Source organism: Polaromonas sp. P1_F4 (assembly GCF_056405675.1).
The window spans coordinates 167,121-255,534 of sequence record NZ_JBFUBP010000008.1 but is presented as its reverse complement, the minus strand read 5'-3'; the positions used below and the strand labels follow the sequence as shown (position 1 = coordinate 255,534).

At 62.8% G+C, this 88,414-nt stretch carries 90 protein-coding genes (1 of these 90 running past the window's edge); 30 read left to right on the top strand and 60 right to left on the bottom strand.

Going from position 1 to position 88,414, the window contains the following annotated elements; genetic code table 11:
- The 10 genes from AC1DYQ_RS17240 to AC1DYQ_RS17195 form a co-directional block, all read right to left on the bottom strand.
- The coding region (locus AC1DYQ_RS17240) for a GTP-binding protein (RefSeq protein WP_477687792.1) at window positions 1-418 on the bottom strand (418 nt) is incomplete at its 3' end.
- 146 nt (window positions 419-564) lie between these two features.
- On the bottom strand, window positions 565-2,667 hold the full coding sequence (gene fusA, locus AC1DYQ_RS17235; RefSeq protein ID WP_457281667.1) for an elongation factor G: 2,103 nt from the start codon (window positions 2,665-2,667) through the stop codon (window positions 565-567).
- A gap of 222 nt (window positions 2,668-2,889) precedes the next feature.
- Window positions 2,890-3,363 (bottom strand): 30S ribosomal protein S7, encoded by a 474-nt coding sequence (rpsG, locus tag AC1DYQ_RS17230; RefSeq protein ID WP_011481226.1) that lies wholly within the window; start codon window positions 3,361-3,363, stop codon window positions 2,890-2,892.
- A 226-nt stretch (window positions 3,364-3,589) separates the two neighbouring features.
- The gene (rpsL, locus tag AC1DYQ_RS17225) at window positions 3,590-3,967 is read right to left on the bottom strand and encodes a 30S ribosomal protein S12 (protein ID WP_092130055.1); all 378 of its coding nucleotides are present in this window, start codon (window positions 3,965-3,967) and stop codon (window positions 3,590-3,592) included.
- Between the two features lie 379 nt (window positions 3,968-4,346).
- A complete protein-coding gene (locus tag AC1DYQ_RS17220; RefSeq protein WP_477687791.1) occupies window positions 4,347-5,564 on the bottom strand; it encodes a D-alanyl-D-alanine carboxypeptidase family protein in 1,218 nt (405 codons plus the stop codon).
- Window positions 5,565-5,632: 68 nt separating this feature from the next.
- Window positions 5,633-6,274, bottom strand: coding sequence for an alpha/beta hydrolase (locus AC1DYQ_RS17215; RefSeq protein WP_477687801.1), 642 nt, complete (start codon window positions 6,272-6,274; stop codon window positions 5,633-5,635).
- 115 nt (window positions 6,275-6,389) lie between these two features.
- On the bottom strand, window positions 6,390-6,728 hold the full coding sequence (locus tag AC1DYQ_RS17210) for a (2Fe-2S) ferredoxin domain-containing protein (RefSeq protein WP_457281670.1): 339 nt from the start codon (window positions 6,726-6,728) through the stop codon (window positions 6,390-6,392).
- Between the two features lie 51 nt (window positions 6,729-6,779).
- A complete protein-coding gene (locus tag AC1DYQ_RS17205; RefSeq protein WP_477687790.1) occupies window positions 6,780-7,052 on the bottom strand; it encodes a DUF2798 domain-containing protein in 273 nt (90 codons plus the stop codon).
- A 161-nt stretch (window positions 7,053-7,213) separates the two neighbouring features.
- Window positions 7,214-8,374 (bottom strand): VanZ family protein, encoded by a 1,161-nt coding sequence (locus AC1DYQ_RS17200; protein WP_477687800.1) that lies wholly within the window; start codon window positions 8,372-8,374, stop codon window positions 7,214-7,216.
- A 92-nt stretch (window positions 8,375-8,466) separates the two neighbouring features.
- Window positions 8,467-8,895, bottom strand: coding sequence for a CopD family protein (locus AC1DYQ_RS17195; RefSeq protein ID WP_477687789.1), 429 nt, complete (start codon window positions 8,893-8,895; stop codon window positions 8,467-8,469).
- A 460-nt stretch (window positions 8,896-9,355) separates the two neighbouring features.
- On the opposite strand from AC1DYQ_RS17195, the gene hemB reads away from it, so the two are divergent.
- The 4 genes from hemB to AC1DYQ_RS17175 all read left to right on the top strand — a co-directional run bounded on the left by hemB (window position 9,356) and on the right by AC1DYQ_RS17175 (window position 13,010).
- Window positions 9,356-10,372, top strand: a complete 1,017-nt coding sequence (hemB, locus tag AC1DYQ_RS17190; protein WP_477687788.1) for a porphobilinogen synthase — start codon at window positions 9,356-9,358, stop codon at window positions 10,370-10,372.
- A 113-nt stretch (window positions 10,373-10,485) separates the two neighbouring features.
- Entirely contained in the window at window positions 10,486-11,601 is a 1,116-nt protein-coding gene (locus AC1DYQ_RS17185; RefSeq protein ID WP_477687787.1) for a magnesium transporter CorA family protein, read from the top strand.
- A gap of 49 nt (window positions 11,602-11,650) precedes the next feature.
- A complete protein-coding gene (locus tag AC1DYQ_RS17180; protein ID WP_477687786.1) occupies window positions 11,651-12,409 on the top strand; it encodes a DUF72 domain-containing protein in 759 nt (252 codons plus the stop codon).
- Window positions 12,410-12,449: 40 nt separating this feature from the next.
- Window positions 12,450-13,010, top strand: coding sequence for a DUF1003 domain-containing protein (locus AC1DYQ_RS17175; RefSeq protein WP_477687785.1), 561 nt, complete (start codon window positions 12,450-12,452; stop codon window positions 13,008-13,010).
- Window positions 13,011-13,014: 4 nt separating this feature from the next.
- Here the strand turns inward: AC1DYQ_RS17175 and AC1DYQ_RS17170 are convergent, their stop codons facing one another.
- The 4 genes from AC1DYQ_RS17170 to AC1DYQ_RS17155 form a co-directional block, all read right to left on the bottom strand.
- Window positions 13,015-13,677 (bottom strand): glutathione S-transferase family protein, encoded by a 663-nt coding sequence (locus AC1DYQ_RS17170; protein ID WP_477687784.1) that lies wholly within the window; start codon window positions 13,675-13,677, stop codon window positions 13,015-13,017.
- A gap of 133 nt (window positions 13,678-13,810) precedes the next feature.
- Window positions 13,811-14,659: an amidohydrolase family protein gene (locus AC1DYQ_RS17165; RefSeq protein WP_477687799.1), complete on the bottom strand. Its 849-nt coding sequence runs from the start codon at window positions 14,657-14,659 to the stop codon at window positions 13,811-13,813.
- A gap of 68 nt (window positions 14,660-14,727) precedes the next feature.
- Complete coding sequence (locus AC1DYQ_RS17160; protein WP_477687783.1) at window positions 14,728-15,417, bottom strand: dienelactone hydrolase family protein; 690 nt, start codon at window positions 15,415-15,417, stop codon at window positions 14,728-14,730.
- A gap of 73 nt (window positions 15,418-15,490) precedes the next feature.
- A complete protein-coding gene (locus AC1DYQ_RS17155; protein ID WP_477687782.1) occupies window positions 15,491-16,099 on the bottom strand; it encodes a DsbA family protein in 609 nt (202 codons plus the stop codon).
- Between the two features lie 94 nt (window positions 16,100-16,193).
- Between AC1DYQ_RS17155 and AC1DYQ_RS17150 the strand changes: the two genes are divergently transcribed.
- From AC1DYQ_RS17150 to creC, 4 genes are all read left to right on the top strand, one after another.
- Window positions 16,194-16,940, top strand: coding sequence for an SDR family oxidoreductase (locus AC1DYQ_RS17150; RefSeq protein ID WP_477687781.1), 747 nt, complete (start codon window positions 16,194-16,196; stop codon window positions 16,938-16,940).
- A 152-nt stretch (window positions 16,941-17,092) separates the two neighbouring features.
- Window positions 17,093-17,725 carry a MarC family protein gene (locus AC1DYQ_RS17145; RefSeq protein ID WP_457281681.1) on the top strand — a complete coding sequence of 211 codons (633 nt, stop codon included), beginning with the start codon at window positions 17,093-17,095 and terminating at the stop codon, window positions 17,723-17,725.
- 17 nt (window positions 17,726-17,742) lie between these two features.
- Window positions 17,743-18,444 carry a two-component system response regulator CreB gene (gene creB / locus AC1DYQ_RS17140; protein WP_477687780.1) on the top strand — a complete coding sequence of 234 codons (702 nt, stop codon included), beginning with the start codon at window positions 17,743-17,745 and terminating at the stop codon, window positions 18,442-18,444.
- A 1-nt stretch (window position 18,445) separates the two neighbouring features.
- Window positions 18,446-19,843 carry a two-component system sensor histidine kinase CreC gene (creC, locus tag AC1DYQ_RS17135; RefSeq protein WP_477687779.1) on the top strand — a complete coding sequence of 466 codons (1,398 nt, stop codon included), beginning with the start codon at window positions 18,446-18,448 and terminating at the stop codon, window positions 19,841-19,843.
- A gap of 14 nt (window positions 19,844-19,857) precedes the next feature.
- Here creC and creD read toward each other — a convergent pair whose 3' ends face one another.
- From creD to AC1DYQ_RS17105, 6 genes are all read right to left on the bottom strand, one after another.
- Window positions 19,858-21,234 (bottom strand): cell envelope integrity protein CreD, encoded by a 1,377-nt coding sequence (gene creD / locus AC1DYQ_RS17130; protein ID WP_477687778.1) that lies wholly within the window; start codon window positions 21,232-21,234, stop codon window positions 19,858-19,860.
- A gap of 317 nt (window positions 21,235-21,551) precedes the next feature.
- Window positions 21,552-22,112 (bottom strand): Crp/Fnr family transcriptional regulator, encoded by a 561-nt coding sequence (locus AC1DYQ_RS17125; protein WP_477687777.1) that lies wholly within the window; start codon window positions 22,110-22,112, stop codon window positions 21,552-21,554.
- 13 nt (window positions 22,113-22,125) lie between these two features.
- Window positions 22,126-22,839 carry an ABC-type transport auxiliary lipoprotein family protein gene (locus AC1DYQ_RS17120; protein ID WP_477687776.1) on the bottom strand — a complete coding sequence of 238 codons (714 nt, stop codon included), beginning with the start codon at window positions 22,837-22,839 and terminating at the stop codon, window positions 22,126-22,128.
- The gene (locus AC1DYQ_RS17115; RefSeq protein ID WP_477687775.1) at window positions 22,836-23,768 is read right to left on the bottom strand and encodes an MlaD family protein; all 933 of its coding nucleotides are present in this window, start codon (window positions 23,766-23,768) and stop codon (window positions 22,836-22,838) included. Before AC1DYQ_RS17115 ends, AC1DYQ_RS17120 begins: the two co-directional genes overlap by 4 nt.
- 12 nt (window positions 23,769-23,780) lie before the next feature.
- Complete coding sequence (locus AC1DYQ_RS17110) at window positions 23,781-24,569, bottom strand: ABC transporter ATP-binding protein (protein WP_477687774.1); 789 nt, start codon at window positions 24,567-24,569, stop codon at window positions 23,781-23,783.
- A gap of 117 nt (window positions 24,570-24,686) precedes the next feature.
- Window positions 24,687-25,823 carry an MlaE family ABC transporter permease gene (locus AC1DYQ_RS17105; RefSeq protein WP_477687773.1) on the bottom strand — a complete coding sequence of 379 codons (1,137 nt, stop codon included), beginning with the start codon at window positions 25,821-25,823 and terminating at the stop codon, window positions 24,687-24,689.
- Between the two features lie 356 nt (window positions 25,824-26,179).
- Here AC1DYQ_RS17105 and AC1DYQ_RS17100 point away from each other — a divergent pair, with 356 nt between their 5' ends.
- Complete coding sequence (locus tag AC1DYQ_RS17100) at window positions 26,180-27,913, top strand: GMC family oxidoreductase (RefSeq protein WP_477687772.1); 1,734 nt, start codon at window positions 26,180-26,182, stop codon at window positions 27,911-27,913.
- A 60-nt stretch (window positions 27,914-27,973) separates the two neighbouring features.
- Here AC1DYQ_RS17100 and AC1DYQ_RS17095 read toward each other — a convergent pair whose 3' ends face one another.
- The 12 genes from AC1DYQ_RS17095 to AC1DYQ_RS17040 all read right to left on the bottom strand — a co-directional run bounded on the left by AC1DYQ_RS17095 (window position 27,974) and on the right by AC1DYQ_RS17040 (window position 42,678).
- Window positions 27,974-28,432 (bottom strand): MarR family winged helix-turn-helix transcriptional regulator, encoded by a 459-nt coding sequence (locus AC1DYQ_RS17095; RefSeq protein WP_457281691.1) that lies wholly within the window; start codon window positions 28,430-28,432, stop codon window positions 27,974-27,976.
- Window positions 28,433-28,575: 143 nt separating this feature from the next.
- Window positions 28,576-29,568, bottom strand: a complete 993-nt coding sequence (locus AC1DYQ_RS17090) for a Bug family tripartite tricarboxylate transporter substrate binding protein (protein WP_477687771.1) — start codon at window positions 29,566-29,568, stop codon at window positions 28,576-28,578.
- 96 nt (window positions 29,569-29,664) lie between these two features.
- The gene (locus tag AC1DYQ_RS17085) at window positions 29,665-30,084 is read right to left on the bottom strand and encodes an acyl-CoA thioesterase (protein ID WP_457281693.1); all 420 of its coding nucleotides are present in this window, start codon (window positions 30,082-30,084) and stop codon (window positions 29,665-29,667) included.
- A 5-nt stretch (window positions 30,085-30,089) separates the two neighbouring features.
- Entirely contained in the window at window positions 30,090-30,875 is a 786-nt protein-coding gene (locus AC1DYQ_RS17080) for an SDR family NAD(P)-dependent oxidoreductase (protein WP_477687770.1), read from the bottom strand.
- A gap of 77 nt (window positions 30,876-30,952) precedes the next feature.
- Complete coding sequence (locus tag AC1DYQ_RS17075) at window positions 30,953-32,212, bottom strand: thiolase family protein (protein ID WP_477687769.1); 1,260 nt, start codon at window positions 32,210-32,212, stop codon at window positions 30,953-30,955.
- A gap of 19 nt (window positions 32,213-32,231) precedes the next feature.
- The gene (locus AC1DYQ_RS17070; protein ID WP_477687768.1) at window positions 32,232-34,088 is read right to left on the bottom strand and encodes a feruloyl-CoA synthase; all 1,857 of its coding nucleotides are present in this window, start codon (window positions 34,086-34,088) and stop codon (window positions 32,232-32,234) included.
- Between the two features lie 75 nt (window positions 34,089-34,163).
- The gene (locus tag AC1DYQ_RS17065) at window positions 34,164-34,937 is read right to left on the bottom strand and encodes a crotonase/enoyl-CoA hydratase family protein (protein WP_477687767.1); all 774 of its coding nucleotides are present in this window, start codon (window positions 34,935-34,937) and stop codon (window positions 34,164-34,166) included.
- A gap of 596 nt (window positions 34,938-35,533) precedes the next feature.
- On the bottom strand, window positions 35,534-35,641 hold the full coding sequence (locus AC1DYQ_RS17060) for an RHS repeat domain-containing protein (RefSeq protein WP_477687766.1): 108 nt from the start codon (window positions 35,639-35,641) through the stop codon (window positions 35,534-35,536).
- A gap of 138 nt (window positions 35,642-35,779) precedes the next feature.
- Complete coding sequence (locus AC1DYQ_RS17055) at window positions 35,780-36,256, bottom strand: hypothetical protein (RefSeq protein WP_477687765.1); 477 nt, start codon at window positions 36,254-36,256, stop codon at window positions 35,780-35,782.
- Window positions 36,257-36,266: 10 nt separating this feature from the next.
- Window positions 36,267-38,936, bottom strand: coding sequence for an RHS repeat domain-containing protein (locus tag AC1DYQ_RS17050; RefSeq protein WP_477687764.1), 2,670 nt, complete (start codon window positions 38,934-38,936; stop codon window positions 36,267-36,269).
- Window positions 38,937-38,976: 40 nt separating this feature from the next.
- The gene (locus tag AC1DYQ_RS17045) at window positions 38,977-41,265 is read right to left on the bottom strand and encodes an RHS repeat domain-containing protein (RefSeq protein ID WP_477687763.1); all 2,289 of its coding nucleotides are present in this window, start codon (window positions 41,263-41,265) and stop codon (window positions 38,977-38,979) included.
- 627 nt (window positions 41,266-41,892) lie between these two features.
- On the bottom strand, window positions 41,893-42,678 hold the full coding sequence (locus tag AC1DYQ_RS17040; RefSeq protein ID WP_477687762.1) for a phosphate/phosphite/phosphonate ABC transporter substrate-binding protein: 786 nt from the start codon (window positions 42,676-42,678) through the stop codon (window positions 41,893-41,895).
- Between the two features lie 232 nt (window positions 42,679-42,910).
- Between AC1DYQ_RS17040 and AC1DYQ_RS17035 the strand changes: the two genes are divergently transcribed.
- Window positions 42,911-43,303 (top strand): hypothetical protein, encoded by a 393-nt coding sequence (locus AC1DYQ_RS17035; protein ID WP_477687761.1) that lies wholly within the window; start codon window positions 42,911-42,913, stop codon window positions 43,301-43,303.
- 159 nt (window positions 43,304-43,462) lie between these two features.
- Here the strand turns inward: AC1DYQ_RS17035 and AC1DYQ_RS17030 are convergent, their stop codons facing one another.
- Both AC1DYQ_RS17030 and AC1DYQ_RS17025 read right to left on the bottom strand, forming a co-directional pair.
- Complete coding sequence (locus AC1DYQ_RS17030) at window positions 43,463-43,924, bottom strand: hypothetical protein (protein ID WP_477687760.1); 462 nt, start codon at window positions 43,922-43,924, stop codon at window positions 43,463-43,465.
- 39 nt (window positions 43,925-43,963) lie between these two features.
- Entirely contained in the window at window positions 43,964-45,448 is a 1,485-nt protein-coding gene (locus tag AC1DYQ_RS17025; RefSeq protein ID WP_477687759.1) for an ammonium transporter, read from the bottom strand.
- Between the two features lie 489 nt (window positions 45,449-45,937).
- Between AC1DYQ_RS17025 and AC1DYQ_RS17020 the strand changes: the two genes are divergently transcribed.
- Window positions 45,938-46,696: a sulfite exporter TauE/SafE family protein gene (locus tag AC1DYQ_RS17020; protein WP_477687758.1), complete on the top strand. Its 759-nt coding sequence runs from the start codon at window positions 45,938-45,940 to the stop codon at window positions 46,694-46,696.
- A 168-nt stretch (window positions 46,697-46,864) separates the two neighbouring features.
- Here the strand turns inward: AC1DYQ_RS17020 and mrdA are convergent, their stop codons facing one another.
- The 4 genes from mrdA to AC1DYQ_RS17000 all read right to left on the bottom strand — a co-directional run bounded on the left by mrdA (window position 46,865) and on the right by AC1DYQ_RS17000 (window position 51,699).
- Window positions 46,865-48,943: a penicillin-binding protein 2 gene (gene mrdA / locus AC1DYQ_RS17015; RefSeq protein ID WP_477687757.1), complete on the bottom strand. Its 2,079-nt coding sequence runs from the start codon at window positions 48,941-48,943 to the stop codon at window positions 46,865-46,867.
- Window positions 48,944-49,138: 195 nt separating this feature from the next.
- Complete coding sequence (gene mreD / locus AC1DYQ_RS17010) at window positions 49,139-49,657, bottom strand: rod shape-determining protein MreD (RefSeq protein WP_477687756.1); 519 nt, start codon at window positions 49,655-49,657, stop codon at window positions 49,139-49,141.
- A gap of 19 nt (window positions 49,658-49,676) precedes the next feature.
- Window positions 49,677-50,597: a rod shape-determining protein MreC gene (gene mreC / locus AC1DYQ_RS17005; protein WP_457281705.1), complete on the bottom strand. Its 921-nt coding sequence runs from the start codon at window positions 50,595-50,597 to the stop codon at window positions 49,677-49,679.
- Between the two features lie 58 nt (window positions 50,598-50,655).
- Window positions 50,656-51,699, bottom strand: a complete 1,044-nt coding sequence (locus AC1DYQ_RS17000; protein ID WP_457281706.1) for a rod shape-determining protein — start codon at window positions 51,697-51,699, stop codon at window positions 50,656-50,658.
- A 282-nt stretch (window positions 51,700-51,981) separates the two neighbouring features.
- Here AC1DYQ_RS17000 and gatC point away from each other — a divergent pair, with 282 nt between their 5' ends.
- The 3 genes from gatC to gatB are packed head-to-tail and all read left to right on the top strand — an operon-like array spanning window position 51,982 to window position 55,305.
- On the top strand, window positions 51,982-52,281 hold the full coding sequence (gatC, locus tag AC1DYQ_RS16995; RefSeq protein WP_477647946.1) for an Asp-tRNA(Asn)/Glu-tRNA(Gln) amidotransferase subunit GatC: 300 nt from the start codon (window positions 51,982-51,984) through the stop codon (window positions 52,279-52,281).
- Between the two features lie 8 nt (window positions 52,282-52,289).
- Window positions 52,290-53,804 carry an Asp-tRNA(Asn)/Glu-tRNA(Gln) amidotransferase subunit GatA gene (gatA, locus tag AC1DYQ_RS16990; RefSeq protein ID WP_477687755.1) on the top strand — a complete coding sequence of 505 codons (1,515 nt, stop codon included), beginning with the start codon at window positions 52,290-52,292 and terminating at the stop codon, window positions 53,802-53,804.
- A gap of 1 nt (window position 53,805) precedes the next feature.
- Window positions 53,806-55,305 (top strand): Asp-tRNA(Asn)/Glu-tRNA(Gln) amidotransferase subunit GatB, encoded by a 1,500-nt coding sequence (gene gatB, locus AC1DYQ_RS16985; RefSeq protein WP_477687754.1) that lies wholly within the window; start codon window positions 53,806-53,808, stop codon window positions 55,303-55,305.
- Between the two features lie 39 nt (window positions 55,306-55,344).
- Here gatB and AC1DYQ_RS16980 read toward each other — a convergent pair whose 3' ends face one another.
- The gene (locus AC1DYQ_RS16980) at window positions 55,345-55,971 is read right to left on the bottom strand and encodes a DUF4124 domain-containing protein (protein ID WP_477687798.1); all 627 of its coding nucleotides are present in this window, start codon (window positions 55,969-55,971) and stop codon (window positions 55,345-55,347) included.
- Window positions 55,972-56,022: 51 nt separating this feature from the next.
- A complete protein-coding gene (gene pyrE / locus AC1DYQ_RS16975; protein WP_477687753.1) occupies window positions 56,023-56,763 on the bottom strand; it encodes an orotate phosphoribosyltransferase in 741 nt (246 codons plus the stop codon).
- An 11-nt stretch (window positions 56,764-56,774) separates the two neighbouring features.
- On the opposite strand from pyrE, the gene AC1DYQ_RS16970 reads away from it, so the two are divergent.
- Window positions 56,775-57,641 carry an exodeoxyribonuclease III gene (locus AC1DYQ_RS16970; protein ID WP_477687752.1) on the top strand — a complete coding sequence of 289 codons (867 nt, stop codon included), beginning with the start codon at window positions 56,775-56,777 and terminating at the stop codon, window positions 57,639-57,641.
- Window positions 57,642-57,891: 250 nt separating this feature from the next.
- Here AC1DYQ_RS16970 and AC1DYQ_RS16965 read toward each other — a convergent pair whose 3' ends face one another.
- The 5 genes from AC1DYQ_RS16965 to AC1DYQ_RS16945 form a co-directional block, all read right to left on the bottom strand.
- Window positions 57,892-58,275: a response regulator gene (locus tag AC1DYQ_RS16965; RefSeq protein ID WP_477647940.1), complete on the bottom strand. Its 384-nt coding sequence runs from the start codon at window positions 58,273-58,275 to the stop codon at window positions 57,892-57,894.
- A 2-nt stretch (window positions 58,276-58,277) separates the two neighbouring features.
- Complete coding sequence (locus tag AC1DYQ_RS16960) at window positions 58,278-61,178, bottom strand: PAS domain S-box protein (protein WP_477687751.1); 2,901 nt, start codon at window positions 61,176-61,178, stop codon at window positions 58,278-58,280.
- A 30-nt stretch (window positions 61,179-61,208) separates the two neighbouring features.
- Window positions 61,209-61,577, bottom strand: a complete 369-nt coding sequence (locus AC1DYQ_RS16955) for an Hpt domain-containing protein (RefSeq protein ID WP_477687750.1) — start codon at window positions 61,575-61,577, stop codon at window positions 61,209-61,211.
- A 320-nt stretch (window positions 61,578-61,897) separates the two neighbouring features.
- The gene (locus tag AC1DYQ_RS16950) at window positions 61,898-63,055 is read right to left on the bottom strand and encodes an HPP family protein (RefSeq protein WP_477687797.1); all 1,158 of its coding nucleotides are present in this window, start codon (window positions 63,053-63,055) and stop codon (window positions 61,898-61,900) included.
- A gap of 24 nt (window positions 63,056-63,079) precedes the next feature.
- The gene (locus AC1DYQ_RS16945; protein WP_477687749.1) at window positions 63,080-63,922 is read right to left on the bottom strand and encodes a M48 family metallopeptidase; all 843 of its coding nucleotides are present in this window, start codon (window positions 63,920-63,922) and stop codon (window positions 63,080-63,082) included.
- 31 nt (window positions 63,923-63,953) lie between these two features.
- Between AC1DYQ_RS16945 and AC1DYQ_RS16940 the strand changes: the two genes are divergently transcribed.
- From AC1DYQ_RS16940 to AC1DYQ_RS16925, 4 genes are all read left to right on the top strand, one after another.
- On the top strand, window positions 63,954-65,360 hold the full coding sequence (locus tag AC1DYQ_RS16940; RefSeq protein ID WP_477687748.1) for an AmpG family muropeptide MFS transporter: 1,407 nt from the start codon (window positions 63,954-63,956) through the stop codon (window positions 65,358-65,360).
- A gap of 191 nt (window positions 65,361-65,551) precedes the next feature.
- Window positions 65,552-66,268 carry a response regulator gene (locus AC1DYQ_RS16935; protein WP_457281718.1) on the top strand — a complete coding sequence of 239 codons (717 nt, stop codon included), beginning with the start codon at window positions 65,552-65,554 and terminating at the stop codon, window positions 66,266-66,268.
- 6 nt (window positions 66,269-66,274) lie between these two features.
- The gene (locus tag AC1DYQ_RS16930) at window positions 66,275-67,504 is read left to right on the top strand and encodes an ATP-binding protein (protein ID WP_477687747.1); all 1,230 of its coding nucleotides are present in this window, start codon (window positions 66,275-66,277) and stop codon (window positions 67,502-67,504) included.
- A gap of 309 nt (window positions 67,505-67,813) precedes the next feature.
- Entirely contained in the window at window positions 67,814-68,437 is a 624-nt protein-coding gene (locus AC1DYQ_RS16925) for a carboxymuconolactone decarboxylase family protein (RefSeq protein ID WP_477687746.1), read from the top strand.
- Window positions 68,438-68,443: 6 nt separating this feature from the next.
- Here AC1DYQ_RS16925 and waaF read toward each other — a convergent pair whose 3' ends face one another.
- The 6 genes from waaF to radA form a co-directional block, all read right to left on the bottom strand.
- The gene (waaF, locus tag AC1DYQ_RS16920) at window positions 68,444-69,466 is read right to left on the bottom strand and encodes a lipopolysaccharide heptosyltransferase II (protein WP_477687796.1); all 1,023 of its coding nucleotides are present in this window, start codon (window positions 69,464-69,466) and stop codon (window positions 68,444-68,446) included.
- 91 nt (window positions 69,467-69,557) lie between these two features.
- The gene (locus tag AC1DYQ_RS16915; protein WP_477687745.1) at window positions 69,558-69,785 is read right to left on the bottom strand and encodes a zinc-finger domain-containing protein; all 228 of its coding nucleotides are present in this window, start codon (window positions 69,783-69,785) and stop codon (window positions 69,558-69,560) included.
- Window positions 69,786-69,807: 22 nt separating this feature from the next.
- A complete protein-coding gene (locus AC1DYQ_RS16910) occupies window positions 69,808-70,746 on the bottom strand; it encodes a branched-chain amino acid transaminase (protein ID WP_477687744.1) in 939 nt (312 codons plus the stop codon).
- A 111-nt stretch (window positions 70,747-70,857) separates the two neighbouring features.
- On the bottom strand, window positions 70,858-71,292 hold the full coding sequence (locus tag AC1DYQ_RS16905; RefSeq protein WP_457281725.1) for a glycerate kinase: 435 nt from the start codon (window positions 71,290-71,292) through the stop codon (window positions 70,858-70,860).
- 171 nt (window positions 71,293-71,463) lie between these two features.
- Window positions 71,464-72,252, bottom strand: coding sequence for a metallophosphoesterase family protein (locus AC1DYQ_RS16900; protein WP_477687743.1), 789 nt, complete (start codon window positions 72,250-72,252; stop codon window positions 71,464-71,466).
- A gap of 20 nt (window positions 72,253-72,272) precedes the next feature.
- The gene (gene radA, locus AC1DYQ_RS16895; RefSeq protein ID WP_477687742.1) at window positions 72,273-73,652 is read right to left on the bottom strand and encodes a DNA repair protein RadA; all 1,380 of its coding nucleotides are present in this window, start codon (window positions 73,650-73,652) and stop codon (window positions 72,273-72,275) included.
- An 80-nt stretch (window positions 73,653-73,732) separates the two neighbouring features.
- On the opposite strand from radA, the gene AC1DYQ_RS16890 reads away from it, so the two are divergent.
- The 4 genes from AC1DYQ_RS16890 to AC1DYQ_RS16875 all read left to right on the top strand — a co-directional run bounded on the left by AC1DYQ_RS16890 (window position 73,733) and on the right by AC1DYQ_RS16875 (window position 77,225).
- The gene (locus tag AC1DYQ_RS16890) at window positions 73,733-74,140 is read left to right on the top strand and encodes a 5-carboxymethyl-2-hydroxymuconate isomerase (RefSeq protein WP_477687741.1); all 408 of its coding nucleotides are present in this window, start codon (window positions 73,733-73,735) and stop codon (window positions 74,138-74,140) included.
- Window positions 74,141-74,228: 88 nt separating this feature from the next.
- Window positions 74,229-75,215: a Bug family tripartite tricarboxylate transporter substrate binding protein gene (locus AC1DYQ_RS16885; RefSeq protein ID WP_477687740.1), complete on the top strand. Its 987-nt coding sequence runs from the start codon at window positions 74,229-74,231 to the stop codon at window positions 75,213-75,215.
- A 96-nt stretch (window positions 75,216-75,311) separates the two neighbouring features.
- Window positions 75,312-76,286, top strand: coding sequence for a 2-dehydropantoate 2-reductase (locus tag AC1DYQ_RS16880; protein ID WP_477687739.1), 975 nt, complete (start codon window positions 75,312-75,314; stop codon window positions 76,284-76,286).
- Between the two features lie 45 nt (window positions 76,287-76,331).
- Window positions 76,332-77,225: an NAD(P)-dependent oxidoreductase gene (locus AC1DYQ_RS16875; protein WP_477687738.1), complete on the top strand. Its 894-nt coding sequence runs from the start codon at window positions 76,332-76,334 to the stop codon at window positions 77,223-77,225.
- A 21-nt stretch (window positions 77,226-77,246) separates the two neighbouring features.
- Here AC1DYQ_RS16875 and AC1DYQ_RS16870 read toward each other — a convergent pair whose 3' ends face one another.
- The 4 genes from AC1DYQ_RS16870 to alr form a co-directional block, all read right to left on the bottom strand.
- On the bottom strand, window positions 77,247-77,660 hold the full coding sequence (locus tag AC1DYQ_RS16870) for a hypothetical protein (protein WP_477687737.1): 414 nt from the start codon (window positions 77,658-77,660) through the stop codon (window positions 77,247-77,249).
- Window positions 77,661-77,878: 218 nt separating this feature from the next.
- Window positions 77,879-78,346, bottom strand: a complete 468-nt coding sequence (locus AC1DYQ_RS16865) for an N-acetyltransferase family protein (protein ID WP_477687736.1) — start codon at window positions 78,344-78,346, stop codon at window positions 77,879-77,881.
- Between the two features lie 48 nt (window positions 78,347-78,394).
- Window positions 78,395-78,856 (bottom strand): RDD family protein, encoded by a 462-nt coding sequence (locus AC1DYQ_RS16860; protein ID WP_457281733.1) that lies wholly within the window; start codon window positions 78,854-78,856, stop codon window positions 78,395-78,397.
- A gap of 39 nt (window positions 78,857-78,895) precedes the next feature.
- On the bottom strand, window positions 78,896-79,990 hold the full coding sequence (gene alr, locus AC1DYQ_RS16855) for an alanine racemase (RefSeq protein WP_477687735.1): 1,095 nt from the start codon (window positions 79,988-79,990) through the stop codon (window positions 78,896-78,898).
- A gap of 189 nt (window positions 79,991-80,179) precedes the next feature.
- Here alr and lplT point away from each other — a divergent pair, with 189 nt between their 5' ends.
- The 3 genes from lplT to AC1DYQ_RS16840 are packed head-to-tail and all read left to right on the top strand — an operon-like array spanning window position 80,180 to window position 82,922.
- On the top strand, window positions 80,180-81,460 hold the full coding sequence (lplT, locus tag AC1DYQ_RS16850; RefSeq protein WP_477687734.1) for a lysophospholipid transporter LplT: 1,281 nt from the start codon (window positions 80,180-80,182) through the stop codon (window positions 81,458-81,460).
- A complete protein-coding gene (locus AC1DYQ_RS16845; protein WP_477687733.1) occupies window positions 81,460-82,380 on the top strand; it encodes a DMT family transporter in 921 nt (306 codons plus the stop codon). Before lplT ends, AC1DYQ_RS16845 begins: the two co-directional genes overlap by 1 nt.
- Before the next feature lie 47 nt (window positions 82,381-82,427).
- The gene (locus AC1DYQ_RS16840; RefSeq protein WP_477687732.1) at window positions 82,428-82,922 is read left to right on the top strand and encodes a glutathione peroxidase; all 495 of its coding nucleotides are present in this window, start codon (window positions 82,428-82,430) and stop codon (window positions 82,920-82,922) included.
- 17 nt (window positions 82,923-82,939) lie between these two features.
- Here the strand turns inward: AC1DYQ_RS16840 and AC1DYQ_RS16835 are convergent, their stop codons facing one another.
- Window positions 82,940-83,632 (bottom strand): helix-turn-helix transcriptional regulator, encoded by a 693-nt coding sequence (locus AC1DYQ_RS16835; RefSeq protein ID WP_477687731.1) that lies wholly within the window; start codon window positions 83,630-83,632, stop codon window positions 82,940-82,942.
- A 55-nt stretch (window positions 83,633-83,687) separates the two neighbouring features.
- Here AC1DYQ_RS16835 and AC1DYQ_RS16830 point away from each other — a divergent pair, with 55 nt between their 5' ends.
- The 4 genes from AC1DYQ_RS16830 to AC1DYQ_RS16815 all read left to right on the top strand — a co-directional run bounded on the left by AC1DYQ_RS16830 (window position 83,688) and on the right by AC1DYQ_RS16815 (window position 86,071).
- Complete coding sequence (locus AC1DYQ_RS16830; RefSeq protein WP_477687730.1) at window positions 83,688-84,164, top strand: hypothetical protein; 477 nt, start codon at window positions 83,688-83,690, stop codon at window positions 84,162-84,164.
- A 10-nt stretch (window positions 84,165-84,174) separates the two neighbouring features.
- Window positions 84,175-84,867 (top strand): penicillin-insensitive murein endopeptidase, encoded by a 693-nt coding sequence (locus tag AC1DYQ_RS16825; protein WP_477687729.1) that lies wholly within the window; start codon window positions 84,175-84,177, stop codon window positions 84,865-84,867.
- Window positions 84,868-84,947: 80 nt separating this feature from the next.
- Complete coding sequence (locus AC1DYQ_RS16820) at window positions 84,948-85,532, top strand: helix-turn-helix domain-containing protein (RefSeq protein ID WP_477687728.1); 585 nt, start codon at window positions 84,948-84,950, stop codon at window positions 85,530-85,532.
- Window positions 85,533-85,537: 5 nt separating this feature from the next.
- The gene (locus AC1DYQ_RS16815) at window positions 85,538-86,071 is read left to right on the top strand and encodes an N-acetyltransferase family protein (protein ID WP_477687727.1); all 534 of its coding nucleotides are present in this window, start codon (window positions 85,538-85,540) and stop codon (window positions 86,069-86,071) included.
- An 8-nt stretch (window positions 86,072-86,079) separates the two neighbouring features.
- Here the strand turns inward: AC1DYQ_RS16815 and AC1DYQ_RS16810 are convergent, their stop codons facing one another.
- The 4 genes from AC1DYQ_RS16810 to AC1DYQ_RS16795 all read right to left on the bottom strand — a co-directional run.
- Entirely contained in the window at window positions 86,080-86,586 is a 507-nt protein-coding gene (locus AC1DYQ_RS16810) for an EVE domain-containing protein (protein ID WP_477687726.1), read from the bottom strand.
- Window positions 86,587-86,592: 6 nt separating this feature from the next.
- On the bottom strand, window positions 86,593-86,967 hold the full coding sequence (locus AC1DYQ_RS16805; protein ID WP_477687725.1) for a VOC family protein: 375 nt from the start codon (window positions 86,965-86,967) through the stop codon (window positions 86,593-86,595).
- 203 nt (window positions 86,968-87,170) lie between these two features.
- Window positions 87,171-88,397 (bottom strand): glycolate oxidase subunit GlcF, encoded by a 1,227-nt coding sequence (gene glcF / locus AC1DYQ_RS16800; protein ID WP_477687724.1) that lies wholly within the window; start codon window positions 88,395-88,397, stop codon window positions 87,171-87,173.
- Window positions 88,398-88,401: 4 nt separating this feature from the next.
- Window positions 88,402-88,414, bottom strand: partial view of a YoaK family protein gene (locus AC1DYQ_RS16795; RefSeq protein WP_457281746.1) — the 3' portion only. 764 nt of this gene lie beyond the right edge of the window; 13 of the gene's 777 nt are visible here — the last part of the coding sequence; its start codon lies beyond the right edge, outside the window — the gene reads right to left on this strand; its stop codon occupies window positions 88,402-88,404.

The window sequence follows — 88,414 nt, the reverse complement described above, 5'->3', positions numbered from 1 at the left end:
TGTCGCACTTGTTCAGGAACACGATGATGTAAGGCACACCGACCTGGCGGGCCAGCAGGATGTGCTCGCGGGTCTGGGGCATGGGGCCGTCAGCGGCGGAGCACACCAAAATGGCGCCGTCCATCTGGGCAGCGCCGGTGATCATGTTTTTCACATAGTCGGCGTGGCCTGGGCAGTCGACGTGGGCGTAGTGGCGATTGGCCGTTTCGTACTCGACGTGGGCGGTGTTGATCGTGATGCCGCGCGCTTTTTCTTCGGGCGCCGCGTCAATTTGGTCGTAACCTTTGGCTTCGCCGCCGAACTTGGATGCCAGAACGGTCGTGATCGCCGCCGTCAGCGTTGTCTTGCCATGGTCCACGTGGCCAATCGTGCCTACGTTGACGTGCGGCTTGGTCCGCTCAAATTTGCCTTTTGCCATTTTTCTCTCCAGATAAAGAACATGCCCGTGTACGGTTTAACGTCTGCACTGTGTTGCTGATTCACTTCGCACGGGTACAAAGTGGCACACAATCGCAGACAAGGAAAAAAAGCTGCCGCCCCACACGGGCCGGCAGCTGACGTTACTTACTTGGCGCGCGAAGCCATGATGGCTTCCGACACGTTGCGCGGAGCTTCAGAGTAGTGCTTGAACTCCATGGAGTATGTAGCACGGCCCTGCGACATCGAACGCAGCGTGGTCGAATAACCGAACATTTCAGACAGCGGCACTTCAGCCTTGATGGCCTTGCCGCCACCAACCATGTCTTCCATGCCCTGCACCATGCCGCGACGTGACGACAAGTCGCCCATGACGTTGCCGGCGTAGTCTTCAGGCGTCTCAACTTCCACGGCCATCATGGGCTCCAGAATCACGGGGCTGGCCTTGCGGCAGCCTTCCTTGAAACCGAAGATGGCAGCCATCTTGAAGGCCAGTTCGTTCGAGTCCACATCGTGGTACGAACCGAAGTGCAGCGTGACCTTGACGTCGACCACAGGGTAGCCAGCCAGCACGCCGGACGTGACGGCTTCGTTGATGCCCTTTTCCACCGCGGGGATGTATTCGCGAGGAACCACACCGCCCTTGATGGCGTCGACGAATTCGATACCCTTGCCGGCTTCGTTGGGCTCGATCTTGAGCACGACGTGGCCGTACTGGCCCTTACCGCCGGACTGGCGCACAAACTTGCCTTCTGCGTCTTCCACCGTCTTGCGAATGGTTTCACGGTAAGCCACCTGCGGCTTGCCGACGTTGGCTTCCACGCCGAATTCGCGCTTCATGCGGTCAACAATAATTTCCAGATGCAGCTCGCCCATGCCGGCGATCAGGGTCTGGCCGGACTCTTCGTCGGTCTTGACGCGGAAAGACGGATCTTCCTGGGCCAGGCGTTGCAGCGCGATGCCCATTTTTTCCTGGTCGGCTTTGGTCTTGGGTTCCACAGCCTGCGTAATCACGGGCTCAGGGAACACCATGCGCTCGAGCATGACGATGGCATCCGGATCACACAGGGTTTCGCCAGTGGTCACATCTTTGAGACCCACGCAGGCGGCGATGTCGCCGGCGCGGATTTCGCTGACTTCTTCGCGGTTGTTCGCGTGCATCTGCACGATACGGCCGATACGCTCTTTCTTGCCTTTGATCGGGTTGTAAACGCTGTCGCCCTTTTTCAGGACGCCGGAGTAAACGCGCACGAAGGTGAGCTGGCCCACAAACGGGTCAGTCATCAGCTTGAATGCCAGCGCAGAGAATTTCTCTTCGTCGTCAGCCTTGCGGGTGACAGGCGCCTCATCTTCGTCCATGCCCTTGACAGGCGGAATGTCGATCGGCGACGGCATGAATTCAATCACGGCGTCCAGCATGCGCTGCACGCCCTTGTTCTTGAAGGCGGAACCGCAATACATCGGCTGGATTTCGCTGGCGATGGTGCGCGTGCGGATGCCCAGCTTGATTTCAGCTTCGGTCAGATCACCTTCTTCAAGGTATTTGTTCATCAGCTCTTCAGACGACTCGGCAGCAGCCTCGACCATCTTCTCGCGCCATTCCTTGGCCAGCTCGACGAGCTCGGCGGGAATATCGCTGTAGGTGAACTTCATGCCTTGCGAGGCTTCGTCCCAGATGATGGCCTTCATTTTCAGCAGGTCGACCACGCCGGTGAAGCTTTCCTCAGCGCCGATGGGGATCACCATGGGCACAGGGCTGGCCTTCAGGCGCAGCTTCATCTGCTCGACGACCTTGAAGAAGTTCGCGCCGGTGCGGTCCATCTTGTTGACGAACGCAAGGCGGGGAACTTTGTACTTGTTGGCCTGGCGCCAGACGGTTTCCGACTGGGGCTGAACGCCACCCACGGCGCAGTACACCATGCAGGCGCCGTCAAGCACGCGCATGGAGCGCTCGACTTCAATCGTGAAGTCCACGTGACCCGGAGTGTCGATGATGTTGATGCGGTGCTCAGGCAGGGACGTGTCCATGCCCTTCCAGAAGCAGGTGGTGGCAGCCGAAGTAATCGTGATGCCGCGCTCCTGCTCTTGCTCCATCCAGTCCATGGTGGCAGCGCCGTCGTGAACTTCACCAATCTTGTGGTTCACGCCGGTGTAAAAAAGGATCCGCTCGGTGGTGGTGGTCTTGCCGGCATCAATGTGCGCGGAAATGCCGATGTTGCGGTATTGTGAAATGGGGGTAGCGCGGGACATAAATTACTTTCAGTTCGGGGTTACGAACAAAGACTCGTTGAAGGACTGCCCGCAGTCCGGGCATCCTTCATTTCTTCTACGCGTCTGCTGGCCGGGAAGGGTGTTGTGCACCACACCCGGCTGGCAGAAATTGGGGTTGAACGGCCGGCAATCAAGGCACCCAGCACCTTGAAACCAACCAGCAACCCGTCAATTCAGCGCAGCAATTACTGCAATCGAAAATTAGAAGCGGAAGTGGCTGAACGCCTTGTTGGCTTCTGCCATGCGGTGAACTTCGTCACGCTTTTTCATGGCGCCGCCGCGGCCTTCGGTCGCTTCCATCAGCTCATTGGCCAGACGCAAAGACATGGACTTCTCGCCACGCTTCTTGGCGGCTTCCTTGAGCCAGCGCATGGCCAGAGCCATACGGCGGACAGGACGCACTTCAACCGGCACCTGGTAGTTGGCGCCGCCGACGCGGCGCGATTTCACTTCAACCATGGGCTTGATGTTGCCGATGGCCATGTGGAAAGCCTCAAGCGGATCTTTGCCGGGGTTCTTTTTCTCGATAAAGTCGAGCGCGCCATAAATGATGCGCTCTGCGACGGCCTTCTTGCCGCCTTGCATGATCACGTTCATGAACTTGGCGAGATCAACATCGCCAAATTTTGGATCAGGAAGAATTTCACGTTTAGGGACTTCGCGACGACGTGGCATTTTTTCACCTCTTTGCTTCAGTTGGCATTGCTTTTGGCAACACCGCGAGAGTTATCAAAACCCTCACTTACTCGACCGGTGCAACTATTTGCACTTGGGTCACTTCGTTTCAGACACCTGCCAGGGCGAATGAAACACCTTGTTTTGAAGGAACTATCACAGACTTCTGTGACAACTTCTTCTGGCGCGAGCTCTCAGTGAAGAGAAAAACCCGAGCCGGCTTGGCTTATTTGGCCTTTGGCTTCTTCGCACCGTACTTGGAACGCGACTGCTTGCGGTCTTTCACGCCTTGCAAGTCGAGCGAGCCACGGACGATGTGGTAACGCACACCGGGCAAGTCCTTGACACGACCGCCGCGAACCAGCACCACGCTGTGTTCCTGCAGGTTGTGGCCTTCGCCGCCGATGTAGGAAATGATTTCAAAACCGTTGGTCAGGCGCACTTTGGCAACCTTACGCAGAGCGGAATTGGGCTTTTTAGGCGTCGTGGTGTACACACGGGTGCACACACCGCGGCGCTGCGGAGAATTTTCCATCGCAGGGCTCTTGGACTTGATCTTTTCGACCTCGCGCCCCTGACGGACTAACTGATTAATGGTTGGCATTGAAAACGTCCCTAAACGTCTGAAAACTAATTTACCGTGTTGATACGGCCACAAATATTTCCCGCCACGAAAGCGGAAAAGCCTTCTAGTATAAACCGGATAGGGGAATCCCTCAAGCAGAACGCGCGGCCAGGACGCATGAAGGAGCTGACAACAGGTAATCCGGCGCCCAAAGTGGGGATGTTAGTACCCACTCCCACCGAATTTGATGGCACCCAGGAGGCGTTTGATTCGCGAAGAGCCGCTTTGGGGGGCAGGCTTCTGCATTCCCGGCCAAAGCGCGGGGAGAAAAAAGGTCACGGCAAGGGCTGTGCAAGCGACGGCCGGCCGTAGCGGCGGGGAGCGCGGCCTTAGCCACGCCACCCACCGCGTGTTCGTCTTATTTAATCCACAGCCGGATGGCGTCCCAAGCACGCCCCAGGATGCCAGCCTCGCCCACCGCTTCCAGCGCCACCAACGGCACTTCGGCCACCGGGCTAGGGTTGTCGCCCAGGGTGACCTTCAGCGTGCCAACAGCCTGGCCCTTGGCAAACGGCGCCACCAACGGGTCGGGCCGCGCCACCTGGGTTTTGACTTTGGCAGCACCACCGGCAGCGATGGCCACCACGATGGCCTGCGGACGGCCCAGCTTCACGGTCGAGGAGGTGCCTTTCCAGACCGACGGGGTAACCACAGCCTGGCCGGCGTCGAACAGCTTCACGGCTTCATAGGCCGTGTAGCCCCAATTCAGCAGTTTTTGCGATTCATTGGCGCGTGCGCTGTCGCTCACGGTGCCCAGCACGATGGCCAGCAACCGGCGCCCGCCCGGCGCGCCGGCAGCGCCCAGGTTGGGAAAGTCGCGCTTTGCCGTGGCGATCATGCAATAGCCGGCGGCGTCGGTATGGCCGGTTTTCAGGCCGTCCACCGTCGGGTCGCGGAACAGCAGGGTATTGCGGTTGGTGTCGTTGGCCGCGGGCGTGCCGGGATAGCGGTACTTCTTGATCGCCGAATAGCCGATGTAATCAGGGAAATCCTGCATCAGCCGGGTGGACAGGATGCTCAGGTCACGCGCGGTGGTGGTGTGGCCGGGCTCGGTCAGGCCTTCCGGGTTTTTATAGGACGTGGACTTCATGCCCAGCGCCTTGGCCTGCTCGTTCATGAGGCGGACAAAGTTTTCGGCCGAGCCGCCCACGCCTTCGGCGAGCGCCATGGTGGCGTCATTGCCGGACTGCACCACCATGCCCTTGATCAGGTCTTCCACGGGCACCTGCATCTTCGGGTCGATGAACATGCGCGAGCCGGGCATCTTCCAGGCGCGCTCACTGACGGGGAAGGTCTGTTTCAGGTCAATCTTTTTGGATTTGAGCGCATCGAACACCAGGTATTCGGTCATCAGCTTGGTCAGCGATGCAGGCTCCACCGGCGAATCGATGTCCTTGGCCGCCAGGATCTGGTTGGCGGTGATATCCAGCAGCAAATAAGAGCGTGCGGCGATTTCGGGCGCTTGCGGCACCTGGGCATGCACCACGGGCAGCGCTGCGGAGAAAACCAGGAACACGGTGGCGGCAAAAGCGCGCAGGCTGGGGGCGGCGCGGAGGGCCTTGAGTGAAGCTTGCATCAGTAGGGGTTCAGTGAAATTCGGTGAAGGGGTAAGGGTCTGGGTCAGGGAGCGCCTGGCAAACAGCATCAGGCGGAGGGCGAAGACAGGTGGCGAACCACGAGATTTTTCAGCAGGGGCAATTGTCCATGAAAGAAATGGCTTCCCCCCGGCACAACGGTAACAGGCAGTGCTTGCGGCCGGGCCCAGTCCAGCACGGCGGACAGCAGCACCGTGTCGTCGTGCTCGCCGTGCACGACCAGGGTTTTCAGATGCGCGGCTTCGTCGATGGGTGCAGCAGGCGCGCGGGTCACGCTGGTGCCGACCAGCACCAGTTTTTCAATATCGCGGGCTGCGCTGAGGCGTTCAAAGGCGTGGGTGGTGACAAAAGCGCCGAACGAAAACCCGGCCAGTGCCAGCACCTGGCCGCTGCTGGCCGGTGCCGCATGTTCCACCACGGCCAGCAAGTCCTCGAGTTCGCCCCGGCCTTCGTCATGGCTGCCGGCGCTGCCACCCACACCGCGGAAATTGAACCGGACGGCGGTCCATCCGCATTGCACAAAGGCCCGGGCCAGCGTCTGCACCACCTTGTTGTCCATGGTGCCCGCAAACAGCGGGTGCGGATGCGCAATGACCGCCACGCCGCGCGGGCCGGCGGCGGGGAGGTCTACGGCAATTTCAAGCGCGCCGGCTGGGCCCTGGATGGTCGATTTGCGGGTCTGCGAATTCACGGTGATGGATTCCATTCAAACAGGTTGCTATCAAATAAGGAGCTGCTTGCGCCCGTTCCTATTGGGCCGGAAGGTCAAAAGATGCGAATTTCGAGAATAGTGGCCTTCCCCCGACCTACCGCCCGACGTGCGCGGGCACCAGCAGGCGCTCGACGACTTTGCCGTTTTTCAGGTGCGACTCGACAATTTCATCAATGTCGCTGGCGTCGACATAGGTGTACCAGACCGCTTCGGGGTAGACCACCGCCACCGGACCGGCTGCGCAGCGGTCCAGGCAGCCAGCCTTGTTGACCCTGACCTTGCCCGGCCCGGCCAGCCCCGCGGCTTTCACCTGCGATTTGCAGCGGTCAAAGCCTTCCTGTGCGCGGTGGTCGGCACAGCAGTCTTCGCCGTTGGCGCGCTGGTTCAGGCAAAAGAAGACATGGCGTTCGTAATAGGAATTTTGTTCAGGCATGGTGTGACTTTAGTGGATGTGTGCTGGATATGGTTCCCATTGCTCCGGCGGTCAAGGCACCTCAACGACCAACGCTGTCGCCTTTTTCACCAGCGGAAGCATCAGCAGCAGGGTCGGGAATGCAACGACCCAGGAAAGCGCCCAGGCGCTAAGCCAGATGCGCAGGACCCCGGGCGTGATGCCTACGCCTTTGAGCGTGCTGATGATGGACACGATGCAGGTCATCAACACGGAAAGCAGCAAGGGTGTGACCCAGCGCGCGCTGCGGGCGGGGAGTTTTGTGAAACCGAAAAGGGTGCGCGATGAAGATTTCGAAGAGTTCATACAGGGTTCCATAAGCCGTCCAGTCAAGGCGCCTTTCCGGCAGCCGATGGCATGCCGGAAACACAACCCCGGCATGGCCGGCGGTAGTAGGCGCGTTGATTGACGTAAACGCTTACGGCAACTCTTGAGGGAGATCGCAGGCCAATATTAGCAGAGGCAAATCACCGGCGCACATCAACGCGCGGCTCGCGCCCTGAAAGCCGTACCAGCACATACAGCAAAGCTGCATACGGCCATAGCCAGCCCAGCCACTGCACCAGGCCGTGAAAACGGATAAAGCGGCCCTGCTCCCAGGTTTGCAGGGTTTGTGCGAAATACGGATCAGCGGGCGCCTGGTTGAGCAGCCCCAGGTGAACCGTGAGGGCCAGCAGCGCCAGCGCGGCAGCCCCCCGGCGCGGCACAGGCAGCAGCAGCGCCGCCAGCACAACGGCAAATCCGACGCCCACCTGCACCGGCAGGTCCAGCCAGGCCCAGGCGTGGTCCGGACCGTAGCTCAGCGCGGCCGACAGCGCCGATGCGGCAATGCCGACCGCGATGATGGCCGCCGAAAACGCCGCGCGCTGCCAGAGTGTGCGGATCACGCAATAGCCGAGCAGGCAGGGAATCAGCGCGCCCAGCGCCACGCACAACAATTCGGCAATCGGCACCAGCGGCTGCAGCTCCATGTCGCGCACCGGCATCCATTCGAGGAAAGGCGTGTCGGTCAGCACCTCGGCCAGCGCAGCCTCCAGCCGCTCGAACACCTGCCCCAGCCCCAGGGGCACGGAAGCAGGAAACAGCAACGCGGGCGGCCAGAGCATCAGCAGCACCAGCGCGCCCCGCGCATCCTGCGCGAACCAGCGCGCCCGAAAGCGGCTCCAGCGGTCGACGATGCCGGCTTTTTCCAGCGCCCACGCACAGCACGCGCCCAGCCACGCGCCGGTGGTGTTGAGCGCCAGATCGACATTGGAGGGAATGCGCGAAGGCAGGTAGCTTTGTAGCGTTTCCATTGCCAGCGACAACAGCGCGCTGACCAGCACCGCCACTGTCACAGCCCAGGAAATGCGCCGGCTGCGCAGTGCCGACAGCGCCAGCAGGAAACCCAGCGGCGCATAGCCCAACAGGTTGGCGCCCACATCAAAGCCGGTCCAGTACTGCGGCAGGGGCGCTGTCAGGAACCTGAAGGGTGAAATGCCCTGGTCGCGCCAGTCGGCAAAGGGGTAAAGGCTTGCGTAGATGACCAGGCAAATGGTTGCCAGGGACAGCGGCCAGGCGGTGGTCTTGTGAACACCCCTATCGTTCTCACTACGCTTCGCTTCGTGTAGTGCCTTTTCCCCTTGCAGGGGACGACGCGAGTCGCCCGGCGAAGCCGGTTCGACCGCGTCTGCTGGTTGGGGAGGGGCCTTCTTTTTCACTGCTGCGCCCGGTTGTGACCTTAGAAGGGCTTGACCACGACGAGGATGACTGCTGCCAATAACAGCAGCACCGGCACTTCGTTAAACCAGCGAAACCATTTGTGACTGCGGCTGTTGTGATTGTTGACGAACCTGGCCAGCAGGCGGCCGCAGGCGTGGTGGTAGCCGATCACCAGCACCACGACGGCGAGCTTGGCATGCATCCAGCCGTTGCCGGGCCCGCGGCCTATGCCATAACCCAGGTACAGCCACAGGCCAAAGCCCAAAGCGGGCACGGCCAGGATGGTGGTGAAACGCATGAGCTTGCGTGCCATCAATATGAGCCGCTCGCGCTCGGCCACGCTTTCCGGCGGCACCATGGCCAGGTTCACAAAAATGCGCGGCAGGTAAAACAGCCCGGCAAACCAGCTGGCGATGAAAACGATGTGGAGTGATTTGACCCAGAGCATAAGGAAGTGTAGCCCCCACGCTCCCCCACTTCGTGTGGGTCGCTGCCCCCCGAGGGGGCCGCCCGCCTGCGGCCCGGCAAAGCCGGTTCCGCGGCTCATGCTGGTTTAAAACCCGCACCCATCCCTTGAGACGATAGCGGCGCCGTGGCCACGGGCCAAAAAAATGCCCGGATGGCACTGGGCCAACCGGGCTGGTAAGCCTTTTTGCTGTCACACGCAAAGGCCCCGCTCAGGGAGGAAAAGCGGGATGCAGTTGCCAAATTGGTAACCACACGTAGCAATTCTAACCACGCTGGCTGCGCATTGGCAATGATTTCATAAGTTAACTAAGTAATTCCATGTAAAGCCTGCCACCTCCGAAATGGCGCGGCACCAAGCATGTCTCCATATATACATAGATAGCAGATGACGCCCAGCCAAATACTTTCAGGCCTTGATCAACCTTTGGCACAATTTGCGCATGACACAGCACGCCCCCAACTTCGCGCCCTTCCCCGCCGGGCGCCCGCGGCGCTTGCGCCGTGATGCCTTCACCCGCAACCTGGTACGTGAACACGCACTTACCCCGCACGACCTCATTTATCCCGTCTTTGTGGTGGACGGCCAGCAGCAGCGCCAGGCGGTGGCGTCGATGCCTGGCGTCGAACGGCTGAGCCTTGACTTGCTGCTGCCGGTGGCGGAGGAATGCGTGAAGCTGGGCATTCCGGTGATGGCGCTGTTCCCGGTCGTGGATGCTTCGCTCAAGACCTATGACGGCGTTGAGGCCACCAATCCCGATGGCCTGATCCCGCGAGTGGTGCGGGCACTGAAGAAGCACTTTCCCGACCTGGGCGTGATGACCGACGTGGCGCTGGACCCCTTCACCACGCATGGCCAGGACGGCCTGCCCGATGAAAACGGTTACATCCTCAATGAAGAGACGGTGGCCATGCTGGTGCGGCAGGCGCTTTGCCAGGCCGAAGCCGGGGTGGACATGGTCGCGCCCAGCGACATGATGGACGGCCGCATTGGCGCCATCCGCCAGGCACTGGAGGCCAAAAAACTGATCCACACCCGCATCATGGCCTACAGCGCCAAGTACGCGAGCGCGTTCTACGGCCCGTTCCGCGACGCGGTCGGTTCGGCCAACAACCTGGGCAAGGCCGACAAAAAGGCCTACCAGATGGACCCGGGCAACAGCGACGAAGCGCTGCGCGAGGTGGCCATGGACATCGCCGAAGGCGCCGACATGGTGATGGTCAAACCCGGCATGCCCTACCTGGACGTGGTGCGCCGCGTGAAAGACGAATTCGGCGTGCCCACCTTCGCCTACCAGGTCAGCGGCGAATACGCGATGATCAAAGCGGCCGCGCAAAACGGCTGGCTGGACCACGACGCCGTGATGATGGAAAGCCTGCTGGCGTTCAAGCGCGCCGGCGCCGACGGTGTGCTGACGTATTTCGCCATCGACGCTGCCCGCAAGCTGCGGCAAGGCTGAACCGGGCGGCAGGTGTTGCGCGCCAACCGCTATTAAAATCATAGCTGCCAGCGCCCGACCCGCTTGGTCGAAATGCCGATTAATACCTCAAAACAAGGATAAAAAGGGCTTTCATGCGCGTTTTCACCATCGCTTCCGGCACCCAGGGCATCATCGAGACAGATACCCTGCCGGCCCAGTTGCCGGCGCAGGGTTTTGTCTGGATTGCCTGCGCCCGCCGCGAGTTCGAGGTGATGCAGGCGCAGGTCCAGGCGGCGCTGCAAACGCTGTGCGGCACCCAGCTGGTCGACCTGCATGTGGCCGACCTGCTGAACAACCAGCTCCCTTCGCACTACGACTACACCTCGCAGTACGACATCCTGGTGTTCCGCCGCCTGGCGGCCGGGCAAAGCGAAACCGACCTCAGCCAGCCCGGCGAACCGCTGCACGAGCGCATGAAACGCAGCGGCCCGCCGGTCCTCAAGCGCATCGACACCAGCCCGGTCGGTTTTGCCGTGTTTGACAAGGTTGTGCTGACGGTGCACCCCGCCGACTGCGCGGTGCGCGATGCTTACGCGACCCGCCTGCTCAATGCGACCACGGCGGAGTCGCGCTCCAGCGGCGTCAAGCTGCCCGCCAGCCCCGCCGACCTGATGCTGCGCATCGTCAACCAGATGGTGGACGGTTACCTCGAGCTGCGGCGCGAGCTCACGCGCCAGCTCGACCACTGGCAATCCGAGCTGCTGCGGCCCGGCACGCGCTTTACCAACTGGAGCTCGGTGCTCGATGCGCGGCTGGCCATGCACCACCTCGATGAGATTTGCGAAGACCAGCGGGCTGCGCTGCAGGACTGGATCGATTCGATTGAAACCTGGCCCGAAGGCGGCACACCCGCCGCAGTGCGCGAGCGCGAGCTGCTCAAGATCCGCTCACGCGACGTGCTCGAGCACATCGAGCGTGTGGTGCACCATGTGCGCCGCATGGAGCAAAGCGCCGAAACCGCGGTGCAGATGCATTTCTCGGCGCAAAGCAACCGCACCAACGACATCATGCGCACGCTGACGGCGCTCACCGCCATCTTCCTGCCGCTGAACCTGATCACCGGGTTCTTCGGCATGAACTTCGAGTTCATGCCCTTTCTTCACGCATCCACCGGTTTTTGGTGGACCTTCGGGGTCATGGTCCTGATCGTCGTGGTGGTCGCCACGGTGTTCTGGCGCAAGCAGTACCTGGCCAGGACGCGCCGCTGACACGGCGCCCGCAAACGGTTCCCGAAAGCCACTGCCGCGATCTGCCGCCATGCAGCCTGAAACCCGGCCTCACCATCCTTGCGGCGTGAAGGTTGGCTGCGCAGGCTGGAGCCTGCCGCGCGACACCTGGCCCGAATTCCCGCCGGACGGCAGCCACCTTGAGCGCTACGCCGCCCGTTTTAATGCGGTCGAGATCAATTCTTCCTTCTACCGCCCGCACCAGCCAGCCACCTATGCGCGGTGGGCGGCCACTGTACCGGCGCATTTCCGCTTTTCCGTCAAACTGCCCAAAGCCATCACGCACGAACAACGGCTGCGCCGCTGCGATGCCCTGCTGGACACTTTCCTGGCACAGGTCCGCTGCCTGGGCGACAAGCTCGGTTGCCTGCTGGTGCAGCTGCCGCCCAGCCTGGCTTTTGATCCAGCAACGGCCACGGGCTTCCTCACCGCACTGCGGCAACGCCATGCCGGCGGCGTTGCGCTGGAGCCGCGCCATGCCAGCTGGTTCACACCAGCGGCCGACGACCTGCTCAAGGCCATGAAGGTGGCCCGCGTCCTGGCCGACCCGGTTCTGTTTGACACAGCCGCCCAGCCGGGTGGACACCCCGGCCTGGTCTATGTGCGGCTGCATGGGTCGCCGAAGATGTATTACTCGGCCTATGCACCCGATGTGCTGGATACGCTTGCCGTCCGGCTTGAGCTTGCGGCGGCGTCCGACGCCGGCGTCTGGTGCATCTTTGACAATACGGCCAACGGCGCTGCAGTGCCCGACGCGCTTCTCCTCACCGGCAAGCTGGCACGAAGCTGACCTGCAGGAGTGGGTAGCAGCACCCCGAAAAGGATGTCCCATGAGCAATCAAGCCGGCAAGAAGGCGCTGAACGGCCATACAACCTGCGCCGATGACCTGACGCGCGAAAATGTCGAAGCCATGCGGCGCGTGGAAGAAACGGCACTGGCCAACCGCAGCCGGGCTGACCGCATCGCCGCCTTTGTCGCCGGCTTCTGCGGCTCCATGCCTTTTGTCTGGATGCACGTGGCTGCGTTTGCGTTCTGGATCAGCTTCAATTCATGGCCGGGGCTGGCGCATTTCGACCCCTACCCCTTTACCTTCCTGACACTCATGGTGTCGCTGGAAGCTATCTTCCTCTCGTCTTTTATCCTGATCAGCCAGAACTATGAATTGCGCATCAGCGACAGGCGCAACCAGCTGGACCTGCAGATCAACCTGCTGACCGAGCAGGAAAACACCAAGATGATCCAGATCCTGGAACGCATCGCCAAAAAGGTAGGCGCCAACATCGAGGGCGACCCGGACATTCCCATCCTCAAGGAAAACACCGACCCCGAAAAGCTGGTCGCCCAGATCGAGCAGGCGCAGCGCGACAACCCGCTGGCGGCAAAAGGCTAGAGACTCAGACCCAAGGCTGGGCCAGCCCTTCGGCATGGAAGGCCTTGATCACGGCAGGCCTCGCCAGCACACGCTGCAGGTAGGGGCCGAGGTGGGGCCGGTTGCGCGCCGGCGACGACGCAAAGTTGCGCGTCCAGCGGCACAGCGTCAGCGCATAGATATCTACCGCCGAATACGCCGCACCCAACAGCCACGGTTGGTCATGAATTTTCTCCAGCCTTGCCAGCTCTGCGTCCAGCTGGTCCAGCATCAGGCCGACTTTGGCTTCGGCATGCGACTTCAACTCGGCTACGCCGGCGTCGTTGCCGGGGTTCATCCAGCGGTCGGTGTAAAAATAAATGATCAGCGCCGACTGCATGGTGTTGGTCAGCCAGATCAACCATTTGTAGAAATGCGCGCGCTCGGTGGTGCCGACGGCTGGGGCCAGACCGGCTTCAGGATGCGTATCGCACAGATGCAGGCAGATCGCGGCGGTTTCATACAGCACCAGGTCACCGTCGACCAGCGTCGGGATCAGGCCGTTGGGGTTGAGCTTGCGGTAAGCCTCCGACCGGTGCGCGCCGGTGCTGGTGTCGACGAGGACTTTTTCAAACGGCACGCCCAGTTCCTGGAGCAGGATGTGAGGCGCCATGGCGGCAGAGCTGGGAGAGAAATGAAGCTGGTACATCTGGCGTATTTTGCCGCACGCTCCTCCCCGATCTGCAAGCAAGGTGCCGCGGGACTGGCTTTGCCAGACCGCAGGCGCCGCCCCCTCGAGGGGGGAACAGGCTACACGCAGTGAGCCTGGACGGGGGTGAGTTTTACAGACCGAAGATACCGGCGGCATTGCCCCAGGCGATCTTGCGGGCCACGTCGGCAGGCAGGTCGCCCAGCCAGGTGCGGTAGCCCTTCATGAGATCGTCGTAATAGAGCCAGCGCTGGTTGACCCAGGTGTCGGAGCCGATCATGAAGCGGCCGGGATATTTGAGCAGCAGTGCGCGCCACTCGGGGCACAGCTTGCCGCCTTCACATGTGAGGCCCGGCCGGTAAGACAGCTCACCCATCAGCTGCGGGTATTTGCTGAAAAGCGCCTCCACGCGCGGGATCGGCACACCGCCTATGCCGGTGTGCGCCCAGATGAGCCGTGCATCTGGTGCGTGGGCCATCAGCAGGTCGATCGCCGTGTCGTCTACGTGCGAGAGCACGGCCAGCTTGTTCTTCGCAGCGAACTGCATCAACTTTTTGGCCACGGGTCCGTTGGCATTGGCGCTGTCGTACAAATGAAATTCACCGATGCCCTTGTACGGCCCCGCCTGGTCGCCCGTGACGCCGCGGGCAAACTCGGCCTGCACCATCTCGTAAATGGACTCATCACGAAACCAGTTGTCGTAGTCGGCGCGGTTGCGGTACAGGCGTATGAAAGGCACCACCGTCACGCCTGCCTGGCGGGTTTCCGGCATGGCGGCCAGCGACTTGGTGCCGTCGTTGGGCCGCGAGTTGGCGACGATGGCCTTCACGCCGTTGCGCTTCATGCGCGCAAGAACATCAGCCGGCGCGTGTGGACCACTGTTTCCGTTCCAGGCTTCTTCGTTGTAATGCAGGTGCGTGTCAAACAACGGACCGGCGTAGTCGGCCGCGCGGGCCGCCGCCGAAAACGCTATCAAAACAATAGCTACTCGCGCACATCTGCAAAGGGCCACAACCCAAAAAGGCTTGAATCCGGAGACAGGGCGCACGGTCAGGCCAGCTCGGCGGCAAGGAACGCCAGCGAACGTTCGCGTGCCAGCTTCGCCGCCGCTTCGTTGTAGGAGCCGCGCTGGTCGCAATTGAAGCCGTGGTTGGCCCGGTACACATGCACCTCGACTTCCGGGTGCGCCTTGCGGAAGGCTTCAACGCCTTCCATCGGGATCCAGTGGTCCTGGTCACCGAAATGGGCCATGACCGGACATTTCGGCTGGCGCGCGATTTCTTCCTCGGCCGTGATACCGCCGCCGTAGTAGGGAACGGCTGCGGACAGGCCCTTGAGCAGGCAGGCCGCACGCCAGGTCAAGAGGCCGCCCCAGCAAAACCCGATGATGCCGACCTTGCCGCCACCGGCCTTGGCCGCGTGGTCAATCGCCGCCTGGATGTCTTGCAGCACACCGGCACCCGGTAGCGCGGTGACAGCGGTTTTCAGCTCGAAGCCGATCTTCATGTCCGCCTCGCTGTAACCCATGTCGACGCCGGGCTTGACACGCTCGAACGTGGCGGGCGCCACTGCCAGGTAGCCTTCCGCCGCAAAACGGTCCGTCACGCCGCGGATGTGCGAGTTGACGCCGAAAATTTCCTGCACAACAACGATGCCGCCGCGCGGCTTGCCTTCGGGTTGTGCCACATAAGCCGGCACGACGAAGCGGTCGGCGGCGGTGAGATTGGTGAATTGCCCCATGAGATGGATGCTCCTCTGAATTGGTTGATCGGTATGGATGAGGGGGGAAACTGGAGGGGAAACGGCCAGCGGTTTATGCCCCGGCCTGGAGCTTTCGCTCCACAAAATCGAGCCGGTCCTGGCCCCAGAACAGTTCACCGTCGATGACATAGCTGGGTGCGCCGAACACGCCGGCGTCGATCGCCTGCTGGGTATTGGCTTCATAGCGCTCCTGCACCGCCTGGCTGAAGGATTGCTCCAGCCGCCCGGCCGGCAAGCCGCATTCGGCCAGCAGCTCGGCCAACACTTTTTCGTCGGCAATATGGCGCTCGCGCACCCACACGGCGCTGAAGATCGCGCCACCGATTTTCATCGCGGCTTCAGTGCCGTCGTGCAGGTTCACCGCGATGATGAGGCGCGAGGCCTCATCGCCCGACACCGGGAAATATTTGGGCTTGAGGTTCAGCGGCGCATGCAGGTAGTCTGAGTAGCGCTGCAATTCCAGCAAGCGGTAGGCCTGGCGCTGCGGCGCGCGCTGGGCCAGCGGCAACCCGCCCGAGATGGGAAACACCTTGCCGCCCAGATCGATAGGCAGCACATTCACGGTAGCGCCCGCCGCACGGGCGATCTGCGCAAAGCGTTCGTGGCCCAGATAAGTCCATGGACTTTGCGGCGTAAAGTAATAATCCACAACGGTGCTCATGATCGTCTCCGGTTTTGGGGGCCCGTTCAAGTACATTGACCCGATGCAATCCCCGTTTTTACCCGGGATTGCCATTTTCTGCAGGAGGTCCGGTTTGTCAAAAGTTGTTTTGATTACAGGCGGCTCGCGCGGCATAGGCGCCGCATGCGCCCTGCTCGCGGCACGCCAGGGTTGGGCGGTGGCCGTCAACTACACCAGCAACTCGCTGGCAGCCGACGAAGTGGTGCGGCAAATCCGCCAGGGCGGCGACCAGGCCATCACGGTTCAGGCCGACGTGGCCGATGAGGCACAGGTGCTGGCCATGTTTGAAAAAGTGGACGCCAAACTCGGCCGGCTGGACGGCCTCGTCAACAATGCCGGCGTGGTGGACCGCACCAGCCGCGTTGACGCCATGACGCTGGACAGGGTGCGGCGCATGTTCGAGATCAATGTGTTCGGCTCGTTCCTCTGCGCGCGCGAAGCCGTCAAACGCATGAGCACGCGCTACGGCGGTGCGGGCGGCGCCATCGTCAACGTCTCGAGCGCCGCAGCGCGGCTGGGCGGGCCAGGCCAGTACGTGGACTACGCAGCCGCCAAGGGCGCCATCGATACCTTCACGGTCGGGCTGGCCAAGGAAGTGGCCACCGAAGGCATTCGTGTGAACGGCGTGCGTCCGGGCATCATCGACACCGACATCCACGCCTCGGGCGGCTTGCCCGACCGGGCCCGTGAACTGGCGCCGCTGGTGCCGATGCAGCGGCCGGGCACCGCCGGCGAAGTGGCGGAGTCGATTGTCTGGCTGCTCGGCGACAATGCGAGCTATACAACAGGTGCACTGCTCGACGTCGCCGGAGGGAGGTAGTGCCCCCACGTTCGCTCACTGCGTGTAGCTCTCTGCCCCCCGAGGGGGCGCTGCGCCTGCGGCCCGGCGAAGCCGGTTCCGCGGCCCCTGCTGGAATTTGTTGGGCAGACCGCTTTTGGGCTTGCCACTTGAATTGCCTCTAAGGAAAAACGATGGATTTCAAACCGCTTGTCACGCTGCTGGCCATCGTCAACCCGCTGGCCATCGTGCCGTTTTTTATCCACTACACGCAGGGCTTCTCCGACGAGCAGCGCCGCCGCACCATCCTGGTGGCAGCCTTTTCGGCATTTGTCGTTATCGCCATCAGCGCGCTGCTGGGCCTGCAGATCCTGGACTTCTTCAGTATCTCGCTGGCGAGCTTCCAGGTCGGCGGCGGCATGCTGCTGCTCATCAGCTCGATGAACATGCTGAACGCGCAGCCGGCCGAAGCCAAGCCCCTGACCAATGAAATGGAAGACGGCGCCGAGAAGGCCGCGCGCGGCGCCAGCATCGCCGTGGTGCCGCTCACCATTCCGCTGCTGACCGGCCCGGCCACCATGTCGACCGTGGTGATTTACGCCGAGAAGGCCCAGACGGCCTTGCAGGTTGCCGCGCTGGTCGGCTACGGTGTGGTGATTGCGCTGGTGACTGCCATCAGCTTTTCGCTGGCCGAGCCGATTGCCCGCGTGCTGGGCAAGACCGGTATCAACGTCATGACACGTTTGATGGGCCTGATCCTGGCCGCATTGGCGGTCGAGGTGATGGCCGGCGGCCTTGGCAAGCTCTTTCCCATCCTGCGTTCCTGAACACCCGCTGAACCTAGATGGCTGGTGCACGCATCCTGCTGGTGGAAGACGACCCGGCGATTGCCCGGTCCATCATTTACACGCTGGAGCGCGACGGCCTCAGCGTGACACACAGCCTGCTGCTGGGCGATGCGCGCCGCCAGCTTGCGCTGCAGCTGCCCGACGCCGTGATCCTGGATGTCGGCTTGCCCGACGGCAGCGGTTTCGATCTGTGCCGCGAACTGCGCGCCGCAGGCAGCCTGCCGGTGCTGATGCTGAGCGCGCAGGGCGAGGAGATCGACCGTGTGCTCGGGCTGGAACTGGGCGCCGACGACTATGTGAGCAAACCCTTCAGTCCGCGCGAGTTGCTGGCGCGCGTGCGCAGCCTGCTCAGGCGCGCGCGCATGCCTGCCCCTGCAGCGGCGCCGGCTGGCGCCAGTCCTTTCGTGATTGACACCGCGGGCCAACGCGCAAACCTGCACGGCCTCCCACTCAACCTGACGCGCCGCGAGTTCGGCCTGCTGGCAGAGCTGCTGCGCCACCGCGAACGCATCCGCTCACGCGATGAATTGCTCACTGCGGTTTGGGGCACGGACTCGGACAGCACGGACCGCACGGTAGACACCCATATCAAGACCCTGCGCGCCAAGCTGCAGGAAGCAGCGCCGGAGCATGACTACATCGTCACACACCGCGGCATGGGTTACTCCCTGGATATCAACCGCACCAAAGGCAGCTGACATGCGCCTGGGCATACGCCTGCTGTTCGGTTTTTTTCTGGTCACGGGCCTTGCGGCTTTTTTTGTACTGCGCGTCTTCATGGCCGAGGTCAAGCCCAGCGTGCGCGAGGTCATGGAAGACATGATGGTGGACACAGCCAACATCCTGGCCGAGCTCGCCAGCGACGACCTGTCGGCCGGCGCCATCGCCAACGGGCGCTTCGCCGGCCACGTGCGCAACTATGCGCAGCGGCCGATTGACGCGCAGATCTGGGGCCTGGCCAAGCAATCGCTGGACTTCCGGGTGTACGTGACCGACGCCGCCGGCAAGGTGGTGTTTGACTCGGAGAACGCGGCGACCGGCCAGGACTATTCGCGCTGGCGCGATGTGGCCCGCACGCTGCGCGGCGAGTACGGCGCGCGCGCCACCCGTGAAGTGCAGCAGGACGATCGCAGCTCCGTGATGTACGTCGCCGCGCCGGTGCAGCAGGACGGCAAAATCATCGGCGTGCTGACCGTCGCCAAACCGATGTCCACCATCCAGGCCTTCATCGACCGGGCCGAACGGAAGATTTTTCTAAGCGGCCTGCTGTTGCTGGTGTTGTCGCTGGCCATCGGTGTGGTCGTGACGCTGTGGGTGGTGTGGAGCATTCGCAAGCTGCGCCGCTATGCCAACGCCGTCGGCCAGGGCGAGAAACCCGCGGTTCCGCAGATACCGGGCGAGCTTGGCGATCTGGCCATGGCAGTCGATGCCATGCGCCTGAAGCTGGAGGGCCACGAGTACATAGAAGATTACGTGCGCGCCCTGACCCATGAGCTCAAGAGCCCGCTCGCCGCGATCCGCAGCGCAGGCGAGCTCTTGCAGGACGAGCTTCCCGAACACGCGCGCCGCGAGTTTTCCGGGCAGGTACTGGCCCAGTCCGGCCGCATGCAGGCGCTGGTGGACCGCATGCTCGAGCTGACGAAGCTGGAGCAGCGCCATGCACAGGTAGAGCGCGAGCGCCTTGCGTGGGCCGGCTTCCTCCAGTCTTTTGAGCTGGAGACCGGCGCCGGCCGGACCCAGCATGCGATCAAAGTCGTAATCCGTCCGGAACATGCCGGCGTGCATGCGGAGCCCGGCCTCCTGGGCCTGGCGCTGAGCAACCTGCTGGAAAACGCGCGCTCGTTCGCACCCGAGGGCTCTGCGATCACCCTGGAAGCGGGGCCAGACTTCATCGCCGTGCAAGATGCCGGGCCCGGCGTGGCGGACTACGCCCTGCCCCGCCTGGGTGAGCGCTTTTTCTCGACCGTGCGGCCCGACGGACACACCAAAGGCTCGGGCCTGGGGCTGGCCATCGTGCGGCAGATCATGCTGCTGCACGGCGGGCGCATGGTGGTTCGCAACACGCAGCCAGGGCTGCGGGTCGAGCTGCATTTCTAGCCGCGGCGCGCGCATCACGCGGCCACCTTTGCCGGCTCAGGCTTGACCGCTTCAACCTGTTTGAACCGTGCATACCAATCCACCTGCCGCGTCAGCATCATGATGGCCGCGAGCACGGCGAACAAGGCCACTGCACCCAGCAGCAAGGCTGTTTGCTCCATCCGCAGCAGCACAAACAACATGCCGTACAGCGTGGCGATGCCCAGGCCAAAAGGCAGGCCGCGCGACCAGCGGCCCAGCATGTGGCTGGCGTAATAGGTCAGCAGCAGCACGCAGGCGGCGGCTGCAATCGCATAAGCAGCTTCAAAGGGCATGTGCTCCGAGAGGCTCACAAGCAACAGGAAGAACATGCTCATGGCAGCACCCACCAGCAGGTACTGGATCGGATGCACGCGCAGTGACTTCATGAATTCAAACAGCCCCACGGCCAAAAAAGTCAGGCCGATGAACAGCAGGCCGTATTTGGTAGCCCGGTCGCTGAGCGCATAGGTGTTGGAGGGGTCGACAAAGGTCACGCTGAAGGCCTCCACGCAGGAGTTGGTGGCCGAACCATCGCTGTAAGGCGGGCAAACGCTCTTGCGCTTGCCCGGGTCGGGCTGTGTCACCTCCTGCTGCGCCGTGCTGGCCAGCGAGCTGACACGCCAGCTGGCTTCAAAACCCTGGTCCGTCACTTTGCGGTCCACCGGGAGAAACTGCCCGCCAAAACTCGGGTGCGGCCAGTTGGACGTGAGCTGCACCCGGGTGTCGCCGCCCAGCGGCACGACTGAAATGCTTTCAGTGCCGACCAGTTCCAGTGCCAGCTGCGCCTGCAGCGGCGCCATGCCCATCATGGCCATGGACAGCGGCGCATGCACGCCGCGCGGGTAGCTGCCGTAGAAGGTGCCGGGCTTGAGCGCCAGCACCTGCTCGCCGATCTTGACGCTGGCATGGCGTATGCCACGCGAGTCGGACACCGCCATCATCAAGAGCGGCTGGCCGCAGTTCATGCGTGAGCCGGCGTGTTCGGCCACGGGCTTGAGCGCTGCGGTGTCGGTCCATTCGGCCACGATGTCGGCCTTGAGATTAAAGGCCTGCGTCGCATGCAGGCCGCGGGCGCGCGCCTCGAGTTTGCTGCCGCCCTTGACGGTCAGCAAAGCCGGTGCGGCCACCAGTGTGAACTCGCGCCGCTCGGTTTGCACTTTCTTGTCCTCATACTTGACGTCCCACTCCTCGGTGCAGGCCCGGTGGATGAGCGGGCCGGTGAGCGTCTGCGGGCCGGCCAGGCTCTGGGCCACGCTCTGGATGGCGATCTGGCGGTAGGTCTGGCGGTCGCGCACCACGCCGCTGATCTGGAACAGCGCGAGGACCAGCAAAACCACCACCAGGGCCAGCGCGAAGAATTTTTGTTTCATGAATTCCTTTCGTTTGAACAACGAAGGGAAGTGTGCAAATCCTGTGTGAGGGCAGGATGAGCTGCGGGCCGCTTATGTGAAGTCTGTGTGAAGCCCCCACAGTCGTTCACTTCGTGTAACTCCTTGCCCCCCGAGGGGGCCGCTCGCCTGCGGCCCGGCAAAGCCGGTTCCGCGGCTCATGCTGGGTTGAAGATTCAGGGCGTATTCAGTGGGAATATTCCACCAGTGGGGGCCGAGGGTCCGGCTTCGCCGGCCCCAGGCGCCGCCCCCTCGAGGGGGGAACGGGCTACACGAAGTGAGCCCGGACGGGGGTGGTTCTATTTCTTCCTGAGGAGTTTCACCAGCTGGTTGCTGGTGTTGCGCAGGCGCTGGGCCATCATTTGTGTGATCTTGACCAGCAGCTTGGCGCCCACGCCGGGGTGGTCGCGAATCAGCAAGGCAATTTCATGGCGGCCCCAGACGCCGGCCTCGACGGGTTCTATGGCGGTGCAGGTGGCATAGCGCGGCTCGCTGTCGAGCATGGACATGTCGCCTATTGCCGCGCCGCTGCGCACCACGGCCACGCGCGAGACGACCGGTTCCGCGCCGGCTTCGGCCTGCGCCGCTTCGGCGGCTGATTCCAGGCGTTTGGTGACATCGACCGTGCCCTTGAGGATCAGCATCATCCAGTCGCCGGCCTCGCCTTCGCGGATCATCACCTGCCCCGGCTCGGCGCGGACCAGCAGCATGGTCGCTCCCAGGATGTCGGCTTCGGCCGGCGTGAAGTCCTGCAGCAGCTGCGAATTCTGCAGCAGGTCGGGTCCGTAAGCGCTCAGCTGCTCGCAGCAGCCGAACACATGCAGCCCTGCGGCATCCAGTTGTTCTTCCAGCGTTTTCATGGCGCAAGGCGTTTCAGCGCGCAGGGGTTTGCTGCAGCCATTGGTCCAGTTCCTCGATGGCGGCGTCGGTGGCTGCTGTGAGGGCCCGGACGCCGCCGGGAGCGTCGTTGCTGGGCGCAGGACGCTGCACGATGACATTGCGCTGGCCGACCAGCTTTTCGCCCGCGGGCGTCACCTCGACCAGCGTGGCGCGCAGGCGGATCAGGCCGACGCTGACGTTGGGCGCTGTAAACAGGTGGCTGAACTCTTCAAGGTCCAGGCGCAGCAGCAGCGGCAGCACCGCGTTCTGGCTGCGGTTGAGTGCCACGCTGGAACCGGCGCTGAACACGGCGCGGCGCTGCCCAAGCTGCTCGCGCAGGCGCTGGCGCACCAGCTGCGCGGGCGGCATGCTCCATCGCGCCTGCGAGTACGGCCGCAGCTGCTGCGCGTCGGTATACGCCAGGCGATACAGCACTGCCATGTTGTCGAGCGCGCCGCCAGAGGTGGAGATGTCGTCGAGCGCCAGCGGCGGCAACGGCGCCTGCCGCGTGCTGGGCTGAACAGCCAGGAGGCCGGGGCCGAAGTCATACATGGTGGCCCGCGTGGGCTTGTCGGGCAGGCCCGAGCAGCCGCTGACCGCCAGCGCCATGACTATCGAGGAAAAAATGGCCAAGGCCTTTGATGGACGGGCGCAAGCAGCTACTGAATTCATAGCGGATGAAATGGTCTTGAGAAAATCGAATGTCATTTTTTCTCTCCGTTGGCAGAAAAACCGGGCTCGCCCGGACCGGGCACCGGTGGACCGTTGCCGAAAATCAGTGACTGCGGGTTGTCGTCCACCGCGCTGACGGTGCGGCGCAACTGGCGCATCGCGCGAGCGGTTTCGTCAGCCACTTCGCCCAACTTGGGCAAGGTGCCGGCGCTGAAGGTCTCCACCCCCGAGGCCAGCGCGGCGCCGCCCTCGGACAGCTTGTCGAGCGGCCCGCCTTTTTCACTCAGGCGCGTGGCGGTCGCGCTGACGTCGTCGGCGGCCGTCCTGACGGATTTCAGCGTGGCCGTGGCATCGCGCGACAGGCCCGGCAGGCTCGCTACCGTAGGCTCAAGCCCTTTGGCCACGCGGTTGATGCCGCTGGCCGCTTCGCCGAGTTGCGTGATGGCGGAAGTCACTGCCGCCTGGTTCTCGTCGGACAGCAGTTTGTTCAAACGCGTGCTGGCTTCTTCGACCTGGTTGAAGATCACTTCGCTTTGCTTGAGCAGTTTGTCCAACCCACCTGGTTTGAGCGGAATGCGCGGCGGATCGTCGTCGTTCACCGCCAGCCGCTCAGCGGACTTTCCGTCGTCGTCGAGCTGGATGAAACCCAGCCCCGTGACACCTTGCGATGCCACCGTGGCAAAAGTGGATTTGGTGACCGGCGCGCTGCGGTCGATCGATACCCGGATCAGCACATTGCCCTTGACCTTGGTGTCAAACCCGATGACCTCGACCTTGCCGACCGGCACGCCGCGAAACCGCACCGTGGCCTGCGGTTGCAGGCCCGAAACAGTTTCGCTGGTGCTCATGTCGTACAGGTCGCGCTGGGTGTTGTCGCGCGTCAGCCAGATGGCCAGCAGAGCCAGCAGGGCGGTCACCACCAGCACAAATGCGCCGGCGGCCATGGCATGGGCTTTGTTTTCCATATCGAAGCCTTTCTAAACAGTAAAGGGGTATTCGCGCAGCAATTCCATCGCGCGCTGACCCCTTTCGCCAAGGAAAAATTCGTGAATGAAGGGGTGCGGAAACGCCACCACTTCCTTGGGCACATCGTTAACGATGACTTTTTGTTCGGCCAGCACGGCGATGCGCGTGCTGAGCTCAAAGAGCGTGTCCAGGTCGTGCGTCACCATCACCACCGTGAGCTCCATGTCGCGGTGCAGCGAACGCAGCAGCGAGACGAAACTGTCGGAGCTTTCCGGGTCCAGGCCCGCAGTGGGCTCGTCAAGCAGCAGCAGCGGCGGGTCCATGATGAGGGCGCGCGCCAATGCCACACGCTTGACCATGCCGCCCGAGAGGTCGCTCGGCATCTTGTCGGCTGCGTCGGGGCCCAGGCCCACCATTTGCAGCTTGACCATGGCCGCCTCATAGACCAGTGCGCGCGGCAGGGTCTTGAGCTCACGCAACGGGAAGGCGATGTTCTCAAGCACGGTGAAGGCCGAAAACAGCGCACCCTGCTGGAACAGCATGCCGACACGGCTGGCCGCTCCCCGCTTGCCGAGTTCGGCGGCCGGCCGGCCCAGCACAGTGATCTCGCCCTGGGTGGGTTTCTCCAGCCCGAGTATCTGGCGCAGCAGCACTGTTTTGCCGGTGCCCGACCCGCCCACCAGAGACAACACCTCGCCCCGCTCCACCGTGAGGTCCAGGTCCTTGTGCACCACGGCCTTCTTGTCGCCGTTCTGGAACACGGTCCAGAGTTTTTTGATATCGACGATGGAATCAGTCATTGGGAAAACGCCGAAGGTGTTTTGACGTGTGCAATTTTCCGCCGGGCCGCCCCAAGGAAAATGCGCCCCCTTGGGGGGCAGAGAGCCACACGCAGTGGGCGAACGTGGGGGCCCTGTTCATATGCCCACACTCTTGAACAATACGGCGAACAATGCGTCAACAAGAATTACCACCGTGATCGACGTCACAACTGACGCCGTGGTGCCCTGCCCCAGGCTTTCGGTATTGGGTTTGACACGCAGGCCGTAGTGGCAGCCGACCAGCGCAATCAACACCCCGAACACAACGGATTTGGCCGTGGCCAGCGTGAGATTGGCCACGTCCACCGCGGCCGGCAGCGAATTGATGAAGTAGGACGGCGTGACGTCCATGGAAATGTCAGCGGCCAGCATGCCGCCCAGCAACGCCGCGATGGTGGTCCACACGCTGATGAGCGGCATCACCACGGCCAGCGCCAGCGCGCGCGGCATGACCAGGCGAAAGCCCCGCGCGATGCCCATGACGCGCATGGCGTCGAGCTCTTCGGTGACCCGCATGACACCGATCTGCGCAGTGATGGCCGAACCGCTGCGCCCGGCGATCAGGATGGCGGCCAGCACCGGCCCGAGTTCGCGGATCAGCGAGATGCCCAGGATGTTCACGATGAAGGCGTCGGCGCCGAACTGGCGCAGCTGCTGCGAAATCAGGTAAGCCAGCACCACGCCAATCAAAAACCCCACCAGCGCGGTGATGGGCAAGGCGGTGGCGCCGATATGAAACAGGTGGCCCGACAGGTCGCGCCAGGGACCTTCCTGCGGGTGCCTGAAAAGCCGGATGATGTCGAGCAGCAGCTGCCCGATCAGGCGGACCAGTCCCTTGAGGTGGTCCAGCAGACGCAGCACCCGTGTACCCAGCAGGATGAAGGGCTCGGTCCAGTCGGGCTTGCGGGGTTTGGGCGGATCCGCACTGAACTTGGCGACGGTTTCCAGCACCGCGCGCTGGCTCGCATGCACCTGCAGTTGCTGAGGCCAGCTGCGGCCCCAATGGTTCCACAGTACCTGCGCCCCCAGGTGGTCGAGTTTTTCGAGCGGCTCGAGGTTCCAGCCGGCGGATTGAGCTGCGTCGCCCTGCAGGGCTTGCAGTTGCGCCGTCAAACCTTGCCAGACTTCCTGGGCCGTGAGGCCGGCTGCCGTCCATGCACCGCGAACGACAAACAGCCGGCCTTGCGGCGTGTCCTGCTGTTCGATGCGGGGCGTGGCTTCTTCCATATGCATTCGGTAAAGGCGTCCGGTGGTGCCCGGCGCTTGCCGGCAGTCTGCAATGACGGGCGGCGCCCGATTTGCAAAACAGTCATGGTAACTGCAGGAAACACAAATACACAGCCCAAAAACGCGCTATCGCCTTGGTCCTACAACCCGCCGGGACCCCGTGCCGGAAGGAAAAGCCAGCGGGTAATCCCCGCCGCAGGGATAGCGCCGTTTTTGCCACAATCGAACCACTGCCGCGCGGTCAGCCTCGCGTTAGGCTGGGATGGCAGGATGTGAACCTGCGGCGCAGGAGCACTGCCAAAACAGCACAGCCACCCGTCCCCTCAAAAACACACGGCTGAAAGCCAAGAGACAAAATATCCATGCAAGACGACAGCCAGGTTTTTGACTACATCATCGTCGGCGCAGGCACGGCAGGCTGCCTGATGGCCAACCGGCTGAGCGCCGATGCGTCCAAGCGCGTGCTGCTCATTGAGGCCGGCCGCAAGGACGACTACCACTGGATCCACATCCCGGTGGGCTACCTGCACTGCATCGGCAACCCGCGCACCGACTGGCTCTACAACACCGAGCCGGACGCCGGCCTCAACGGGCGGGCACTGCGCTATCCGCGCGGCAAGACGCTGGGCGGCTGCTCCAGCATCAACGGCATGATCTACATGCGCGGCCAGGCACGCGACTATGACCAGTGGGCCCAGCTGACGGGCGACATGGCCTGGCGATGGGACAACACGTTGCCGCACTTCAAGCTGCACGAAGACCACCACAAGGGCGCCGACGCGATGCACGGCGCGCGTGGCGTGGCACCCGAGCTGATGCAGGACAAAAGCCAGCCCTACCAGAAGCTGCTGCGCCATCATAATTCGGGCGGCGAATGGCGTGTAGAGAAACAGCGCCTGCGCTGGGACATCCTCGATGCGTTTGCCGAAGCGGCGCAGCAGGCCGGGATCCCGGCGACTTCCGACTTCAACCGCGGCGACAACGAGGGTGTGGGCTACTTCGAGGTCAACCAGAAAAAAGGCTGGCGCTGGAACACCGCCAAAGCATTTTTGCGTCCCGCCTGTTATGCCCGGCCCAATTTCGAATTGTGGAACAACGCCCAGGTGTGCAAGCTCGTGGTTGAAACGCAGGCCGATGGCAGCCAGCGCTGCACCGGCGTGGAAGTGTGGGCCGGCGACGAGCGGGTGACGGCGCATTCAACACGCGACTCGGGGCATATGGGAGAGGTCATTTTGTGCGCAGGCAGCATCGGCTCGCCGCAAATCCTGCAGCTTTCAGGCATTGGCCCGGCCACCCTGCTGCAACAGCACGGCATTCCGGTGCTGCAGGACCTGCCGGGCGTGGGCGCCAACCTGCAGGACCACTTGCAGATCCGCTCGGTCTACAAGGTGCACGGCGACCAGCGCTGGGGGCTTTCGCTCAACACCATGGCCAACACGCTGTGGGGCAAGGCCCGCATCGGCCTGGAGTACGCGTTGAAGCAGACCGGCCCGATGAGCATGGCACCGTCGCAGTTGGGCGCCTTCACGCGCTCATCACCCGACCAGCCCTACCCCAACATCGAATACCACGTGCAGCCGCTGTCGCTGGACGCTTTCGGCGAGCCGCTGCACAGCTTCAACGCTTTCACCGCCAGCGTATGCAACCTCAACCCGACCAGCCGCGGCACCGTGCACATCAAGAGCAACCGCTTTGAAGATGCACCGGCGATTTCACCCAACTATCTGAGCACGGCCGAAGACCGGCAGGTGGCAGCCGACTCCCTGCGCGTGACCCGAAAGATCGTAAGCCAGGGCGCGCTGGCCAAATACAAGCCCGAGGAATTCAAGCCCGGCGTGCAGTTCCAGACGGACGAAGAACTCACACGGCTGGCGGGCGACATTGCCACCACCATCTTCCACCCGGTGGGCACGACCAAAATGGGCAAGGAAGACGACCCCATGGCAGTGGTGGATTCGCACCTTCGGGTTCGCGGCATTCGCGGCCTGCGCGTGGTGGATGCCGGTGTGATGCCGCTGATCACCAGCGGCAACACCAATTCGCCCACGCTCATGATTGCGGAAAAGGCCGCCGGGTGGATTCAGGCCGGCATTTGAAGGCAGCGCCGTGTCGAAGCTGCCCGCAAGCCTCAGGCAGCACCGCCCCTTCGAAACAGATCAAAGATAGATTTTTTGCAGAAGACGCACCAGCGTCTTTTTTTCCGCCGCGCTCAGCCGCTCGGTGGCATCTGATTCGAGGCTGGTGGCGGTGCGCTCGGCCTCCCGCATCAGCGCCTCGCCTGCCTCGGTGAGGTACAGGCCCACAGCGCGGCCGTCCTGCGGGTGCGGTTTGCGGTGAACGAGCTCCCGCTTTTCCAGCGTGCCGATTTTCCCGACCAGATTGGGCGGCAAGATGCTCAGCGCACTGCACAGCTGGCGCGAGGTGATGCCCGGGTTGTGCGTGATCAGCGACAGGATGGAAAAGTCCACGTGACGCAGGTCATACACCGCCATGCGTTTCATGAACAGTTCAATGACCTTGAGCGACGCACGCGTGGCGTTGTAGCCAATCAGGGTTTCAAGGTAGGAGGTATCGACTTCTTCGACAGCGGGCGCTGGTTTGAGGGACGCTGGCATAGGTGGTCAGGAAGCTTTCGTCATCGGGCAATACGGACCGCCGCACGGCATGCGGCCAGTCCAGCCCCGATTATGCCAAGCGGTGCCGATCCATGATCGGTGCCTCAGGGCGCCCGGCATCAGTCGTCGGCACCGCGTTCTGATCAGGACTCGGCGGTAAAGCCGATTTTCTTGATCAGCGGCCCCCAGCGGTCGAGTTCGCGCTTCTGGCTGGTGGCCATGTCTTCTGCCGTGCCGCCGTAGGGAATCAGGCCCACCACCGTCAGCGAGTCGATGACGGATTTGTCCTTGATGGCGGCGTTGATGGCGGCGTTGGCGGCGGCAACCACACTGGCCGGCGTTTTGGCGGGGGCACAAAAACCGAACCACTCCTCCACGGTCAGGTCGGCAAAGCCCTGTTCGGCGAAGGTCGGTACTTCGGGCACAAAGGGTGAGCGCTGCTTTCCGGACGTTGCCAGAATACGCAGCTTGCCGGCCTTGTGATTGGGGATGAAGTCGCCGTGCGGCGTGAACATGGCCGCAAGCTGGCCGCCCACCACATCGGTCACGCCGGGCACGGAACCGCGGTAGGGCACATGTTTGAGTTCCACCTGGTTGTTCAGGCCCAGCAAGGCGCCCAGAAAGTGGGGGGTTGATCCCGCAGCGGGCGAGCCATAACTCGCATCCTTCGGATTGGCCCTGGCCCACACCAGGAAGTCCTGAACGGTCTTCACGGAAGCGGGCACCAGCGGCCCGACCGCCAATCCATGGTGAATCATGGACGCGGTGCCCACGGACACAAAATCGGCGAACGGGTCATAGGCCAGCTTTTTGTAGATGTGGGGATACAGCGACATGCAGGAAAACGGCGTCATGGCAATGACGGAGCCGTCCGTGGGTGCCATCTTCAGCGTCTCCAGCGCGATGCGGCCACCGGCGCCGGCCTTGGTGTCCACGATGGCGTTGTTCTTGGAATAGGCGGTGCCGCCCATTTTGTCGCCGACGCGGCGCGCGCAGATGTCGCCCGCACTGCCGGCGGGGAATCCGTAAATGATCTTGACCTGCTCCAGCGGGCTCGCATGGGCAGAGAACGGGGCGAAGCCGGCGGCTGCGGTGAGCGTTGCGGCTGCCTGCACAAAATGACGGCGTGTTTGCATGAAATGTCTCCTTTTTTAATGATGTCCAACGGGTCGAAAAAGCAAAACCGAAATCAAAAACTGAAAGACGGAAACAAAAGCGGAACGCCCGAAGCGTCAGCTGCACAGGGCCCGAATGTCTTGCGGCACGGCAATGGCCTTGATGCGCTCAGGATTCTCCGGACGGCGGATGCAGAAGGCCCGGGTTTCACGGCCTTCGCAGATCAGGTCATCACCGCGTTTGATCACATGCTTCTGGATGAATACCTTGTCGCGCCACTCCTCAATGCTGGTGTGAATCTGCAGCGTCTCGCCATAGACGGCAGGCTGGCTGAACCGGGTATTGATCTCGAGCAGCGGCGTGCCGATGATGCCGGTGGTCTTGACAAGCTCACGCCAGGTTGGCACGCCGCACTTGACAAAAAAGTTCAGCGACGAGGCGTCCATCCACCGCGAGAAATTGGGGAAAAACACGATCCCTGCGGGATCGCAGTCGCCAAACGCAACGGAAACTTCGTAAACAACGGTCTTGCTCATGCTGTTCACCTTGGCGCCATGCGCAATGCGCCATCCAGCCGGATGACTTCGCCGTTGAGATGGTCGTTGGCCACGATGTGCGCGGCCAGCTGGGCAAACTCCTCGGGCTTGCCCAGGCGCTGCGGAAAAGGAATGCTGGCGGCCAGCGAAGCCTGCACCGCTTCGGGCAGCTGCTGCATCAGCGGCGTCGCGAACAGGCCCGGCGCCACCGTGCAGACGCGGATGCCGTGTTGCGCCAGGTCGCGCGCCATCGGCAGCGTCATGCCGACCAGGCCGCCCTTGGAGGCGCTGTAAGCCTGCTGGCCTACCTGGCCGTCAAATGCCGCCACCGAGGCCGTGAACATCATGACGCCGCGCTGGCCGTCTTCCAGCGCGGGCAATTTGGCGCAGGCGGCCGCAAACAGGCGGCTGGCGTTGTAGGTGCCCACCAGGTTGATGGTGACGACTTTGGCAAAGTCTTCGAGCGGCGCAGGGCTGCCGTCTTTGGCCACCACGCGTTTGGCCGAGCCGATGCCGGCAACGTTCATCAGGATGCGGGCCGGGCCATGCGCAGCTGCGGCTTTTTCCAGCGCGGCCGCCAGGCTGGCGCTGTCGGTGATGTCGCACTGGCACGCCACTGCGGCACCGCTCCCGTGCGTGGCGAAAATGTCGGCCGCGACTTTTTCCGCACCGGCGAGATTCACGTCCAGCACGGCAACCCTGGCGCCCAAGCGTGCCAGCTCGCGGGCGGTGGCTTCGCCCAGCCCTGAGCCGCCTCCCGTTACCAGCGCCGCAAGTCCTTCAATCTTCATGCCTTCTCTCCAGATCGGTTGCTATTATTTTTATAGCTGCTTGCGCCCGTCCGCTGTGCGCTGCAGCCACTATTTGTTCAAGAAGTTTCGGCCCCTTCGGGGTTTTCAAGCAACAGGGCAATGCCCTGCCCGCCACCCACGCATGCGGATGCAATGCCGTAACGCACACCCGCGCGCTGCATTTCACGCGCGACGGTGACCGTCAGGCGGACCCCGGTCACCGCCAGCGGGTGACCCATCGCGATGGCACCACCGTTGACATTGAGCTTGCGCAGGTCCAGGTCCAGTTCGCGGGCCACCGCCAGCGTCTGCGCGCCCTGGGCTTCGTTGATCTCGAAGCGGCCGATCTGGTCCAGCTTCAGGCCGCAGCGCTCCAGCAGCAGGCGAATCGCCGGCGCGGGGCCTATGCCCATGATTTCGGGTGGCACACCCACCACCGCGGCAGCCACCACGCGTGCCAGCGGTTTTTTTCCATGCGCTTTCGCGTATTCACCCGATGCCACCACGGCCGCCGCTGCCGCATCCACCAGCGCTGCACTGTTGCCACCGGTCTGTACCCCGCCGGCGTGAACCACCCGGAGTTTGGCCAGGACCTCGACAGGAGACAAGCGTGCGTGGGTGTCCTGTGCGACTTCCGTGACTTTGCCCTGCAGGCGTATGCCGCGCGTGGCGTAACCGGGGAGTTCAAATTCTTCCGTGACCACCGGCACAATTTCACCGGCGTGAAAACCTGCCTCGCGGGCCGCCACGGCTTTGGCAAACGAGCTGGAGGCAAATTCATCGACGGCTTCCCGCGTGATGCCGTATTTCTTCGCGAGGTTTTCCGCGGTCTGGATCATGTCGATGCCGGCGGCGGAGTCCTTCAGGGCCTCCCACATGAAGTCCTTGAAGCCGACGGGCGCGCCCAGCTTGAAACCGGTGCGGTGTTCGAAGGCGGCGATCGGGTTGCGCGTCATGCTCTCGGCGCCGACGACCAGCGCCACGCTGGCGGCTCCGCTCTGGATCTGCTCGCCGGCCTGGCGGAACAATTCAAAGCCGGTGCCGCAGATGCGCTGCACCATGATGGCCGGCACCTCCACGGGCACCCCGGCATACAGGCCGATATGGCGGGGCAGCATGAACTGCTCGAAATCGCCCGGCGCCATGTTGCCGGCAATCACCGAGTCGATATCGCTGCCACTGACACCCGAGCGCTGGAGCACGGCGCGTGCCGCCTTGATGCCGAGGTCGGTAGGAGATATATGGCCAATGGCGCCGCAGTAGTCGACCATGGGCGTGCGGATGCCGTCGAGCATCCAGACGTCTTCGAAAGCGGAGAAAAATCCTTTGGGTTGCATGGTGTTTGTGCGTCGGGTTTTATGGTGCGGGTTTGACAATGGGGTGCGCCGTGTCATCGTGCAGGGCCACCACCAAAGCTTCACGGTGCGTCAGCACGGCGCGCTGGTTGATGGAGCCTTTGTCGGTGACTTCACCCTTGTCGAATGAGGGCGGCTCATGCATCAGGTGCAGGCGCCGGATGCAGCTGGCGCTGCCGGTCGCGCCCTCTGCGAGCTTGTTCATCATCTCCTGAAAGTGCGCCACTACCTGCGGGCTTTCAACGGCCTGGCGCAGCGGCGCATCGGGCGGCAGTCCGGCCAGCGTGCGCACGGCGGGTGTCGGGAAAACCAGTGCGCCCACTTCCTTGAGGTTGATGCCGGTGAGCACCACGTCCTGCACATAAGGCGCGCCCGCAGCGACGATCTTTGCACGCAGCGGGCCCACACTGACAAAGGTGCCCGTGGCCAGCTTGAAGTCTTCGGCGATGCGCCCGTCGAACTTGAGCCCGAGGTGAATGTTGCCCTCATCAATCCATTTGACGGCGTCGCCGGTACAAAAGAAGCCTTCTTCGTCAAAGGCTGCTGCCGTCTCCTGCGGTGCGCGCCAGTAGCCGGGCGTGATGTTGGGGCCCTTGTAGCGCACCTCGGTCTTGCCATCGGTGTCCACCAGCTTGAGCTCAATGCCGGGCGCTGGCACGCCGAGGTCGCCGGCTTTCACGTTGGGGTTGGTCACAAAGATGGCAAACGGTCCGGACTCGGTCATGCCCAGGCCGGTGGCCATGACAATGCGCTCGCCCACTTCCTTTTCCTCGGACTCGTACAGGCTGTCCCACACGGGCTGGGCCAGCGCAGCGCCGGCATAAAAAAACATCTTCACGCGCGACAGCAGGTTGCGCCGCAGCTCTGCGTCCGTTTTCATGGCACTGGCGATGGCCTCAAAGCCGGTAGGCACGTTGAAGTACACCGTGGGAGCAATCTCGCGCAGGTTGCGCAGGGTTTCGTGCATCAGCGCTGGGGTCGGTTTGCCGTCGTCGATGTAGAGCGTTCCGCCATGGAACACCACCATGCCGAAGTTGTGGTTGCCGCCGAAGGTGTGATTCCAGGGCAGCCAGTCGACCAGCACAGGTGGCTCGTCCTGCAGCACCGGCATGGATTGCGCCATTTGCTGCTGGTTGGCACACCACATGCGCTGGGTATTGATCACCGCCTTGGGCATCTTGGTGGAGCCGCTGGTGAACAGGAATTTCACGATCGTGTCCGGTCCCGTGGCCTGCATCGCGCGGTCCACGGCATCCGTGGCCTGCGTTGCTGCCAGTTCGGCGAATGCCGTGGTGGCGCGCCCGTCGACCTGCCCGGTAGCCAGCACCACCTCGACATCGTCGCCGATGGCTGCGCTGATGGCCCTGGCGTAGCGCGCGCCGTCGGCGGCAAACACCAGGCCCGGCGTCACGGTCTTGAGCACGTGGCGCAGCTTGTCGTAGTCCTGGCTGACCAGGCTATAGGGCGGAGACGTCGGCACAAAAGGCACGCCGGCCAGCATGCAACCCAGTGCCAGCAGCGCATGCTCCAGGTCGTTTTCCGACAGGATGACCACCGGGCGTTCGGCGCTCAGGCGCCGGTCAATCAGCCCCTGCGCGATGTTGCGGGCCGAGACCCAAGCTTCGGCATAAGTGATGTGCCGCCAGTCGCCGGTTTTGCCGCCTTCCAGTTTTTCGCGCCGCGCCATGAAGCTGCGGCCTGGGACCGTCTGCGCCCAATGCTGCAGGCGGTCGGTGATACGGGTCGGGAAGGCTTGCAGGGCCTGGTCTGCGCGCAGGTAGCGCACGCCGGGTACGCCGTCGCGCAGGACCACACGGGTCACGCCAAAGGCCATGGGACGAAATTTCGGGGCGCTCATGGTTGTCTCTTCTGTTCTGTCTTCTGTCTGCTGTCTCTTTTCTGGATGTCTCTTTTGCCTGCCCGCCCGGCCTGGTCAGCCCTTCTGGACCTTGCGGGCCTTGCCGTCCAGGAAGTCTTTCACGCGGCTCTTGGCTTCGGGTGCGCTTTGCGCCACTGCGGCCATCAGGGCCTCGGTGAAGAACCCCTGGTCTGCCGGTTGCTCGGCAATGCGCGGCAACGCATGCATGAGGGCGTAGTTGGTCAGCGGTGCGTTTTCTGCCACGCGAGTGGCCAGTTCAAGGGCTTTGGTGAAAGCCTGGCCCTCGGGCACCAGGTATTGCGCGATGCCTATGCGCTCACCGTCCACCGCGTTGTAGACACGGCCGGTCAGCATCATGTCGGTCATCCGTGCGGCGCCGATCAGCCGCGGTATGCGCACCGCACCGCCACCACCGACAAAGATGCCGCGCGAGCCTTCGGGCAGCGCGTAGAAGGCGCTTTCGTCGGCAACCCGGATATGGCAGGCACTTGCCAGCTCCAGGCCACCACCGACCACGGCACCGTGCAGGGCCGCGATCACGGGCACCGGGCCGTACTGCACCCGCTCCAGCGCTGCGTGCCACATGCGCGAATGGTGCAGGCCCTGGCTGGCGTCACGCTCCTTGAGTTCGCTCAGGTCAAGGCCCGCGCAGAAGTGGTCACCCTCGCCGCAAAGCACGGCGGCTTTTGTTTCGGAAGGAAGGCTTTCGAACAGGTTCCGCAGTGCCAGGATCAGGGCGTCACCCAGGGCGTTGCGTTTGGCAGGGCGCGCCAGGCGGACCACGGCGACATTGCCGTGCATTTCGAGATGAAGGTATTTTGGGGTCATGTGAAGTGTGTTTCCGGAAGCCAATTATGGTTATGAATAATAACTATTACAACGTGATTAAGCCTTTTTTTTCTAGTGAAAACCCTAGGGCGTACCAAGGCATGTTTGTACGGCGGACCAGCCGCCCCGCAAGGCAACTCGCAACAGGGAACTTATAGGGAGGATGATTGCCCCCGCAGGAGATGGAGGGAACCGGGATATCTGGCCAGCGTCGAATGGGCGCCGTACGGTGTATCCGCTGCTCACAACGAATGTGAGTCAGGGATTGACGGAAAAGGTCAGGCTTCAGCGCAATTCAACAATATGTCGATTACTGCTTTGGCGGTGCGAATGCGGCAAGCCTGTTAAGTTTCGCGTCGATGTGACCCGCCTTTTTCGCAGTCGCTTGACCCTATCAAAATCCTGAAATGTGGAGATCCGGTCCTGTGCAAAAGGGCTCAACCAGTGACTGTTAAGTTTCGCGCCGATGTGATCCGCCTTTTTTGCAGTCGCTTGACCCCATCAAAACCCTGAAATGTGGATCGCCAGCCCTGCGCAAAATGGCATCGCCAGTGGCTCAGCGTTCGATGAAAAAATGGATCAAACAAAGACGAAAATCAACAGCCCTGGGCGTCATAGCTGTAGTTGACTTTTGTTCCGCTGGGGTAGGTGATGGCCGTGAGTTTGTCCAGGGCGCTTCCCGTGTCGCCCCAGCTGTAGCCCATCGTGCACTGACTTAACCCTTGGCGTCATAGCCGATGGCCTGAATCTTGGTGCTGGTCCAACTCCAGCCCGTCAGCTTGTCCACCGTGCTGCCGCTGTCGTGTATTGCCGAATTCAGACTGACTCACATTTTGAAGGTTTCACTCAGCCTTTGAACGTTTGATTTCTTGTCGAACGATATAGAGGCCTTCATCGGCGTAGCCTCTCAAAGCTTCGCTTTTTTTCGCCTCGCATTTTTTTAGTTGATTAAGAAGCGATATTGCCTTAGGTGGTTCTAGATTTCGTGCCACAAAGTCGCAAACGGCAAAGCACAGTTCTTTATCGCGATAGTCTGCAAAGTTCACAACAAAAGCATCAGTAATTTTTGTCAATTGAACTTCGCGCAAAGCATCTCTTAAATTATTAACAGCAAGTATGAAATTCCAGATGCCAGGTTTTTGATAATACCGCTCTACAGAGATAAGCGTTAAGAAGTAATCAAGATGCGCATCAGGAACATCCTCATGCTCCATTAATTCATCCTCAAATTCGTCGGCCAGACGGCTACAAAGTGAAGCACTGCGCTTTTCATCCACAGAATATATCTGTAGTAACTGTTCTGCGAATTTCTCTGTCATTTGATGTCCTTCAACACAAGCAATCTTTGTCGTATTGTTCTTCAAGATCTTTAAGCCTACGCAGCTGACGATTCAGCAGGACTTCATGACCCCTCACAGTCTCGCTTAAGGCCTCACCTGGGCCGATACGTTGGGGCAGGTTCTGTGGGTTATTTTGGAGATCAGGATAGCGCTTGTTGTAAATCTCCTTTTTCAAATTTTCAATTGTCTTTTTTATTTTCTTGCATTTTTGACTGTTGTTTGGATCCTTCGGATCAGGCATCCCAGGAGTTACGATCGGATCGACTAAAGTGCCAATCGATGGGCGGGCGATAGAGCCTGCTATTGGCGCGAGAACGGGTGCTGGAATTACAGTCTGCAGTCCCATCGGATCACTAACCTCTAGCGGATCGCTCTCGACGTACGCAAAGGTATTGATGCCACCAGCCAGCCCGATAGGATCAGACTGCATATAGCGCCCAATCCTTGGGTTGTACTCCCGGTTCCAATTTTGGAACAGCCCGCTCTCAGCATCAAAGGTTTGCCCAGGCAGTCGTTGGTTGAAGCTGAAGGCTCCCAGGCTGCTCGGGTTCTGATCCGGCGCCGTCGCCCCAAAGGGCTCGGCCATATCCCAGCGCCAGACCATCGCTTCGTCGCTCTGGCGAGTGATCACCCTCGGCGCACCGATCTGATCTGTCCAGACGTTGTACAGGCTGACCGCAATGTTCCCGGCCACGGCCGTACCCGTCTGCTTGATCACCCCGACCGGGCTTCCCATATAGATGGTTTCGTATTGGGGCACGCCATTGGCATCGTACTCACCGAGCAGTTTTCCTTCTTCGTCATAGACGTAGTAAGCCGCACCGGTAGGCACCAGCGCCGTCGGCCCCGCCTTGCTCATCCTCAACTCCAGCGCGCTATAGCTGTAACTCACCGTGCCGCCGGCGTTGGTCACCGTGGCCAGCCTGCCGCGGTCGCTGTAGCCATAGGTATTGACCCCGTCGCCTGTGATGTTGCCGGCCGCATCGTGCACCACGGTGGCGACGCCAGTGGAGTCCTGGGTCTGGTTCAACCGGTTGCTGGTGGTGGCGATGGTGTTCGGGTAGCTGGTGCCGCTCACTACTTTGGCCGTGCGGTTGCCGGTGGCGTCGTAGCTGTACTGGATCGCACTGCTGCCCAGGGTGGCACTGATGAGACGGTTCAGGTTGTCATAACCAAAGCTCTGGTCCAGCGCGGGGACGGGCGTTCCATTGCTGGTGTGGGTGTAGCCGGTGATGCGTCCCGCTGTGTCACGAAGAATGGTTCGGCGAATCCCAGTTGTTGTCGGGTCACCCAGGTTGTAAGCACTAATCTGGCCGTTGGCGTCATAGGCAATCGCCTGGGTCTTGGTGCTGGCCCAGGTCCAGCCGGTGAGCTTGCTCTCGGCATTGGTGGTGATGCCTGCTATCAGCGGCAGGGTGGATCCGGTATTGGTACCCACGCCGTTGGCGTTCGGTGGATTCACCGTGACGGCATTGACCGCGCCCTGGGCGTCGTAGCTGTAGTTGACTTTTGTTCCGCTGGGGTAGGTGATGGCGGTCAGCTTGTCCATGGCGCTTCCCGCGTTGCCCCAGCTGTAGCCGACGATGAAGGTCTTGCCGCCGATGGTCTGGGTCTTGGATGTCTTGCGGCCCAGGCTGTCGTAGCTGTAGACGGTCTGGCCGGAGGCGTCGGTGATCCTGGTGAGCTGACCGATAGCCCCTGGAACCAGCGTGCTGCCGCCGTCGTACTCGAGCACGCTGGCCGTGCCGGTGGGATAGCTGATGCTGGTCAGGCGGTTGAGGTTGTCGTAGGCGTACTGGGTGAGCTTGCCTCGGGCATCGGTCTTGGTGAGGACGTAGCCGTTGAGGTCGTAGGTGTACTGGCTTGCTTCGGTATCCGGGCTGGTCTGCGCTGTGACATCGCCCAGGCCGTTGGGGCTGTAGGTCGTCGCCAGGTTGCGGGGGTCGGTGACCTGGGTCAGGTTGTCATTGGCGTTGTAGGCGAAGCCGGTGGTGGTGGGGGTGGAACTTCCGGTGTTGGCAGGCTGCTGGGTCTGGATGGGGCGGCCCAGACTGTCGTAGTAGGTGTAGCTGGCAAGACCGTTGGGGTCGAGCACGGTGGTGGGCCTGCCCATGGCGTCGTAGCCGTACTGCCAGGTCGAGGTGCCGCTGTTGATCAATGGCACGCACGCGTTGGCTGAGGCTATCCAGGTCGTACCTAGGGGGCATTGCGGCGGCGCCTCGCATCCGGTGTGCGTCGCGTTCTCGACTTGAGGAAGCGCACAAACACAACCATCACCCCCGGCCGACGAATCGACAGGGCATATCGCCTGGCCCGCACGCGTGGCTGGTGCGAGATCCCCATCACTGCCACTGCTTCCAGACGTGTAGACGTATGAATAGAGGCAGTGGTCGTTCGATGAAATTCCGATGGGCGACACAGTGACCTGGGCGGAGTGATGCGAGTTGAAAACATCCGTCCATGCAGCACATGCTGCTAACGCTGGCGTACGCCACGGTCCGATATCGGCGCCAGAGGATAGATACTGATATTCCGTGGGGGCGGGCGGCATCGGAAAGGCGTAAGCCTTGGAGATACAAAGTATTCCGAGAAAGAACAAAAAAATAACGCGGGCCTTCAGCCGACAAATGGCCGAAATATATGCTTGGAATGCGATCATTTCCGTTCCTTGTCGGCTACAGACTCGCTGAAGTGCTTCATCAATTGACTGCTCCCGTGACTTGCTGGACCCGGTTCAGGTTGTCGTACACCCGGGTAATGTTTCTTTGCAGGTTTCCCTGCGGGTCTTTGACCTGCTCGCCAACCTTGTTGCCCATACCGTCCAGGGTGTACGTGACTGTGTTGCCTTTGGCATCGGTCACGCCGGTCAGGCGCTGTGCGGCGTCGTAGCTGTAGTTCATGGTGCTGCTGTCGGGCAAAGTGACGCCTGTCAGCTGGCCTGCGTTGTCATAGGTGTACGTTGTGGTCCGGGCCGTGCCGCCCGGCGGCGTCACCGTCATGCTGCTAACCCAGCCTCGTGCTGTGTAGCCGGTGTCGGTCACGATTCCATTTGGATCGACCATTTGCTTGATCCGCCCGGCCTTGTCGTACAGCGTGATCTGGGTTACGTGACCTGCTGCATTGGTGATGCTCTGCAGATCGCCTGCCGTGTGGCCGACCTCGTTAGGCGCCGTGCCTGAGAAGCTGGTGTTGCTGTAGTAAACGTAAGTTTGGCGGACGATGTTGTTGGTACTCTGGGTGGCGACCAGACCCTGAGGGTTGTAGGTCCAACTGGCGGTGCGGGCCACATTGGTGGCGGTATCCGTGACGGTCCGGCTCAGTCGGTTGCCCTGTGTGTCATACGTGTAGGCAGTGGTTCGGCCTGCTTCCGTCACCAGCACCGGCAGCCTGAAACTGGTATGCCACTGGGTAGTGGTGGTCTGCACTTCGGGCAAGCCTGCTGCTCTGGTGGTGCTCAAGGGCAGGCGCCGGTTGATGTCCCAGGTGTACATGGTGTTCACACCCAGGAAGTCGGTCTCCTGGGCGATGAAGCCGTTGGCATCCTGTACCCGGCTGGCCGCTGAGCTGTTGCCTGTACCGCTGGGCTTGTCGGCACCGGTGACGGCAAGCTTGCCTTTGTTGGTGCTGTAGTTGTAGGTGCGCTGGGTGCCCAGTGGGTCGGTGACTGTGGCCGCTCCAGTGGCGTAACTCACCGTGTACAGATCAGCTCCGCCTGTATAGCCGCTGCCGATGGCCCGGCCCAGGCTGTCGTAGGTGATGTTGGACAGCCGGATTCCCCGCTCGTCGGTGATGCCGGTAACCAGCTGGAAGTAGGCGGCGTTCTCATAGTGGTAGCTGCGGGTGACGGTGCCGCCGGTCAAACCCGGGTAGCTGACGCTGGTCAGATGCGAGGTGGCGGTGGTGCCGTCGTAGGTGTAGCGGGTAACCTGGCCGTCGCTGGCAGTCACACTCGCCAGCTGGCTGCTGGCGTTGTACACAAAGCTGAGAGTGCGGCCGAACTGGTTGCTGACGGTGAGAAGCAAACCGGGCACGGGGGCGATGCTGGCGGGAGTACTGGTGGTGCTGTAGGTGTAGCTGTTGATCCAGCCGTTGCGCTGGGTCACGGTGAGCAGCTTGCCGGCTGTATCGAACTGCCACAGGCTGTCGTCGTCCAGGCGTTTATACAGAAGGCCTGTGGCGTTGGCTGTCAGGCTGTCGGCGCTGTTGCCGGCATCCCAGCTGCTGGTGGTGACATTCCAACTGAATGCGCGTACGCTGCCGTCGCCAAAGATGACACGGGCGATGTTCCCTGCGGTGCCGGCCGTGCCGTCTTGCTTGATGGACACGGCATGGTTGTGCGACCAGGCGCGGGTCAATCCGGGATCGACCGCCAGGCCTCTGTCGGTGGTGCCGGCCCAGCTGCTTCGGAAGTGCCGCACCAGGCTCAGGGCATCTGCGCCTTGCCCTGTGTAGTCGGTTTGTGCCAGGATCTTCTCGCCGGTCGCCGGAATGATCGGCTTAGACGTTTGCTCTCCGTCCTGCGAGGGTGGTGATTCTTCCGTTGGTCTTTTACAGATCTTTGGCTCTGGTTCCGGGGGAATCGGGACCGCCAGCGGGGATAGGAACGGTATGCATGCGTTGGAACCAATATCCCAGGTTGTGCCGTCGGGACACTCGCAAGCCGGATTTACTTGCGTAGATGCCGGGCCTTGGTCCTCCGGATCATAGTTAAGCTCCGGATGACCAACCAGGGTTTTTTTGACGGAGCAACCATCGACTCCACCGCTCACAGGTGCAAATGACCACGTGCCAGCGTAATAAGTGTTATAGACACCAATGTAAGCCGTACACGCTGCAGCTTTGGTATTGAACCACCCACCTGCACCTATGGGATAGCTATCCCACTGATACTCTGTGCAAATTGCCCAGCTCGAGCCAGAGGCAAAAACCAGCGTGACAAACAATAGACGGCGCAGCAGCAGTTTGGCCTCGGCTGCGCATCGACTCATTGGCCGAAAATATTGATTGACCACTCCTCACTCCCTCTTATGCAATTTGAGAGCCAGTGTCAGCGGGTGGTGTGAACCCTGTCAATCGCGTTTCGTAAGGCGCATTGCTCAATCAATCGCGCTGCTCGTTTAATCCAAGCAAGGTTTGACAACTTCGAGCGGCACGAGTAACCCAAACATTCTCATTTGGAACCGATGCCGATGTACGAATGACTAGACATGTGCACCGAAGGGGTTAACCGGCATGTGCGCGTTTGAAATAATTAGCGCCCCCTTCAAATAGAGGAGGCGTTGTCGTTTTGGCGCACCCGACACTGAGCATGGGGGCTACGGAAAATCCAGATCGTCAGAGTTTTTTTGAAAATGAGCCGGTCCTTTTTCCGTCTCTAAGCAGAACCAGGTCTTGAGTACGTTGTGCTTCCAGTGACGAGTCGAAGTTGGCCGCCTGGTTCACGGCATCCAGCATACCCAAGAGGGCGATCAGGAAGTGCCGGGTACGGCAAGGCCAGTCAGTTGCGGTGTTGCTACCGCAGTCTTCAGAAAGTCTGCCGTCAGGCCGGCGCAACCATCCCGTTTCGCACGCCATGCGCCGTCAGGCGCTCAAGGCGCAAGCCGTAAAGGCCTGGTTCAAATATTGAGCCACTTCAGCAGCTCGCGCATGCGGGCTTCCGACGTGGTGTCGAACTGCTCGATGCCGATACGCTTGAGCACGTCCTTGCCGGCATCGCTGGCGGGCAGCGCCAGCAATTCCTCCTGGATCGCCTTGAGCTGTTCGGGCTTGACGCGTTTATGGGCCACCAGCGGGAAGTAGGGCTGCGCCACGCTCTTGTGCAAAATACGGCCGCCCTCTTTTTCCCATTTCTTGGCAATGCCTGAGTAAGAGGCGACACCACCCACATCGGCGAATTTGTTGTCGAGGTAGAAGCCGACAGCCGCCTGTTCGCGCACGAACTGCACGTTTTCCTTGTCCACCAGGATGCCTTTGTCCCTGAGCTCTGCGGCACAGAAGCGGGACATATAGGCGATTTGCTCGGGCAAGGCAATCCGCTTGCCCTTGACGTCGCCGATGGTCTTGAGGGCCGAGCCCTTGGGCGCAATGATGAAGCACTGCCCGTCGGGCTTGGTGCTGGCGATATAGCTGTAGCCGTAGTCGCGCATGCCGCGCGCCGGGTAGTCGCTCGGGCGCGCCATCACCAGGTCGAAGCGGCCGGTCTGCATGCCTTCTTCCAGCTGCTTGAACTCGCGCGCAAACACCACGCTGACCTTGGCCTTCATGGCCTTGCCGATCACCTCGGCCAGCCCCTGGTATTTGGCAATCACCTGGGCGTGGTCCAGCCCGCCCGAAGTGCCTTCGCTGATGCCCAGTATCAGTTGCTGGGCCTGCGCCTGCGCCTGGGCATTGGCAGTGCCCATACAAAACGCGCCGAACCCCAACACCAAGGCCCCTGACATGCAATTCCACCGCATAAGTCCCTCCTTATATATAAAGCTCCCGCATGCTACTGCGTGCGTCCGGCGCTGGCTAGCGCAATTTACCCCCGGTCCGTTTTCCGGCAGTCTTTATGCCCCGGGGGAGCAGCCTGCGTTCGCACACCGATGACACAATGCGGACCACGCCGGAAACTGCCGGTGTCGCATTGACATCATGAAACACCTGACCACCCTTTCGATCGCCCTCCTGCTGGGCGTGCTGTCTGCCTGCGGCTCGGCGCCACGCGCCAGCCAGGACCCGCTGTCGATTGCCCGCGCGCCGGTGGCCGCGGCCATCAACGACTACCAGCGTTGTGCCCAGAGCGCCTTGCAGCCGCTGAAAGACAACCCGGAGCAGTCCGTGTTTGTACTCGCCGATGCCGCACTGGCGGCCTGCGATGCCGGCCTGGAGCAGGTGCGGCGCAGCATCCTGGCGGACAACGCAGGCCACCCTTATGTGGCTGCGTTTGCTGAAGAGGCCAGCGCCAACATCCGCATTCGCACCCGCAACATGCTGGCGCACAGCCTGAACCGTGCGCGGGAAGCGCAACCACAACCGGCGAAATAAACCGGCCGCCGGCCCTGCGCCGGCCTATCGCAAGCTCTTCACGAAGCGCGGCACGTTCGGGGCAAGAACACCGCAGAACCGGCTTTGCCGGGCTGCAGGTGTCGCCACCCTGAGGGGGGTTCCGGCTACACGCAGTGAGTCGAGACAGGGGGCTACAAGTTATCGCAGGCCCTTCACATAGCGCGGCGCGTTCGGGTCGCGCTGGCGGCGCTCCCGCGGCGACTCGCCCTCGCCGAAGATGGCACCGAATGTCGACTCGATAAAGCCTGATTCAGGATAAACCTCTTCCTCGGTATCAATGGACCGTGCGCTCTGGCGGTCGGGCACTGGCGCCGGGACAAGCACCGGCTGGCTGCGCTCCTTCACCACCTCGGACACCAACTGCACCAGCGGCACGCGTGCCTTGGGCTCGGGGGTCGCCATGATTTCTTCCAGCCGATCGGCCCACACCGCCAGGTCCACGTGGCCATCCTCGGCGGCTTTTTCCCGCGCAAAACGCGCTATTTCGGCGGCGTATTCCTGGTTACCGGCCATCCACTCGGTGTCGGTCACGCGGCCGGTTTTGCGGCGCAACAGCACATGCAGGTGGGCCGCAACGGCAATTTTTTCACTGGAGGGCATGGTGCGCAATCCTTGAAAGTGGAGTCCGTTGTTTGTCAGTTACGTGCCCAACCGCTCGGCGTGCTGGGTGATGTCCAGGCCGTCGCTCTCGGCGGCTTCGCTGACGCGCAGGCTGACGATCAGCGAGGTGACCCACAAGGCCAGTGCCGTCATGAACAGGCTGTAGAGCATGACGGCGCCCGCGCCGATCGCCTGGGTCATCAGGCTGCCCTCGACACCGGAGATGGCCTTGCTGGCAAAAATGCCGGTCAACAGCGAACCCACAATGCCGCCCACGCCGTGCACGCCGAACACGTCCAGCGAATCGTCGGCGTTGAGCAGGCGCTTGAGGCCCGTGGCACCCCAGTAGCAGGCCACGCCCGCCACCAGGCCAAACACCAGGGCCGCGCGCGGCGAGACAAAACCCGCCGCCGGCGTGATGGCGACCAGCCCGGCGACCAGGCCCGAGCACAGTCCCAGCAGGGAAGGACGCCCGCGAACAATCCATTCGGCCGCCATCCACGAGAGAGCGCCCGCGGCCGCCGCGATGTGCGTGACGGCCATCGCGAGGCCGGCCCGGCCGTCGGAGGCCACGGCGGAGCCGGCGTTAAAGCCAAACCAGCCGACCCACAGCATGCCGGCACCGGCCATGGTCAGGCCCAGGTTGAAAGGCGTGAATGGTTCACGGCCGTAGCCGTGGCGCGGCCCGAGCGCGTAGGCACAGACCAGCCCGGCAATGCCGGCATTGATGTGCACGACCGAGCCGCCGGCAAAGTCCAGCGCGCCCATGCGCGCCAGCCAGCCATTGGGCTCCCAGACCCAGTGGGCAATGGGTGCGTAAACGACGACGGTCCACAGCGACATGAACACCAGCATCGCGGAAAACCGCATGCGTTCCACAAACGATCCGACCACCAGCGCGGCCGTGATGATGGCGAAGGTCAGCTGGAACATGGCGTAGACCGACTCGGGAATGTTGGGCGCGATATGGCTCACGGCCACCTTCTGCGCGTCCTTCACGTAGTCCAGCCCGGTGAACCAGAGCCGCTCGGGACCCCCCAGATAGTGCCCAAGCGCACCTTTGCCGGGCGTGAAGGCGATGGAGTACCCCACCGCAAACCAGAGCAGGCTGACGACAGCACAGATGGCGATGACGCAGGCCATGACGTTGAGCACGCTTTTCTTGCGCACCATGCCGCCGTAGAAAAGGGCGATGCCCGGCAGGGTCATGAGCAATACCAGTGCGGTGGAGGTCATCATCCAGGCAGTGTCGGCACCATTGAGGGTCTCCACGCCGACCAGCCCTGGCTGCGTCAGCGGCGCCGGGGCTGCCGCAGGAGGCACAGAAACGGGCGCAGAGGCCGCCGCCGCCGGGGCCGGAGGAGGCGCAGGAACCGTGGCCGGTGCAGGGGACGGTGCGACTTCCGGAGCACTGGCAGTGACTGCTGGCGGCGCCACTGCCGGGGGAGCCATGGTCTGTGCTAGGGCTTGCTGGCATGCCAGGCCCAAGCATAAAGACATACCCAAGGCCAGAAATCTGTTCATATGCATACGGTGCCCGCCTGTTCAATCAACCAACAATTGGTAACAACAGGCATAAGTCGTGCCAATACCGCAGTAGCTCGTGTGATGGGACTGCAACGGAAAATATGTACTGCAAAAGTGCGCAAACGATTGGCGTGGTGCCCCAAAAACATCCACAGAACCAGCGGCCGCCCAAAGCCCGGGGCCGGGAAACCCCCAATGCACTGGGACAGTGCGCCCGCTATATTGGATGACTTGCTGACGAGCCTTGCTGCTCGCAACGCGAGGAGCCGAGGAGACACGAGAGAGTCATTAAGAAGTACACAAGCAAAGCGGCATTCCACAAGAGATGCAGATTTGCAAAAAGCGCTGGCAACCCCAGCGCTTTTTTTATGTCTTCGCCCTGATGAAGTCATCCCCAAAAAAACCTCGTCGGCCTTGGCTGACGAGCGCCACCAGCTATCTATTTGATAGCATGAACCCATTCAGTGCGATGAGACAATCCGGGCCATGGAATTGTTGATCGTCTCGTTGGCCTCCCTGCTCGCCGGTTTTGTGGACTCTATCGTCGGGGGCGGCGGGCTGATTCTGGTGCCGGCCCTGTTTGCGGTTTTCCCCACCACGCATCCGGCGACCCTGTTTGGGGTCAACAAGGGAGCTTCTGTCTGGGGCACCGCGGTTGCCACGGCCCAATATGCCCGCCGCGTGGAGCTTCGCTGGGCGGCACTGCTGCCGGCGGCCGCCGCCGGGTTTACCGGCTCGCTGGCAGGCGCCTGGCTGGTCACCGTCATCTCCCCGGGCTTTTTGCGCAAGGCCCTGCCCTTTGTGCTGCTGGCGGTGTTGCTCTATACGCTGGCCAGGAAGGAGCTGGGCCGCCACCACACGCCCCGCTTTACCGGGCATGCCGAAACCGCGGCGGCCTGCTGCATCGGGCTGGTGCTGGGGTTTTACGACGGCTTCTTCGGCCCGGGCACCGGCAGCTTCTTTGTATTTTTATTTGTGCGCTGGCTGGGTTATGACTTTTTGAACGCGTCGGCTTCGGCCAAGCTGCTCAACACCGCCACCAACCTTGCGGCGCTGGCGCTCTTTGCCTGGAAGGGCCATGTCTGGTGGCATTTCGCCCTCACGATGGCGGTGGCCAACGTGGCGGGCAGCCTGCTGGGCACCCGCCTGGCCCTCAAACATGGGGCCGGTTTTGTGCGCGGGGTGTTTATCGCCGTGGTCAGCTCGCTGATCCTGAAAACCGGTTTTGACGCATTTGCGCGCTGACTGTGCGCAGGCCGTTTGCTATTGATTTAATAGCTGCCTGCGCACGTCCTGTATGGGTTTTCGGCGAATTTCGCTTGAAATCCTGCCATCACCGTTTAATGACCAAATTGGCGTTCAGCCCAATAAGGACGGGCACAAGTCGCTATCAAATAGATAGCAATAGTCAGCTCAATCGGGGTTGATGCCCGCCGCCGCCATGGGTGGCGGGAGCTTGCTGAGCGCCTCCGCAATCGCCGCCGTCCTGGCTTTGGCGGCAGCGGCGGCGGCGGCGTTCGTGGGGCCGGGAGAAGCGCCTGCTGCGCCGGCCGACAGCTGGCTGGCCACGTCGGCGGCCTGGCGCGGCTTGCCGATGGGCGCTGCCGCCAGCCCCTTCTGCACCGCCACCATGTCTTCCTCGCTCGGGTACTGGCCCAGCAGCACATAGTCAAAAACACGCCGTGCAATCGGCGCCGCCACCCCGGCACCCCAGCCGGCGTTTTCGACGATCACCGCCAGCGCGATCTTGGGGTCTTCGGCCGGCGCAAACGCCATGTAAACAGCGTGGTCGCGCTGGTACTCTTCCATCTTGCTGCTGTTGTACTTGTCTTTCTGGCCGATGGTGACCGCCTGGGCTGTGCCGGTTTTGCCGCCGCTCAGGTAGCCCGCGCCGGCAAACACGCGGGCCGAGGTGCCTTCCTGGGTGACGCCGACCAGGGCCTTGCGCACGATCGCGATGTTTTCAGCCTTGTAGCCCAGGTTTTCCGGCGCGTCGGCGGGCAGCGGGTGCATGACGCGCGTCACCGGGTCCTGCGTGCCGATCACCAGCCGCGGCCTGTGCTTGACGCCGTTGTTGGCCAGTACGGCCGTGGCCTGCGCCAGCTGCAGCATGGTGAAGGTGTTGTAGCCCTGCCCGATACCCAGCGAAATGGTTTCACCGGGGTACCACTTCTGGTGCTCCGGCTTTTTGTAGGCTTTGCGTTTCCAGGCCTGGCTGGGCAGCACGCCCGTGACTTCGCCGCTGATATCGATGCCGGTGATCTGCCCAAAGCCGAGCGGCTTCATGAAGTCGTGCATGGCGTCCACGCCGAGCTCGTTGGCCAGCGAGTAGTAGTACACATTGCTGGACTTCACGATAGACCGGTACATGTCGACCGCGCCCAGCGCAATGTCGCCGTGGCTGCGGAAGACGTGCCCGCCGAAGCTCCAGGAGGCGTTGTCGTTGACGATGAAGCTGGCTGAACGCTTTCCGGTTTCCAGCGCCGCCATGGCCATGAAGGGCTTGTAGGTGGAGCCCGGCGGATAGGTGCCGCGCAGCGCGCGGTTAAGCAGCGGCTTGTCCAGCGAGTCCCGCAGGTACTGCCAGCTCTCCGTGTCGATGCCGTCGACAAACAGGTTGGGATCGAACGTCGGCTTGCTGACAAACGCCAGCACGTCGCCGGTCTTCGGGTCCATCGCCACCAGCGCGCCGCGCCGGTCGCCGAACATGTCTTCCACCAGCTTTTGCAGGCGGATGTCCAGTGAGAGCATAACGGTGTTGCCGGGCGTGGCCGGGTTGCTGGCGAGTTTGCGCATGGCGCGGCCACCCGCCGAGGTCTCCACCTGCTCGACACCGGTGGTGCCGTGCAGCTGCTGCTCAAAGCTCTGCTCGACGCCGAGCTTGCCGATGTAGTCGGTACCGCGGTAGTTGCCTTCGTCTTCGCTGCCTTCAATGATTTCTTTTTCCGCCTGGTTGATACGGCCGATGTAGCCCACCACGTGGCTGCCCAGCTCGCCATAGGGGTAGCTGCGAAACAGCCTGGCCTTGATGTCAACACCCGGAAAACGGAAACGCTGCGCCGCAAACCGGGCGACTTCTTCGTCGGTCAGGCGCGTGCGTATGGGCAGCGATTCAAAACTTTTGGATTCTTCGCGCAAACGCTTGAAACGCCGCTTGTCGCGCACCTGGATGTCGACCACCTTTTCCAGCGCGGCAATGGTTTCTTCCAGGTTGTCGACCTTGGAAGGCGTGATTTCCAGCGTGTAGGCCGAATAGTTGGTGGCCAGCACAACACCATTGCGGTCCAGGATCAAACCCCGGTTGGGCACGATCGGCACGATGGCCGTCCGGTTGCTTTCGGCCTGCTCGTTCAGGTCGGCATGGCGGTACACCTGCAAGTACACCAGCCGCGCCGCCAGCAGAGAAAAAGCACACAGCACCGCAAAACTGGCCACCAGCACCCGCGCGCGAAAGCGCGACAAATCCGCTTCAACGTTGCGCAGCTCAGTCATGATGATGCGACTCTAAAACCGCCAAAAAGTGCCCGCAACACCTGTTGCTGCAAAGGCGATGCGAAGCGAGCCGAAAAAGGCCAGCATGAGCCGCGGAACTGGCTTTGCCAGGCCGCTGGCGGGCGGCCCCCTCGGGGGGCAGGGAACACACGAAGTGAGCGACCGTGGGGGCCATATCTAGCGTGGGGGCCATATCTAGAGTGGCCTGTTCTGGTCAGGGTCGGGCGCACGGCGCTGCGGCACCAGCAGCAGTACGCTCACCACCGGCCACAGAACGGCCTCCACCAGCGGCGCCAGCAGCATGATCCAGCCCGGGAAAATGCCGCCGCCGATCATGCGAATCACCAGCTCCACGCCGTGCGCTACCGCAAACAACGGCAGCACCTGCACAGCCTGCGACGGCACCGTGAACCAGAGCAGGCGACGGTGGATCATCGTGGCAAAGAAGCTCAACGCCGTATACGACAGCGCATGCTGACCGAGCAGCGAAGACTGGTGCACGTCCATGCCCAGACCGAACATGAAAGCCACGCCGATGCCGACACGCAGCGGCTGGTGCACGTTCCAGAACACCAGCACCAGGGCCAGGAAATCGGGCATCCACGGCACGCGGCCCAGGGGCAGCATGTCCAGCAGCAGCGCCGCGATCAGGCTGCACCAGATGAAGACGGGGTTAGCCGGCAGCAGCAGCTGCTGGCCTGATCGCATGATCATGTTGTCACTCCCTGCATGATCATTTCGAAGCCCCCTTCTTCTTGGGCGCGGGTTCGGGTGTGTCGTCGGGTCGCGGCGGGATCTGGCCGGTGCCGGGCTTGACCACGATGACGTGCCGCGCACCCGTCACGAGCGCCTGCGGTGTGCAGAAAATTTTTGCGAACGCCGATTCCGCGCGCCGCTCGATGCGGCTGATTTTGGCCACCGGCAGGCCGGCCGGGTAGACGCCGTCGACGCCGCTGGTGGTCAGCAGGTCGCCCTGCTGCACATCCGAGTTGCTGCCCATGAAGCGCAGCTCCAGGCCGCTGCCCGAAACGGTCGGGTCGCCATAGGCCACGCTGCGCGCGCCGGTGCGCACATTGAGCACCGGAATCGCCAGGTCGCGGTCGACCAGCAAGGTCACTTCGCTGACCAGCGGATGCACGCGGGTGACCTGGCCCAGCACGCCGGACTCGTCCAGCACCGGCGAGCCCAGGTCAACGCCCTGCGCCATGCCTTTGTCGATGATCACCTTGCGGGTGTAAGGGTCCGCAGCGTCGTACAGCACCTCGGCAGCCATCACCGGCGTGCCGAGCTGTTCACGCAGGCCCATGAGCTTGCGCAGGCGGTTGTTCTCCTGCGTGAGCTGCTCGACCTGGCCGGCGCGCAGCGACTGAAGCGCGAGCTTGCGACCGGCTTCTTCGCTGCTGGTCTTGGCTTGGTTCAGGGTGGTGAAATATTCACCGCTGCTTTTGACAGCGCGCACCGGTTGCAGCGCCAGCCATTGCACCGGATAAAGCGCAGTAGCCAGCGCGGCGCGCACCGGCTGGGTAATGCGAAAACGTGTATCGGCCACCATCAGGAACAGCGACAGCGCGCTGAAAAACACCAGCTTGGACAGCGCCGAAGGCCCCTGTTTGAAAAAGGGCGGCGGGGATCTGTCGAGGGTTCCTAAAGGCATGGTTCGCTGTCAGGCTGGCCCCGCTTCATGCCCGGCGTGCAGCATGAAGTGAAGACGCTTATTCCGAGGTGAAGATGGAACCCAGGCGGTCCATGCGCTCCAGCGCAATGCCACAGCCGCGCACCACGCAGGTCAGCGGATCTTCGGCCACCAGCACCGGCAGGCCGGTTTCTTCGGCCAGCAGGCGGTCCAGGTCGCGCAGCAAAGCACCACCGCCGGTCAGCATCATGCCGCGCTCGGCGATGTCGGCGCCCAGCTCGGGCGGCGTTTGCTCCAGAGCGTTCTTCACGGCGCTGACGATGTTGTTGAGCGGGTCGGTCAGGGCTTCGAGGATTTCGTTGCTGGAAATCGTGAAGCTTCGCGGCACGCCTTCGGACAGGTTGCGGCCCTTGACTTCCATTTCCTTGACTTCGGAGCCGGGGAAGGCCGAACCGATGCTCTTCTTGATGGCCTCGGCGGTGGGCTCGCCGATCAGCATGCCGTAGTTGCGGCGGATGTAGTTGATGATGGCTTCGTCAAAACGGTCACCGCCGACACGCACGCTGCCCTTGTAGACCATGCCGCCCAGCGAAATCACGCCGACTTCGGTCGTGCCGCCGCCGATATCGACCACCATGGAGCCGCTGGCTTCCGACACGGGCAGGCCTGCGCCAATCGCGGCAGCCATCGGTTCTTCAATCAGGTACACATCGCTGGCACCGGCGCCGAGCGCGCTTTCGCGGATGGCGCGGCGCTCGACCTGGGTGGAGCCGCAAGGCACACAGATGATGATGCGCGGGCTGGGCTTGAACAGGCTGCGCGGGTGCACCATCTTGATGAACTGCTTGAGCATCTGCTCGGTCACGGTGAAGTCGGCGATCACGCCGTCTTTCATCGGCCGGATGGCCTCGATGTTGCCGGGGACCTTGCCCAGCATGGCCTTGGCTTCGTGGCCGACGGCCTGGATGGTTTTTTTGCCCTGGGGGCCGCCTTCGTGGCGGATGGCGACCACAGAGGGCTCATCCAGCACAATACCGCGGTCGCGTACAAAAATCAGGGTGTTGGCGGTGCCAAGGTCAATGGCCAGGTCGGTGGAGAAGTACCGACGGAATGATTCAAACATATGCAGGAGTCCGGTTGAGCATGAGCAAACTTCGTTGCTCCATCGCCTTTTTATTGATCAAGCAATTATGGGGAAGTTGAGCCAGAGGCGCTCTGAAATCTGCTTCCGGCACCTAAAAAACGCCTAAAGCCCGCATCCAACCCTGATTTCACACCAAAGGCGGGATAATAACGCATCCCCTATAGATCAATAGCTTTAGCCTGCCTGTTTTTTCAGCTTTACACCTCGTTTCAGCCCCTGTTTTCTGGTTTATTTTTCCCGTATTTCCTTCATCCCTACCCCATGGCATTGACACCCCAAGACATCGCCCGCGTCGCCAACCTGGCGCGGCTGGAATTGCGCCCCGACGAAACCGAGCACACCCTGGCCCAACTCAACGGCTTTTTCGCCCTGGTCGAGCAGATGGAAGCCGTCAATACCGAAGGCGTGGAGCCACTGGCCCACCCAGCCGCGGTGATCGGCGAAGTGGCCTTGCGCCTGCGCGAGGACATCGCCAGCGAACCCAACCAGCGCGAGGCCAGCCAGGTGAGTGCGCCCGCCGTGGAGCGCGGCCTTTTCCTCGTGCCCAAGGTGATCGAATGAGCGGCGCCATGACATCTTCTTCCGCTTCTTCTGACCTCCACGACCTGGGCGTTGCCCAGCTGGCCGCCAGATTGGCCGCCGGCGAAGTCTCCAGTGTTGAAGTCACGCAGCATTTTCTGGCCCGCATCCAGCAGGAAAACCTGGGCGCCTTCCTGGCCACCAGCCCCGACGTGTCGCTGGCGCAGGCCAAAGCCGCCGACGCGCGCCTCGCCGCCGGTGAGCGCACGCCCCTGCTGGGCGTGCCGCTGGCGCACAAGGACGTCTTCGTTACACGCGACTTCCCCACGACGGCCGGCTCAAAAATCCTGGAAAACTACCGCAGCCCCTTTGATGCGACCGTGGTGGGCAAGCTCGGCGCAGCCGGCATGGTCACGCTGGGCAAGCTCAACTGCGACGAATTCGCCATGGGCTCGGGCAACGACAACAGCGCCTACAAGCCCGTCAAAAACCCCTGGGACCTGGAACGCATTCCGGGCGGCTCCTCGGGCGGCTCGGCGGCCGCGGTTGCGGCCCGCCTGGTGCCCGCCGCCACCGGCACCGACACCGGCGGCTCGATCCGCCAGCCTGCGTCGCTCACCGGCATCACCGGCATCAAGCCCACCTACGGCCGCTGTTCACGCTATGGCATGGTGGCCTTTGCCTCCAGCCTGGACCAGGCCGGCCCGATGGCGCGCAGCGCGCTCGACTGCGCCTTGCTGCTCTCGGCCATGGCCGGTCCCGACCCCGACCGCGACTCCACCTCGCTGGACCTGCCCGTTACTGACTATGCTACTGATTTGATAGCTGCCGGCGCCCAATCTGCGGGCGCAAAACCGCTAAAAGGCTTGAGAATCGGGCTGCCCACGCAATTCTTCGGTGCGGGTTGCGCACCTGACGTGCTGGCCGCCGTGCGCGCCGCGCTGGCCGAATACGAAAAGCTGGGCGCCACATTGGTGGACGTGAGCCTGCCGCTGACCGAACTCTCCATCCCCGTGTATTACGTGATCGCACCGGCCGAAGCCAGCAGCAACCTGAGCCGCTTTGACGGCGTGCGTTACGGCCATCGCGCCGCCAACTACACCGACCTCAACGACATGTACAAGAAGTCGCGTTCGGAAGGTTTTGGCGACGAAGCCACGCGCCGCATCATGATCGGCACCTATGTGCTGTCGCACGGTTATTACGACGCCTACTACCTCAAGGCGCAGAAAATCCGCCGCCTGATCGCGCAAGATTTCCAGACCGCCTTCACACAGTGCGACATCATTGCGGGCCCCGTTTCGCCCACCGTGGCCTGGAAGATCGGTGAAAAGTCGGACGACCCGGTGGCCAGCTACCTCGCCGACATCTACACGCTCTCATCGAGCCTCGCCGGCCTGCCCGGCATGAGCGTGCCGGCGGGCTTCGGCGCGGGCGGCATGCCTGTGGGCCTGCAGTTGATCGGCAACTACTTCAAGGAAGCGCAACTGCTGGGCGCCGCGCACCAGTTTCAGTTGGCTACCGACTGGCACCTGCGCCAGCCCCCAAGCCTCCAGGTGATTTGACATGAGCCAGACCCAACCCACCGTCAACCCCTTCGCCGAAATGCAGGCCGGTCGCCCCACCGGGCCGCTGGTGCAAGGCTACGAAGTCATCATCGGCTTTGAAACCCACACGCAGCTCACGACGCAATCGAAAATTTTCAGCCGTGCCTCCACCGCCTTCGGCGCCGAGCCGAACACGCAGGCCTCCGCGGTGGACTTCGCTCTGCCCGGCGCTCTGCCGGTGATGAACAAGGGCGCCGTGCAGCGCGCCATCGAGTTCGGCCTGGCCGTCAATGCGCATATCGCCGAGCAGAGCGTGTTCGCGCGCAAGAATTACTTCTACCCCGACCTGCCCAAGGGCTACCAGATCAGCCAGTTCGAGATTCCGGTGGTGCAAGGCGGCAGCGTCGAGTTTTTCCTGGACGGCGAAAAACGCTCGGTGCGCCTGGTGCGCGCCCACCTTGAGGAAGACGCCGGCAAGTCGCTGCACGAAGACTTCATCGGCATGAGCGGTATCGATTTGAACCGCGCCGGCACGCCACTGCTCGAAATCGTGACCGAGCCCGACATGCGTTCGTCCGCCGAAGCGGTGGCGTATGCCAAAGAGCTGCACAAGATCGTCACCTGGATCGGCATTTGCGACGGCAACATGCAGGAAGGCAGCTTCCGCTGCGATGCCAACGTGTCGGTGCGAAAACCCGGCGCCGAGTTGGGCACGCGCCGCGAGATCAAGAACCTGAACAGCTTCAAGTTCATGCAGCAGGCCATTGACTATGAAGTGCGCTGGCAGATCGAACAGATTGAAGACGGCCGCGCGATCCAGCAGGCCACGGTACTGTTTGACCCGGACACGGGCGAGACGCGTTCGATGCGGACCAAGGAAGATGCCGCCGACTACCGCTACTTCCCTGACCCGGACCTGCCGCCGCTGGTGATCGGCCGTGACTGGGTGGAGAAGACCCGCTCTGAGATGTCAGAGCTGCCGCGTGTGATGGCCGCGCGTTTTGTGGCTGATTACGCCCTGCCCGAATACGACGCCGGCCAGCTCACGCAAAGCAAGGCAACAGCGGCTTATTTCGAAGCGGTGGCAACACTCAGCAAACAGCCCAAGCTGGCCAGCAACTGGGTCATGGGCGAGTTGTCGCGGCGGCTGAACAGTGAAGAGAAATCAATTGAAACGTCCACCGTCAGCGCAGCGCAACTTGCCAGCCTGATTGGCCGGATTGCCGACGGCACGATTTCCAACAATGCCGCCAGGCAGGTGTTTGATGCACTGTGGACGGGTGAGAGCCAGGACGTCGACATGGTCATCGAAGCCAAAGGCCTCAAGCAGATGAGCGACACCGGCGAACTCGAAAAAATCATCGATGAGGTTCTGGCAGTCAACGCCAAAAACGTCGAGGAAGTTCGATCGGGCAATACCAAGGCCTTCAACGCCCTGGTCGGCCAGGCCATGAAAGCCACCAAAGGCAAGGCCAATCCGGCCCAGGTGAACGAGTTGCTCAAAAAGAAGCTGGGCTGACCGTTCTGACAGCGTTAACAGCGGCCCAGGGGCGAGCCGCTAATTTTTTGCGGCGCCAGCAACACCACTGGCCGCAATGGCAGGCGCGCCGGCAACGGTCCACAGCTGCTTGAGCTTGGCCAGTTCTTCGTCAAACCGCTGGTTGACGCGTTTTTTTTCCTGCTCCTGGTCCTGGATGAACTTCTTCTGCACCAGGGCGCTGTTGTCGTTTTCCTCGATCCTGCGTTTCAGCGCAGGAGGTGCCTTGGCGGGGTCTTTCGCGTAGAACTCGAGCTCGCTGTTGATGCTCTTGCGCTGCTCGGCCAGTTCCACCGTTCTTTTGCTCGCAGCCTTGATGACCTCGTCGATCTGGGCTAGCGCGGTGATGCGTTCCTGGTCGTGCACTTCCCGGCGCGGATAGCGCAGCAACAGGGCGCGGTCACGCCGTTTTTCCTCGGCTTCGCGTGCGCGCACTTCGGCGGCGGCCTTCTCTTTTTCCTCAAGGGCGGTGCGCTCCTGCGCGGTCAGCGACGGGCCCACCTGGCGCTTGACCAGGCCGCTGGGGCCCAGTTCCTGTTGCGTGCGGTCTATGCATTCAATGATCGGGCGGTCTGCCGTGATCTTGCGGCCCTTGCCATCTACACAGGTGTAGATGTTCTGCGCTGCAACAGGGCCGGCCAGGCACATGAGTGAAATACAGGTGACCGTGAACGGGGTTCGCAGGAGCAATTCGAATCCTTAATTGACGCCGTATCGTTCCCGATAGGCCAGCACCGACTGGTAGTGCGCTTGCAGAGATAACGTTTCAGGAGCGCTTGTAGCCGACGTGCCGCCCTGCCTGGAGAGATACTGCAGCAAGTCGGTCAGGCGCGCAATCGCACAAACCTGCAACCCCAACTGATTCGTAACATATTGCACAGCACTGTGGTTCACATCCACACCGTTTTCGGTGGCCTTCTCCTGTCGGTCCAGCGCCAGGGCCACGGCGTGGGGAATGGCCCCGGCTGCCCGGATGATGGCAATGGATTCGCGGGCGGCGGTGCCGGCGGACATGACGTCGTCAATGATCAGTACGCGGCCCTTGACCGGGGCGCCGACCAGCGTGCCTCCTTCGCCGTGGTCCTTGGCCTCCTTGCGGTTGTAGGCAAACGGAAAATTGCGCCCCAGCCGCGCCAGCTCGACGGCCACCGCGGCAGCCAGTGGAATTCCCTTGTAGGCGGGCCCGAAAATCATGTCGAATTCAAGGCCACTGCGCTTTTCTTCGGCCAGCAGGTGGCGCGCATAGAATTGCGCCAGCCGGCCCAGCTTGGCCCCGTCGTCGAACAGGCCGGCATTGAAAAAATAGGGGCTCATGCGCCCGGCCTTCGTCTTGAATTGCCCGAAGCGCAGTACGCCCGACTCAACGGCAAACTGCACGAATTCCTGTGCCAGCGCACCGTCCTTGTTGTCCTGATCGCCCTTTTCGCCAGCCGTGCTCATTTGAAAGTCCCATGTTTAAATTAACCAGCCTCAACCTCAACGGTATCCGCTCCGCAGCCAGCAAGGGGTTGCTGGACTGGGTTGCACAATCCATGCCGGATTGTATTTGTGTGCAGGAGCTCAAGGCCCAGGCCGCCGACATGAGCGGCCGGTTCGAGGAAATCGCCGGCATGAAAGGCCATTTTCACTTCGCCGAGAAAAAGGGCTACTCCGGCGTCGGCGTGTACACGCGGCACGAACCCAGCGATGTCATCGTGGGCTACGGCTCCACCGAATTCGACGCCGAAGGGCGTTATGTGGAACTGCGCTTTGACAGACCCGGGCGCAAACAAAGCCCCAAGCTGTCCATCATCAGCTGCTATTTCCCGAGCGGCTCTTCGGGCGAGGAACGCCAGGCCGCCAAGTTCCGCTTCCTGGCCGAGTTTTATCCGCGCCTGCTGGCCCTGAAGGAAACGCGCGACTTCGTGCTGTGCGGCGACATCAATATCGCGCACCAGGAAATCGACCTGAAAAACTTCAAGGGCAACAAAAAGAACAGCGGCTTCCTGCCCGAAGAACGCGCCTGGATGACCGAGCTGCTGCGCGATGCCGAACTGGCCAACGAAGCCGCACAGGAGCTGACAGAGCGTACAGGCCCCTCGCTCCAGGGCGGCGGCATGGTCGACGTATACCGCAAGCTGCAGCCCACAGCCACTGACGCGGCCTACACCTGGTGGAGCAACCGAGGTCAGGCCTATGCCAAAAACGTGGGATGGCGGCTGGACTATCACCTCGCCACCCCGGCGTTCGCCGCACTGGCCCGCAGCGAACATATCTACAAGGAACAACGGTTTTCCGACCACGCGCCCATGAGCGTGGACTATGAGTTTGGGCTATAACAACCACCCCTGTCCAGGCTCACTGCGTGTAGCCTGTTCCCCCCTCGAGGGGGCGGCGCCTGCGGCCCGGCAAAGCCGGTTCCGCGGCCGCCCACTGGTGAAATACCCCCACTGGTTACGCCACTGAACTCTTAAACCCAGCATAAGCCGCGGGACTGGCTTTGCCAGACCGCAGGCGGGCGGCCCCCTCGGGGGGCAAGGAGTTACACGCAGTGAACGACTGTGGGGGCTCTACTCCACCGTGGGGGCTCTACTGTGCTGCCCAGATGCGCTGGATCTGGGTAGACAACTCCATCGGGTCAAACGGCTTGGGGATCACCTCCATGGCGCCCAGGCCCTTGTACACCGCGACCTCTGCAGCCTGCACCTTCGCGGTCATGAAAATCACCGGCGTGTCGGCCGTGGCGGGCAATGCCCGAAGACCTTTGAGTGTGCTGGGCCCGTCCATGCCGGGCATCATCACGTCCAGCAGCAGCAGGTCGGCGCCGGCGCCCGGTGCGGCATCCAGCGCCTCCTGGCCCGAAGCGCAGGCGATAACGGTGAAGCCGCCTACGGCTTCCAGCGCCATCTGCGCAACCATACGAATGTCGGGTTCGTCTTCGACATACAGGATACGGGTCAGTGGTTTGGTCATGATCAGATCAGGGGTTGGGATTGGGTGGGGCGGTAGTCGGCGGGAATCTGGAGCACACGCTGGATTGTATTGAGCAGTTCGGTATTGGAAGTATGAGCCTTGACCAGCACCGCATCGGCCTGCTTGCCATCTGCCGGGTTTACGTCGCCGGCCGAGAACACGATCACCGGCGGGCGCGGATCCAGGGCGTCGATATCCTCGAACAGGTCCCAGCCCGAATGGCTGCCGAGCGACAGGTCCAGCAGGATCAGGTCAAAAGGATGCTGGCGCAGAAGCGCGCGAGCTTCGTCCAGCGTAGTGGCAAATTCAAAGGTCGCAAAATCCTGTGCAATCGCGGCCGTGATTTGCTGGATATCCTGGTCGTCTTCGACGTGCAAAACGCGTGGTTTTCCTTCGTCCACGCTGACAACGGCCCGGCGCAAGCTGTGAATAAGCAACCGCTCGTCAATGGGTTTCTTCAGCCAGTCCGACACCGTGTGCGGCTTGCGGTTGAACTGCAACTGCCCCTGCTCGGCCATGGCCGAGATCACCACAACAGGCAGGTGGCGGGTTCTTTCATCCTCCCGCAGCTGGCCGATAAAGGCCACGCCGTTTTGCCCCGGCAGTTTCAGGTCCACTGTCACCGCGTCGTAGCTGTTGGCTGCCAGGCAAGCCAGCGCCTGCTCCGCACTGTGTGTCATGTCGGAGTCGAACCCGGCCTTGCTCAGCATCATGCTGATCAGCCTGGCCACGTCGGGATCGCCTTCGCAGATCAGGATGCGGGGCCGGGTTGAAACAGCCGGCTGTATCCGTATGGGTTGCAGCAATGGCACCGGGTTGGTCCATTCCGGCACCTCGAAAAAGAAGGTGGTTCCCACGCCTTCCGCGCTGCTGAAGCCGATCGTGCCGTCCATCTTTTCCACCAGCGCGCGGGAAATATTCAGGCCGAGGCCGGTTCCGCCTTTTTGCCGGGTGTCGGAAGAATCGGCTTGCGAGAATTTCTGGAAAATGCGACCGTGGAACTCCTCGGGAATGCCGGGGCCGACATCAACCACTTCGACGCGAACGCGCTGCGCCGACCTTGACAGCCTGACCTCCACCGGGCTGCCCGGCGGCGAAAACTTGACCGCGTTGGACAGAAGGTTGGTCAAAACCTGGGTCATGCGGTCGGCGTCGATCCGCACCTGCAGGGCGACGTCAGGCGCCCGCAATACGAGGTCCACCCGGTGCTGGCTGGCAAAGCCCTCGTTGGCGACCAGCGCCTGCTGCACCAGCTGCCGCAGGTCCACCACCTGCAGGTCCAGGCGCAATTTGCCGGACTCGATTTTTTCACTGTCCAGAATGTCGTTGATCAGCCGGATCAGGCGTTCACAGTTGCTTTGGGCAATGCCCACCAGGTTCTTCACCGCCGCAGGGAGCTCACCGGCCACGCCGCCGGAAATCAGCCCCAGAGAGCCGCGTATGGACGTCAGCGGCGTGCGCAGCTCGTGGCTGACGGTGGATACGAATTCGGTCTTCATGCGGTCGATACGCCTGAGCTCGGTGATGTCCGTGCCCATTGAGAAGAACCCGATGACCTTGTCTTTGGCGGCGCCTTCGCCGTAGCGGGGGAAATACTGCATCGCGAAGTGCCTGCGCTCGCCTTGCGGCGTCACCTGGGTGCGTTCGTAGCGGACCGGCTTGCCGCTCAGCACTTCTTCCACTTTCTCCCGGACGGTTTCGTAAATCTCCGGACCCAGGACTTCAGCCAGGGGGTGCCCGTCGATCTGCTCGAAGCTCAGGCCGAAAGCAGCTTCGTAAGCGCGGTTGTGAAAGCGAAAGCGCTGCTCCGTATCGAGGTAGGCAATCAGGGCGGGCACCGTATCGGTGACCTGGCGCAACTGGGACTCGCTCGCCCGCAAGGCCTTGCTGATGCGCTTGCTCTCGGTAATGTCATGCATCAACGCGGTAAAAAGGCGGCGGCCGCCGACTTGCACATCACTAAAAGACACACTGACCATGAACTCGCTGCCATCCTTGCGCATGGCGCGCACTTCCTGCCCGGATATCCGGAATGTTTCCGGTTGCTCCCGCATCATGGAAGTGAAATCCTTGTATTGCTGGCGAAACCGCGGCGGCACCAATTCCGACACGTCACGGCCGATCAGATCGCTTTTCTCATACCCAAAGAGCTGTAAAGCCGCCGCGTTGGCCTCCAGAACGATGTCGTCGGACGTGGTGGTGATCACCGTTTCGACCATTCCCTCGGTAATGCTGCGGCTCATCACTTCTGTGTCGCGCAATTGCTCCTCGCCGCGTTTTCGCACGTGCTCATAGTGCTTGACCACATAGACCATCCAGGCCAGCATGCAGGCAAACAACAGGTTTCCCGCGATGATGAAACCCTGAGCCCACTGGGCGCTATGCTCCGCCGCGGCCTGCGCGTCACGCCACTTGTGGACCTCGCGATTGCGCGCGTTTTCCAGCAACCCGTCGGTGCGCAGCCTCAATTGCCGGCTGGCATCGCTGCCAAGAACGGCCGCGGCGGCTTCGGGGCCGGACGCCTTGCGCGCCGCGATGGACTGGTTCGCGATCTGGGCGCGCTGGTTGATCAGTTCGTCAAACTCTACGGCCTCCTGCAGCACGTTGGCGCTGCGCATGCGTGCCCTGATCGCGCGCAACTCGACCCGAGCCCGCTGGAACTCCTCCAGCTCCTGGGGGCTACCGCTCAGAAGATACTGCCGCAATGTGGACTCGGCCGTGCGAAGGCCGGAGTCCGCACGCTCGAGCATCACCAGCGTGTCTTCCGTGCGCACCCGGGATTGCGCCGTTTCAATCAGGCGGTCGATGCCGATGTACGAGGCCGCACCCACCACCATCATCAGCACAAGGCCGGCAGCCAATGCGATTTTGATCTTGACCAGAAAAGCGTTGGAGGAAAACATGGACATCTTGTGCGATCTGATCGTGAGCGTTCACGCAGTACCGGGAAAGCGCTGCTGCAGTGCCTTAACTGCCCGTCCGACTTCGGCCTGCACCTGCGGCGAAAGCGGCCGGCCGGCACCAACATGAGGTTCTATGGCCAGTTCCAGCGCCTGGGCCGCAAGACCGAGGTCGGCCCATCCGAAGGTTGCCGCAGATCCGGCCAGGCTGTGCGCATGGCGTTCCAGGGTTGGCAGAGCCTGCGCCAGATCGTCGCCGCTGAGGATTTGTTGCCATAAGGCCGCCACCTGCTCAAGACGACGGGGCAACGAGCGGGTGTAATCGACGCGCTGCTCCTCCAGAAATGCGAGCAGGGCCGGGTTGGGTTGCGTCATGGCATCCGGAAAGCTGGCGCCAGCCATGCGCTATTTGATGCGGTGCCGCGGGAGAAGCTGGTGACCAGCCCCAAAAACGCCTCGGCATGCAAACAGCGCGGGCACGCATGTTGCACTTGATGGAAAAGAAAGCACATGCGGCTTATCTTACGGCGCAGGTGCCAAAACGCAGCGTAGGACAAGTACGAGGTTTCGCCTTGGGGTGCACCGCTTACGGCGAGATGTCACTAGCTGATCATCTGTACCAACGAATAATTAATTCTTATAGGCTGCTTTATCGCAAAAAACTCTGGGTCTATGCGGTAACTAAATACATTAGTATTCAATCATTGGGGGCGCCGCGCGCATCAAGCCGATGGATCGGCAGCCCGCCCCAGCGCGGCGATCACATCAGACTGGGTAATAATTCCTACCAGCCGCCCCCCCTCCCCGATGATGGGAATGTGGTGGTGACCAGTGCTGCCGAACAGCGGCACCAGTTCCACCAGCCGACGGTGCATGCCCGCCACCCGCACATTGCGGGTCATGATCTGGCCCACGACTTCGGGCTTGTCGGAGTAAACGCTGCGCGTGGTGCGCACCAGCTGCCTCAACTTGGCGTCAAAGCCTTCGTACAAATCGAGTTCTGCGGCCCGCATGAAGTCGGCCTGCGTGATGATGCCCGCGATACGGAAGCTGCGGTCCACCACCGGCAAGGCCTTGATGCGGCGCTCCCTCAGCAGGGCCCAGGCCTCTTCCAGCGGGGTGCCGAATTCCACCGTGACGAGATCGCGCGACATGACGTCGGCACAGCGCACTTCCGCCAGTTTGCGGTCGTAAGCGCGCAACCGGGTTTCTGCCAGCAATGTCTTGAGGTCGTCGCGGCTGACGTCCAGCACCTGGTTGTAGCGTGCCAGCACGGCGTCCAGGTCCGCATCAAGCAACTGGTCTTCTACGGACGGCGCGGGGCCCGGCGGGGCCAGCTGCGTGTGGGGATAGGCCCTGCGCGTGGCGTTGTTGTAGGCGACGCCGACGGCCACCAGCAGCACGGAGTTGAGCATCACGGGATAGAAGGCAAACAGCGGGTCGGAGACGCCGCCCAGCACCACCATCAAGGCAGTGGCGCCGCCCGGCGGGTGCAGGCAGCGCAACGCCAGCATGAGCGCGATGGCCGTGGCCACGCCCACTGCGGCCGCGAGGGCCGGCGAGCCCAGCAGATGCATGCCATGCACGCCCGCAATGCCGGCAAGCGCCGACAGGGTATTGCCGCCCACCACATTCCAGGGCTGCGCCATCGGGCTGGCCGGCACGGCATACACCAGCACGGCGCTGGCGCCGAGCGGCGCCACCAGCCAGGGCAGTCCCGGCATCATCCGGTCAGCCAGGTGACACAGCAGCCCTGTCACGAAAATGCCCAGCAGCGAACCGATGACAATGCGCAGCCGCTCGTGTGAGTTGATGCGGGTGCGTCCCGGCCGGAAGCCTCGCCACCAGGCGCGCGTGAAAAATGCGGCGCGCTGCGTCAACCCAGTCACCAGGGGCCAGCCAGATCAGCCGCGGGCGCGTTGATAAAGACCCTGCACCTTGGGCACGTTGGCCTGCAGCTGCTGGATGCGTTCAGGCCCCGAGGGGTGGGTGGACAGAAAGCTCGGGCCGCCGGCACCGCCACCGGCCTGCGCCATTTTTTCCCAGAGGCTGACAGATGCCTGCGGGTTATAGCCGCCGCGCGCGGCCAGCTCCAGTCCGACGAGGTCGGCGTCCGTTTCGTCTTCGCGGCTGAAGCGCAGCGTCAGCAACTGGGTACCGATGTTGGCGGCGACGTCGCCGAGCTGGCCCAGGCCCAGCAGTTGCGCACCCAGCGAGAGCAGCTGCCCGGTTCCCGCGCTTTTGGCGATGCGGGAGCGCGCATGCTCGCGCAACGCATGGGCCATTTCGTGACCCATGATCATTCCAATTTCGTCGTCGGTGAGCTTGAGCTGATCGATGATGCCGGTGTAGAACGCAATCTTGCCGCCGGGCATGCAGAAGGCGTTGATCTGTTTGCTGCCGAGCAGGTTGACCTCCCAGCGCCACTGGTTGGCACGGTCGTTCCACTGCGCGGCCTGCGGCACCAGCCGGGTGGCGACGCCGCGTATGCGCTGCAGCTGGGGATTGCCCGGCGACGCCAGCGCCCCTTTCGACTTCGCCTCCGCCAGCAGCTTGGCATACTCCTGCGCGGCGGCGTTTTCCAGTTCCTCGGCAGGGATCAGCTTGCGCAGCCCGGACGACGGCCCGACATCAACCTGCGCAAGCAGCGGGGTAGTGACGGCCGTCGCCGCGGCGCCGCCGGCAGCCAGCAGGAACGCCCGGCGGCCAGCCCAGGCAGAGTGTTTGGCCTCGCATAAAAAGCACATGGGTGAATAATAGTCACAAATCAAGATGCCCATGTCAGACAAAACCCCCTCCTCCGAACTGCCATCATCCGCCCCTGTCGCTGCGCACAGCGCGGCACCTACAGCCCCCACTGTGACAGCCGCACCCAAACCCGCTTGGCGCGATGTCTGGCGCGTGTACGCCGAAGCCGCCACGCTGCGCATGCTGTTTCTGGGCTTTTCCGCCGGCCTGCCGCTGCTGCTGGTATTTGGGACGCTGAGCTTCTGGCTGCGCGAAGCCGGCATAGACCGCACCACCATCGGCTACCTGAGCTGGGTCGGGCTGGCCTACGGCTTCAAATGGGTGTGGGCACCGCTGGTGGACCGCATGCCGATTCCGCTGCTCACGCGCCTGCTTGGGCGCCGGCGCAGCTGGCTGCTGCTGTCGCAACTGGTCATCGTGGCGGCGCTTGTAGGCATGGCGCTGACGGACCCCAGGCTGGCATTGCAACCGGTCGTGTGGTGCGCACTGGCCGTGGCATTCGGGTCGGCCACACAAGACATCGCGCTGGACGCCTACCGCATCGAGTCGGCCGACATCCAGCGCCAGGCCGCACTGGCTGCCGCCTACCAGACGGGTTACCGCATCGCGATGATCTGGGCCGGCGCCGGGGCGCTGTGGATTGCAGCGCGTGCCGAAGTCGCAGGCGACGCCGTCACTTACCAGCACGGCGCATGGCAAGTGGCCTACCTGGCCATGGCGGCGTCCATGCTGCTGGGCATGGCGACGGTGCTGCTGTCGCCTGAACCAGCGCCGCGCCCGCTGGCGCCGTCGCGCAACGCTGCAGAGTGGCTTAAAACCGCGCTGGTCGATCCTTTCGCCGACTTCCTGCGCCGCTACGGCAAACAGGCGCTGCTCATCCTGGCGCTGATCGCGGTCTACCGCATCAGCGACGTTGTCATGGGCATCATGGCCAATCCGTTTTATGTCGACATGGGCTACACCAAGGACGAAGTAGCCGCGGTGACCAAGATTTACGGCGTGGTGATGACGCTGGCAGGCGCCTTCGTGGGCGGCGCGCTGGCCATGCGCTTCGGCGTGATGCGCGTGCTGATGCTGGGCGCTGTACTGAGTGCCGCCAGCAACCTGCTGTTTGCCTGGCTGGGCACGCGGGGCCACGACGTCAACGCGCTGATCTTCGTGATCTCGGCCGACAACCTCTCCAGCGGCATTGCCTCAGCCGCCTTCATCGCCTACCTGTCGAGCCTCACCAACATCAATTATTCGGCCACCCAATACGCACTTTTCAGCTCCATGATGCTGTTGCTGCCCAAGTTCCTTGCGGGTTATTCGGGCAAGTATGTGGACTCTTTTGGTTACAGCAACTTCTTCACCGGAACGGCCCTGCTGGGCCTGCCGGTGCTGCTTCTGGTGGGTTTTGCTTCAAGGCTAAAAGCACCGGAAACCCAGAAGGGATGAGCGCAAACAGCTATTAATTTGATAGCAAAAAAACGCATCTGCACCGTACCGCACAGAGAGTATGCTGGAGGTTCGCTGCGCCGGTTTACCGTAACTTTACGGTGGCTTCAAGCGGGATTGTTGCGCGCGGCGCACCATGAATTTCATTGTGATTCCACCCCACGGGGAACACCTGCACACGAGGACCAGCCATGACCCAACAGCTTTTGATGATTGAAGACGATACCCGCCTGGCCAATATGGTGGGCGAATACCTGCGCCAGTCGGGCTACGGTTTTACCCACGCAGCCGACGGCGCGGCAGGCCTGGCAGCATTGGAAGCCGCAACGCCCGACCTGGTCATCCTGGACCTGATGCTGCCAGACATGGATGGACTGGAAGTGTGCCGGCGCATCAAGGGCCAGGGCAGCGAAAACGCCAACACCGCCGTGCTGATGCTGACGGCCAAGGGCGACCCGATGGACCGCATCGTCGGCCTGGAAATTGGCGCTGACGACTACCTGCCCAAACCTTTCGAGCCGCGCGAGTTGCTGGCGCGCATCCGGGCCGTGCTGCGCCGCGGCGGCGAAACGGGTGCAGCAGCCTCCAGCGGCGGCCACAAGGTCATGCGCTTCGGCTCGCTGGAAATCGACCGCGATGCACGCACCGTATCGGTGTCCGGCAACCCCTGCGAGCTGACGTCTTACCAGTTCGACCTGCTGGTGGCACTGGCCGAACGTGCCGGCCGCGTGCTGAGCCGCGACCAGATCATGGAGGCTGTGCGAGGCCGCGAACTCGAGGCCTTTGACCGCTCCATCGACGTGCACATGGGCCGCATCCGCAGCGCCATCGAGGCCGACGCAAAAGACCCGAAACGCATTCTGACGGTGCGCGGCGTCGGCTATGTTTTTGCCAAACAGCAGGACTAGATTCTTATGTGGGGACGTTTTACCTCGCACCTGTATGTGCGAATCTGGCTGGCTGTTGTCGCCACAGTGCTGGTCCTCACCTTTCTGGTGGGCGCGGCCTGGCGCCTGAGCGCCGACCCGCCGCAGCTGCCGATTCGCGAAGTGCTGGTGCACAACGACAAGGGCGAAGTCATCGGCACGGCTCAGACCAAGCCCGACCGCAAACCCGGTGACGGCCTCGAATTTGACGTGCTGACCAAAGACGGCCAGACGCTGAACCTCGTGTTGCCGCGGCCCAAGCGCCCACCCGGCAACAGCCCGTGGAACCGCCCCCCGTTTGGTTTTGGCTGGATGCTGGTCGTCGTCGGCCTGGCCGTGGCGCTGGGGGCCTATCCCGTGATGCGAAGGCTGACGCTGCGGCTGGAAGCCCTGCAGCGCGGCGTGGAGCGATGGGGCGCCGGTGATTTGTCGGCACGCGTCAATGCCGACGGCAAGGACGAGGTGGCATTTCTGGCCAGGCGCTTCAACCACGCGGCCGAGCGCATCGAAACCCTGATGGAGTCGCACAAATCGCTGCTGGCCAACGCGTCACATGAATTGCGCTCCCCACTGGCCCGTATCCGCATGGGGCTGGAGCTCATGGGCACCGACGCCGCATCACCGCAGCGCAAGGAAATTTCCCGCAGCATCTCCGAACTCGACCAGCTGATCGATGAGATCCTGCTGGCTAGCCGCCTCGACGCCAAGCAGGCCGACGCGGAGCCTTTTGAAACCCTGGACCTCACGGGCCTGGCAGCGGAAGAATGTTCGCGCGTCAATGCGGAGTTGAGCGCCGAGCTGGGCCACGATTCCAGCGGCCCTGGCGCCGGCCTGGGCATTGACGCCGACAGCCACAGCCTGACGGTACAGGGCTCGCCACGCCTCTTGCGCCGGCTGATCCGCAACCTGCTGGAAAATGCGCGGCGCTACAGCACCGGCGAGATCAGCCTGGAGCTGGCACAGGCCCGGGCCGGCGCAAAACAGCGGGCCGTGATCAAGGTGCATGACCGCGGCCCTGGCGTGCCCGCCGAGCAGCGTGAGCGCATTTTTGAACCTTTTTACCGACTGCCCGGCGCCAGTGAACGCGAAGGCGGCGTGGGGCTCGGCCTGGCCTTGGTGAAATCGATCAGCCAGCGACATGGCGGCAGCGTTCGCTGCGAAGCCCGGCCCGGCGGTGGCGCGACTTTTGTTGTTGAATTGCCGGTCGCCCACTCATAAACGTGAAATAAGTCACGAGAACCGACCCAAAAAAAGACAAAATGCGCGGTCTCCTCTATTTGGAGAATGGTCAGACTGCGCCTAATCCCCGACATTTCTTCCCGTTGCTGTCACAACAATGGATAGGGGAAAAGGGGAACTAAAAGGGACTAAAAACCAAACGTCGGTGAAACATTTCAATGATTCCCAACGACATCTTCCTCACGGAAGAAGTTTGCAAAAGCCACCGCGAGGTGGCTTTTTTTTGCCTGAAGACATGGCGGGGCGCCCTTTGATACGCTCATGGATTCAGCCACCCAAAGGAACCCCATGAGCCTTGCCACCACACCTCCAGCTCCCGCCGTCCCCCAGGGCTTCTTCCCGCTTGCCGAAGACCGGATGCCGCTGATGCCGCGGGAGGCCATGTCACCCGCGCAGCAGGCCGCTGCGGACGCACTGATCGCCGGCCCGCGCAAGGCCGTGTTTGGCCCTTTCATTCCCCTGCTGCGCAGCCCGCAGCTCATGGGCCGCATCGGCGACGTGGGGGCTTACCTGCGCTTTGAAAGCGCGCTGGACGCACGCATCCGCGAACTCGTCACCTGCGTGGCGGCCCGCCATACCGCCAACCAGTTTGAGTGGCTGATGCATGCCCCGCTGGCGGTGGCCGCGGGCGTGAGCCAGGCCACTGTGGACGCAATCGCCGACGGCAGGCAGCCGCGCGAACCGGCCGCCGATGAGGCCGTCGCGCTGGACCTCACGTTCGAAGTGCTGCGCCAGCATGGCTGCTGCGACGCCACCTATGCCGCGGCGGTGGCAACATTCGGCGAACAGGGTGTGGTCGAGCTGGTCAGCCTCGCCGGCTATTTTGTGATGGTGTGCTGGGTGATGAATGTGGCGCGTACGCCGACCCAGGGCAAACCAGGTTTTTCGCCGCTGGCGGCCTTCCCCGCCTGACCCGGCCTAACTTTCCGCCCGGGGAACCGGTGGCAGCGCCGCCAGCACCCGCTCGGCGCCCACATCGTTCAGGCAGCGCGTATGGCCCAGCGGGCATTCGCGCTCGAAGCAGGGCGCGCAATCGAGCGGGGGCTGGTAGGCTGCATCGGCTTTGAGCCACAACACAGTGGCCTTGTCGCTTAATGGCGGCGTGTGCAGCGGACTGGATGAGCCGAAGATCGCCACTTGCGACACACCGAAGGCCGCAGCCACGTGCATCAGTCCCGAGTCATTGCTGACCGTGCTCTGGCTTGCGGCGATCAGGCACAGGGCCTGTACCAGCGAGGTCTTGCCCGCGAAGTTCAGGCACTTGCCGGGCTGCGCCGCGTTCACGGGCGCGGCGATTTCTTCGCAGAGCGCCGCTTCCTTGCCGGAGCCCAGCAACACCACCGGCAAAGCCAGCCGCGCAGCGAGTTCTGAAAAGTGACGGGCGGGCCAGCGCTTGGCAGGGCCGTATTCGGCACCGGGCGCAAACACGTAATAGCCGCCACGTTGCAGGCCCAGTTCAGCCAGCACCTGCTCAATTTCAGCGGGTGCCATCTGCAGTTGCGGCCGGTCTTTGTCGAGGTCCGCCCCACCGCTCAACGCTGAATAAAACGCCACCATGGGGGGCTTGTTCTTGGGGTTTTTGAGCCGGTGTGTCAACAGGCCCACTCGCGCTTCGCCAAAGTAGCCGATGCGCTCCGGGATGCTCGCCAGAAAAGGCAGCAGCGCGCTTTTCAGCGAATTGGGCAGGACATAAGCTTTGTCGAAACGGCCTTCGATGCGTTTGGCAATCGCACGCCGTTCGCGGAACTGCAGACCGCCGTGCGCGAAAGGAAATTCAATGACCTCGGCCACCTGCGGCATGGCGCGGTAGACCGGCGCTACCCAGGGCAAAGCGCCCACCGTGAGACGTTCGCCGCGCGCATGCAGCCGTCGCATCAGCGGCTCCGTCATGACGGCGTCACCAATCCACTGAGGTGCAACTATTAGCGATTCCCCCCCGATGCGGCCTTCGGCCGCCTCCCCCCCAAGGGGGCGCCGCTTGCGGCCCGGCAAAGCCGGTTCCGTGGCGGCCGCTTGAAGGGGGTCAGACACGCTAGTGACCGGCGCCGAAGTGTTCGCCGGCTTTGAGCGCGTAAACCGTGCCGCAATACGGGCACTTGGCCTGGCCGGTGCGTGCCACGTCCAGGTAGACCTTGGGGTGGCTGTTCCAGATTTTCATGTCGGCTTTGGGGCTGGGGCAATAGACACCGCCTTGCGCGTTCAGGTCGGAAGCCAGTAGTTCGACAGAGGAGGAGGCATGGGTCGTTGTGGGGGTGCTCATCGTGGGACTTTCAGTAAGCGCTTCAGACTTTGGCCAACCAGTGGGCGTACTTGGGATTGCGGCCGTTGACGATGTCAAAGAACGCGCTCTGGATTTTCTCGGTGATGGGGCCGCGCGAGCCGGCGCCGATTTCAATGCGGTCGAGTTCGCGGATCGGCGTGACTTCAGCGGCCGTGCCGGTGAAGAAGGCTTCGTCGGAGATGTACACCTCGTCGCGCGTGATGCGCTTTTGCACGAGTTCCAGGCCCAGGTCCTTGCAGATGTGCAGGATGGTGTTGCGCGTGATGCCGTTGAGGGCACCGGCCGAGAGGTCGGGCGTATAGACCACGCCGCCCTTGATCACAAAAATGTTTTCGCCCGCGCCTTCGCTGACAAAGCCTGAGGCGTCGAGCAGCAGCGCTTCGTCGTAGCCGTCGTCCAGCGCTTCCATGTTGGCGAGGATGGAGTTGGTGTAATTGCTGACCGCCTTGGCCTGGGTCATGGTGATGTTGACGTGGTGGCGCGTGTAGCTGGAGGTCTTCACGCGGATGCCGCGCTTCATGCCCTCCTCGCCCAGGTAGGCGCCCCAGGGCCAGGCTGCGACCATCAGGTGGATCTGGTTGCCCTTGGGGCTGACGCCGAGTTTTTGGGAGCCGATCCAGGTCAGCGGACGGATGTAGCAGGACTCCAGCTTGTTCTCGCGCACGACGGCTTTCGTGGCTTCGTTGACTTCGTCCTGGGTAAAGGGAATCTTCATGCGCAGGATCTTGGCGCTGTTGAAGAGGCGCTCGGTGTGCTCTTGCAGCCGGAAGATCGCCGTGCCGCCCTGGGCGTTGTAGGCCCGCACGCCTTCAAACGCGCCGCAGCCGTAATGCAGGGTGTGGCTCAGCACGTGGATCTTGGCGTCGCGCCAGTCGACCATCTGGCCGTCCATCCAGATTTTGCCGTCGCGGTCTGCCATGGAAGGTGCTACTGGGGACATGATGCTGATCCTGTGGTGAATGTCGTGAAATGGTTGTGCTGTATCGGCGCGCCGCCGGCAGCAGCAGCCGGGAATGCGGTGCCAGGCCGGGCAAAACCCGAAAGTCTGATTTTACGGTGCGGGCGGCGCTGCGCCCCCGGCCTCAGGCGAATCCGCGGGCACCGGGCGGAAGAGTTCATGGTGCGACAATTTGCCGCCCACAAAGGTGCAGGTGACATGCGACTCGGAACCGTCCGTCCAGCGGAAGATTTCGGGCTGCTCGTCCTTGGCCGACTGCAGCAGGCCCAGCGCCCGCGTCATCGCCACCACATGCAGCAATGTCATGCCGGGCCGCAGCTTGGCGTTGAGCATGACCGCACTGTCGACATAACCGATGGGCCGGTTGGCTGCACGCTTCAAGACCTGCATCATGCGGGTGAAATGCAGCAGTACCCACATCACGAGGGCGCTGGCAGCGGCGGCTACACCGGCCCAGCCGTAAAAGCGGTACGCCAGCAAGACACCGGCGATGCCGGCCACGGGAACAATGATTTTCTGGAAGTTCATGGCCGTATTTTCGCAGCCACCGGGGGCGCCGGCGCTGCGGGGAGTGCGTAGCCGCATGAAAAAGCCGCCACGAGACGGCTGTCAGCCGCTTTTGGCACCTTTTTTTGAAGGAAAAAGGCCTGCAGCCCAGCAGGAACGGGCGCAGGCAGCTATGTTTTTAATAGCAGCCAGTCAGCCGCCGCGCCTTGCCCAACCGGTCGCCAGCGCATACGCCCAGTCAGGACGGCCTCGGCCGAATGCCGCCTTGGATGCCGCCATGTGGTCGTAGGGCACGGCGCGCAGGTCCACCCGCCAGCCCTGGGCGGTTTTTTCGACGACCGCGTAACGCGCGTGCGGCGCGCCGTTTTCCACTACATGCGGGTGAGGATGGTCATCGTCATAAGCCTGCAGGCCGACGCTGCCGGGATTGACGACAAGCAGGTTGCCGCACTGGACCATGCGCGGCACATGGGTGTGGCCGCAAAGGACCAGCGAATGCGCCTGGGGGCTGTCGTCGCCAAGCCGCAGGAAAACTTCTTCGGCCGTGGCAGGCCGGATACCCGTCGGATGCGCGTCAGGGAAGCCGGGCACCGTGGTTTCCATCCAGTAGATCAAATCGCTGCCGGGCGTTCCGTGGCACAGCAGCACGTCACCGCCCGCCAGCTCCAGGCTCGCGGGCAGCGACCTGATCCACGCCACCTGCGCCGACGTCAGCTGGCCCGCGGTATAGCCGTCGGTGCCGAGTGGGTCGAGATGCTGGCCCTGGTCCAGCAATTCCAGCACCTGCCGCTCGTGGTTGCCGCGGATGGTGGTGAAGTTGCGGGCCATCAGCAGGTCGGCGGTTTCCGCGGGCTGCAGCGGGCCGCTCAGGATGTCGCCCAGGTTCACGGTCTGGTCAACGCCCTGCCCGGCAATGTCCGCCAGCACGGCCTCAAGCGCCAGCAGGTTGCCGTGAATGTCGGAGATGACGGCGAGTTTCATGGCCCTGATTGTGCAATGCCTCAGCTCAGGCTGCGCACCACTTCCATGGCCTCTTCCACGCGCTCGACAGCGTGGATGGTGAGGCCTTCAATCGGTTTCTTGGGCGCGTTGGCCTTGGGCACCACGGCTACGCTAAAACCCAGCTTGGCCGCTTCCTTCAGGCGCTCCTGGCCGCGCGGGGCCGGGCGCACTTCTCCGGCCAGCCCGACCTCGCCAAAGGCGATGAAACCCTTGGGCAGCGGCTTGCCGCGCAAGGACGAGGTGATGGCCAGCATCACGGCCAGGTCGGCCGCCGGCTCGCTGATGCGCACACCGCCCACGGCGTTGACGAACACGTCCTGGTCCATGCAGGCCACGCCAGCGTGGCGGTGCAGCACCGCCAGCAGCATGGCCAGGCGGTCGCGGTCCAGGCCCACCGAAAGGCGCCGGGGGCTGGGCCCGCCGTTGTCGACCAGCGCCTGGATTTCAACCAGCATGGGGCGCGTGCCCTCCAGCGTGACCAGCACGCAGCTGCCGGGCACGGGCTCGCTGTGCTGGCTCAAAAAGATCGCGCTCGGATTGGCCACGCCCTTGAGGCCCTTCTCGGTCATGGCAAAGACGCCGATCTCATTGACAGCGCCGAAACGGTTCTTGATGGCGCGCACCAAGCGAAAGCTTGAATGCGTGTCGCCTTCAAAGTACAGCACGGTGTCGACCATGTGCTCGAGCACACGCGGGCCGGCGAGTGCGCCCTCCTTCGTGACGTGGCCGACCAGCACGATGCACACGCCGCTGGACTTGGCGGCGCGCGTCAGGTGCGCCGCGCATTCACGCACCTGCGCGACCGAGCCGGGCGCCGACGTGAGCTGGTCGGAATACACCGTCTGGATGGAATCGATCACGGCAATGGCCGGCTGCGTGGCCTCCAGCGTGGCGAGGATTTTTTCAAGCTGGATTTCAGCCAGCACCTTGACCTGCGAGCCGTCCAGCCCGAGCCGGCGCGAGCGCAGCGCCACCTGCGCCCCGCTTTCTTCACCGGTGACGTACAGAGTGTTGAGCCCCGCGCGCTGTAGCGAATCCAGCGCCTGCAACAGCAAGGTGGACTTGCCGATGCCAGGGTCACCGCCAATGAGCACCACGCCGCCTTCCACGATGCCACCGCCCAGCACGCGGTCCAGCTCTTCGTGCCCGGTGGGCGTGCGCTCCATGTCGGTGGCTTCGATGTCGGCCAGGGCGGTGACGTCAGAGGCCTTGGCCAGCGACTGGAACTGGCTGCTGTAGCGGTTCTTCGCCGGCGCATTGCTTTCGGCGGCCGATTCGATCAGCGTGTTCCAGGCGTTGCAATGCGGGCATTTGCCCAGCCATTTGGGGCTGGCGCCGCCGCATTCGGTGCAGGTGTAAATCGTTTTGTCTTTGGCCATGCGCGATATTACTGTATAAATAACCAGCCTTTGCGTTTTGGTCATGATGCGGGTTTCACTCGCCTTGCGCAACCACCGCCATGCCTCACCTGAACATTCAATACACCGCCAACCTGGATAGCCTCACCGACATGAACGCCTTGTGCCACACGCTGGCCGCCACACTGGTGGCCCTGCGCGGGGAAGACGGGGTGGTGCCGCTTTTCCCGGTGGCCGGAACGCGGGTCATGGCCTGGCCGGCGCCGCACTTTGCGGTGGCGGACGGACGGCCCGACCGCGCCTTTATCTACCTGAACCTCCTGATCACCCCCGGCCGCAGCGAAGCCATGAAAAAGCGGGCCGGCGACGCCGTGCTGGCCAGCGCCAGCGCACATCTGGATGCGGTGTTCGCGCAGCACGCCGTGGGCATGACACTGCAGATCGAAGAGGGCACGCCCGTCTATGAAGGCAAGCGCAACAACCTCGCCGCGCATCTGGATGCCGCCTGATCCTGCACAAAATCGCATCTTGCTCAACAATGGCTTTTTTGCCCGCCATGGCGTCGCAGCAGCCCCACCGATTTCACGAGGACACCCCATGAACATTTCACGCCGCCAGCTCATCCAGTCATCCAGCGCTGCAGCACTGCTCACAGGCATCGGCCAGCGCGCCTGGGCCCAGGCCCTTGAAAGCACCAAAGTCATCGTCGGCTTCGCGCCCGGCGGCACCGCCGACATCGTGTCGCGCCGCGTCGCCGACAAGCTGCATCCCGGTTATGCCAAAAACGCCGTGGTGGAGAACAAGACCGGCGCGGGCGGGCAAATCGCCGTGCAGTTCGTCAAATCCGCCGCGCCCGACGGCACCACGCTGCTGCTGACGCCCATGTCCATGCTGGGCATCTACCCGCACACCTACAAGAAACTGCCGTACGACCCGGTCGCCGACCTGACCCCGGTATCTGCCGGCGCGATCTTCGACTACGGCTTCGCTGTCGGCCCCATGGTGCCGGCCAGCGTCAAAAACGTGCCGGACTTTCTTGCCTGGTGCAAGGCCAACCCGGGCCAGGCCAACTTCGGCTCGCCGGCCGCCGGCTCGTCGCCGCACTTCATCGGCGCGCTGCTGGGCCGGGCCGGCAACGTGGACTTGCGCCACGTGGCTTTTCGCGGCACCCAGCCCGCCGTGCTGGACATGGTGGGCGGCCAGATTGCCGCCGTGTCGGGCCCTACCGGCGAGTTCACCCAGCATGTCGCGTCGGGCAAGTGCCGCCTGCTATCGACCAGCGGCCCCAAGCGTAGTCGCTTTACCCCCAACACGCCGACGCTGCTGGAGCAAGGCTTCAAGGACATGGCGTTCACCGAGTGGTTCGGCTTCTTCCTGCCCGCAAAAGCGCCGCAGGATGTGGTGCAGCGCCTGAATGCCGGCATCCGCTCCGCGCTGGCCTCGCAGGACGTGATCGACGGCCTGGCCGTGTCTTACCTTGAAGCGGCGCCGACCTCGCCCGCACAGCTGGCCGCCATGCTCAAGGCCGATACCGAGTTGTGGGGCCCGCTGGTCAAGGCAGTGGGTTTCACACCCGAAGGTTAATCCATTCGACTCACGACGCTATCAAATCAGGAGCTGCTCGCGCCCGATCTTCCTGGGTTACAGCCATTTTTCTTCTTTAAGTCAGGGTTTTAACGGATGAAAGTGTGTGTTTACGGCGCCGGCGCCATTGGCGGCTGGATAGGCCACGGACTGGCGCACGCCGGCTGCAAAGTCAGCGTGGTGGCGCGCGGAGCCACGCTCGATGCCCTGCAACTGCACGGGCTGCGGCTGAACCAGGGCGGCAAGGTCACATCACAAGCCGTGGCCTCCAGCGCCGCGCCGGCCGATCTCGGCGTGCAGGACCTGGTGGTGCTGGCTGTCAAGGCGCCGTCGCTGCCAGAAGTGGTGCGCCGCATCGCTCCGCTGATTGGCCCGGAAACGATGGTCCTGACCGCCATGAACGGCGTGCCCTGGTGGTTTTTGCAGGGCTTTGGCGGGACGCTTGAAGGCACCCGGTTGACCTCAGTGGACCCCGGCGGCGAATTGGCGCAGGCCATTCCGGCACAGCATATCGTCGGCTGCGTGGTGCATGCCAGCTGCTCGCTGGACGAGCCCGGCCAGGTGCACCACCACTTCGGCAACAAGCTCATCATCGGCGAGCCCTCCGGCGAGAAAACCGCCCGGGTGCAGCAGCTTGCGGCCCTGCTTGAAAAAGCCGGCTTTGAAGCGCCGGTGTCGGAGCAGATCCAGAAAGACATTTGGTTCAAGCTCTGGGGCAACATGACCGCCAACCCGATCAGCGCGCTGACCGGTGCAACCATGGACCGTGTTCTTGACGACGAACTGGTGACCGGTTTTACCCACAGCGTGATGCTTGAGGCCAAGGAAATCGGCGCGCGCATCGGCATCCCGATCAACCAGACCCCTGCGGAACGGCACGTCGTCACGCGCAAGCTGGGTGCCTTCAAGACATCCATGCTGCAGGACGTGGAAGCCGGCAAACCGGTCGAGCTGGACGCGCTGGTGACGGCTGTGCGCGAGCTGGGGCAACTGACGGCGGTGCCCACGCCCTATACCGACGCTTTGCTCGGGCTGGCCCGGTTGCAGGCGCGCGTCAAGGGTCTTTATTGACCCAAAGATTTCCGGATTTTTCTCAACCACTTTTCAGGAGACAGCATGAAACACATCGGCGTTATCGGCGCATCGGGCCTCATGGGACATGGCATTGCACGCAACCTGCAGGCCAAGGGATTCAACGTCAGCCTGACCGTGCACCGCAATACGGAACGCGTGGCCGACCTACTGGCCGCCGGTGCGAAGCAGGCCGCCAGCCCCGCCGAATTGGGCGCGTGCGACGCGGTGATTATTTGCGTGACGGGATCGCCGCAGGTCGAAGAGACCCTGCTCGGGGCCAATGGCGTACTGTCAAAGGCGCGCGCCGGGTTGATCGTGATCGACACCTCCACCAGCGAACCCGAATCCACACGCCGCCTGGCCGCCCTATGCGCCGAGCGCGGTGCGACGCTGGTGGATGCACCACTGGCGCGCACGCCGGTGGAAGCCGAGCTCGGCAAGCTCAACACCATGGTGGGCGCAGAGCAGGCCGTGTTCGACAAAATCCGGCCGGTACTGGCCGCCTATTGCGAAAACATTTTTCACGTAGGCGGCCCCAGCGCCGGGCATGTCATCAAGCTGCTCAACAACTTCATTGGCCAGGCGATCTGCACGGCTACCGCCGAGGCCTTTGCCGTGGGCGCGCTGGCGGGCATTCAGCCGCAAAAGCTGGTGGAAGTGATTTCGGCAGGCGCGGTGAACTCGGGCCTCTTCCAGGCCATGGCCAAGACACTGAACGGTGACTTCAACGGCCTGAAGTTTGAGCTGGACAACGCCCGCAAGGACCTGCGCTACTACACCCACCTGGCCGAGATGGTGAATGTTCCTTCTCTCGTGGGTGAAGCCGTGCACCAAAGCCTGGCCACTGCCAGCGCGCTGGGCCAGGGCAAGAAATTTGTCACCGCCCTCGTGACGGCGCAGGAAAAGCTCACCGGCGCGAAAATCGCGCCGCAGTGACGTGACCGGCAAGCGGCGGGCTCAGTGCGCGCCCTTGAAGCCCATCATCACGGCCACATTGATCTTCGGTTGGTCGCCGTCAAAGCGCATCACGTAGGTCGAGGACTCCGACTCCGGCCGCTGTTTGCCCTGTGCGTCCAGGTAAGGCCAGCGAACATGCACCGTGGCCAGCTGGTCCGTCATCCAGGTGATGGACTGCACCTCGGGCCGCGTGCCGGTGATGCCCATGTCGTTGTATTGTTTGGCGGCACCGCCGTAAAAGTCCTCAACTTCCGCCAGCGTTGCCACGGCCTTGGTGCCCTGGTCTGCCACGATGAGTGCCGGAACTTCCCAGCACTGCGCGGCGCGCTTGCCGTCACTGTGAGTGAATGCATCGGCGAATTTTTCGAGCATGGACTGCACGTTTTTTTCTTTGTCTCTTCCGGATGGGTTCATGGGGACTCCTTGGGAGCGCCGGCGTTTGCATGGGCTGCAGCACTGGAGCCGACATGGGTGCTGGACCGGGCCGGTAGCAAGGACTGCGGCGTTGATACGCCAGCTGACGCGGCTTGCGGCACGGCTTCTTTAAAACCTACCTGAAAACCATGCACGGGTAAAGGCGCTGTTTCCTACAAGGCCTGTACGAAGACAGAAGACAGTTGGAGCAAGGCGCGCTATAGCGGCCTGGCGTAAACCACAAAACCCGAGTTTTCCGCCACCTGGTCATACAGCCTCATGGCCGTGGCATTGGTCTTATGGGTTTGCCAGTAGACGCGTGTAGAACCGGCGGCTTGGGCCTTCTCGTACACGGCTTCAATCAGTGCCTTGCCAACGCCCTGGCCGCGCACGGCTTCAGCGGTGAACAGATCCTGCAAATAACAGACCGGTGCAATGCGGGTGGTGCTGCGGTGATACAGGTAATGCGTGAGGCCCACCAGCTCACCGCCGGACTCCGCCACCAAAGCGTGGACAGGCTCATACGCATCAAAAAAGCGCGACCAGGTCATAGCGGTGATGTCGTCAGCCAGCGCCGTCTCACCGGATCGGCCGTAGAACTTGTTGTAGCCCAGCCAAAGGGGCAACCAGGCCTCGAAATCCTGCGGCGCTACAGAACGAACGGTGATGGATGAAGCCACTGGCATGGGCACCTCTTGATGATGGTAGGCCGGATTGATACCGGGGAGCCGGTATCAGTCGTTGAACGCGACAGGCTGGGTAGTGCCGGCCTTGTTGCGCACGACAACCGTGCCGGCGAGCTTGTCGTGCCAGCCCTGCTTGCGGGCGTCGAAAGCCACCCAGAAAAAACCCAGGCAAAAGGGAATGGTGGACAGCACGTAACCGATGTAGCGGATGACGAACTGGCCTGGCGTGGCCTTGAGGCCGGTCCTGGCGTCCACGATGCGGGCAGCAATCGCCATTTTCCCGGGTGTCGCCTGCCGAACGATCCAGAAGCCCACGACCACTACAGCCGGAATAACCCATGAGATCAGGAAATCCGCCGGTCCCTGAACCAGCTTTGTGCTGTTCCAGTAAGCGGTGCCGTAAATGACCGTCAGTAGCGGGAAGATCAGCACACAGAACAATACGGTATCAATCAGCGATGCCCAGACGCGTATCCAGAAGCCGGCATATTCAAGTTCTGATGTTTCCATGGTTCTTTTTTCCTGAACAAGTTTGCAGTCACAGCGGATTCAGTCCGCCACCGCCGGCACACGCTGTGCCACCGCGCACATGAGCTCATAACCGACGGTGCCGCCGGCGTGCGCCACTTCGTCGATCGGCAGCACCGCGCCGCTGGAGGCGCGGCCCCACAGCGTCACCTCGGTGCCGATGCCCGCGCCGGGCACGGGAGTGAGGTCCACCGTGATCATGTCCATGCTGACGCGCCCCACCATGCGGGTGCGCACGCCATTCACCAGCATCGGCGTACCTGTGCTGCAGTGGCGCGGGTAGCCGTCTGCGTAACCGCAGGCCACCACGCCGATGCGCAGCGGGCCGTCGGCCGTGAAACAGGAGCCGTAACCCACGGTATCGCCGGCTTTGAGCTCCTGGATGCCGATGATTTTCGATGACAGCGTGATGGTGGGCTGCAAATCCCAGTCGGCAGCACTGTGCTCGGGGAAGTCGGGCGCGCTGCCGTAAACCAGGATACCGGGCCGCACCCAGTCGGAGCGCCCGGCCAGCACATCGCCGTGCCGCAAGGTGGCGGCGCTGTTGCTGAGAGTGCGTTCACCCGGCAGGTCGTGCGTGACGGCGTCAAAGGCCTTCAGCGCCGCGGCGATGCCTTTAGGGCCGTCCGCATCGGAAAAATGCGTCATCAGCGTAATCTCTTCGACCTGGGGCAATGCATTCAGGCGCGTCCACGCCGCACGGTAGCGTTCGGGCGCGAAACCCAGCCGATTCATGCCCGAATTCATCTTGAGGAAGACACGGTGCGGCAGCTGCGTCTTGTGGGCAGCCAGCATGTCGATCTGCTCGTTGCAGTGAATGGCATGCCACAGGCCCAGGCGGGAGCACAACTCGAGATCCCGCGCCTCAAAGCAGCCTTCCAGCAGCAAGATGGGGCCGCGCCAGTCCAGCGCGCGCAGGCGCTGCGCTTCAGCCAGGTCCAGCAGCGCAAATCCGTCGGCACTGCGCAGCGCATCAAAAACACGTTCGATGCCGTGACCATAGGCATTGGCCTTGACGATGGCCCAGACCCGCGCATCGGGCGCGGCAGCGCGGGCGCGCGCGAGATTGTGGGCAAGCGCTGCGGTATGAATGGTGGCAAGAATGGGACGTGGCATGGCGCAGTAAATTGTTTTCCGGGAGCGTGGCAGGCTGGCGGGCCCGTCGGGACGAAAGGCCTCTGGATGAGGTCTTTTGCATTCTGACACCGCCCCCCATGCTATAAACCGGAATCGTCTGGAGACATTCACCCATATCTTGCCGCATCAGATCCGCTGATGCATTGATGCAGTGACCACAACAGTTTAATGAAGCGCGGTTTCTACACCATCATGGCGGCCCAGTTTTTCAGCTCGCTGGCTGATAACGCGCTGTTTGTGGCCGCCGTGGAGCTGCTGAAAACCAGCGGCGCGCCCAAATGGCAGCCGGCGGCGCTGGTGCCCATGTTTGCGCTCTTTTACGTGGTGTTAGCGCCTTTTGTGGGGGCTTTTGCCGATGCGCGCCCCAAGGGCAATGTCATGTTCGTCAGCAACGCCATCAAGGTGATCGGCTGCCTGATGATGCTGTTTGGCTCCCACCCGCTGCTGGCCTATGCCATTGTCGGGCTCGGGGCGGCGGCTTACTCCCCCGCCAAATACGGCATCCTCACCGAACTCCTGCCGGCTTCGCAGTTGGTCAAAGCCAACGGCTGGATCGAAGGCTTGACGATTTCGTCCATCATCCTCGGCGTTTTGCTGGGCGGCCAGCTGGTGGGCCATTCAGTGTCGTCGCTATTGCTTTCGTTTGACTTTCCCGTTTTCACGACCGGCATCGACACCGCCCCCGAAGCCGCAATTGCCGTGCTGATCCTGCTTTACATCATCGCGGCCTGGTTCAATACACGCATTCCCGACACCGGCGTGGAGATGCGGCCCATGCCGCGCAACAAGCTCGAGCTGCTGCCCGATTTCTGGAACTGCAACTCGGCGTTGTGGCGCGACAAGCTGGGCCAGATTTCCCTGGCGACCACCACCCTGTTTTGGGGCGTATCGGGTAATTTGCGCTATATCGTGCTGGCCTGGAGCGCGGCCGCCCTGGGTTACAGCACGACGCAGGCCTCCTCCCTGGTCGGAGTGGTCGCCATCGGCACCGCCGTCGGTGCCGTGCTGGCCTCCATGCGCATGCGGCTGGACCAGGCCACCAGCGTGATGCCGCTCGGTATTGCCATGGGCCTGCTGGTCATCTTGATGAACTTCATCGGCAATGTCTGGGTGGCCGCGCCTTTCCTGATCCTGCTGGGCGGCCTGGGCGGTTTCCTGGTCGTGCCCATGAACGCGCTGCTGCAGCACCGCGGCCACAACCTGATGGGCGCGGGCCGCTCGATCGCCGTGCAGAACTTCAACGAACAGGCCTGCATTTTGAGCCTGGGGGCTTTCTACAGCCTCTCCACCGGCATGGGCCTGTCGGCCTTTGGCGCCATCACAGCCTTTGGCGTCGTAGTGGCAGGCTTCATGTGGGTGATCCAGCGCTGGCACAAGCGCAACACCGTCAAATACAAAGAGCAGGTGGACCACCTGCTGAGCATCGCCCGCAGCGATAAATCGCACTGATGCCGGCCACTGCAAACCGTGCCGCCGTGCCAGGCGGCACGTCCAAAGCCGTTCTCGCACTGGTCCTCAACGCCCTTGTCTGGGGTGTGTCCTGGTGGCCGCTGCGCCAACTGCAGGGTCATGGCCTGCACCCCCTGTGGACCACGGCGCTGGTTTACGCGGTCGTGGTGACCGGTCTGCTGGTGCTGCGCCCCACCGCCTGGCGTGGTTTTGTAGCGCACCCCCAGCTGTGGTTCCTGGCTGCGGCTTCGGGACTCACCAATGTCGGCTTCAACTGGGCGGTGACGGTAGGCGACGTGGTGCGCGTGGTGCTGCTGTTTTACCTGATGCCGGCCTGGTCGGTGCTGGTGGCCTGGGTCATGCTGGGTGAAAAGCCCTCGGCCGCCTCGCTGCTGCGCCTCTTGCTGGCCATGACGGGCGTGTTGATCGTGCTCAAGTCGCCGGACTCGCCCTGGCCCATCCCCCAAGGCGGCGCCGACTGGCTGGCCATCATGGGCGGCTTCAGTTTTGCGGTGACCAACGCCGTACTGCGCAAATACAACCACACCCCCAGCGAGTCACGCATGCTGGCCATGTTTGGCGGCAGCGGCCTGATGGCGGCAGCAGCGGCGCTGATGGGTATGTCGCAGGCCCTGGTGCCCGCACCGGCGCTGGCGCTGGCCGGCGTCCCGGTGGTGTTGGGGCTGGCGCTGGCCTTCATGGCCAGCAACGCCGGCCTGCAGTACGGCGCGGCGCGGCTGGCGGCAGGCACCACCGCCATCGTGATGTTGACCGAGATCCTCTTTGCGAGCCTCTCGTCGGCTGCGATGGGCGCTGCCGAACTGACTCCTCGCGTGCTGCTGGGTGGCAGCCTGATCGTGCTGGCTGCTGTACTGGCGGCGACAGCACCGTCGTCTTCGAATGGCGCAAAATCGCACTAAGGAACAATCCTCACGCTTTCCGATAGCGATTCACAAGGAGACACACCATGGGCGCAGAAAAAACGGTTTACGACTTCCAGGCCAAAGACATCACGGGCAAGGATGTTGCACTGGGCGCCTTCAAAGGCAAAGTCATGCTGATCGTCAACACGGCCAGCAAATGCGGTTTTACCCCGCAGTTCGCGGGACTGGAAGAGCTGTATAAACAGTATGCTGGCAAAGGCCTGGCGGTCCTGGGTTTTCCCAGCAACCAGTTTCTCTCGCAAGACCCCGGTAGCGACGACCAGATCGCCGAGTTCTGCCAGGTCAACTACGGCGTGAGTTTCCCCATGATGTCCAAGATCGACGTCAACGGCCCCGCCGCCCACCCGCTTTATCAGTGGCTGTCGGCCGAGGCGCCCGGCCTGCTGGGCATCAGGTCCATCAAATGGAACTTCACCAAGTTCCTGGTCGGCAAGGACGGGAAAGTCATACGGCGTTATGCGCCCAGCGACAAGCCGGCAGACCTGGCCAAGGACATCGAGGCTGCGCTAGCGGCCTGAGCCGCCAGCGCCCCACATCAAGGGGGTTTGGGGCCGGCTTTGACAGCGCGCAAATAATCCGCCAGCGTACGGCCGGCCTCATGGCCAATGCGCTCGTCCAGCACGTCGATCGCGGCCATGCGGTCCACGCGAAAGTTGCGGAAGTCCTGCCGCGCTTCGCACCAGGCGCCCAGCGTCCACACGCTGCCCCAGTAAAAACAGCCCAGCGGCCAGAGCACACGCCGGCTTTCACGCCCGGCCGCATCGAGGTAGCGCAGGCCCACCTTGCAGTGCGCATGAATCGCCTCACGCAAAAGCTGCAGGCGGCGCTGCGTGGCCTCATCGGGATTGATCACCACCGCATACAGCGGCACACCTTCGGCCGCCGTGCGCGCCGCGGGCGGCAGCACCGAAAAAATCTTGCTCCAGGCGGCCTCCGCATCACCCGCCATGGCCGGGTCCAGCCAGGCCTGCGCCAGGCGCACCGACGCGGCCAGCGCATTGGCTTCCTTTTGCGTGAACATCAGCGGCGGTAAATCAAAACCAGCGCCCAGCCGATAACCCACGCCGGCCTCGCCCTCGATCGGCACACCCTGGTGCTGCAGGTCCGCCACGTCACGGTAAATCGTGCGCTCGGAAACCTCGAGCCGCTTGGCGAGGAATTCCGCGGTGCTCAGGCGGCGGCCGCGAATCAGCTGGACGAGGTGGAAGAGGCGGTCGGCGCGGCGCATGGTTTGCAGATGATAGGGGAGCGCCCACCCGGCTATAGTGCAACCCGTGATCACCATGCAACTGCTTCTTCAAATTCTCGCTTGCGTCGCAATCGTGGCAACCCTGATGATCGCGCCCATCGCATGGTTCCGCATGGTGCGAGCCCAGACGCAGTCGGTCTATTGGAAGAACATGGCGCTCTTTGTGGCGCCTATGCTGTTGACCTTACTCCTGGCCAAGGCTTCCGGGCTCATACCGGAAGCCTCAGCACCGCCATCCACGATCCCGACGGCTGAGGATGTCCTGGCAAGCATGCCACCCGGTCAACTGATCCTGCTCTCGCTAATAGCGGTGCTCTGGGTCGGCGGCGGAAATTTGCTGCTCTATCTGAACCGCAGGCGGCTCGGGAAGAAGTGGTGGCAGGCCCTGAACCCATTCGATCCTCCGTTCAAGGATTTCAACACCGCTGAGTGGCTGGCGCTGGGAGGCCTTGTGGCCGGCTCACTTACTCTTGGAGTGCTTGCTGTTTCGTATGGTCGCGGGGCCTGGTAACCGATCTTCCATGCATAAGCTCGCTTGCCTGATCGCCGCAATGCTGGCGACCATGTCCGTCCAAGCCCTTGCCGCCGACAGCCAATGCTTCGGCACGGTCAGCAAGGGCCGCATCGAAGGCAGCGTCAAGCTACCGACCAGCGGCCCCAACTTCTCGGCGTACAGCGCGATGGCCGCCACGGCAGGCCGCACGCATGTGCATGCCAAGGTCGCGGACGTCATCACCGCGTCCTACGCGGCGCTCCACGCCACCAGCCCATCGACCACCTATGTCTATGGCGAAACGGGCTGGCCTTCCGGCGGGCGTTTCCGGCCGCACCGTACGCATCAGAACGGCCTGTCCGTGGACTTCTTTGTGCCAGTCCGCGACGCGCAGGGAAAGTCCGTGCCGCTACCAAGCAGCATCGGCAACCGCTTCGGCTATGACCTTGAGTTCAATGCCGACGCCCGGTACGGCGAGTACGTCATCGACTTCCCCGCGACCGCCGAGCACCTGTACCAGTTGCACATGGCCGCGAAGGCGCGTGGCGTCGGCATTGCCTTGGTCATCTTTGACGCACCGTTTTTGCCCCGGCTGTTCGCCACGCCGCGCGGCCCCTACCTGAAGCAGAACCTGAACTTCATGAAAGGCAAGCCCTGGGTTCGCCACGACGAGCATTACCACGTGGACTTCGCCATTCCGTGCAAATCCGGCGCGGGCTAGCAAAACGGCAGCTGGCGCAGAGCGGCAAGCGTCATAGGCACTGGACACAACTTCCAATATGATGGAGAATAAATTCCACCATGACAGAAGCCCCTTCCGGCCTGAACCAGCGCATCGCCGAGCGCGTGCGCGAGCTGCGCGCCGCCAAAAGCCTGTCGCTTGACGCGCTGGCCGCCAAAAGCGGTGTGAGCCGCTCCATGATTTCGCTGATAGAGCGCGGCGAAAGCAGCCCCACCGCCGTGGTGCTGGAGCGGCTGGCCACCGGTCTGGGCGTGATGCTGGCCTCGCTGTTCGATGCGCCCGCCGCCCAGGCGCCCGCCAGCCCGGTGGCGCGCCACGCTGAGCAACTGCAGTGGCAGGACCCGGCTTCGGGCTACCTGCGGCGCAACATCTCGCCGCCCGGCGTGCCGCAGCCCATGCAGATCGTCGAAGTGCATTTCCCGCCGGGCGGGCGCGTGGCGTTTGAAACCGGCGTGCGCGATGCGCGTGTGCACCAGCAGGTGTGGATGCTCGAAGGTGCCATCGACATCACCATAGGCGACGAGCGCCACGCGCTGCGCGAGGGCGACTGCCTGGCCATGCAGCTGGACCGGCCCACCATGTTCCACAATCCCACGCGAAAGCCCGCGCGCTATGCGGTGGTGATCGCCACCGAAGCGGCTTGAACACCATGATGAACACCACACCCTGGTCGCTGCGGCGCCTTCCCGCCGTCACTGACGAACAGATTGCAGGACTGGTCGATGTGCTGATCGACTGCGTTGAAAGCGACGCCTCGGTGAGTTTTATGCACCCGCTGTCGCGCGAACGTGCCGCGGGCTTCTGGCGCGATGTGGCGCAAGGCGTTGCCGCGGGCGAGCGCGCACTGCTGGTCGCCGAGGATGCGCAAGGCATTTGCGGCACGGTGCAGCTGGTCCTGGCACAGCCCGAGAACCAGCCGCACCGCGCCGACCTGGCCAAGATGCTGGTGCACCGCCGCTGCCGGCGCCAGGGTCTGGGCGAGGCCTTGATGCGCACCGCCGAAAGCATGGCGCGCGACTGTGGCAAGACCTTGCTGGTGCTGGACACCGTGACCGGCGATAGCGGCGAGCGCCTGTACCAACGCCTGGGCTGGCAGCGCGTGGGCGTGATTCCCGGCTATGCGCTGTTGCCGCGCGGCGGCCTGGTTGGCACGACGGTGTTCTATCGCGAGCTGATCTGGTAACTAGGTAACTACAGGTCCGGGAACAGTGCCATGGGGCGCAGAGGCGCAGCTGCTGCACCAGCCGCCTCAAAGTCCAGCGCCGCGAGGTCCGCGCGCATGGCCCGCGCGACCAGCCGCATGTCGTGGTCGCTGACCTCGAACAGGCCGAAGCGAAACTTGTAGCCCCAGTGCTGGCGGCTTTCCACAAACTCGAACTCGTGCAGCCAGGGCAATATGGACACCTCCCGCGCGGCCGCATAGGTCACGTCGCGGCGGAAGGGCACGAAGCCGCCGCCCATGTCGAAGGCATACGGCTCGCCGGCCTGCACCACGCCGATGGAAACAAAGCGCTGGAATTTGTCTTTGCCGCTCATGGTCAGCGCGGGCGAGTAATAAGCCACGCGGTCCCCCGCCAGCACCTTTTTCAGCGGCCCACATTTGCCATGGCACACCTGCATGTAGCCAGCCCCCGGCGTTCCGCACCCGCGCCGCGCATGCTCGGCGCTCGCCACGGCTATCCAGTTCTTGCGGTCCATGGCGGTTCAGGCCAGGGCGTGCACGCCAACGCGGTTGCCGTCCAGGTCGGTGATGTGCGCAAAAAAACCCAGGCCGGGCGGCAGAGCCTGGCGCGGCAAGGCGACCTTGCCGCCGGCCTTGACGGCGCGCGCCAGTGCGGCATCCAGCGAAGGCGAAGCATCGAGGTAAATCAAGGTGCCGCCGGACGCCGGAGCTGGCGCTGTGGGGCCGGCCAGGATCGCGCCACCCACGCCCTCCTCCGCCTCGTAGGGAAACACCGCGCCTTCGGACGGGCCCATGGGCTCGCGGCGCATCTTGCACTCGAGTACGGCTTCGTAAAAGGCCTGGGCTTTGTCGAGTCGGGTGCTGGGGATTTCAAACCAGGTGATGGCGTTTTTCATGGGAGGCTCCTTGTGTTGAAGAAGCCTTGATGGTGCCGGGGGGCTACTGACAACGTGGTGTCAGGAGGGATGTTGGCCCCCACGCTTTTCACTTCGTGAGCCTACGGCGTTGCGCTGCCCCTTTCCTCACACAACGGGGCGCTGCGCCTGCGGCCCGGCAAAGCCGGTTCCGCGGCCCCGGCTGGCCTGGATATTCGCTCCCTTCAAGACGTCAGCGCGTCGTCCAGCACTTCAATCCAGTGCCGCACCGGCGTTGCCGTGCCGCTTTGCAGGTGCGTAATACAGCCGATATTGGCTGAGATGATGGTTTCGGGTGCTGTGGCTTGCAGGTTGCCGAGCTTGCGATCGCGCAGTTGATACGCGATGTCGGGCTGCAGCACGGAGTAGGTGCCAGCCGAACCGCAGCACAGGTGCGACTCACCGGCCGCCAGCTTGACGTTAAAGCCGAGTGCGCCCATTAGCGTCTCGACACCGCCGCGCAGCTGCTGGCCGTGCTGCAGCGTGCAGGGCGGATGAAACGCCAGCGTGCCGGCTTGCGCCCTGACCTTGCCCTGCAGCTCACCGACCAGCTCCGGCATGAGCTCGCTGAGGTCGCGTGTCAGCCCGCTGATGCGTGCGGCTTTGGCCGCGTAGGCGGGATCGTCCCTGAGGAGGTGGCCGTATTCCTTGACGGTGACGCCGCAGCCCGAGGCGTTCATGACGATGGCCTCTACCCCTGTGCCCTCCACATGCGGCCACCAGGCGTCGATGTTGCGCCGCATTTCTTCCTTGCCGCCCTCCTGGTCGTTCAGGTGGAATTTGACGGCGCCGCAGCATCCGGCTTTTTGCGCCACCACCGTTTGTATGCCGGCCGCGTCGAGCACGCGCGCCGTGGCGGCATTGATGTTGGGCATCATGGCGGGCTGCACGCAGCCTTCGAGCATGAGCATCTTGCGGGCGTGCTGGCGCGCGGGCCATGGGCCGGCGGCCTGCCTGGCCGGCACCTTGTTTTTGAGCGATGCGGGCAAGAGGCCGCGGACGGCTTGCCCGGCCTTCATGGCGGGCGCAAAAAGCGGCGACGGAAGGCCTTCCTTGAGAGCCCAGCGCACGACACGCTCACCGGCCGGGCGCGGCACGCGCTCGTCAACCAGCTTGCGGCCGATATCCACGAGGTGGCCGTATTCCACCCCGCTGGGGCAGGTGCTTTCGCAGTTGCGGCAGGTGAGGCACCGGTCCAGGTGCAGCTGGGTCTTGCGCGTGGGCGCTTCACCCTCCAGCACTTGCTTGATGAGGTAGATGCGTCCACGCGGGCCGTCAAGCTCGTCGCCCAGTAATTGGTAGGTGGGACAGGTGGCCGTGCAAAAACCGCAATGCACACATTTGCGCAAGATGGCTTCAGCCTCCAGGCCGTCAGCGGTGTTTTTGAATTCAGGGGCGAGGTGGGTTTGCATGGCGTCAGGACCCTTCT

Excerpts from the sequence above, each read along its gene's own strand:
- mreC (WP_457281705.1), bottom strand. The coding sequence starts at position 50,597 with ATGCCTTTAGGAACCCTCGACAGATCCCCGCCGCCCTTTTTCAAACAG.
- AC1DYQ_RS17070 (WP_477687768.1), bottom strand. The coding sequence starts at position 34,088 with ATGAGCGCCCCGAAATTTCGTCCCATGGCCTTTGGCGTGACCCGTGTG.
- glcF (WP_477687724.1), bottom strand. The coding sequence starts at position 88,397 with ATGCAAACCCACCTCGCCCCTGAATTCAAAAACACCGCTGACGGCCTG.
- AC1DYQ_RS16890 (WP_477687741.1), top strand. The coding sequence starts at position 73,733 with ATGCCTCACCTGAACATTCAATACACCGCCAACCTGGATAGCCTCACC.
- AC1DYQ_RS17115 (WP_477687775.1), bottom strand. The coding sequence starts at position 23,768 with ATGGAAAACAAAGCCCATGCCATGGCCGCCGGCGCATTTGTGCTGGTG.
- AC1DYQ_RS17175 (WP_477687785.1), top strand. The coding sequence starts at position 12,450 with ATGAGCAATCAAGCCGGCAAGAAGGCGCTGAACGGCCATACAACCTGC.
- AC1DYQ_RS17090 (WP_477687771.1), bottom strand. The coding sequence starts at position 29,568 with ATGCAAACACGCCGTCATTTTGTGCAGGCAGCCGCAACGCTCACCGCA.
- AC1DYQ_RS16945 (WP_477687749.1), bottom strand. The coding sequence starts at position 63,922 with ATGTGCTTTTTATGCGAGGCCAAACACTCTGCCTGGGCTGGCCGCCGG.
- creD (WP_477687778.1), bottom strand. The coding sequence starts at position 21,234 with ATGAAACAAAAATTCTTCGCGCTGGCCCTGGTGGTGGTTTTGCTGGTC.
- AC1DYQ_RS17000 (WP_457281706.1), bottom strand. The coding sequence starts at position 51,699 with ATGTTTGAATCATTCCGTCGGTACTTCTCCACCGACCTGGCCATTGAC.
- creB (WP_477687780.1), top strand. The coding sequence starts at position 17,743 with ATGGCTGGTGCACGCATCCTGCTGGTGGAAGACGACCCGGCGATTGCC.
- AC1DYQ_RS16805 (WP_477687725.1), bottom strand. The coding sequence starts at position 86,967 with ATGAAAAACGCCATCACCTGGTTTGAAATCCCCAGCACCCGACTCGAC.
- AC1DYQ_RS16970 (WP_477687752.1), top strand. The coding sequence starts at position 56,775 with ATGTTTAAATTAACCAGCCTCAACCTCAACGGTATCCGCTCCGCAGCC.
- AC1DYQ_RS17145 (WP_457281681.1), top strand. The coding sequence starts at position 17,093 with ATGGATTTCAAACCGCTTGTCACGCTGCTGGCCATCGTCAACCCGCTG.
- fusA (WP_457281667.1), bottom strand. The coding sequence starts at position 2,667 with ATGTCCCGCGCTACCCCCATTTCACAATACCGCAACATCGGCATTTCC.
- alr (WP_477687735.1), bottom strand. The coding sequence starts at position 79,990 with ATGCCACGTCCCATTCTTGCCACCATTCATACCGCAGCGCTTGCCCAC.
- AC1DYQ_RS17125 (WP_477687777.1), bottom strand. The coding sequence starts at position 22,112 with ATGAAAACGCTGGAAGAACAACTGGATGCCGCAGGGCTGCATGTGTTC.
- rpsG (WP_011481226.1), bottom strand. The coding sequence starts at position 3,363 with ATGCCACGTCGTCGCGAAGTCCCTAAACGTGAAATTCTTCCTGATCCA.
- gatB (WP_477687754.1), top strand. The coding sequence starts at position 53,806 with ATGAGCCAGACCCAACCCACCGTCAACCCCTTCGCCGAAATGCAGGCC.
- gatC (WP_477647946.1), top strand. The coding sequence starts at position 51,982 with ATGGCATTGACACCCCAAGACATCGCCCGCGTCGCCAACCTGGCGCGG.
- AC1DYQ_RS17220 (WP_477687791.1), bottom strand. The coding sequence starts at position 5,564 with ATGCAAGCTTCACTCAAGGCCCTCCGCGCCGCCCCCAGCCTGCGCGCT.
- AC1DYQ_RS16815 (WP_477687727.1), top strand. The coding sequence starts at position 85,538 with ATGATGAACACCACACCCTGGTCGCTGCGGCGCCTTCCCGCCGTCACT.
- AC1DYQ_RS17055 (WP_477687765.1), bottom strand. The coding sequence starts at position 36,256 with ATGACAGAGAAATTCGCAGAACAGTTACTACAGATATATTCTGTGGAT.
- AC1DYQ_RS16965 (WP_477647940.1), bottom strand. The coding sequence starts at position 58,275 with ATGACCAAACCACTGACCCGTATCCTGTATGTCGAAGACGAACCCGAC.
- AC1DYQ_RS16900 (WP_477687743.1), bottom strand. The coding sequence starts at position 72,252 with ATGAAACTCGCCGTCATCTCCGACATTCACGGCAACCTGCTGGCGCTT.
- AC1DYQ_RS17205 (WP_477687790.1), bottom strand. The coding sequence starts at position 7,052 with ATGAACTCTTCGAAATCTTCATCGCGCACCCTTTTCGGTTTCACAAAA.
- AC1DYQ_RS16835 (WP_477687731.1), bottom strand. The coding sequence starts at position 83,632 with ATGCGCCGCGCCGACCGCCTCTTCCACCTCGTCCAGCTGATTCGCGGC.
- AC1DYQ_RS16905 (WP_457281725.1), bottom strand. The coding sequence starts at position 71,292 with ATGAACTTCCAGAAAATCATTGTTCCCGTGGCCGGCATCGCCGGTGTC.
- AC1DYQ_RS16980 (WP_477687798.1), bottom strand. The coding sequence starts at position 55,971 with ATGTGCCTGGCCGGCCCTGTTGCAGCGCAGAACATCTACACCTGTGTA.
- creC (WP_477687779.1), top strand. The coding sequence starts at position 18,446 with ATGCGCCTGGGCATACGCCTGCTGTTCGGTTTTTTTCTGGTCACGGGC.
- AC1DYQ_RS17155 (WP_477687782.1), bottom strand. The coding sequence starts at position 16,099 with ATGAGCACCGTTGTGGATTATTACTTTACGCCGCAAAGTCCATGGACT.
- AC1DYQ_RS16820 (WP_477687728.1), top strand. The coding sequence starts at position 84,948 with ATGACAGAAGCCCCTTCCGGCCTGAACCAGCGCATCGCCGAGCGCGTG.
- AC1DYQ_RS16885 (WP_477687740.1), top strand. The coding sequence starts at position 74,229 with ATGAACATTTCACGCCGCCAGCTCATCCAGTCATCCAGCGCTGCAGCA.
- AC1DYQ_RS16810 (WP_477687726.1), bottom strand. The coding sequence starts at position 86,586 with ATGGACCGCAAGAACTGGATAGCCGTGGCGAGCGCCGAGCATGCGCGG.
- hemB (WP_477687788.1), top strand. The coding sequence starts at position 9,356 with ATGACACAGCACGCCCCCAACTTCGCGCCCTTCCCCGCCGGGCGCCCG.
- AC1DYQ_RS16910 (WP_477687744.1), bottom strand. The coding sequence starts at position 70,746 with ATGTCCCCAGTAGCACCTTCCATGGCAGACCGCGACGGCAAAATCTGG.
- AC1DYQ_RS17035 (WP_477687761.1), top strand. The coding sequence starts at position 42,911 with ATGAAACACCTGACCACCCTTTCGATCGCCCTCCTGCTGGGCGTGCTG.
- AC1DYQ_RS16830 (WP_477687730.1), top strand. The coding sequence starts at position 83,688 with ATGCAACTGCTTCTTCAAATTCTCGCTTGCGTCGCAATCGTGGCAACC.
- AC1DYQ_RS16870 (WP_477687737.1), bottom strand. The coding sequence starts at position 77,660 with ATGAACCCATCCGGAAGAGACAAAGAAAAAAACGTGCAGTCCATGCTC.
- AC1DYQ_RS16875 (WP_477687738.1), top strand. The coding sequence starts at position 76,332 with ATGAAACACATCGGCGTTATCGGCGCATCGGGCCTCATGGGACATGGC.
- AC1DYQ_RS16845 (WP_477687733.1), top strand. The coding sequence starts at position 81,460 with ATGCCGGCCACTGCAAACCGTGCCGCCGTGCCAGGCGGCACGTCCAAA.
- AC1DYQ_RS17050 (WP_477687764.1), bottom strand. The coding sequence starts at position 38,936 with ATGATCGCATTCCAAGCATATATTTCGGCCATTTGTCGGCTGAAGGCC.
- AC1DYQ_RS16860 (WP_457281733.1), bottom strand. The coding sequence starts at position 78,856 with ATGGAAACATCAGAACTTGAATATGCCGGCTTCTGGATACGCGTCTGG.
- AC1DYQ_RS17110 (WP_477687774.1), bottom strand. The coding sequence starts at position 24,569 with ATGACTGATTCCATCGTCGATATCAAAAAACTCTGGACCGTGTTCCAG.
- pyrE (WP_477687753.1), bottom strand. The coding sequence starts at position 56,763 with ATGAGCACGGCTGGCGAAAAGGGCGATCAGGACAACAAGGACGGTGCG.
- AC1DYQ_RS17160 (WP_477687783.1), bottom strand. The coding sequence starts at position 15,417 with ATGGGGCAATTCACCAATCTCACCGCCGCCGACCGCTTCGTCGTGCCG.
- AC1DYQ_RS17120 (WP_477687776.1), bottom strand. The coding sequence starts at position 22,839 with ATGACATTCGATTTTCTCAAGACCATTTCATCCGCTATGAATTCAGTA.
- AC1DYQ_RS17030 (WP_477687760.1), bottom strand. The coding sequence starts at position 43,924 with ATGCCCTCCAGTGAAAAAATTGCCGTTGCGGCCCACCTGCATGTGCTG.
- radA (WP_477687742.1), bottom strand. The coding sequence starts at position 73,652 with ATGGCCAAAGACAAAACGATTTACACCTGCACCGAATGCGGCGGCGCC.
- AC1DYQ_RS17195 (WP_477687789.1), bottom strand. The coding sequence starts at position 8,895 with ATGCTCTGGGTCAAATCACTCCACATCGTTTTCATCGCCAGCTGGTTT.
- AC1DYQ_RS17085 (WP_457281693.1), bottom strand. The coding sequence starts at position 30,084 with ATGAGCAAGACCGTTGTTTACGAAGTTTCCGTTGCGTTTGGCGACTGC.
- AC1DYQ_RS17075 (WP_477687769.1), bottom strand. The coding sequence starts at position 32,212 with ATGCAACCCAAAGGATTTTTCTCCGCTTTCGAAGACGTCTGGATGCTC.
- AC1DYQ_RS17180 (WP_477687786.1), top strand. The coding sequence starts at position 11,651 with ATGCAGCCTGAAACCCGGCCTCACCATCCTTGCGGCGTGAAGGTTGGC.
- AC1DYQ_RS17185 (WP_477687787.1), top strand. The coding sequence starts at position 10,486 with ATGCGCGTTTTCACCATCGCTTCCGGCACCCAGGGCATCATCGAGACA.
- mreD (WP_477687756.1), bottom strand. The coding sequence starts at position 49,657 with ATGATCATGCGATCAGGCCAGCAGCTGCTGCTGCCGGCTAACCCCGTC.
- rpsL (WP_092130055.1), bottom strand. The coding sequence starts at position 3,967 with ATGCCAACCATTAATCAGTTAGTCCGTCAGGGGCGCGAGGTCGAAAAG.
- AC1DYQ_RS16925 (WP_477687746.1), top strand. The coding sequence starts at position 67,814 with ATGAGCCTTGCCACCACACCTCCAGCTCCCGCCGTCCCCCAGGGCTTC.
- AC1DYQ_RS16915 (WP_477687745.1), bottom strand. The coding sequence starts at position 69,785 with ATGAGCACCCCCACAACGACCCATGCCTCCTCCTCTGTCGAACTACTG.
- AC1DYQ_RS17025 (WP_477687759.1), bottom strand. The coding sequence starts at position 45,448 with ATGAACAGATTTCTGGCCTTGGGTATGTCTTTATGCTTGGGCCTGGCA.
- gatA (WP_477687755.1), top strand. The coding sequence starts at position 52,290 with ATGACATCTTCTTCCGCTTCTTCTGACCTCCACGACCTGGGCGTTGCC.
- AC1DYQ_RS16935 (WP_457281718.1), top strand. The coding sequence starts at position 65,552 with ATGACCCAACAGCTTTTGATGATTGAAGACGATACCCGCCTGGCCAAT.
- AC1DYQ_RS17040 (WP_477687762.1), bottom strand. The coding sequence starts at position 42,678 with ATGGGCACTGCCAATGCCCAGGCGCAGGCGCAGGCCCAGCAACTGATA.
- AC1DYQ_RS16955 (WP_477687750.1), bottom strand. The coding sequence starts at position 61,577 with ATGGCTGGCGCCAGCTTTCCGGATGCCATGACGCAACCCAACCCGGCC.
- AC1DYQ_RS16960 (WP_477687751.1), bottom strand. The coding sequence starts at position 61,178 with ATGTTTTCCTCCAACGCTTTTCTGGTCAAGATCAAAATCGCATTGGCT.
- AC1DYQ_RS16880 (WP_477687739.1), top strand. The coding sequence starts at position 75,312 with ATGAAAGTGTGTGTTTACGGCGCCGGCGCCATTGGCGGCTGGATAGGC.
- AC1DYQ_RS16840 (WP_477687732.1), top strand. The coding sequence starts at position 82,428 with ATGGGCGCAGAAAAAACGGTTTACGACTTCCAGGCCAAAGACATCACG.
- AC1DYQ_RS16865 (WP_477687736.1), bottom strand. The coding sequence starts at position 78,346 with ATGCCAGTGGCTTCATCCATCACCGTTCGTTCTGTAGCGCCGCAGGAT.
- AC1DYQ_RS17045 (WP_477687763.1), bottom strand. The coding sequence starts at position 41,265 with ATGAGTCGATGCGCAGCCGAGGCCAAACTGCTGCTGCGCCGTCTATTG.
- AC1DYQ_RS17080 (WP_477687770.1), bottom strand. The coding sequence starts at position 30,875 with ATGAAGATTGAAGGACTTGCGGCGCTGGTAACGGGAGGCGGCTCAGGG.
- AC1DYQ_RS16940 (WP_477687748.1), top strand. The coding sequence starts at position 63,954 with ATGTCAGACAAAACCCCCTCCTCCGAACTGCCATCATCCGCCCCTGTC.
- mrdA (WP_477687757.1), bottom strand. The coding sequence starts at position 48,943 with ATGACTGAGCTGCGCAACGTTGAAGCGGATTTGTCGCGCTTTCGCGCG.
- AC1DYQ_RS17100 (WP_477687772.1), top strand. The coding sequence starts at position 26,180 with ATGCAAGACGACAGCCAGGTTTTTGACTACATCATCGTCGGCGCAGGC.
- AC1DYQ_RS17020 (WP_477687758.1), top strand. The coding sequence starts at position 45,938 with ATGGAATTGTTGATCGTCTCGTTGGCCTCCCTGCTCGCCGGTTTTGTG.
- AC1DYQ_RS17210 (WP_457281670.1), bottom strand. The coding sequence starts at position 6,728 with ATGCCTGAACAAAATTCCTATTACGAACGCCATGTCTTCTTTTGCCTG.
- AC1DYQ_RS17170 (WP_477687784.1), bottom strand. The coding sequence starts at position 13,677 with ATGTACCAGCTTCATTTCTCTCCCAGCTCTGCCGCCATGGCGCCTCAC.
- AC1DYQ_RS17095 (WP_457281691.1), bottom strand. The coding sequence starts at position 28,432 with ATGCCAGCGTCCCTCAAACCAGCGCCCGCTGTCGAAGAAGTCGATACC.
- AC1DYQ_RS17060 (WP_477687766.1), bottom strand. The coding sequence starts at position 35,641 with ATGGGCTACAGCTGGGGCGACACGGGAAGCGCCCTGGACAAACTCACG.
- AC1DYQ_RS17065 (WP_477687767.1), bottom strand. The coding sequence starts at position 34,937 with ATGACCCCAAAATACCTTCATCTCGAAATGCACGGCAATGTCGCCGTG.
- AC1DYQ_RS16930 (WP_477687747.1), top strand. The coding sequence starts at position 66,275 with ATGTGGGGACGTTTTACCTCGCACCTGTATGTGCGAATCTGGCTGGCT.
- AC1DYQ_RS16825 (WP_477687729.1), top strand. The coding sequence starts at position 84,175 with ATGCATAAGCTCGCTTGCCTGATCGCCGCAATGCTGGCGACCATGTCC.
- AC1DYQ_RS17105 (WP_477687773.1), bottom strand. The coding sequence starts at position 25,823 with ATGCATATGGAAGAAGCCACGCCCCGCATCGAACAGCAGGACACGCCG.
- lplT (WP_477687734.1), top strand. The coding sequence starts at position 80,180 with ATGAAGCGCGGTTTCTACACCATCATGGCGGCCCAGTTTTTCAGCTCG.